General features: G+C 56.3%; 99 protein-coding genes and 1 tRNA gene. 42 read left to right on the top strand and 58 right to left on the bottom strand.

Annotated elements, in window-relative coordinates; translation table 11 throughout:
- Nucleotides 1–95, top strand: a 95-nt coding sequence (locus EJ361_RS23020; RefSeq protein ID WP_164714262.1) for an IS3 family transposase, incomplete at its 5' end; no start/stop codon positions are given.
- Nucleotides 96–157: 62 nt separating this feature from the next.
- Here EJ361_RS23020 and EJ361_RS23015 read toward each other — a convergent pair.
- Nucleotides 158–1048, bottom strand: a complete 891-nt coding sequence (locus EJ361_RS23015; RefSeq protein WP_126248790.1) for an alkaline phosphatase — start codon at nucleotides 1046–1048, stop codon at nucleotides 158–160.
- A 64-nt stretch (nucleotides 1049–1112) separates the two neighbouring features.
- Nucleotides 1113–1730: a helix-turn-helix domain-containing protein gene (locus EJ361_RS23010; protein ID WP_126248788.1), complete on the bottom strand. Its 618-nt coding sequence runs from the start codon at nucleotides 1728–1730 to the stop codon at nucleotides 1113–1115.
- 157 nt (nucleotides 1731–1887) lie between these two features.
- On the opposite strand from EJ361_RS23010, the gene EJ361_RS23005 reads away from it, so the two are divergent.
- On the top strand, nucleotides 1888–3129 hold the full coding sequence (locus EJ361_RS23005; protein ID WP_205687089.1) for an MFS transporter: 1242 nt from the start codon (nucleotides 1888–1890) through the stop codon (nucleotides 3127–3129).
- A 97-nt stretch (nucleotides 3130–3226) separates the two neighbouring features.
- Complete coding sequence (locus EJ361_RS23000; protein ID WP_126248786.1) at nucleotides 3227–4717, top strand: TlpA family protein disulfide reductase; 1491 nt, start codon at nucleotides 3227–3229, stop codon at nucleotides 4715–4717.
- A 47-nt stretch (nucleotides 4718–4764) separates the two neighbouring features.
- Here the strand turns inward: EJ361_RS23000 and EJ361_RS22995 are convergent, their stop codons facing one another.
- The 13 genes from EJ361_RS22995 to EJ361_RS22935 form a co-directional block, all read right to left on the bottom strand.
- On the bottom strand, nucleotides 4765–5304 hold the full coding sequence (locus EJ361_RS22995) for a hypothetical protein (protein WP_126248784.1): 540 nt from the start codon (nucleotides 5302–5304) through the stop codon (nucleotides 4765–4767).
- A gap of 87 nt (nucleotides 5305–5391) precedes the next feature.
- A complete protein-coding gene (locus EJ361_RS22990) occupies nucleotides 5392–5907 on the bottom strand; it encodes a hypothetical protein (protein ID WP_126248782.1) in 516 nt (171 codons plus the stop codon).
- 40 nt (nucleotides 5908–5947) lie between these two features.
- A complete protein-coding gene (locus EJ361_RS22985) occupies nucleotides 5948–6343 on the bottom strand; it encodes a hypothetical protein (RefSeq protein WP_126248780.1) in 396 nt (131 codons plus the stop codon).
- A 23-nt stretch (nucleotides 6344–6366) separates the two neighbouring features.
- Nucleotides 6367–6633, bottom strand: a complete 267-nt coding sequence (locus EJ361_RS22980) for a hypothetical protein (RefSeq protein ID WP_126248778.1) — start codon at nucleotides 6631–6633, stop codon at nucleotides 6367–6369.
- Nucleotides 6634–6642: 9 nt separating this feature from the next.
- Nucleotides 6643–7497: an NAD(P)-dependent oxidoreductase gene (locus EJ361_RS22975; RefSeq protein ID WP_240646713.1), complete on the bottom strand. Its 855-nt coding sequence runs from the start codon at nucleotides 7495–7497 to the stop codon at nucleotides 6643–6645.
- Between the two features lie 75 nt (nucleotides 7498–7572).
- On the bottom strand, nucleotides 7573–8319 hold the full coding sequence (locus EJ361_RS22970; RefSeq protein WP_205687088.1) for a 3-keto-disaccharide hydrolase: 747 nt from the start codon (nucleotides 8317–8319) through the stop codon (nucleotides 7573–7575).
- Nucleotides 8320–8345: 26 nt separating this feature from the next.
- Nucleotides 8346–11051 (bottom strand): c-type cytochrome, encoded by a 2706-nt coding sequence (locus tag EJ361_RS22965; RefSeq protein WP_126248774.1) that lies wholly within the window; start codon nucleotides 11049–11051, stop codon nucleotides 8346–8348.
- A gap of 137 nt (nucleotides 11052–11188) precedes the next feature.
- Entirely contained in the window at nucleotides 11189–13678 is a 2490-nt protein-coding gene (locus EJ361_RS22960; protein WP_126248772.1) for a mechanosensitive ion channel domain-containing protein, read from the bottom strand.
- Nucleotides 13679–13716: 38 nt separating this feature from the next.
- Complete coding sequence (locus tag EJ361_RS22955) at nucleotides 13717–14454, bottom strand: bleomycin resistance protein (RefSeq protein ID WP_126248770.1); 738 nt, start codon at nucleotides 14452–14454, stop codon at nucleotides 13717–13719.
- Nucleotides 14455–14517: 63 nt separating this feature from the next.
- On the bottom strand, nucleotides 14518–15315 hold the full coding sequence (locus EJ361_RS22950) for a helix-turn-helix domain-containing protein (protein ID WP_126248767.1): 798 nt from the start codon (nucleotides 15313–15315) through the stop codon (nucleotides 14518–14520).
- A 37-nt stretch (nucleotides 15316–15352) separates the two neighbouring features.
- Nucleotides 15353–16207 (bottom strand): alpha/beta fold hydrolase, encoded by an 855-nt coding sequence (locus EJ361_RS22945; protein WP_126248765.1) that lies wholly within the window; start codon nucleotides 16205–16207, stop codon nucleotides 15353–15355.
- 98 nt (nucleotides 16208–16305) lie between these two features.
- Nucleotides 16306–16809, bottom strand: coding sequence for an SRPBCC family protein (locus EJ361_RS22940; protein WP_126248764.1), 504 nt, complete (start codon nucleotides 16807–16809; stop codon nucleotides 16306–16308).
- Nucleotides 16769–17143 carry an ArsR/SmtB family transcription factor gene (locus EJ361_RS22935; protein WP_126248762.1) on the bottom strand — a complete coding sequence of 125 codons (375 nt, stop codon included), beginning with the start codon at nucleotides 17141–17143 and terminating at the stop codon, nucleotides 16769–16771. Before EJ361_RS22935 ends, EJ361_RS22940 begins: the two co-directional genes overlap by 41 nt.
- Before the next feature lie 388 nt (nucleotides 17144–17531).
- Between EJ361_RS22935 and EJ361_RS22930 the strand changes: the two genes are divergently transcribed.
- Entirely contained in the window at nucleotides 17532–18971 is a 1440-nt protein-coding gene (locus tag EJ361_RS22930; RefSeq protein WP_126248760.1) for an amino acid permease, read from the top strand.
- 67 nt (nucleotides 18972–19038) lie between these two features.
- Here EJ361_RS22930 and EJ361_RS22925 read toward each other — a convergent pair whose 3' ends face one another.
- On the bottom strand, nucleotides 19039–21198 hold the full coding sequence (locus EJ361_RS22925; RefSeq protein WP_164714388.1) for an alpha-galactosidase: 2160 nt from the start codon (nucleotides 21196–21198) through the stop codon (nucleotides 19039–19041).
- Between the two features lie 194 nt (nucleotides 21199–21392).
- Between EJ361_RS22925 and EJ361_RS22920 the strand changes: the two genes are divergently transcribed.
- The 3 genes from EJ361_RS22920 (at nucleotide 21393) to EJ361_RS22910 (ending at nucleotide 25888) form a co-directional block, all read left to right on the top strand.
- Nucleotides 21393–22295 carry a DMT family transporter gene (locus tag EJ361_RS22920; protein ID WP_126248758.1) on the top strand — a complete coding sequence of 301 codons (903 nt, stop codon included), beginning with the start codon at nucleotides 21393–21395 and terminating at the stop codon, nucleotides 22293–22295.
- Nucleotides 22296–22357: 62 nt separating this feature from the next.
- Entirely contained in the window at nucleotides 22358–23395 is a 1038-nt protein-coding gene (locus tag EJ361_RS22915) for a bifunctional transcriptional activator/DNA repair enzyme AdaA (protein ID WP_126248756.1), read from the top strand.
- 108 nt (nucleotides 23396–23503) lie between these two features.
- On the top strand, nucleotides 23504–25888 hold the full coding sequence (locus tag EJ361_RS22910; RefSeq protein ID WP_126248754.1) for an ABC transporter permease: 2385 nt from the start codon (nucleotides 23504–23506) through the stop codon (nucleotides 25886–25888).
- 57 nt (nucleotides 25889–25945) lie between these two features.
- Here the strand turns inward: EJ361_RS22910 and EJ361_RS22905 are convergent, their stop codons facing one another.
- Nucleotides 25946–28537: a cation-translocating P-type ATPase gene (locus EJ361_RS22905; protein WP_126248752.1), complete on the bottom strand. Its 2592-nt coding sequence runs from the start codon at nucleotides 28535–28537 to the stop codon at nucleotides 25946–25948.
- A 136-nt stretch (nucleotides 28538–28673) separates the two neighbouring features.
- Here EJ361_RS22905 and EJ361_RS22900 point away from each other — a divergent pair, with 136 nt between their 5' ends.
- On the top strand, nucleotides 28674–29540 hold the full coding sequence (locus EJ361_RS22900) for a hypothetical protein (RefSeq protein ID WP_126248750.1): 867 nt from the start codon (nucleotides 28674–28676) through the stop codon (nucleotides 29538–29540).
- On the opposite strand, the gene EJ361_RS22895 is transcribed toward EJ361_RS22900, so the two are convergent.
- The gene (locus EJ361_RS22895) at nucleotides 29531–30445 is read right to left on the bottom strand and encodes a serine hydrolase (protein WP_126248748.1); all 915 of its coding nucleotides are present in this window, start codon (nucleotides 30443–30445) and stop codon (nucleotides 29531–29533) included. The two genes, EJ361_RS22900 and EJ361_RS22895, sit on opposite strands and share 10 nt — an antisense overlap.
- A gap of 65 nt (nucleotides 30446–30510) precedes the next feature.
- The gene (locus EJ361_RS22890) at nucleotides 30511–31407 is read right to left on the bottom strand and encodes a class I SAM-dependent methyltransferase (protein ID WP_164714387.1); all 897 of its coding nucleotides are present in this window, start codon (nucleotides 31405–31407) and stop codon (nucleotides 30511–30513) included.
- A 161-nt stretch (nucleotides 31408–31568) separates the two neighbouring features.
- Here EJ361_RS22890 and EJ361_RS22885 point away from each other — a divergent pair, with 161 nt between their 5' ends.
- Both EJ361_RS22885 and EJ361_RS22880 read left to right on the top strand, forming a co-directional pair.
- Complete coding sequence (locus EJ361_RS22885; protein WP_164714386.1) at nucleotides 31569–33068, top strand: flavin-containing monooxygenase; 1500 nt, start codon at nucleotides 31569–31571, stop codon at nucleotides 33066–33068.
- Nucleotides 33069–33071: 3 nt separating this feature from the next.
- Nucleotides 33072–35378, top strand: a complete 2307-nt coding sequence (locus EJ361_RS22880) for an ATP-binding protein (protein ID WP_126248742.1) — start codon at nucleotides 33072–33074, stop codon at nucleotides 35376–35378.
- On the opposite strand, the gene EJ361_RS22875 is transcribed toward EJ361_RS22880, so the two are convergent.
- Entirely contained in the window at nucleotides 35347–36105 is a 759-nt protein-coding gene (locus EJ361_RS22875) for a LytR/AlgR family response regulator transcription factor (RefSeq protein ID WP_126248740.1), read from the bottom strand. The two genes, EJ361_RS22880 and EJ361_RS22875, sit on opposite strands and share 32 nt — an antisense overlap.
- Before the next feature lie 39 nt (nucleotides 36106–36144).
- The gene (locus tag EJ361_RS22870) at nucleotides 36145–36747 is read right to left on the bottom strand and encodes a sensor histidine kinase (RefSeq protein WP_164714385.1); all 603 of its coding nucleotides are present in this window, start codon (nucleotides 36745–36747) and stop codon (nucleotides 36145–36147) included.
- Nucleotides 36748–37034: 287 nt separating this feature from the next.
- Between EJ361_RS22870 and EJ361_RS22865 the strand changes: the two genes are divergently transcribed.
- The 3 genes from EJ361_RS22865 to EJ361_RS22855 all read left to right on the top strand — a co-directional run bounded on the left by EJ361_RS22865 (nucleotide 37035) and on the right by EJ361_RS22855 (nucleotide 39604).
- Complete coding sequence (locus tag EJ361_RS22865) at nucleotides 37035–38018, top strand: metallophosphoesterase family protein (protein ID WP_126248736.1); 984 nt, start codon at nucleotides 37035–37037, stop codon at nucleotides 38016–38018.
- A 67-nt stretch (nucleotides 38019–38085) separates the two neighbouring features.
- Nucleotides 38086–38883, top strand: coding sequence for a hypothetical protein (locus EJ361_RS22860; RefSeq protein WP_126248734.1), 798 nt, complete (start codon nucleotides 38086–38088; stop codon nucleotides 38881–38883).
- Nucleotides 38884–38980: 97 nt separating this feature from the next.
- Nucleotides 38981–39604, top strand: a complete 624-nt coding sequence (locus tag EJ361_RS22855) for a dihydrofolate reductase family protein (protein WP_126248732.1) — start codon at nucleotides 38981–38983, stop codon at nucleotides 39602–39604.
- 78 nt (nucleotides 39605–39682) lie between these two features.
- On the opposite strand, the gene EJ361_RS22850 is transcribed toward EJ361_RS22855, so the two are convergent.
- On the bottom strand, nucleotides 39683–40363 hold the full coding sequence (locus EJ361_RS22850; RefSeq protein ID WP_126248730.1) for a hypothetical protein: 681 nt from the start codon (nucleotides 40361–40363) through the stop codon (nucleotides 39683–39685).
- Between the two features lie 291 nt (nucleotides 40364–40654).
- Between EJ361_RS22850 and EJ361_RS22845 the strand changes: the two genes are divergently transcribed.
- From EJ361_RS22845 to EJ361_RS22785, 13 genes are all read left to right on the top strand, one after another.
- Nucleotides 40655–40789 (top strand): cytochrome c oxidase subunit 2A, encoded by a 135-nt coding sequence (locus tag EJ361_RS22845; RefSeq protein WP_126248727.1) that lies wholly within the window; start codon nucleotides 40655–40657, stop codon nucleotides 40787–40789.
- Between the two features lie 11 nt (nucleotides 40790–40800).
- The gene (locus EJ361_RS22840; protein WP_126248725.1) at nucleotides 40801–41253 is read left to right on the top strand and encodes a cupredoxin domain-containing protein; all 453 of its coding nucleotides are present in this window, start codon (nucleotides 40801–40803) and stop codon (nucleotides 41251–41253) included.
- Nucleotides 41254–41261: 8 nt separating this feature from the next.
- Nucleotides 41262–42938 carry a cbb3-type cytochrome c oxidase subunit I gene (locus EJ361_RS22835; protein WP_126248723.1) on the top strand — a complete coding sequence of 559 codons (1677 nt, stop codon included), beginning with the start codon at nucleotides 41262–41264 and terminating at the stop codon, nucleotides 42936–42938.
- 6 nt (nucleotides 42939–42944) lie between these two features.
- Nucleotides 42945–43592 (top strand): SCO family protein, encoded by a 648-nt coding sequence (locus tag EJ361_RS22830; RefSeq protein ID WP_126248721.1) that lies wholly within the window; start codon nucleotides 42945–42947, stop codon nucleotides 43590–43592.
- Nucleotides 43582–44124, top strand: a complete 543-nt coding sequence (locus EJ361_RS22825; protein ID WP_164714384.1) for a c-type cytochrome — start codon at nucleotides 43582–43584, stop codon at nucleotides 44122–44124. The genes EJ361_RS22830 and EJ361_RS22825 overlap by 11 nt, the downstream gene beginning before the upstream one ends.
- Nucleotides 44121–44654, top strand: a complete 534-nt coding sequence (locus EJ361_RS22820) for a hypothetical protein (protein ID WP_126248717.1) — start codon at nucleotides 44121–44123, stop codon at nucleotides 44652–44654. The genes EJ361_RS22825 and EJ361_RS22820 overlap by 4 nt, the downstream gene beginning before the upstream one ends.
- A 435-nt stretch (nucleotides 44655–45089) precedes the next feature.
- Nucleotides 45090–46649 carry a hypothetical protein gene (locus EJ361_RS22815; protein ID WP_126248715.1) on the top strand — a complete coding sequence of 520 codons (1560 nt, stop codon included), beginning with the start codon at nucleotides 45090–45092 and terminating at the stop codon, nucleotides 46647–46649.
- 43 nt (nucleotides 46650–46692) lie between these two features.
- On the top strand, nucleotides 46693–47871 hold the full coding sequence (gene pncB / locus EJ361_RS22810) for a nicotinate phosphoribosyltransferase (RefSeq protein WP_126248714.1): 1179 nt from the start codon (nucleotides 46693–46695) through the stop codon (nucleotides 47869–47871).
- Nucleotides 47872–47882: 11 nt separating this feature from the next.
- Entirely contained in the window at nucleotides 47883–48515 is a 633-nt protein-coding gene (locus EJ361_RS22805) for a Crp/Fnr family transcriptional regulator (protein WP_240646712.1), read from the top strand.
- A gap of 67 nt (nucleotides 48516–48582) precedes the next feature.
- Nucleotides 48583–49365: a sulfite exporter TauE/SafE family protein gene (locus EJ361_RS22800; protein ID WP_126248712.1), complete on the top strand. Its 783-nt coding sequence runs from the start codon at nucleotides 48583–48585 to the stop codon at nucleotides 49363–49365.
- Entirely contained in the window at nucleotides 49362–49925 is a 564-nt protein-coding gene (locus EJ361_RS22795; RefSeq protein WP_126248710.1) for a YeeE/YedE family protein, read from the top strand. The genes EJ361_RS22800 and EJ361_RS22795 overlap by 4 nt, the downstream gene beginning before the upstream one ends.
- A 12-nt stretch (nucleotides 49926–49937) precedes the next feature.
- Complete coding sequence (locus EJ361_RS22790; RefSeq protein WP_126248708.1) at nucleotides 49938–50348, top strand: DUF6691 family protein; 411 nt, start codon at nucleotides 49938–49940, stop codon at nucleotides 50346–50348.
- 131 nt (nucleotides 50349–50479) lie between these two features.
- The gene (locus EJ361_RS22785; RefSeq protein WP_126248706.1) at nucleotides 50480–51799 is read left to right on the top strand and encodes an MBL fold metallo-hydrolase; all 1320 of its coding nucleotides are present in this window, start codon (nucleotides 50480–50482) and stop codon (nucleotides 51797–51799) included.
- A 54-nt stretch (nucleotides 51800–51853) separates the two neighbouring features.
- Here the strand turns inward: EJ361_RS22785 and EJ361_RS22780 are convergent, their stop codons facing one another.
- The 8 genes from EJ361_RS22780 to EJ361_RS22745 all read right to left on the bottom strand — a co-directional run bounded on the left by EJ361_RS22780 (nucleotide 51854) and on the right by EJ361_RS22745 (nucleotide 62044).
- Nucleotides 51854–53437, bottom strand: coding sequence for a hypothetical protein (locus EJ361_RS22780; protein ID WP_126248704.1), 1584 nt, complete (start codon nucleotides 53435–53437; stop codon nucleotides 51854–51856).
- A gap of 190 nt (nucleotides 53438–53627) precedes the next feature.
- The gene (locus EJ361_RS22775) at nucleotides 53628–54986 is read right to left on the bottom strand and encodes an acyl-CoA dehydrogenase family protein (RefSeq protein WP_126248702.1); all 1359 of its coding nucleotides are present in this window, start codon (nucleotides 54984–54986) and stop codon (nucleotides 53628–53630) included.
- Nucleotides 54987–55075: 89 nt separating this feature from the next.
- On the bottom strand, nucleotides 55076–55534 hold the full coding sequence (locus EJ361_RS22770) for an OsmC family protein (RefSeq protein WP_126248700.1): 459 nt from the start codon (nucleotides 55532–55534) through the stop codon (nucleotides 55076–55078).
- A gap of 26 nt (nucleotides 55535–55560) precedes the next feature.
- The gene (locus tag EJ361_RS22765) at nucleotides 55561–55974 is read right to left on the bottom strand and encodes a hypothetical protein (RefSeq protein WP_164714383.1); all 414 of its coding nucleotides are present in this window, start codon (nucleotides 55972–55974) and stop codon (nucleotides 55561–55563) included.
- A gap of 84 nt (nucleotides 55975–56058) precedes the next feature.
- The gene (locus tag EJ361_RS22760) at nucleotides 56059–57144 is read right to left on the bottom strand and encodes an amidohydrolase family protein (RefSeq protein WP_126248696.1); all 1086 of its coding nucleotides are present in this window, start codon (nucleotides 57142–57144) and stop codon (nucleotides 56059–56061) included.
- Between the two features lie 76 nt (nucleotides 57145–57220).
- Nucleotides 57221–58369 carry a glycoside hydrolase family 130 protein gene (locus tag EJ361_RS22755; protein WP_126248694.1) on the bottom strand — a complete coding sequence of 383 codons (1149 nt, stop codon included), beginning with the start codon at nucleotides 58367–58369 and terminating at the stop codon, nucleotides 57221–57223.
- Nucleotides 58370–58457: 88 nt separating this feature from the next.
- Complete coding sequence (locus EJ361_RS22750; protein ID WP_126248693.1) at nucleotides 58458–60872, bottom strand: TonB-dependent receptor domain-containing protein; 2415 nt, start codon at nucleotides 60870–60872, stop codon at nucleotides 58458–58460.
- A 293-nt stretch (nucleotides 60873–61165) separates the two neighbouring features.
- A complete protein-coding gene (locus EJ361_RS22745) occupies nucleotides 61166–62044 on the bottom strand; it encodes an SMP-30/gluconolactonase/LRE family protein (protein ID WP_126248691.1) in 879 nt (292 codons plus the stop codon).
- 129 nt (nucleotides 62045–62173) lie between these two features.
- On the opposite strand from EJ361_RS22745, the gene EJ361_RS22740 reads away from it, so the two are divergent.
- Nucleotides 62174–63685 carry a PQQ-dependent sugar dehydrogenase gene (locus tag EJ361_RS22740; protein ID WP_126248689.1) on the top strand — a complete coding sequence of 504 codons (1512 nt, stop codon included), beginning with the start codon at nucleotides 62174–62176 and terminating at the stop codon, nucleotides 63683–63685.
- A gap of 50 nt (nucleotides 63686–63735) precedes the next feature.
- Here EJ361_RS22740 and EJ361_RS22735 read toward each other — a convergent pair whose 3' ends face one another.
- The 11 genes from EJ361_RS22735 to EJ361_RS22685 form a co-directional block, all read right to left on the bottom strand.
- Nucleotides 63736–64083: a hypothetical protein gene (locus EJ361_RS22735; protein WP_126248687.1), complete on the bottom strand. Its 348-nt coding sequence runs from the start codon at nucleotides 64081–64083 to the stop codon at nucleotides 63736–63738.
- Between the two features lie 105 nt (nucleotides 64084–64188).
- Complete coding sequence (locus tag EJ361_RS22730; RefSeq protein WP_126248685.1) at nucleotides 64189–65760, bottom strand: SLC5 family protein; 1572 nt, start codon at nucleotides 65758–65760, stop codon at nucleotides 64189–64191.
- Complete coding sequence (locus EJ361_RS22725; RefSeq protein ID WP_126248683.1) at nucleotides 65757–67145, bottom strand: hypothetical protein; 1389 nt, start codon at nucleotides 67143–67145, stop codon at nucleotides 65757–65759. The genes EJ361_RS22730 and EJ361_RS22725 overlap by 4 nt, the downstream gene beginning before the upstream one ends.
- Nucleotides 67146–67160: 15 nt before the next feature.
- Nucleotides 67161–67919 (bottom strand): SDR family NAD(P)-dependent oxidoreductase, encoded by a 759-nt coding sequence (locus EJ361_RS22720; protein ID WP_126248681.1) that lies wholly within the window; start codon nucleotides 67917–67919, stop codon nucleotides 67161–67163.
- A gap of 28 nt (nucleotides 67920–67947) precedes the next feature.
- On the bottom strand, nucleotides 67948–69126 hold the full coding sequence (gene dgoD / locus EJ361_RS22715; RefSeq protein ID WP_126248679.1) for a galactonate dehydratase: 1179 nt from the start codon (nucleotides 69124–69126) through the stop codon (nucleotides 67948–67950).
- On the bottom strand, nucleotides 69123–70445 hold the full coding sequence (locus tag EJ361_RS22710; RefSeq protein ID WP_126248677.1) for an aspartate aminotransferase family protein: 1323 nt from the start codon (nucleotides 70443–70445) through the stop codon (nucleotides 69123–69125). The genes dgoD and EJ361_RS22710 overlap by 4 nt, the downstream gene beginning before the upstream one ends.
- Nucleotides 70446–70456: 11 nt before the next feature.
- On the bottom strand, nucleotides 70457–70780 hold the full coding sequence (locus EJ361_RS22705) for a hypothetical protein (protein WP_126248675.1): 324 nt from the start codon (nucleotides 70778–70780) through the stop codon (nucleotides 70457–70459).
- 5 nt (nucleotides 70781–70785) lie between these two features.
- On the bottom strand, nucleotides 70786–72264 hold the full coding sequence (locus EJ361_RS22700; protein ID WP_126248673.1) for a RagB/SusD family nutrient uptake outer membrane protein: 1479 nt from the start codon (nucleotides 72262–72264) through the stop codon (nucleotides 70786–70788).
- Nucleotides 72265–72275: 11 nt separating this feature from the next.
- On the bottom strand, nucleotides 72276–75362 hold the full coding sequence (locus EJ361_RS22695) for a SusC/RagA family TonB-linked outer membrane protein (RefSeq protein ID WP_126248672.1): 3087 nt from the start codon (nucleotides 75360–75362) through the stop codon (nucleotides 72276–72278).
- Nucleotides 75363–75940: 578 nt separating this feature from the next.
- Nucleotides 75941–76573: a GntR family transcriptional regulator gene (locus EJ361_RS22690; protein WP_126248670.1), complete on the bottom strand. Its 633-nt coding sequence runs from the start codon at nucleotides 76571–76573 to the stop codon at nucleotides 75941–75943.
- A gap of 72 nt (nucleotides 76574–76645) precedes the next feature.
- A complete protein-coding gene (locus EJ361_RS22685) occupies nucleotides 76646–77572 on the bottom strand; it encodes a YihY/virulence factor BrkB family protein (protein WP_164714382.1) in 927 nt (308 codons plus the stop codon).
- 385 nt (nucleotides 77573–77957) lie between these two features.
- Here EJ361_RS22685 and EJ361_RS22680 point away from each other — a divergent pair, with 385 nt between their 5' ends.
- Nucleotides 77958–78878, top strand: coding sequence for an NAD(P)/FAD-dependent oxidoreductase (locus tag EJ361_RS22680; RefSeq protein ID WP_126248665.1), 921 nt, complete (start codon nucleotides 77958–77960; stop codon nucleotides 78876–78878).
- On the opposite strand, the gene EJ361_RS22675 is transcribed toward EJ361_RS22680, so the two are convergent.
- The 4 genes from EJ361_RS22675 to EJ361_RS22660 all read right to left on the bottom strand — a co-directional run bounded on the left by EJ361_RS22675 (nucleotide 78879) and on the right by EJ361_RS22660 (nucleotide 83330).
- Nucleotides 78879–79550, bottom strand: coding sequence for an NAD-dependent epimerase/dehydratase family protein (locus EJ361_RS22675; protein ID WP_126248663.1), 672 nt, complete (start codon nucleotides 79548–79550; stop codon nucleotides 78879–78881).
- Nucleotides 79551–79587: 37 nt separating this feature from the next.
- Entirely contained in the window at nucleotides 79588–80808 is a 1221-nt protein-coding gene (locus EJ361_RS22670; RefSeq protein ID WP_126248661.1) for a multidrug effflux MFS transporter, read from the bottom strand.
- Nucleotides 80809–80925: 117 nt separating this feature from the next.
- On the bottom strand, nucleotides 80926–82086 hold the full coding sequence (uxuA, locus tag EJ361_RS22665) for a mannonate dehydratase (protein ID WP_317126949.1): 1161 nt from the start codon (nucleotides 82084–82086) through the stop codon (nucleotides 80926–80928).
- Nucleotides 82087–82109: 23 nt separating this feature from the next.
- Nucleotides 82110–83330 carry a molybdopterin molybdotransferase MoeA gene (locus EJ361_RS22660; RefSeq protein WP_126248659.1) on the bottom strand — a complete coding sequence of 407 codons (1221 nt, stop codon included), beginning with the start codon at nucleotides 83328–83330 and terminating at the stop codon, nucleotides 82110–82112.
- 397 nt (nucleotides 83331–83727) lie between these two features.
- On the opposite strand from EJ361_RS22660, the gene EJ361_RS22655 reads away from it, so the two are divergent.
- The 6 genes from EJ361_RS22655 (at nucleotide 83728) to EJ361_RS22630 (ending at nucleotide 90288) form a co-directional block, all read left to right on the top strand.
- Nucleotides 83728–85083, top strand: coding sequence for a mercuric reductase (locus EJ361_RS22655; protein ID WP_126248657.1), 1356 nt, complete (start codon nucleotides 83728–83730; stop codon nucleotides 85081–85083).
- The gene (locus tag EJ361_RS22650) at nucleotides 85080–85811 is read left to right on the top strand and encodes an ABC transporter ATP-binding protein (RefSeq protein WP_126248655.1); all 732 of its coding nucleotides are present in this window, start codon (nucleotides 85080–85082) and stop codon (nucleotides 85809–85811) included. Before EJ361_RS22655 ends, EJ361_RS22650 begins: the two co-directional genes overlap by 4 nt.
- Nucleotides 85808–87352, top strand: a complete 1545-nt coding sequence (locus tag EJ361_RS22645; RefSeq protein ID WP_126248653.1) for an ABC transporter permease/substrate-binding protein — start codon at nucleotides 85808–85810, stop codon at nucleotides 87350–87352. Before EJ361_RS22650 ends, EJ361_RS22645 begins: the two co-directional genes overlap by 4 nt.
- Nucleotide 87353: 1 nt before the next feature.
- Nucleotides 87354–88535: an ergothioneine biosynthesis protein EgtB gene (gene egtB / locus EJ361_RS22640; protein ID WP_126248651.1), complete on the top strand. Its 1182-nt coding sequence runs from the start codon at nucleotides 87354–87356 to the stop codon at nucleotides 88533–88535.
- A 2-nt stretch (nucleotides 88536–88537) separates the two neighbouring features.
- Nucleotides 88538–89521, top strand: a complete 984-nt coding sequence (gene egtD / locus EJ361_RS22635; RefSeq protein WP_126248649.1) for an L-histidine N(alpha)-methyltransferase — start codon at nucleotides 88538–88540, stop codon at nucleotides 89519–89521.
- Nucleotides 89522–89646: 125 nt separating this feature from the next.
- On the top strand, nucleotides 89647–90288 hold the full coding sequence (locus tag EJ361_RS22630; protein WP_126248647.1) for a glycoside hydrolase family 18 protein: 642 nt from the start codon (nucleotides 89647–89649) through the stop codon (nucleotides 90286–90288).
- A gap of 90 nt (nucleotides 90289–90378) precedes the next feature.
- Here EJ361_RS22630 and EJ361_RS26050 read toward each other — a convergent pair whose 3' ends face one another.
- The 3 genes from EJ361_RS26050 to EJ361_RS22620 are packed head-to-tail and all read right to left on the bottom strand — an operon-like array spanning nucleotide 90379 to nucleotide 93634.
- The gene (locus tag EJ361_RS26050; RefSeq protein WP_262707083.1) at nucleotides 90379–90507 is read right to left on the bottom strand and encodes a hypothetical protein; all 129 of its coding nucleotides are present in this window, start codon (nucleotides 90505–90507) and stop codon (nucleotides 90379–90381) included.
- Nucleotides 90508–90513: 6 nt separating this feature from the next.
- The gene (locus EJ361_RS22625) at nucleotides 90514–91404 is read right to left on the bottom strand and encodes an aldo/keto reductase (RefSeq protein ID WP_126248645.1); all 891 of its coding nucleotides are present in this window, start codon (nucleotides 91402–91404) and stop codon (nucleotides 90514–90516) included.
- 4 nt (nucleotides 91405–91408) lie between these two features.
- Nucleotides 91409–93634, bottom strand: a complete 2226-nt coding sequence (locus tag EJ361_RS22620) for a beta-N-acetylhexosaminidase (protein WP_126248643.1) — start codon at nucleotides 93632–93634, stop codon at nucleotides 91409–91411.
- Between the two features lie 110 nt (nucleotides 93635–93744).
- On the opposite strand from EJ361_RS22620, the gene EJ361_RS22615 reads away from it, so the two are divergent.
- Together EJ361_RS22615 and EJ361_RS22610 are read left to right on the top strand one after the other, a co-directional pair.
- A complete protein-coding gene (locus tag EJ361_RS22615) occupies nucleotides 93745–95166 on the top strand; it encodes an amidohydrolase family protein (RefSeq protein ID WP_126248641.1) in 1422 nt (473 codons plus the stop codon).
- Nucleotides 95167–95765: 599 nt separating this feature from the next.
- Nucleotides 95766–96731 carry a GlxA family transcriptional regulator gene (locus EJ361_RS22610; RefSeq protein ID WP_126248639.1) on the top strand — a complete coding sequence of 322 codons (966 nt, stop codon included), beginning with the start codon at nucleotides 95766–95768 and terminating at the stop codon, nucleotides 96729–96731.
- Between the two features lie 299 nt (nucleotides 96732–97030).
- Here the strand turns inward: EJ361_RS22610 and EJ361_RS22605 are convergent, their stop codons facing one another.
- Together EJ361_RS22605 and EJ361_RS22600 are read right to left on the bottom strand one after the other, a co-directional pair.
- The gene (locus EJ361_RS22605; RefSeq protein ID WP_126248637.1) at nucleotides 97031–97921 is read right to left on the bottom strand and encodes a 3-hydroxyacyl-CoA dehydrogenase family protein; all 891 of its coding nucleotides are present in this window, start codon (nucleotides 97919–97921) and stop codon (nucleotides 97031–97033) included.
- Nucleotides 97922–97983: 62 nt separating this feature from the next.
- Nucleotides 97984–98589 (bottom strand): carboxypeptidase-like regulatory domain-containing protein, encoded by a 606-nt coding sequence (locus EJ361_RS22600; protein WP_240646714.1) that lies wholly within the window; start codon nucleotides 98587–98589, stop codon nucleotides 97984–97986.
- 144 nt (nucleotides 98590–98733) lie between these two features.
- On the opposite strand from EJ361_RS22600, the gene EJ361_RS22595 reads away from it, so the two are divergent.
- From EJ361_RS22595 to EJ361_RS22585, 3 genes are all read left to right on the top strand, one after another.
- On the top strand, nucleotides 98734–99834 hold the full coding sequence (locus tag EJ361_RS22595) for an Mrp/NBP35 family ATP-binding protein (RefSeq protein ID WP_126248633.1): 1101 nt from the start codon (nucleotides 98734–98736) through the stop codon (nucleotides 99832–99834).
- Nucleotides 99835–99842: 8 nt separating this feature from the next.
- Nucleotides 99843–100034 (top strand): hypothetical protein, encoded by a 192-nt coding sequence (locus tag EJ361_RS22590; RefSeq protein ID WP_126248631.1) that lies wholly within the window; start codon nucleotides 99843–99845, stop codon nucleotides 100032–100034.
- Between the two features lie 125 nt (nucleotides 100035–100159).
- Nucleotides 100160–100786, top strand: coding sequence for an FMN-binding negative transcriptional regulator (locus EJ361_RS22585; protein ID WP_126248629.1), 627 nt, complete (start codon nucleotides 100160–100162; stop codon nucleotides 100784–100786).
- 43 nt (nucleotides 100787–100829) lie between these two features.
- Here EJ361_RS22585 and EJ361_RS22580 read toward each other — a convergent pair whose 3' ends face one another.
- Both EJ361_RS22580 and EJ361_RS22575 read right to left on the bottom strand, forming a co-directional pair.
- Nucleotides 100830–102197 (bottom strand): Gfo/Idh/MocA family protein, encoded by a 1368-nt coding sequence (locus EJ361_RS22580; RefSeq protein WP_126248627.1) that lies wholly within the window; start codon nucleotides 102195–102197, stop codon nucleotides 100830–100832.
- A 30-nt stretch (nucleotides 102198–102227) separates the two neighbouring features.
- On the bottom strand, nucleotides 102228–103091 hold the full coding sequence (locus EJ361_RS22575) for a sugar phosphate isomerase/epimerase family protein (protein WP_126248625.1): 864 nt from the start codon (nucleotides 103089–103091) through the stop codon (nucleotides 102228–102230).
- A gap of 116 nt (nucleotides 103092–103207) precedes the next feature.
- Here EJ361_RS22575 and pyrF point away from each other — a divergent pair, with 116 nt between their 5' ends.
- Nucleotides 103208–104008, top strand: a complete 801-nt coding sequence (gene pyrF / locus EJ361_RS22570; RefSeq protein WP_126248623.1) for an orotidine-5'-phosphate decarboxylase — start codon at nucleotides 103208–103210, stop codon at nucleotides 104006–104008.
- A 74-nt stretch (nucleotides 104009–104082) separates the two neighbouring features.
- On the opposite strand, the gene EJ361_RS22565 is transcribed toward pyrF, so the two are convergent.
- Nucleotides 104083–104526, bottom strand: coding sequence for a YciI family protein (locus EJ361_RS22565; RefSeq protein WP_126248621.1), 444 nt, complete (start codon nucleotides 104524–104526; stop codon nucleotides 104083–104085).
- A 78-nt stretch (nucleotides 104527–104604) separates the two neighbouring features.
- Between EJ361_RS22565 and EJ361_RS22560 the strand changes: the two genes are divergently transcribed.
- On the top strand, nucleotides 104605–105783 hold the full coding sequence (locus EJ361_RS22560) for an acyl-CoA dehydrogenase family protein (RefSeq protein ID WP_126248619.1): 1179 nt from the start codon (nucleotides 104605–104607) through the stop codon (nucleotides 105781–105783).
- A 20-nt stretch (nucleotides 105784–105803) separates the two neighbouring features.
- Nucleotides 105804–106784 carry an FAD:protein FMN transferase gene (locus tag EJ361_RS22555; RefSeq protein ID WP_164714381.1) on the top strand — a complete coding sequence of 327 codons (981 nt, stop codon included), beginning with the start codon at nucleotides 105804–105806 and terminating at the stop codon, nucleotides 106782–106784.
- Nucleotides 106785–106856: 72 nt separating this feature from the next.
- On the opposite strand, the gene EJ361_RS22550 is transcribed toward EJ361_RS22555, so the two are convergent.
- The 5 genes from EJ361_RS22550 to EJ361_RS22530 all read right to left on the bottom strand — a co-directional run bounded on the left by EJ361_RS22550 (nucleotide 106857) and on the right by EJ361_RS22530 (nucleotide 110647).
- Nucleotides 106857–107480 carry an outer membrane beta-barrel protein gene (locus EJ361_RS22550; protein ID WP_126248615.1) on the bottom strand — a complete coding sequence of 208 codons (624 nt, stop codon included), beginning with the start codon at nucleotides 107478–107480 and terminating at the stop codon, nucleotides 106857–106859.
- Between the two features lie 48 nt (nucleotides 107481–107528).
- Nucleotides 107529–108173 carry a DUF4136 domain-containing protein gene (locus tag EJ361_RS22545; RefSeq protein ID WP_126248613.1) on the bottom strand — a complete coding sequence of 215 codons (645 nt, stop codon included), beginning with the start codon at nucleotides 108171–108173 and terminating at the stop codon, nucleotides 107529–107531.
- 225 nt (nucleotides 108174–108398) lie between these two features.
- A complete protein-coding gene (locus EJ361_RS22540; protein ID WP_126248611.1) occupies nucleotides 108399–109043 on the bottom strand; it encodes an HAD family hydrolase in 645 nt (214 codons plus the stop codon).
- A gap of 63 nt (nucleotides 109044–109106) precedes the next feature.
- Complete coding sequence (locus EJ361_RS22535; protein ID WP_126248609.1) at nucleotides 109107–110420, bottom strand: DUF2130 domain-containing protein; 1314 nt, start codon at nucleotides 110418–110420, stop codon at nucleotides 109107–109109.
- A gap of 143 nt (nucleotides 110421–110563) precedes the next feature.
- Nucleotides 110564–110647, bottom strand: a tRNA-Leu gene (locus EJ361_RS22530).
- Between the last annotated feature and the right edge of the window lie 216 nt (nucleotides 110648–110863).

Here is a 110863-nt window from a genome sequence, read left to right as displayed (position 1 = left end):
AAATCATTGAGTACATAAACTATTACAATAACCACAGAATCAAATTAAAACTAAACGGCTTGAGTCCAATACAATATCGAACTCAAGCCGCTTAATCTAAAAAGTCCAACCTTTTGGGAGCACTACACAGGAGCACGGCATTTTGCATTACGGGTAGTTATTTGAATATCTCGGTAACGGCCCGCCCGATCCAGACCTGCGGTGGACGGAGCCTGAAAAGTTTCGCGATGGTAGCGGCGGTGTCGAACGTCATGACGCTCGTTTGTACTTCATGCCCGGCCTTGATACCAGGGCCTTTCACGATCCAGGGGATTTGCATTTCCTCCATGGAAATGGAACCGTGCCCTTTGTTGATACCGCCATGATCGGCCGTAAAAATCACCACCGTTTCCTTTTCGATGCCCGCGTCGCGGACGGCTTGCAGGATTTCTCCCAAGTGCGCGTCCGTCCGCTCGATGGCGGCATAATATTCCGGTGTGTCGTGCCCCACCTTGTGGCCCACGCTGTCTACATCATGCAGATGCACGAACAGGAAAGTCGGCTTGGCGGATTTGATATAATCACAGGCCGCCGCCGATACCGCGATATCGCCGTCGCCGTTTTCGTCTTTGTTCACGGCTGCTTTCGGGAAAAGATAGCCGATGCCGTCCCACTCGTAAATCACCCCGATCTCGCTTTGCGGACGGGCTTTCCGGAGCAATCCATACACCGTGGGGAACATGCCGTATTCATCCAGCATGCGCGCGGGAAGATCGGGCTTCTTACTGCCCCAGGTCGTGTAGCCATGCAGCTCCGGCCCTGCGCCCATCACCATCGACGCCCAGTTGGGTGCGCTCGACGAAGGCAGCACCGTTCTGGCCTGCAACGTCCAGGAGCCTTCCTGCATCATGGCGCGCAGCACCGGCACGCGGGCTTTCCGAAAGGCATATGCACCGAAACCGTCGGACCCGACGAGGATCACGTGTTTCGGTTTCGGCTGTGCGGAAGCGGCCTGGCCGAACATCGAACATACAAGGAAAAGGTATCCTGTCCATCTGGGTAATCGCATACTTCAGTGTTTTCGACAAGATATAAACTTTCATTTAAAGAAATAATATTTCCGTAAATGAAATTTATTGAATAATTTTCCCAAAGAAGTACATCACAAGCAACCTGACCTTTTTCTTTTTCGGGTTGATCGGTACATGGCTGATGCTACCGTCGAAAAAGATGGAATCGCCTTCCGATAGTTCGAAAACCTTGTCTTCCAGCTGGAACTTGAGATTACCTTCGAGCACGTATACATATTCGAAAGCCGCGGTAGACACCAGTTCCCGGCGGGCGCCGGGCCTTAGCGTCAGCAGCGAAACCTGGAATGCGCCGCCTTCGAAATTCTGTTCGAGGATGGATTGATATTCGAAACCAACAGCGTCTTCCTCCTTTTCATAGGAAGTGTAGGCATCCGCCGGCAGGAGCAGGTATCCCGGGAAACTTTTCTCCGCGCTCAGTTCGGAAAAGAATGTTTCCGTTTTGACGCCAAGCTTCTGGATGATGGTAAAAAGCGTGGGGATGGTAGGTAACATCCTGCCGTTCTCTATCTTGGACAACAGGGCGGATTTGATGCCAGTTAGCGCCGACAGATCGAGCAGCTTCAGGCCTTTTTCTTTCCGGTACCGGCGGATCAGTCCACCGATCCTGTGATATACGAGCGTGTTGTTGTTGATGTCTTCCTGCGATGGATCGTGTTGCATGTGCTTAACAATTACTTAAAAGCGATTCCGCTAATTTAAACAATAAGAAATATATTTTCGCAGGAGGAAATTTTTCCTGCTCACCTCCGGGTGTGATGTTGTATGATAAGCAAAACGGGCAGGCCTCCGAAGGCTTGCCGCCATTAATCCTTCCGACATGACGGACACCAAGAACGTTTCTACACGGGCCGAATCCGGGCGTTGGCGCATGCTGCTGCTCACGATGTTCTGCTACCTTTTCTTTTACACGGGGCGGCACAATTTCGGCTGGGCCACACATCAACTGGCAGACACGCTGGGCATATCTTTCGAGAAGGTGGGCTGGATCAGCTTCGCCATGCTGGCGGGTTACGCGTTCGGGCAACTCGTGAACGGCCTGCTGGCCGACCGGTTGAGCCCCCGGCACATGATCCTCTCCGGCGGGATATTGTCCGTTCTGGCCAATATCTGTATCAGTTTTTCCGGGTCGTTCGTCGTCATCCTCGTACTGTGGGGACTGAACGGCTATTTCCAGTCGATGGCCTGGGCCCCGGGCAGCAGGATCATCGCCAACTGGTGGCACAACGGCAACCGTGGACTGGCGTATGGCCTGTACACCATGTCGGCCGGACTTTCATCCGTTGTGACGTATATATTTTCCATCCTGCTCGTGCAGGACAACTGGCGGAACGTGTTCCGTGTGCCGGTGCTATTCCTCGCCGTGGCGGTGGTCATTTTCTTCATTTTCGTAAAGAACGCACCTCCCGGCGCGGCGGAGCCGAAGGCAATAACCGACGATTCCGGCAGTCCAAAAAATACATTCAACGTCATCACGGGCAACGCGCGCTTTTTGGCGGTGTGCCTTTCGCTGGGGTTCCAGAGCATGGCGCGCTACGCGCTGATCTTCTGGCTGCCGCTGTATTTCATCAATTCCGGATCCGTATGGATGAGCCTCCTGTTACCATTGGGAATGGCCGCGGGCGCCATTTCGTTCGGGTTTATTTCCGATAGTGTTTTCCGCGCCAACAGGATGGTGTCGATTTGTATGGGAATGCTGCTCTGCAGTGTTTTGTCGGGTTTGATATACGTACTGGAAATCAGGAGCGGCGTGGCGGCGGGGGCATTTATCTTTGCGGCGGGATTCTTCGCATATGGGCCGCAAGCGAATTTCTGGCCCCTGGCGCAGGAACTCCTGGGCCAACGATATGTAGGCACCGGCACGGGTGTCATGAACATGACGGCGTACCTGTTTGCGGCGATCGGGGAACCAGTGATGGGCAAACTCATCGACATGACGGGCAACAAGGCCATGATATTCCCCACAGTGGCCGTTATTGCATTGATGAGCGCCGTCACGATACTTTTTGCCATGCCCAGGCGCACATCGCCGGGCAGTTTGTCGCGGATACCGGCTTTCTGAGGCTGGGCGATGGCATTTAACCTAAGTTTCGTACCACGGAAAGGGGTACTCGTCACATCCGGGAGAGGCGCGCCGGGCCGGAAGATATCTTTAGCATATGAAACCTTATCTCTGCGCCTTGTTACTCCTCGCGGGGCTTTCCGCCTCCGCCCAGTTTACCGTTAGCGGCCGTGTCCGGAACTTCAGCGGACAGCATAAATTGACCATCAACGTTCCGGTCGTTTTTGGCAATCACAAAGAAAACACGGTTCCTGTCCCGTTGTCGGCAACGGGTACTTTTCAGATAAAGCTTCCGGCAGACAGTGTACGGTTTGTCACGCTGATTTACCGCCGGTTGTATTTTACGCTATTGCTGGAACCCCGAAAAAACCTGGAAGTGGAATTCGATGAAAACACCGACGGCATCAGGATAACGGGTGGCACCGCGAAGGAAGTGAACCAATTGATCCAGGACATCGGCATGGATAAAGTGCCGTTTTACTGGGAGAACGACTCGCTGGGCAAGCTTCCAGCCGAAGGGATCCAGTCTGCGGTGATAGCTCCCTGGTTCCGGGAATTCTCCGGTCATGCCCAATCCATCCGGGCTGCAGCTGTTCCGGCATCATTAAAAGATATTCTTATCGCCGAAACTTACTATCTCCACGTCAATTACCTCAACGATTTCATTAGCACCGTCATCTCTGACCGGCAAACGGTGCATCGGCTGAAAACAGCGCTGTACGACACTATTCCCATCGCTCCGCGGTCCATCCATCCCGGCCCCCAATATTTTTCGTTCGCGGACAGTTACATCCGTTACCTCGAAGCAAAAGCGTTCATCAAGATAAAATCGGAAAACATTCCCGCATCGGCCCCCATCCCCTGGTTCGGCATTTCGCTCGACAGTGCAAATATTATCGTAAACAAATACGGAAAATCGTACTGGCGCTGGCTGGGCAGCATCCGGAATTTCCCGGTCGAAGTGGCGGAAGCATACAACTGGCAACAAATCCAGGATCAATATAACGATGGTGATATTGCGCAGGCATTACCCCTTGCCGCTGCTTTCCGCCAGCGTTTTCCGGAAAGCCGGTTTTTACCCGCCATCGCAAATCTCGAAACCCGGCTCCGTGATTCACTGGCGGCCAACAGCAACAATGAGCGGATCGCGATCGTGGAAAATTACGGGAACGTGCGGTCGATTTACGATGTCGTGAAAAACCTGAAAGGGAAAGTGGTGTACCTGGATATGTGGGGCACCTGGTGCGGCCCCTGCAAAGAAGAATTCCGCCACCTGCCTGCCTTGCGGAAAACTTTCGCGGGGAAAGACGTCGTATTTCTTTACCTGGACGTGGATGATGACAGCAGGGACGCCGCCTGGAAGGATTTTATCCGCGTGAACCGGATGGAAGGCCTTCACCTGCGGATGACGCGCAAAACCGTAGATCCCATCTGGAAAGAAATACTGGCGAACCATCCCGACAAATCGGAAAGCTATCCCCAATATTTTCTGTTCGATAAATCCGGCAAGCTCGCCATCGCCAAAGCAGAACGACCAAGCAGCGGAGACGCGCTCAGCCAACAGATCCATTCACTCCTGGCACAATAAAAAAATCACCCGGCTCCCTGCGGACCGGGTGATTTTCCATACAAACATTACAGCTTTTGAATATCCTTGACGTAATATCCCGAATAGCAATCGTCTATACAAATCAGCGTTTTCGATTTTACGCTTACATATGAAATCATGCCGTTGTTCTCAGCTTTAAAATCATATTCAAAGTCGGAATTGAGCTTCAGGATTTCCATTCTGACATGGCCGTAAAACTGATCCATGGTCAGGAGGCCAAACAAGAAAGGCGCTTCGTGCGATCCCAGGGTTGCTCCTTCTTCCGTCCATTCTTCCAGCACTTCATTGCCGCTCTGCGCAATTTTAATCCGCGCAAATGCGCGCTTCGTCACTTTACCGTTAACCACCGTTGTGGTAAGTCGCAATTCCTCTTTACTGACGTTCGACCGCTCACGCGATAACACGTAGCTGTAGGAATCGCCGGCACTGGCTTTGAATGCCAGCCATGCTTTATAGCTTTTATTGTACTCGTCTTCGTATGCAAAATCGTCCTTGTCTTTTCTGCATGCAGAAAAAAGGGTTACCGCCAACATGCCGAGCATGAAGGCAAACTTTGTAAATCTCATAAATTGAATTTAAAAGTGAAACAAGCTGCAGGGATAAAATCTGTACCGGGCGGGGTTGATAGCCACAAGGTTTCCGTTATAGTTTACTTAGTATTGTACGATGGATTTGATATGCACGCCTCTGAAACAATCGTCCTGACAGCCAATCGGCACATAACCGGCCAGGGAAATCATGCCATTATTTTTCGCTTCAAAGAAGACATTGGCGTCTCCCCGTTTCAGTAACCATTCATTTTTGGCTTTCACATACACTTCGTCGAGTGTAATAGGTGTTACGCCTTCAGCGTGGGTGTTGAGGGCGCTTTGATCTTCCGTCCATTTGCTTTTCTGGACGATTTGCCCGTTTTGCTCCCACATATGGCTGATAAACTCCCTTCCAACGATTTTCCCTGCATCAACGGTGATTGTGGTTTCACTGCTGTAACCGGAAAAGCTGGAATTAGTTATGGTGTATTTGTATTTGTTCCCGGATTTCGATTTGAAATCGACCCATGCGTCGTAGCTCCGGTCATAAGCGCTTTTGTGTTCAATTTTACTTTTGCTGCAGGATGCGGCCAATGTTACCGCGAACAGCAATAACAGCGTGTAGAAGTTGAATCTCATAAAGGGAATTTTAGTGTAAAACGGCTTCGTCGGCCATTTGTTACACTTCGTCGGCATTTTTCCCGATATGACGGCCTTCCAGCCAGGCGAGCCCTCCTACCACGATTATTTGCAAGACCAGGAACATCTTCCCGAAAACCGTGGCGCCGCCGCCATAATGCCACAACATCCCCACGCTCACCGCGGCCCATATCCAGTTGGCGATCACGAGCCAGCGCACGGGCCGTGCCCGAATCGGCTTCATCACGACCAAACTCATGGCCATCAGGGCGTACAATCCCGTAACCGCCGCAATCAGCAGTACCAGCCGCTCCGGAAGTCCCAGGAACCGGCTCCACCAACCATAGAGCGCCAGCCCGGCGACGCCGGTTACGCCACCGATGAAAGCGTCTGCCAGCAATACCTTCCGTAATCGTGGAATGTCGGGTAATTTCATATAATTGACATGTAAAGACAAATTCAGCGCGGCGCCCTTCCTTCCAGCTTCCACTTCAACACCGGCGGCGCCAGTACGAGCCCCATCAGGAAAGCTGCGATGCCCGTTACGACACCGTTCCCAATGGCAATCGGCTGCGAACCCGTGAGGAGCCTCACTGCCACGATAATCATCGTCCAGCCACACACCAGCATCCAATACCGCAGGTTTACCGGTTGAACAGGAAGCCCGTCGGCCGGGAGCCTCATCACCACCCACACGATCGCCGGATGAGAAAAGGTAAAGGGCATAAAAAGGTTTTATTGAACTACGTCTTTGGCGATCACGTTCCAGTCGTTCCCGCCAAAGCCCTTCGCGATCCACTCGTCCATCAGCGCGGCGATAGCCGGCATGATCGCCAGGTGGCCGCCTTGCTGTTGCACGGTATCGATGAAGATCCCGGTATCCTTGCGCGCCATAGACAGCTCCCACGAGGGTTTGGAATAATCGCCGCCGCTCATCCGCCGGATGCGGGCGGGCAGCATTTGCGCAGGGTTCCAGATTTCGAAGAGGCTGCCCACATCGCGGGTGTTCTGACCGAGTGCGCCCGCCAAAGCGAACGTATCCCGCAAACCGGCCGTAAACGCCACCAAAAAACAGTTTCCGATCAGTTTCATCGCAGCGGCCTTTCCTTCTTCGGGACCGAGATCTACCAGTTGACCGGTCATTTTCTCCAACAGCGGACTTACTTTCTCCACCACCGCGCGACTCCCGGAAACGAGCATGTAACCACTGCCTTCGCGGGCGTTGGCAGGGCCCATGAACACCGGTGCGTGTATATAGGTGAACCCCTTCTCTTTCCAGGCCGCCGTTCTGGCGATGGCGCCTTCCTGGGTAGTAGTGGTATGATCGATGATAACGGTACCGGGCTGCAGACCGGTTTCCGCGGCCGCCAGCACTTCATCCACACTCTGATCGTCTTTCAGCGTAACGTGTACGACTGCCGCTCCCTGCACGGCGCGCGCCGGCGTGGCAAAGACTTCCGCGCCCAGTGGTTCCAATGCCGCGGCCTTTTCGGGGCTGCGGTTCCAAACCCTCACTTTATCTCCTTTTTCGAGCATCGCCGTAACGAAATTCGATCCCAGCAAGCCCATTCCTAAAAATGCTTTCACCATGTCTTTCCGATTTTTAATTAAAGTTAAGGAATGCCGCGCGTAAAAAAGGCCGCCCGGTGAAGGCGGCCTTTATCGCTATTGTTTCAGTAAGATATCACGGAACTCCACTTTCATGGGTGGCCCCGCATGCACTTGCAGGCCCAGCCAGCCTTTCAGCTTCCGGTGGAGGGTATCTTCGTCCGTCACTTCGCTCAGGAGCGTTCCGTTTACGAAATGCTGCAATTTGCTGCCTTTCGCCACCACACGGTATTCGTTCCATTCATCCGGCCTGTAAACGGATTTGAGGGAGGCATCGCTGCCAAGCGTTCCGGTTACCTGCACGGGCGCCCATGCGTTGTTTTTGATCCCGGCCTTCAGATTTACGTCTGAAGCGGGAACGGTTACACGCTGGCCGCGATATGCGAGTGTAGTACGCGCATATTCATCGTAATTCTGCCCCAGGTATCGGCGTGCGGCATCGATATCTGCCTGGTAACCGCGCAAGGTATGCGGCTCGCCTGGCACAACTTCACTGCGGTAATTGATGCCGCTGTTCCCATCCGCTGTCATGCGGAACTGCGTTTTTAGCTCAAAATCCGCCGGCTGTCCGCCTTTCCAGATAATAAACGTATTGCGTGAAAGCGGTTTTTCCGGCGTGATCTCTCCCGTCAAAATACCGTTTTCCACCCGCCAGTACACTGTATCGCCATCCCAGCCATCGAGATTTTTTCCGTTGAAGATGGATGCGAACCCACTGCTGTCCGCTGTATCCGGCACAGGCCTGTTACCGCCGCAATGCATGAAAAACAGCGGCATTGCGGCGATGGCTGTGCCTTTCAACATGACTTTCATTTGCCTCGTTACGCGGATCATCGTACGGCTGCATGTTTGCTGTTGGTAAAGATCGTGTCTTTCGGATTGCCGCCTGATTTGAGGTAAGCCATCAGGTCTACCAGCTCCTGCGGGCTCAGCCGGTTGATCATACCGGGCAGCATGGGCGATACTTCGGACACGCGTGTTTTCGACACGCTTTTCTTCGGTACTTTCCGGATGTCTTGCGGCGAGAACGGGTTTTGCGAAACGAAATATTGCTCGTCGTCCTCGTTCGTCAACCTTCCCATGACGCTGCCCCCGTCTTTCAGGTAAAAAACGGTGGCACCGTATTGATCGGAAATGGTTTTGTTCGGGTCGATGATCGATTCGAGGATGTCTTTATTGCTGAAACGGGTGCCCAGCTGCGTGAGGTCCGGACCGGCCACACCGCCCTGCCCTGCCAGGGTATGGCATTTCGAGCAAAGCGTGGCGGAGAACATCGCTTTGCCCTGTTCGAAATTGCTGGACGAGAACCCAATGCTGTCCACCATTTTCACCGCCTCGTCCACTTTCCAGTTGCGGCCCGGGCCTTTGGGCTGCACGCCCGAAGCCACGGAATAGTTCCCGCCGGCCTTCACGATCGAATCGCCAGAGATGGTATTCAGTTGCGCGAATTGCTCTTTCGGCGCCAGCGCCAGCGCGTTTTTCCGGGCGTTATTGATGTAACCCACGAAACTATTGCCGCCCTGGTAACCGAAAGCACCGGCGTACCATGTAAAGTAAGCCTGGCGCAGCGGGTCCGTCCAGCCGTCTTTCGCGCCGGAAAGCACCGTGGCGTAGAAGGTTTGCTGTGCAGGGGGCATTTTCGCCAACATCCCCGCAATGGCCATGCCGTATTGCGGATTGCGCATGATGAGGTCTGAGGAAGAAAGCAGGGATTGGCCGGCCGATGTATCGTCTTTCGCGGAAGCCATCAGCTCCACCGTGATGCGCACGGCATCCGGCGCACCGATATGCACCAGCAGTTTGCTGAGCAAACGGTTGATTTCGTTCGTCCTTGCAGGATAGAACGGCTGGAGCCAGGCCGCCAGGGCCACTCTCGACGCATCGCCGGGCATCCCCATCCGCGTCACCGTCACTTCCGCCGCACGCACCGCGTCTACCTGGCTTTCGGGCGACAACTTCCCGAAATCGACCGTGGCCAGCTTTTGCAGAAGACTGTCGCGCAACGAAGGATCGCCCATCCGCGCCAGCGACAGCACCCCATGAATCAGCGCCACGGGATCGGTCTCGGCGAACACTTTCCCCTGCCAATGCGCCACGGGCTGATGTTCCAGGGCGATCCGGGCTGCATATCTGACGAACCGGTCGGGGTGTTTCAATTGCGGCCAGGCGAAATCGACCGCCGCGGGATCAGGGCCATGTTGATATTTTTCGAGTTGCCGGCGCAGGGAATTTTCTTCGGTCAGCTTCGCCGGTTGCAGTTCATTTGAATAGTCGCCGGCATCTGCGTGATACACGCGGTACAAATCCGATTCCAGTCTGCGGCCGCCGGTGAGGAAATATAACGCCCCGTCAGGCCCGATCACCCCGTCCGTCAACGGCAAAGGCGACCCGGACAGGAACTCCTCGCCGGTAGCCTTGTACGAGCCGCCGTTGGGTTCCAGCTGAAGGGCATACACGATACCGAAACTCCAGTCGAACGCAAACATCGATTTCCGGTATTTTTCCGGGAACCGTGCATTGCCGCCGTACACCAGGTTGGTGGGCGAGCCCTGCCCGATGTTGATCACGGGCGGCAAGTTGTCGGGATAGGCGGGCGACCATTTCATGGAGCCCGTCCGCCAACCGAAATCGCTTCCGCCGGTTGCATGGCAAATCCTTGTGGGGCGGTACCAGGGCAAACCGAAGTCCCACTCCATATCCGAATCATACGTGAAAAGATCGCCGGCGTCGTTGAACGCGATGTCGAACGGATTGCGGTAACCGGCGCTCACCAGTTCCCAGTGCTTGCCTTCCGGATCGATTTTAGCGATCCATCCGCCGGGGGGCTTTACGTTCGCTGCATGCCCGTTGGGGTCTACCATCCGGGGGATGAGGTTATCTTCCTGCCAGTTGCTGGGCAGCATGTACGCATCCATTTCCGGGCATTTGGTGTGGTTGCCGGCGATGAGGTAAATGGATTGCCCGTCGGGCGAAAGGATGATGCTGTGCGGCCCGTGCTCGCCGGAACCTTCCATGGCTTTGAGCAGGGTCACTTTGTCGAACTGGTCGTCGTTATCCGTATCCTGCAGGCGGTACAGCCCGCTGCCTTTGCCGAACTCGTCGTTGGCCGTATGGTTCACCATCACGTACAGGCTGTTGAAAGCGTACAGCAGGCCCTGTGCGAAGCCCATGGTCACTTTCGTGCGCACGGAATCGGTGCCGGGGATGGTGTCTTTACCGAGCCCCAGCGGCTCGATGCTCACTTTTTGTGTACTGTCTGCCCCGATGGGCGGGAGTTTCAGCCGGTACAGGGCGCCGAATTGGTCGGACACGATGAGGCGGCCCTTGTCGTCGAAGGTCATGGCCACCCACGAGCCGCGCCCGCTGTCCGACGGACTGAAAAGGTGTTCGGCGATGAAACCGTCCGGCAATTTGAGCTTGTCCGTTTTCGGATCGGCCGGCCGCGCGGGCCGTTCGTTACAGGAAGATGCGCCGGCGAGGCAGGCAGCCAACACTACCGGCAAGCATTTCAACAGGGAAATTACAGGTATACGCATGGTAATAAAAACTGTATGGTGGAACGCGAAACGTTTCCACAACGTGGTCGAAATTGGTTTCTACAATATAAGTAGCCCGAAATAAAATTTCAGCAGAATGTGACGGATAGCGCCAATATCACACAAACAGTTATAAATCAATCCGATGCATCACCACCGTCTTCCTTGTCTTTTTCTTCGCCCGGTTCCCGCCGGATGTGCAGGTCGCGCTGTGGGAACGGGATAACGATCCCCTGTTCGCGGAACGCCTTATGAATGGCGAAGATCAGCTCGCTTTTGGCAACCATCCCTGCGCGCAGGCTCCCCGTCCAGAAGTATAACTGTATCTCGATGGCGCTGTCCCCGAATTCGGATGCCCAGACAACCGGCTCGGGGAAAGCCAGGATATCGCCGTTCGATTTCATCACTTTTTTCAGGATGGATTCCACCAGCTGCAGGTCCGAATCGTAGGCAACGCCCACCAACAGGGTGTTGCGGCGCATGAGTTTCTGGATGTTCCAGTTCACCAGCTGATCGTTGAGCAGCTCGCCGTTGGGGATCACGAGGTGGGAACCTTCGAGCGTCTGGAGGAGGCTGCTGCGGAAACCGATGGATTTCACCGTGCCGGCTTTCCCTTTGACTTCCACGAGGTCGCCCACGTTGAGGGGTTTCTCGAAAGCCAGGATCACACCGCTCACGAGGTTATTCACGAGCGACTGCAACCCGAAACCGATCCCGACGCCCAGCGCGCCCAATACGAACGTAGCCCTGTCTATGGGAATACCCGCCACGGCGAATGCCAGCAACAGGCCCAGTACGAAAATGAAGATCCGCACCACGAGCAGCCAGCTCCCCAATCCGGCCGGACTGCCCGTATCAGCAGGATGCCCAGATTTATCCGACGCGAAGAACGAAACGATTTTGGAGATGATGGACGCGAGGATGAGGATGGCGAAAAAGGCCAGCACACTGAAAAACGAAAACGTATATGCGCCAACGGTACGCTGGTCGAACAGGAAATTTTCAAGCGGTTTGGTGACGAGATTGAAAACGTAAAACGTTCTGGCGAAAAGATAGAACCAGCCGGCGACGAGGAATACGTAAAAGAACCGCGGGGCCTTCCGGCCAACGGCGGCGAAGTTTACGAAGAACAGCTGGCGTTCCGGCGTCTGGTAAATGTCTGATGCCAGCGTAAGCGCCTCGTTGATAAGGCGCACCGTCCACAAAAACATGATGGCGATCACCACGCTGATGAACCCGCTCACCATCAGTCCTTTCGCAAGGTTGAAACGCCCGGTCAGATTGGCGATGATGGATAATGCCTCCACGATCACCACGAACCAGATGAAATAGACGATCCATTGTTCGCGGAGCTCCTCGCGGCGCCCGCGCGCCAGGTACCAGCTTCCCACCAAAATCCCCCCGGCGGCCAATATTATCATCCACCATCGTTCCGGCCGCGATGCCTGCAACACGAAATTATCGGCGCAGGCCAGCAGGAACAGCAGCCAGATCATCCACCAAAACCGCATCCAGTAAGCCGTGATGAAACTTCTGAATATAACGGTCAAACAAATGGAAGCGATCACCCACAGCAGGCAGATGAACACCCACGGCGGATCGGGAAAAATGAACTGGAAGATGCAAACTACGATCATAACGGCCGACAGCGCAGGATATCGCAACACGAGCTGCCCGTCGAAATCCTTCCGCAACAGCCCGTTGGTGGCCACTTTCCGGCGAAGGGTCCGCAAGAATATGGTACTGAATATCATGAGAACCGCCAGGATGGCGAGCTTTCCGGGATTGTTGCGGACATAAAACCAGAGGATCAGCCGGTTCTTTTCGAAAGCCTGGTGCAGGATTTCGTTCATGGGCCTGGCATTCACCGGCCGTTCATTCAACCCGCTCACTTCGCGCCGGAAGGTTTGTTCCGACAGATCCCTTTCATACCCTTCTATCTGTTCCAGGCCGGATTGCAGTTCATATACCGTCAAATCGAGCTGGTCCTTAATGTGCTGCACGTTGTGCAATGAGCCGGACAGGATACTGTCTATCGGAGAAATCTCTCTCGCCGCAACGTATAATTTGCGGACCACGGGCAGGAACTCCGCCGAATCCATGGGTATAGTGTATAACTGCGGCTTGCTGGCGATGGAATCGAAATTATGGCGAAAGCCCACGAGCTTCTTCCTGTAGGCATCTACCTGCGCTTTCCGCACGTTGGCGCGTTCCAGCAGTTCATGGACCAGTTTGTAGGAAGTGGTCAGATTTCTTTCCGTCTGCAACGCGCCCGTATTTTTGAACACCCCGTCGCTGGCGATCTCGAACCGCTGGCGGATGGCGGCCAGTTCCTTTTTAATGGCGTTCGTATCGAGACTGGTTTTGAGAAAATTGTGGGTGTGACGGATGGTGCGGAGCAGCTCGTCGAGCAGGGCGTCCTGCGCATTGGTGGAATCATGCTGCCGGTATTTGGCCGCATACTCGGCGGGCGCGGCTTCGAGAACCTTGCGCAATATCTGCACCGTGGAATCCCTGACACGCTGCACCACCGAATCGGGATGCTGCCCGCGAACGGAGGAATACGCCATGCAACAGAGCGCGCCAATAAGGAAACAACGGAAGTAACTGCTGAATAGCATTTTCATATTCAACAATTTACAAATTTTCCGGCAGCACACATGGGCTATTTATCCTGATTTTTCCGTTCGTTTAACGCGGCTTCCAGGTCGGCCACCCGTTGCAAAACCGTGTGAAAACGGGATTGACCGGCAGTCAGGGGATGTGTTTTCACTTCCTGCAGCAACCGCTCCGCCACGTCCAGTTCACCAAGCTGGATGGCGTAATCGGCGCGGAGCGACATGGCTTTGAAAAGATTGTCGCAGGGCAGATGGCGGTCGCGTTCGATGGCTTTGTCCAGCAGCGCCGGAACTTTTTCGAATTCGCCTTCGTCGTCTTCGAACCGGTAGGCGTAATCCAGCACGAGGGCGAGGCGTTTGCCGGCCGCAGCGGTTTCGGCGGAGATGGCGGAACCCTCCGGCGCATCGAGCTTCCGGCCCACGCGAATGCAATTGCCCGCGGGGTCGGAAAACATGAATTCCCGCACGCCATACGCTTTATCACGGATCTCGCTGATGCGCGGGAGGCCGCGGGTGGGGAGTTTTCCTTTCTTATTGCGGAGGCCGGCGGTAAACTGTTCGTACAGCCTGTCGGCTTCGTCGGCCAATACATAGCAGGTGTGATAGGAGGTTTTGGGATCGTGATGGCTCACGGCATAGAAATCCAGCCGTATCCCTTCTTTTTCCACGATGGCGTATGGATTGGGCGACTTCTGGCGATAGGTGACCTCAAACCCGATCTGGCGGTAGAAATCGAGCAGGGTATCGAGGTCTTTGCAGGGAAGGATGGGAATCGTCCGGTTCATATGCGCAATTATTTTTGGCAAAATTCCGCTGGCGGACGCGTAAGAAATTGTACGGTTGCGACATTATTCCTCCGGGAAAGGAAGCCCGGCGATCGCTTTGCGGTATTGCCCCGGCGGCATGCCCGCCAGTTCCCGGAAATCGCGGATGAAATGGGCCTGGTCGTAATAGCCGCTGTCGAGCGCTACATCCGTCAGCCGGCGGTTCCCGGGAATTTTGCCCACCGCCCGCTCGAAACGGAGAATCCGGCCGTACATCCCGGGCGATAAGCCGGTGCCGGCCCGGAACATACGCTCGAATTGCCTGCGCGAAGTGTTGAAACGTTGCGCCAGCGCATCGATCCCTTCTTCCATTCCCCCGAAAGCCAGTTCCCGCGCAGCGGCTGCAATGAGCGCCGAATGCCTGCGGGGCACCAGTGCGGACAGGAAATCCCCCGCCAGCCGGGCCCTTTCGGCATTTCCGCCCGCCGACAGCATACGCCGCTCCCATTGATCGCCGGCATTCCCCAATACGCTCCCCAAATCGGCGAAGGCGCCGGTCAGTTCCGTGGCCGGCATTCCGAAAAGCGCCGGGACCGCGCCAGGCAATAGTTCCACACCAAAAATCCCCGACCGTTCCGCAGACACGAATTGCCGGTGTGCGGCCGACTGCCCCTGGAAGCCCGCCAGGAACGAGGGTTCCCATCCACCGCCTGCCGTTTCCGAACCAAACCGCCCTTCATAATGAAAAACGATCCGCGCGGCGCCGGTGGCAATGGAAAGATGGCGTAAATCTTTTCCCGGGACCGGCGCCATCTCTCCTGCCCAGAAACACTTTACGAACCCGGAAAGCTTTGCTGGCGGAGGTATCCTGTAATATTGCATAGTGGTGTGCTGAAGCGGCAATTTAAGGATTCTTCCGTCATTTCGCCGCTACCGCATCGAGGAACTCGATGACCATGTCGGCCGTACGGGCAGGTGCATTGCTGGAAGGGTCCAGCGCGGCGGCTTCGCCCAGGTACGTACCGTGCGCGCCGGGAAAAATGGCGAGCTGGCCATTGGGGAACAACTGGTACATTTCTACGGTATGCGCCATGGTAGCCACATCGTGATTGCCTGCCAGCACGAGTACCGGCTGTTTGATAGCCCGCAGCATATCGGGCTGCCAGTCCCTGAAAGCCAGCAACCGACCCATCAGTTTGGCTACGAAGGTATCGGGATCCGGTTGCGGCGATGTGCTTGTATAGGCGTTCCGTAGCACGGGCGGCATGCCTGCGGCGTCGGCTTTCCGGAACATCGCTTCCAGCCCGGGCACCCAGCCTTCCTTGCTGTAAAACACGGAGGCCACCACCAGTTTGCGCACTTTCCCGGGATGGCGCATCGCCAGCATCATGGCGGAATTGCCGCCGTTGCTGAAGCCCATGACGTCGGCCTGTTGCACGTTCAGCTGGCTCAGCAACGCCGCGGCATCATCTGCGTCCTGCTCGAAACTGAATGGTGTTTTCCGGTCGGCGGTATGGCCGTGACCCTGCAGCTCGATCGCGATCACACGCCGGCCGGCCGACAGCGCCGGCAATACCCTGCCGAAAGTGGTCTCAATCGTAGAACCGCCGCCATGCAGCAATAATACAGGCACACCTTTGTCGGGCCCGTGGATTTCATAATACATGCGCAGCCCGTTCACGTCGGCATAGCCGGTTTTCACGGCCGATGAATCTGTAGCAGCCGCGAAGGATGGGATATTCAGCAAAATGGTCAGATAAAACAGGTATTTCATGATGGTAGTTTTTATGCATGAGATGTCCGTTTACCACACCCGTCCGGTTGCAGCATTACGTTATCGCATGTACGAATTCGTAAAAAAAGGTTATTGCATCAGGCGCCCAGTGCGGCTTCCATGCGGTCGAGCATTTGCAACCAGCTGGGGTAGGCGCCGGTCCTGCGGGCGATGTTTTCGGGGGCGGCCTGGTGGATGGTGATCTCCGTTTTACCGGCGGCAAGCGCGTGGAAGGATACGGTCACCAGTGTTTCGTCGGGCCACTCGGGGTCCATGCCGGCCTGTACGGCCGTGCGGCGGATGCCATGCTCATCTGCCAGGGCGATGTTGTACACGATCTTTTCCGGCGAGGCGATGTCCAGGTATTGGCCGACGCACCAGCAATCCTTTCCGTCCGGCGTGTGGATGCAGGAATGGAAATGGCCCCCGGGGCGGATGTCGAGTTTTTCGAAATGGATGCTGCAATCGTTGGGCGCGAACCATTTTGGAAGGTGTTCCGGGTCTGTCCAGATGCGGAAAACCAGTTCTCTCGGGAAGTTGACCGTCCGCGAGATGAATACGTCATTTGTTGCGGGGCTTGCCGCGTTGGATGTGCTTTGCATTTTTCGGTTTTTTTAGTTCTGGTCCGATGGTGAGCAAATAGGATTCCATGGAGTCGAGGGTTTTGCTCCAGGCTTTTGCGTATTGCGCTACCCAGTCCTGCACTTCCGACAGTGCTTCGAGGCGCGCTTCGCAATGGCGCTCCCTTCCCTCCTTGCGGATCACTACGAGCCCGCATTCTACCAGCAGCTTCACGTGTTCGGAAACGGTGGGCCGGCTGGTGTCGAAATAATCGGCGATGGCGTTCATCGTGAGCGGCTGGCTGGCCAGCAGCTCAATGATACCCCGGCGCGTGGGGTCGGCTATCGCCTGGAATACGTCCCTTCTCTTTTCCATTATGTAGGCATTTCCCTACAAATATATGAATACGTAGGGAAATCCCTACATATTTTTTTTGGGGGGGGGAATGAAAAAGGAGCAATCGTCGATCGCATCCCTGCCTGCCTTCACGAACCGGGATTCCGGCGCAGGAAAAACGTCCGCGTAAAAAGGGTACAACTGCCCGCCTTCCAGCGCGGCGTTTACGAGGAATCGTCCATCGAAATCATCCGCGGTAAAAGGAAAAGTATCACCAACGATTTTGTGTTCCGGTCGTTGCGTAGGTTTATTTACTGTAAAAGGGATTAAAAATGGCGATTGATCGGTAACCAGTCAAGAAAAATGGCGGTACGGGAATAATTTTCGAAAAAATAACACATATTACAATCATATCCACCTTTAGACATTGAAACATAGCAACGAACAGTCCTCCGACCGCAAATTGGCGCGGGGGCTTCAAAACCGCCACATTCAGCTGATCGCGCTCGGGGGCGCCATCGGCACGGGACTTTTCCTGGGCATCGGCCCGGCCGCGGTATCAGCGGGCCCTTCGGTTATCCTGGGGTACGCGCTGGCAGGGGTCATCGCATTCTTCATCATGCGCCAGTTGGGGGAGATGGTTGTGGAAGAACCTGTTTCCGGGAGCTTCAGCCACTTCGCCTATAAATATTGGGGCAACTTCCCCGGGTTCGCTTCCGGGTGGAACTATTGGGTGCTTTACATCCTGGTGAGCATGTCGGAACTGACGGCCATCGGCCACTACGTGCAGTTCTGGTGGCCCGAAATTCCACTGTGGGCATCGAGCCTGTTTTTCTTCGTGACCATCAACGCGCTGAACCTCAGTTCTGTAAAAGTATACGGCGAAGCCGAGTTCTGGTTCTCCATCGTAAAAGTTGCGGCCATCATCGCCATGATCGTGTTCGGCGTTTACCTCCTCTTCAGCGGCAATGGCGGCCCGCAGGCCAGCGTGCAGAACCTCTGGAACGACGGCGGCTTTTTCCCAAAAGGGCTCCTTCAGTCCGATGGACAAGGCGGCTACCAGGGGCTCCTGGCGGCCATGGCGATCATCATGTTTTCCTTCGGCGGCCTCGAACTGATCGGGATCACCGCCGCGGAAGCCGATCAGCCGGAAAAAACCATCCCCCGCGCCACCAACCAGGTGATCTACCGGATCCTCATTTTCTATGTAGGCGCCCTCGTGATCCTGTTCTCGCTGTCGCCCTGGCGCAATATCACCACCACCAGCAGCCCGTTCGTGATGGTGTTCGAAAGCCTGAAAGGGTTTGAGTTCCACCTGTTCGGCAAAACGATTTATTTCACCAGCCTCATCGCCAACGCGCTCAACCTGATCGTGCTCACGGCGGCACTGTCGGTCTATAACAGCTGCGTATATAGTAATTCCCGCATGCTGTACGGTCTGGCAGAACAGGGCAACGCGCCTTCCTTCCTTTCCAAACTGAACAAAAACCATGTGCCCGTGCTCGCCACGGTAGTATCTGCCGCGTTCGTGGCCGTTTGCATCATTATCAATTACATGATGCCCGGCAATGCCCTGCAAGCATTGATGACATTGGTAGTGTCTGCCCTCATCATCAACTGGCTGATGATCAGCGTGGTGCATCTCAAATTCCGGCAGCGGTACAAAAACGGGCAGGCCATCACCAAATTCCCGTCTTTCCTGTACCCCGCCTCCAATTACATTTGCCTCATCTTTTTGACGGGCATCCTCGGTCTGATGCTGCTCACGGGCATGGCGCTCCCGGTATTGCTGATCCCCGCATGGCTCGTGCTGTTGTATGTGTTCTATATCCTGGCCGGCAAGAACAAAAAACGCGAAGCGCTGTAAGGCGTTCTTCCTATTAAAAAAGCGGTCCCGACTATGCCGGGACCGCTTTTTTTTATGGCTTGATATTTTACTGGATCACCCACCAGTTGTAGCTCTCCGGCGCCAGCGTCACCGTCATGTCGATCGTATAATCGCGGTTGAGGGTGTAGTTTTTCGGCGTAGTGCCGTTGGCGGATACTTTAGCCGTCGCCGTTAGTCCGGTATAATAGAGCGGAACGCGGATGGTGCGGGTGATGGCGGTTTTGAGGGGATTATAGAGGATAAGGAACCCTTTCTCCTTCCCTTGCGGATCGGCATGCAGGATGCCGTCCCAATCGCGGGCATCGGCGCGGCGCAGGTGGATGACGTCCGCATTGAGGATGTTGCGGTATTTTTTGTACCAGGTCACCATGTCTTTCACGACAGCCTTCGTGGCGTCGGTATCGTACAGCCGGGGGCCGCGGTAGCAAGCCTGCACCCCGGAGCCGTAATACTGGAACATCAGTTGTTTATAATCGTCCAGATGCTCGTTCAGCGGCTCCAGCACCGCTTCCGGGCCACCGCCCTGGTACCTGGTGAGCGGTACGAAGCCCCAGCCCATGGAAGGCGTTTTCGCCCAGGTGCCGTCGTAAATATTCTGACGGTTAAGGATTTTTTGCTGGTCGCGGGAAAGGGAGAAATTCACTTCGCGGTACCCCAATGCAATTTTGTTGGTGCCGTCGAGGAAGTACCAGTCGGGCGCGTTCACGTATACGCCCTGTTCGTTGAGGGAACGGTACAATTCTTTCTGGATTTCCATCTGGCGCCATTGTGAATCGTGCAGATCCCTGTGCCCGGGGTGCGTTGTGGAAGCGCATACGTCGCCGGGATACGGCCCGTCGTTCTCCCAGATATCGAAACCGGTTTGTTTAATGAAATACTTGATCTTGTCGCGGTACGCCAGCCCCCATTCACTGCCGAAGCAGGGCGCGTTGCCGAAGAAAGCGCCGCCGGGCTTGCCGGTGGCGGGGTTGATCACATCATCCTTATCGCTGATACGGCGGGAGCTGAACAGGGAATATCCGCCGATGAGAATGCCTTTCGCATGCGCATAATCGCTCAACGATTTCCACCTTGCGATGTTGGCGGCGGAAGTGTCTTCCATATTGACATGACTGCCGAAACTGAGGATGAGCGCTTCATAACCGGTGGCGGCGCATTGGTCTACGGCGGTCTTCACTTCCTGGTCGTTTTTGCTGACCAGGTGCATGAAGATGGGGTTGCCGGTGGTCCAAGGCGCGATGGTGCGGTACATTTTGCGAACGGCGAGGCCGCGTCTTTCCCGGTCGTCGCCATCCATGAGCAGTTCCCAGGTGGCGGGCGAGGTCATGCTTTCGCCGTTTCCCAGGTTGACGGCCGTCACCTTGTCCGGGTACGCTTCGAAAAGGCAGGGCGTGCCGTAATCGTAGTTTACCTGCGAAGTGTATGATGAATCCTGCTTCCAGTGGGAGGTTTGGTCGCTCACGGGATAATTCATCGCATTATTGAACGCATAATTCGTTTCGAAATAAATGCCCTGGGGCTTTTTCAATTTTTCGGGCGTGCCTACTACGGCGCTTTCTTCTTCCACCATGCCCAGAATCTCGTGCACGATGCCGTTCACGGTTACATCGGCGCCGCTTTTGTTTTGGACCGTCACCCATTTGGCGATGAGCGGGAGCCCGTCGTAAATGGCGTAGCTGACGATCACGGCAACGCCTTTGGCTTCGGGCGCGGTGCTTTCGTAATAAAACTCGATCTGCCGGCCGGTGGGCTGGTTGCGGTTGGCGGCCCAATAAGCGCCTTTCCAGTTAACACGGGGCTTCAGCGCGGATTCGGTGTGGCGGATGTAGCGGAAATCGCTTTCACCTGCCGTAAATCCGTCGAGCCATTCGGGCTGGAGATAGGCGTTTTCTTTTTGTCCGCGGAGTCCGCCCACGTTCAGCGTTCTCCCGTTGAGGGTGACCCTGGCTTCAGGTTTCACGGCGCGGAGGAGTTGCTGGCCGGTAACGAGGTTGAGGTAATCGTAACAGGCCAGGTTGGGCTGTGTGCGGAATTTCCGTTGCACGAGGCCGTTGCCGATCACAATGTCTTTTCCTGATTCCGTGATTTTCGCTTTCTGCGCGACGGGCGAAACGAGCCAGTCGGGCTTTTGGGAACGGGGGACCTGCGCGTTCACTGTTACGGCGGCCATCATCATTCCCAACATCCAGGTGCTTTTCATTTTCATAACATCAAATAGGTTGAGTAGCGGCGCGCGCCTGATGTGCACGCGCCAACTACAATGTACGAACAGCCGTGTTGCCGATGGAACCGCCCATCATTGCAATCGATTGGTAAATAATTCCTCATTATATAAAAGCAAAAAGATACCATGGGTTTTATTCCTATATTGGTGGTCCGCGCCAAAGCGGAGACCGGCATATGAACAACAGCCATGCCCCGATGCATACGCGCGGGCTTATTTCGATATTGGTGGTGCTCCTGATCTGGGGGAGCTCGTTTTCGGTGACGAAGTTTGTGGTGACGGAGATCCCGCCGCTGACGGCGGCTACGTTCCGGAATGTGATCGCCTGCATTGCGCTGCTGCCGTTCTATCTGGCAAGCAGGCGGCGGACGAAAGCCCCGCTGCCATTGGGAAAGCTCACATTGATGGGGCTTTCCGGCACCACGCTGTATTATCTCTGCTTCAATACCGGCATGCATTATATTCCGGCTAGCACCGGCGCCCTGATCGAAGGCCTCGTGCCGGTGGCCATCGCCGTGCCGGCCGCGCTGATATTGAAGGAGCACCTGGGCAAAAGGCTCGTGGCCGGGATTATTCTATCCGTCGCCGGCGTGATCCTCGTCGGCTTCGTGGGCAACCGCGGCCACGGCGCCGGCAGCACCCTCGGCAGCGCGCTCATCGTAGCCGCCGTGTGCCTCTGGAGCGTGTACACGCTGTTGTCCCGCACCATGAAAGACCATGATACGCTACAGGTAACCGCCGTGAGCATGATGATCGGCACCGCGCTTTCCCTCCCCATCGGGTGGATGGAAGTGCAGCAGACCGGTTGGCCGGAGATTTCGTGGGAAGCCTGGCTGGGATTGGGTTACTGCGGCATCCTGTCGTCTGCCGTGGCGTATTTCCTCTACAATAAAGCCCTCGAAAACCTCCCCGCCGCGCAGGTCGGGAATTTCCTGAACCTCAACCCCGTCATCGGCGCCATCGTTGCCTTCATCTTCCTCCGCGAAACCTTTACCAGCCTGCAATGGGCCGGCGGCGTGCTGGTGATCGCCGGGATATGGCTGAGCTCCGGGAAAAGCGGCCCGGTGCCGGAAAAATAGTTGTTCATTTTCCGGTTGCCCGCCTTCCAGCCGCATCCTACCTTTGACGTAAATCATCGCCCATGCTTACCCGAGAGAGAATGTACCAGGCCATTGTTGAAAAAGACACCACGTTCGAAGGCACCTTCTTCACCGCCGTCAAAACCACCGGCATTTTTTGCAGGCCCAGCTGCACCGCGCGCAAACCGAAGCTGGAGAACGTGGAATTCGTGACCTCCGCCAAAGAAGCCATCCAGAAAGGCTACCGCCCCTGCAAAGTGTGCCGTCCGCTGGAGAAGAGCGGCGAAACCCCGGCGCCCATCCGCGAACTCCTCGAAGCTTTATACGCCGACCCGTCGAAGAAATTCCGCGACGGAGAACTGGTCGCGCTCGGCCTGGAGCCCAGCACCGTCCGGCGCTGGTTCCTGAAAAACCACGGCATCACGTTCCACGCCTATCAGCGGATGTTCCGCCTCAACTCCGCTTTCCGACACCTGCGCGAGGGCGCCCCGGTAACCGGCACCGCTTTCGAAGCAGGGTACGATTCGCTCAGCGGCTTCGCCGATTCGTTCAAATCCGTTTTCGGCGTGGCGCCGTCCAACAGCCGGAGCCGCAACGTGGTGAACGTTTCCCGGCTGGAAACCCCGCTGGGCACCATGTTCGCCTGTGCCGCCGCGGCCGGCATCTGCCTCCTCGAATTTTCCGACCGCAAAATGCTCGAAACGGAACTGAAAGACATCGCACGGCTGCATAACGCCGAAATCATCCCCGGCCTGAATCCCCATTTCGATACGCTGCGCACGCAGCTCGACGAATATTTCGAAGGGAAAAGAAAATCCTTCAGCGTACCGCTCTTCATGCCCGGAACGCCCTTCCAGCAACAGGTTTGGCAATTGCTGCTGGACGTGCCCTTCGGTACTACCAGCACCTATAAAAGGCAGGCGCAAACCCTGGGATCGCCGTCGGCCATCCGCGCCGTGGCCCGCGCCAACGGCATGAACCGCATTTCCATCCTCGTGCCCTGCCACCGCATCATCAGCGAAGACGGACAGCTCACCGGGTACGGCGGCGGCGTGCACCGCAAACAATGGCTCCTCGATCATGAAAAGAAAAATGCATAGCCGGACATCCGCTGTTCCGAAAACGGACATATTATTTAAATATTAATACATAATTGCCTCGTTAAAAATCCGCCGACTTTTGGCATTTCCTTGGTGAATCGATTTCCCATGATCCGGAATTATCTCAAAATCGCCTGGAGGAATCTCCTCAAAAACAAGACGTTCTCGCTGATCAACATCGCGGGACTATCGATCGGGATGGCCGTAGCCCTCCTGATCGGGCTTTGGCTCCACGACGAGCTGACGTTCGACAAGGGTTTCCCGAATCACGACCGCATCGTGCAGGTGATGCAACACCAGACGTTCAACGGAGAAACCGGCACACAAACGGCCAATCCTTACCAGATGGCCGAAGCGATCAAAGAGAAATACGGCGCCGATTTCAAGCATGTGGTACAGGCGAGCTGGCCCGGCGGGTATGTGCTGTCCCACAACGATAAGGCCCTTTCCCGCATGGGTAACTTTTTCGAGCCGGGCATAACGGACATGCTGTCTTTGGAAATGCTGGCCGGAACACGGGAGGGGTTGAAAGACGTTAATTCCATCATGCTTTCCGAATCGTCCGCCAAAGCGTTTTTCGGCGACGGCGAAGCGGTTGGCCAGATGCTCAAACTCAACAACAAGCTACCGGTTAAAGTGACCGGCGTGTATAAAGACTTACCGAAAAATTCGGAATTTGCATCGCTGCATTTCATTTGCCCATGGTCTTTATACCTTGCAGACAATCCCTGGATCAGGGAACTGGAGAACCCCTGGCGTTCCAACTTCACGCAAACTTATGCCCAACTGGCCGATCATGCAGACCTGGCAACTGTTTCCGGGAAAATTAAGAACGTGAAAATGGATAAAGTACGCGCTGCGGAAAAAGCTTACAACCCGGTTGTGTTCCTTTGGCCGATGGACAAATGGCATTTATACGGCGACTGGAAATATGGTAAAAACGTCGGCGGCCGGATCAATTCCGTCTGGCTTTTCGGCATCATCGGTATATTCGTGCTGCTGCTGGCCTGCATCAATTTCATGAACCTCAGCACCGCCCGCAGCGAAAAACGTGCGCGGGAGGTGGGTATCAGGAAGGCCGTGGGGTCTCATCGCCAACAACTGATTTTCCAGTTCTTCACCGAATCTACCCTGCTCGCGCTGATCGGTTTCGTACTGTCGATCGCGTTAGTAGCCGCCGTATTGCCCATATTCAACGATATTGCGGGCAAAAGGATGTCGCTTCCCCTGCAAGCGCCGGCTTTCTGGTTATCCGGCCTGGCGATCGTACTGGTGACGGGTTTGCTGGCAGGTAGTTACCCAGCTTTCTACCTGTCGTCTTTCCAGCCGGTGAAAGTATTGAAAGGCACGTTCAAGGCGGGCCGGTATGCTGCCACGCCCCGGAAAGCCCTGGTGGTACTACAGTTCACCGTTTCGGTGGTGCTGATCATCGGCACCCTCATCGTTTTCAAACAAATACGCCATGCGCAGGAACGGCCGGTGGGATACGACCGCGAAGGACTTATCTACACGTACATTTCCACCGACGAATTGCGCAATCATTACGAGGCCATCCGTAGCGAAGCATTGGCAACTGGTGCGGTTGTTGAGATGGCGACCGCTACATCGCCACCCAACAGCGTGAACGCTATCAACAACGGGTTTACCTGGGAAGGGATGGAAGCCGGTGCGCAGGGAAACTTCGCCCAAATCGAAGTTTCACACGATTATGGCAAGGCCATTCAATGGGAAATAATCCAGGGGCGCGACTTTTCAAAGCAGTTCGCTTCCGATTCCAACGCCATCGTCCTCAATGAAACGGCGGTGAAATTCATGCAGTTGAAAACTCCCATCGGATCTGTCGTAAAAAAAGACGACCGATCGTACAAGGTGATAGGCGTGGTGAAAGACATGATCATGCAATCGCCTTATACGCCTGTATTCCGAACTGTCTGGAACATCGATGCAGGCCGGGGTGACCTGTTCCTCATGCGCCTTGATCCCGGCAAACCGATCCAGGCTTCGCTCAAGCAACTGGAGGGGATTATCGCCAAACACGATCCAGGGATCCCCTTTATATATGAATTCGTGGATGTGCAATACAAACAGAAGTTTTTATCTGAACAGCGGATCGGGAAGCTGTCGGCCTATTTCGCCATGCTGGCGGTTTTCATCAGTTGCCTGGGGCTCTTCGGCATGGCGAGCTTCATGGCGGAGCAGCGCACCAAGGAAATTGGCGTCAGGAAAGTGTTGGGCGCATCCGTATTCAGCCTGTGGCGGCTCATGTCTACCGATTTCGCCATCCTGGTATTGATCGCCCTGGCGATAGCGGTGCCGCTGGGCTGGTGGGCCATGCAACACTGGCTGAACGATTTCGAGTACCGGACCATCATTTCGTGGGACATTATCGCGCTCACCTGCCTCGGCGCCATGTCCATCGCCATCCTGACCATCAGCACGCAAAGTATCCGCGCGGCTTTGGCGGACCCCGTCAAAAGCCTCCGGTCCGAATAATCTTTTCTTCTATCGTTTGCAACGCGGCTCCGGGAACGGGGCCGTTTTGCTTTTGTATCACTTCCGCATAAATAATCCCGACAGCAGCCGTACCACCAGCAACGACGCCAGGCTGAAACCCAGCGTCAGCCACCAGTCTATCGCCGGCATCATCTGCAGCCGCAGCGCCTCTGCCACCGGCGGGATGAACAGGCAGCCGAACGTGAGCCCCGCACTGAGAAAAATCGAACCGATCAGGTATTTATTCCGCATCACGGGGCCCCCGATGAACTTTTCGCGCGGTTCCTTCATGCTGAGCGCGTGAAAGAGCTGGGAAAGGATGAGGGTATAAAAAAGTACGTTATTGGCCGCATGCAGGTCCGTTTCCCCTTCCCGGAAATACTCCGCCGTGAAAGCCGCACCCAATGCGCTTCCACCGATAACGGCAGCGTATACCCAGATCCACGTCCAACCGTTGCGGCTGAGAATGGGCTTGCGCGGATCGCGGGGATTTTTCTGCATGACGGTTTCGTCTCCCTCCGTAAAACCCAGCGCCATGGCCGGGAATACGTCGGTAATGAGGTTAATGAACAGGATCTGAATGGCCACCAGCTGAAAGGGAATATTGAAAGTGGCCACCAGCCCGATTACCAGCAATTCGCTCAGGTTGCAGGATAACAGGAAAATGATGAACCGGCGGATGTTCGTGAAAATGACCCTCCCCTGCCGCACGGCCGTCACGATCGACTGGAAGGCATCGTCTTTCAGCACCATATCCGCCACTTCCTGCGACACCTGTGTGCCGCGGATCCCCATCGCGATACCGATATCCGCCTTTTTGAGCGCCGGCGCGTCGTTGACGCCGTCGCCCGTCATGGCTACGATCTGATGTTGTTCCTGCAGCCCTTTCACGAGGTCGAGTTTCTGTTTGGGGCTTACCCTGGCGAACACGGCGGCACCTTCCCAGGCCCCGGCGTCTTTTTCCAGCTCGCGGCCCGTGACCACTGCCCTTTGCCCTTCCTCCACGATGTCCAGCTGTTTGGCGATGGTAGCGGCCGTGGCGGGATGGTCGCCCGTGAGCATGAGCACCCTGATGCCCGCGCCGTGGCATTCGCGGATAACTGCCTTTACGCCGGCGCGTGGCGGGTCCATGAACCCGGTAATACCGAGGAACACCAGCTCCTGCAGCATTTCACCTGGCCGGTCGCTTTCTTCCCGGCTGGCATAGCCAAGGGTTTTAAGGCCCGATGCGGCCAGCTTTTCGGTGGCTTCCATCCATTCTTTCTTATGGGCGTCGGTAAGCGGTTCGCGTTGGCCGTTTTCGAGGATGAAAGTGCAGTATCCCAACAGGTCTTCCGTGGCGCCTTTGGCGGAAACGCGGAACTGGCCGATGTTTTGATGCAGTGTAGCCATGACGCGGGTATCGGAATTGAAGGGGGCTTCGTCTAACTTCCGGAAAGCGATGCGGAGCGGTTCCGCCTCCTCGCCCGTTTCCCCGGCAAATTGCAGCAGGCTCACTTCTATGGGGTCTCCGATGTGCTGATCGCCGTTCAGGGTGGCGTTGTTGCAAAGGACCGCCGTTTCCCGCAGCAGGCGGAAGGCCTCTCCGGCCGGGGGCTCCTCACCCTGTTTCCAGGCGGCGGCAGGCAGCCAGGCCTCCGTCACCTGCATCCTGTTTTCCGTCAGCGTCCCGGTTTTATCGGTGCAAATAACCGTCGTGGCCCCGAGGGTTTCCACGGCGGAGAGCTTTTTCACGATCACGTTCTGCCGCGCCATGCTGATCATCCCCCGCGCCAGGCTCAGCGTCGCCACCACGGGCAAACCTTCCGGAATGGCCGCCACGGCCAGCGCGATGGATGTTTTCAGCATTTCCAGGATAGGGACCTGGTTCAGCACGCCCGCCCCGAAAATCAGGATCACGATCACCACCGTGATGCCGATTAGCCGTTTGCTGAAGCTTTCCAGCTTCTTTTCCAGCGGCGTGGCCGATTTCTGCGCCCCCGCCACCATATGCGCGATCTGCCCCAGTTCGGTTTTCATGCCGGTGGCGGTACAGAGCACCTGAGCGTTGCCGTTACGGATAAAGGTCCCTTTGTAGACCATGTTCGTCCGCTCGGCCAAGGGCGTATCTTCCGGCAGCTCCGCCGGCGATTTTTCGACCGGGAGGGATTCCCCGGTAAGGGCAGATTCATCCGCCTGGAGGCTAGTGGATGCGAGTATCCTGCCGTCGGCCTGCACCATATCTCCGGCGTCGAGCAGCAGGATGTCGCCCGGGACGATTTCCGTGGAAGGGATTTCGGTGACCCGTCCGCCCCGGAGCACCCGGGCCGACTGCGTCGTCAGCTGCCGGAGGGCGTCCATGGCCTTTTCCGCCTGGAATTCCATAATGAAGCCGATCAATGCGTTGAGCAGGATCACCACGGCGATGGCGATCGCGTCCAGCCATTCCCGGAAGAACAAAGACATGCCCATGGCGATGAGCAGCAGGTAGATCACGGGGCTCATGAACTGGTGCAAAAGGATCAGCCAGGGCGACTCCCGCCGGGTGGCGGCCAGTTCATTGGGCCCATATTCGGCCAGCAGCGCGGCCGATCGACCGGGGGAGAGCCCGGCGGATGGGTCGGCCCCGAACTGCTGTATTAAATCTTCGATACGGCTATGAAATTCCATGCAGCAAGTGTTGGTGTGTCAAGACTTTACAAATGAGCAACAAATTTGTTACCGATTCGGTGACGCAAACACGTTTTTATATGAAAAATTCGTTGTAAATTAAATCTAATTCAGACTACCTATAACTGTTACATACATGCCAGCGCGTATTATTGCTTTCGTGTGCCTTTTGATGCAGGCTAACTGCCTGCTTGCGCAAAATCTTCAGTTCGACGGGCTTTATTCCGCCCCTACGGGCCGTGTGCCCGAGGTATCCACCGCCGTTCACACGTATCTCCGATTTTACCCGAACGGGGTATTTTTTCTGCAATCCGTGCCATCAGACAATGCCCAAAGCGTGGCGGAATGGTTCGGCCGGAACAGTAAATACGCCCAGAAAGGCACCTACACCATGCAGGGCGGCGAGCTGGTGATGCACCTGGGTAACGGCGGCAGCATGGGCTCCACTTCGGAAGACGGGCAGCCGGCCTTCCTCCGCGGGCAGGTGAAAGACGGGCGGCTGGTGCTGACCAATATCAGTGACTGTTCCGAATACAACTATGCGTTCCAGTCCGTGCAAGACACCACGGTCGTGAAATACAACCGTTATCAGCCGGAGCTTCGCCTCCCCGGCGCCTGGAAGCTCCAGGAATGCCTGAAAGACAAAAAGCAGCAAATCATCCTCACCAATACCGACTCTACCGTGATCGCCATTTGCGTGATGCCGGGCGAAGCGCTGGACGTGTTCGTGCGCGAGCGTACCGACTTCGAAAACGCCCTCGCGTATTATAATTGGGACGCCCGCACCCTTCGCGAGGAATCACGGATGACGGTCCGCAAGCTCACCGAAAACCACGAAAAGGCCTATATCTGCGGGCAGGCCAAAAATGGTCAGAACAACATGTATTTCCTGTTCGGCACCCGCGGCAACCTCCTCTACAATTGCATGATCAAGGCGCCGGACATGCCGGAGCAGGAAAAGATCGACCTGCTTGAAAGAGTGTATGAAATGAATCACCTGTAAACCGTGTACAGCGGCTTCCAGTCGCTATCCGGCTCAAAATGCCGCCAGATCGCCGCCGATACGTTCCTGATCAATACCACCGCTTCATTGTCGACCGCCCAACGTTGGTCTTTAATGTTCTTCGTGGCGATTTGGAACACGTAATCGCCGTGCGGCGCATTCACCAGCACCACTTCCCCCCTCGCATCGTCTACCGCCCCTGTTTTATGCGCAGCCTGTACATAAGGCGGGATCTGCGACAGGGAAGATTCGTCGTTATACCCGCGGCACATAAGGCGGTACATGCGGTCGCAGGCGGCGGGGGTTAAAATCTCCCCTTTCCGGATCATCGAGACCAGGCGCGTCATTTCGCGGGGCGTGGTCTGCCCCCAACCGTAAATCTTCCAGATGTCGGCCCGGCCGGGCGTGCGCGAGTTCACGCGTGTGTTTTTGAAACCATATTGTTCGAGGATTTCATTGACGCGTTGCCCGCCGCCGGCCAGTGACTGGATCCAGAGCGAAGTGGTGTTGTCGCTGTAAGACATCATGAGCGCGGCCATCACGCTGATTTCCGTTTCAGCGCTGTCTTTGAAGAGCTTCATCAGCCCCGAGCCCCCGTATTTCGCGGAATCGCGGTACACCATGGGCTGGTGGTAACTCAGTTCCCCTTTATCGATCTTGTCGAACAGCCCTACCAGCAGCGGTACTTTCACGATGCTGGCGGTCGGGAACACCGTATCGGCGTTGATGGCGGCGAAGCGGCCCGTTTTCAGGTGCTGCACGTAAATACCCACGTCGCCGTTGAAACTGCGCGTCAGTTCGAGCAATTGGGCGGTGAGTTTACGGTCTTCCTTCTGGGAAAAGGCCGCGAGCGGAAGGGCCACGAAAAGGCAGAGCGTCCGGAGACAAAAGCGATGGTTCGGCATAATGGGGAATCCTGGGTTTGGGAAGGATGACCCAAAATAAAAAATTTCGCCGGCTTTACCAATGGTTACACGCCGATGTGCAGGAAGAAGTTCACGCCCTCGGGCTCGCGTTCCACATACACCCGCTCCGCATCCGCACCGGCGCGCAAAGCCAGCTCGCGCAAGTGGCCGGCGGAACGGTGATGGAGGTACCATTCGCTGATGATCTCCATATAACCGCGCGTGGGGTTATGGTCCCCGAAATTCCCGACGATCACTTCGCCGCCGGGCTTCGTCCAGCCCATCATCTTTTGCAACAGTTTCACGAAAACGCCGTCCTCGAAATAATCGAACAGTCCTGCGCTCCAGGCCACATCGAACCGCTGGTGCGTATCGAAGCGGAATACATTGCGATGAATGAATTCGATGTGATGTTTGAAGGAAACGTTGAGATTTGACGCGTAAGCGATGGCTTTATCGTCGGCTTCCACGCAAACCGTTTGCATCCTGGCGGGATCGATACGGGCATACGCTTCCGCGAGATCGCGCCCCGGGCCGCTGGCGATGTTGAGCAGGCGGAAGGAATCGCGGGCGCGGAGGGTTTTGCGGACCATGCGGATGAAGTAGTCTTTCCGGTTGCGGACCGCGCGGGTAGCGGGTTGGCGATGCCAGAAGATGTCCCATTTACTGAGGCGGCTGTCTTCCGTTACTTCCTGGCGGTAAATTTTATCGATGATGAGAAAATCGCCGGCATATCCGAACGGTTTGGCGCGGGCATGGCCGAGGATGGTGTGGCCGATGGCTTCGTTGCTGCCGAACCCTTCGTACAGGGATTCCTGGTCTGCTTTCGAAAACTCCCCGGCCCGGAGGGCCGCGGCGATGTATTCGAAGATCTCGTTCAGTTCGGCGTATTCGTGGGGCTCGGGGCCACCGTTGCCGATGATGCGGTGTAAAAACCGGAATGATGCGGATGTTGCTAACATTTGGGGTAACATTTTTTTGTAAATGTGCGGGATCGGGTGCGGTGATGGACGGCGCAATTAATGGAGAGTGCTTTTGGGTTAACCGGGAGGCGCCAATCATTAATCGGCGCTTTCGAACGGGGAAGCGCATCCCTAATTTCACGGAACAAAACCCCATTGTCATGCAACACATCGGTATCATCGGCGCGGGCCTCAGTGGCCTCGTCACCGCAAAAGCTTTCCTGGGCGCGGGTTACCGCGTCACCCTGTTCGAAAAAGCCGCCGCTATCGGCGGTGTATGGGAAAAAAGCCGCTCCTATCACGGCGTTGCCACCCAAACTACCCGCGACGAATACGCCTTTTCCGACTTCCCCATGCCGAAAGATTATCCGCTCTGGCCTTCCGGCGAACAGGTGCAACGCTACCTGCAATCGTACGCCGAACACTTCGGCCTATTGCCCAACATCCGGTTCAACTCGGCCGTTTCCTGGCTGCGCCACGAAGATGGCGCCTGGCTGGCAGACGTCACCCACTTGCCTTCCGGACAAACGGACACCCAGGTGTTCGATTTCATGGCCGTTTGCACCGGCACTTTCAGCACGCCCAGCATTCCCGATTTCCCCGGTGCGGCATCTTTCAGGGGCCAGCTCCTCCATTCCAGCCAGATCACCGATGCCGCCGCATTGAAAGGAAAGCGCGTGGCCGTAGTGGGGTTCGCCAAATCCGCGACAGACGTGGCTACCTTGTCGGCCGGCATCGCCACGGAAACGCATCTGCTGTTCCGCAAGGCGCAATGGAAAGTGCCGCGCTACTTCGGGAACCTCATCAATATGCGTTACCTCCTTTTCTCGCGCTTCTCCGAAGCTTTCTTTAACGCACCATATAAAACCCCGTTCCAGAAATTCCTCCATTCCGCCGGCAAGCCCATGGTATGGATGCAATGGCGGGGACTGGAACTCTTATTAAAAACCCAGTTCAAACTGAAAGCCTGCAACATGCTCCCCACCCACCGCATCGAAGACCAGATCAGCTGCAGCCTGGGCGTGGCGCCGGAAGGGTTTTACGAGAAAGTGAAAGCCGGATCCATCCGGGCGCAGCAAACGGAAATAGAAAGGATCGAGGGCGATGTCATACATCTCAAAAACGGCGGTTCATTGCAGGCAGACGTGCTCGTTTGCGGCACAGGGTTCCGTCAAACCCTGCCCTTCCTCGACGCGCGGCACCGGCAACATATCATCGGCGAACAGGGGCATTTCCGGCTGTTCCGCAACATCCTCCATCCCGATGTGCCGAACCTGGGATTCGTAGGATATAACTCCAGTCTGTTCACGACCCTCACTTCCGAAATCGCCGCCAACTGGCTGGTCCGTTATGCACAAGGAAATTTGCGCCTTCCGCCTCCCGAACAGATCCGCGCGGACATGACGTTCATGGGCAACTGGCGCCAATCCGGGAGGCCGATTGCCGGGGAGTTCAGCGGCACCTGCGTGGCGCCGTTCAATTTCATGCATTTGGACCAGCTAATGCGCGACATGGGCCTTCGTACCACCGCCACCCGCTGGTTGCCGTACGAATTTTTTAAGCCGATCAACCCGAAAGATTATCGTATTTTACTGGGAGATTCCCCAAAGGATGTACCCCAGTCTCGGGCGGCCGTCCGCACCGCAGACGCTATCGCGTAAAACATGAAAGCAACCGATCAGATCGCAGCGTTGAAAAACCGGATCAGGGAACTGGAAGCCGCCGCTTCCGGCCCGCATCCACAGCCAGCTTCAGATGCCCCGTCCGTCAAAGTACCGGCGGCGTTCGATCCTTATTTCCGCGCAGCGGAACAAACGGTGAAATCCTACTTTTCCGATATCCGGATGCGCCCCTCGGAAGGCACCATCGAAATTTCGGGCGAGCGATACGTGCTGGTAAGGGCTTCCGCTTTTTCGAAAGATTTTCTCGACAGCATCCGCCATCTCTATGCAGACCGCGGCCAGAGCGAGGCTTTCGGGATCGGGCGCGATTTTTTGTTCGATATTTCCCACGCCATCGGCATCAACGACGCCAAGGCTTTCCATGCAAAAATGAATGTCACCGACCCGCTGTCGCGCCTGTCGGCCGGGCCGGTGCATTTCGCTTATACGGGCTGGGCTTTCGTGGATATCCTGCCGGATAGTACGCCCTCGCCCGACGACCGCTATTTCCTCCACTATCACCACCCGTTTTCATTCGAAGCGGACGCCTGGGTACGCGCCGGCGTAAAATCCGATGCACCGGTTTGCATCATGAGCGCCGGGTATTCCACCGGCTGGTGCCAGGAAAGTTTCGGGCTGCCGCTCACCGCGGTGGAAGTGAGCTGCCGTGCGAAAGGCGATGCGCAATGTACGTTCGTCATGTCGCCCCCACACAAGATCAATGAGCATCTGCAGCGCCTGGCGCGGGAAAACGGGATGCCGGCCACTTCCGTGATCACGCCCGACATCCCGACTTTCTTCCTCCGTAAAACCATCGAAGAACAACTGGAAAAGGCAAGGGTGATGGCGGAAGAATCGTCGCGCACGAAATCGGAATTCGTGGCCAATATGAGCCACGAGCTGCGCACCCCGCTCACCGCGATCCTCGGTTTCACGGAGCTGCTGAAAAAAACGCGCCTGTCTGCCCGCCAAAACGAATACCTCGAAGCCATTTCCACTTCCGGCAGCAACCTGCTCGCGACCATCAACGATATCATGGACCTCAGCAAGCTGGACGCGGGCAAGATTTCCGTGGCCGCCGCGCCGTTGAACATCCCCCAGATGCTGCACGCCATCGGGCTCATGCTCGACCCGAAGGTCCGCAGTAAAGACCTGCAATACACGCTCACCATCGACGAGCCCCTGGCGCAGCCGCTCCTGGGCGACAGCATGCGCGTGTCGCAGATCTTGTTGAACATCATTTCCAACGCCGTCAAATTCACCGAAAAAGGCGGCGTTACGATTAGCTGCACGGCCGAGGCGGATACTTCACATTCCCTGCGTGCCGTTTTCCGCATCCGCGATACCGGCATCGGGATTTCCGCGGCCAAACAGGCGTCGGTTTTCGAGCGGTTTACGCAGGCGGATACGGCCATTTCCCGGAAATACGGCGGCTCCGGCCTGGGGCTCGCCATTGCGCGGGAACTGGCGCAGATCATGGGCGGTTCCATCACGCTGGAAAGCAAACCGGGCAAGGGTTCCGAGTTCACTGTCAAATTACCGTTCGTGAAAGCCCCGGCGCATGAGGACATCAGCCAGCCCGAAGCCACCGTCGCCACAGGGGGCGCGGGTTGCAGGGTATTGGTCGTAGAAGACAACGTCCTGAACCAGAAAATGACGCGCCTCATGCTAGAAAACAACGGCTACACGGCGTTTGGCGTCAACAGCGGCACAAAAGCGCTGACCTGGCTGCGGAAAAACACGGCAGACGTCATCCTGATGGACATCCAAATCCCCGGTATGGACGGATACGCCGCCACACGGAAAATCCGCAGTGAGCTGGGTTTGCAAACGCCGATCATCGCCATCACCGCCCATGCGTTCAGCGGCGAAAAGGAAAAATGCATCGCCGCGGGCATGAACGGCTATCTTTCCAAACCTTTCCGCGAAAACGAGCTGCTGTCGGTCATTGCCGGCAACCGCCCCGCCGCCGTGGCCGATCTCCGTTTCCTTCGCGAGCAAACCCGCCACAACGCCGCGTTCATGCAGGAAATGATCCGCACTTTCGCGCAGCAGGCCCCGAAAGACCTGAAAGCCCTCGAAAAAGCCGCCGCATCGGGCAACGGGGAACAGCTGTACAAGATCGCGCACACCATGAGCACCTCTGCCGGGTTCTTCGGCCTGGCGGAACATATCGGTGGCGAGCTGCGGACACTGCAACAAACGCGCATGGCCGAGCCCGCGCAACTGCAAAAGATCAGGCGCGTGATCGAACAGGCGATCGCAGAACTGGCGGAACTTACACCGTCCGCCTTGTCATCAGCATCATAAAATCTTCTTTCTTTTTAGGGGAAATGGCTACCATGGCGCCGTCGCTCATGATGGCATAGCCGCCGTCCGTCTTCACCCAGCGTTTCACATCCTTGAGGTTGATGATGTTGGAGTTGTGGATGCGGAAGAAACCGTATTCCTGGAGCGAGTTCTCATACTCCTTCAGGTTCCGGCTTACCATGATCTGCCGGCCGTCTTTCAGGAAAAAAATCGTGTACGGGCCTTTGGCTTCGAGGCGGATGATAGTGGAAAGCGGCACGAAATCGACGCCTTCGGAGGTAGAAAGGCTGATGCAGAAATCGTCGCCGGAGGGGCGGGTGATATTTTTAAGCAGAAGGTCGAGGCGGTTATCGCCGGACGCGGACTCCATTTGCCTGATCGCTTTATCCACGGCCTGTTGCAGCTCGTCGAACGCGATCGGTTTGAGCAGATAATCTACGGCGGAAAACTTGATGGCTTTAATGGCGTAATGATCGAACGCGGTGGTGAAAATGACATGGAATTGGCGGCCGGCCGTGCGTTGGAGCACATCGAACCCGGTGCCTGTCTGCATTTCGATATCGAGGAAAACCAGTTGCGGGGAAAGTGTTTCTATTTGCTGAATGGCTTCGTCTACGTTAGACGCCGTGCCGGCAAGCTCCAGCTGCGGGCAGTGCTCGCGGACCATGTTGGATAGGAATTCGCGGCTCAGGATTTCATCTTCCACAATGAGCGCCTTGATTTTCATAAACGGGTTTTGAGGTGGTAACAAGATACGGTGTTTTTTTTATCGGATGGTGACTACGGCCGTGTTTTCGCGCCCTCCTTCCACGCCTGCTTTCCGGGTTTCGAGGCGGATGTTCCGGGTGTGAAGGGCGTTGAACCGGCGGATGCGCTCGTCCAGCATGGCGGAATGATCTTCCGTTTCGCGGCCGAAATCGCCCATTTTGCCGTTGTCCGAAATTTCCATGCGGATGCTGTCGCCCTCGGGTTTCACTTCGATCCGGATCCAACCTTTTTCCGTGCTGTCGAGATGCAAAACCCCGCGATAGAGCGCTTCTTCCACGAGGTGGTGCGTCAGGAACGGGGGAATGTCTTCCAGGCCGGCATCCCCGACCAGGTTGATCTCGAATTCGAACCGGTCGGGGAACCGGTATTGCTCTAACAGTAGATAGTCACGCACCAGTTCCGCTTCGTCGTTGAGTTGAATGGCCGTTTCGTCGCCGTACCGGATCATTTTCCGGAGAAACGCCGAAAACCGTCCGATGTACTGGAGCGACGTTTTTTTATCGTCCAGGCTGATGAAATACTGAATGGAATTCAAGGAGTTGAAGAGAAAATGGGGGTTGAGCCTCGCCTGCAACAATTTCAATCCCAACAAACCCTCCATTCTCTCCAGTTCAGCCCCTTGCTTACGGAGCAAATCCGATTGAGCCCTCACACGTCCGCGCAGTCTAACCGTACATCCATACGATCTTACCCCCCACATGATCAGTAACCCTGCTGCGACTGCGCCGAATATCCAACCTGTAACCATAGATTACTCCTCTGCTTTGACAACAAAGTTGACGAATTAAACGGCTGTGGGGAAGCGGGAATTAACGGATGGGGGGTTTGGGTTAACGGATGGGGGGAAATTCGTATTTTGTTCTCCATTGCTATTCTTAATGTATTGATATGCAGACACGTCGTACTTTCGTGCAACGCGCCGGACTGGGCGCCTTTGCGTCCCTTTTGCCCGGGTTTTCCTTTGCCATTCCTCCTGCCGGCGAATCGTTCCGCAAGCCATTGCGGATCGGGTTCATCACTGATCTTCACCATCTCCAGTTCGGGAAAAACGAGGAGCGGCGGATGAAAGCTTTTATGGATGCGGTGATGGAGGAGAAACCGGATTTCATTCTCCAGTGCGGCGATTTTTGCCGTCCCAAAGGCTCCGATATCATCATGGCCGAGTGGAACCGGTTCAAAGGCCCCAAATACCACGTTATCGGCAATCACGATATGGACGTGTGCGACAAGGCTACTATAATGGCGTTGTGGGGGATGGAAAAAAGGTATTATTCCTTTGATATGGGCGGATTCCATTTCGTGATCATGGACCGGAATTATCTGCGCGGGAAAGACGGCGCGCTGGCGCCTTACGATACCTCGAACTGGGGGCCCCTGCCGTCCGAACAACGCTCGTTCACCGACCCGGAACAGCTGGAATGGCTTGCACAGGACCTCGCAGCGGCGAAAGCGCCGGTGGTGGTCTTCATGCATCAGCCCGTTTTCCTCAGCGAGTGGACCACCGAGCTGGGGAACGCCGCCGATATCCTGACCATCTTCGACCAGCATAATTATGCGGCCGAACGATCCGGTTCCAATGCGAAAGTATGCGCCGTGTTCATGGGGCACGATCATGACGACCGATACGGCGAGCGCAATAGCGTCCATTATTTCATGATGAACAGCGCTTCCTATATTTATACCGATACCGGCGCGCATTATTACAAGGATTCGCTGTTCGCCTTCATCACATTAGACCCGTCGGGAAAGTTGCAGATCCGCGGCCGCAGCAGCAGTTACCCTTCCGGAACACCGGAAAAGGTAATGGCGACGTACCCCCCGAGGATCAGCGACCGCAGTCTCAAAGTGCTGTCGCCCGTCAAAAAAGGGTAAAGACCACTTCGTGGGATAGGCTATTTGCGGGATAATCGTATATTTCGGGAGCATTTTATCCTATCCTATGAAAAAGATCCTGCTTCTGGGGGTCGGTGCGCTGTGCCATATCCACGCCTCCGCCCAGGAAAACCTCGCCATCATCGCCGATTCCATCCGCCAGGAGGGCATTCTTCTGTATCAACTCGTTCAAACCTGCAATACGGGTGTGGAATTGTTCGAATCCGACACCACAGGGAGCCTTTCTTTGCGTGCCGCCGGCTTCTTCAGCTACCGCGAAAACTCAAAATATGTGCTGGTGATGCCGCACAGAGACAGTTACGATCACCATCGTCCCGGCCGGGCCACCAGTTGCCGGCTAGATTCCAGCCTCAATCCCCAAACCGCGGAAACCACCGTTGGCCGGGGTTTGACCGATTACGAAAAAGAAGTTTTCGAACTTTGGAAGCTGGTGCAAATTATGCTCGAAAAGGACGCGGGTTTTAAAAAGGCCAGAGATACCTATTTTATGGTGGTGCCTATCATTGAAGGCGCCTCGAGGAAGGTGTATGTGCTCTCCGCCTCCACACGCAACAGTAATTTTGTACTGGGGAACGATTATCTGCTTTATTTTAACAATGCACACGAACTGATCGCCAAAAAGGAATTCCATACCAACCTGCTCATGACGCCCAAGGGCCGCAAATCTTCGGGCCACATCCATGGCAGGGCCAATTCCCCCTACATCACGGCAACCGATATCTGCGCGCTCATGCTGCATCCTAAGGCGTTCGACCAGGCATCCATGCGGGTAGTGTCTCCCACGCACATTTCGGAATGGAACATGGCAGACAATACGCTGTACATCGAACCGCGGATGCAATAGCGGCCGCTGTCCCAAACCACCTCCAAATTGACCCGAATCCCCCTCTCCTGCCGTTCCACAATTACTTAGGTTTGTATCCTCCTAAATAAAATAAGTTATGAGCAAGGTATTCATCAGCATGGGCGTTTCGGCAGACGGCTTCATCGCCGGGCCCGACGGCGGCCCCGCCAACCCCATGGGTGGCGCGGCGCCCTTTATTCACGACTGGGTATTCGACATGCATGCGTTCCGCAGCCGGTTGGGGATGGAAGGCGGGCTAACCGAAGGGGAAGACAATGCCATCGTAGAAAACGTCTTCACCCGTGCCGGTGCCTACATCCTGGGCAAGCGGATGTTCGACGAAGGAGAAGTGAGCTGGCCGGCCGATGCGCCTTTCCGTGCACCCGTGTACGTGCTCACGCATGAAAAACGCGATCCCTGGGAGCGGCCCGGCGGAACGATGTTCCACTTTACCAACGAAAGTCTCCGCGATGTACTGGCCAAAGCTAAGAAAGCCGCCGGCGGGAAAGATGTCCGGATTTCCGGCGGGGCAAATACCGTTCGCCAATACCTGAATGCAGGGCTGGTAGACGAGCTGATCATCCACCAATCCCCCTCCATCATCGGCTCCGGCCTGCGGCTGCTCGACGGGCTGGACCGCGACGCGTTTTCTTTGGAGATCGATCGGGTAGTGTCTTCTCCGCGCGTGACGCATATGTTCTATAAAGTCAACAACCAGTAAGCACATCACCTATCCGGATAAAAAAATCCCGGCGCAGCAGCAGCACGCCGGGATTTCGTTTTTTACCCGCGAACGGATTTACTTGTTGGGAATGGACGACAAGTGGGAGTTCAACGTTGTGCGCTCCAGGCCTTGTCCGTCGGTGATCATCCACACCAGCATCTGGATGGTGGAAACCGCATCGAAGTAGCCGTCGAAATTCGGGTATTCCGTGAGGGCGGTCCTCTTGTTTTTCAGGAGATCGAGCAGTTCGCGGAGGAGCGGGCTGTTTGTTACGGGCCCGATTTTATAGGTGATTTCTCCGGAACTGGGGTGCCTTCCCGAGTTCACGCAATACATTTTTATGCCTACGCGTGTGGTGGATTTCGCTTTCAGGGCGATGGTCGTGTTCTGGATAAGGATACCGCTCTGGTAGTCGCCATCCTGGGAGATGACGATGAGCCCCGCCGGGATGGTGTACGTAACGGCTGCGGCGTTACTGTTGACGAAGGCTACGCAAACCTCAACGAGGCCGCCGCTTCCTGCTTCATAAGCAGTGTCGCACACTTTGCCCCTGATCGGGGTTCCGGAAATGGATACGCCTGCCGGGAAGGTGAGGGCGGTGCCCTGGGGTTCGCCGCCGGCTTCTCCCATTCCGGGGATCTTGCCGGGCTGCTCCCGGGGCGCATCGTCTTTCTTGTCGGACTTGCTGCAGGAAATAATCGTAAATGCCGCAAAGATGGCGGCGGTTAACAACACAAAGGTTTTCCCTTGTCGCATAATGAGATGGTTTTTTTGATGATACAATAAATCAGACATGGTCTGTCATGGTTCCGGTTGCTGCTAAACGGGCCTGGGCGGGAAATACCGGGAATATGCGCTCCTTTGGAAGGGTGCGGGAGATATGCTGCCAGTAATTCCGGGGCCACGGCGGACCCGGGTCGCAAAAATAATACCTGATTTACAAGGATTTATACTTTTTCCGAAAAATGCGTGGAAATACGTGGCGGAATCAACAGCGGGATGAACAAATCGCGCCCCGGGTTGTAATTTAATAAACCAAATATCCCCATGTCAGAATCCACACCGCGCGAAACCCCGGAAAAATTCGTTCCACGAGGGGCGATCGCGTTTTTCGCCCTATTGATCTTCCTCGGACTCGTGATCTGGTTCGGCATTTATTTCGTGATGCTGGCCCGGTCTTAAACCCGGAATGTATGCTGGATAAATTTGAAAGAAACGTCATCATCACCGCGCTAACCGTTTCGGCGCTGTTCATTTTCTCCATCTTTTACGCGCTGGGCGCCAGGCGCCAGGACGTATCGGAGTGCCTGCCCTACAACAAGACCTACGAAACGGCGCGGGTGGAGCAGATAGACGCCAAAACGTACCAGATCTACTATGTAGCGCGGATGTGGAATTTCGAACCGGCCATCAGTTATATACCGGTCGGCAGTGAGGTAGACCTGTTCGTGACTTCGCTGGATGTGGTGCACGGGTTCAACGTGTTCGACAAGAACGTGAACCTCATGGCCGTTCCCGGCGGCGTGGCCAAAACCACCGTTACATTCACGGAGCCCGGCGTCTACAAGATCGTGTGCCACGAATTTTGCGGTACGGGCCATCAGAACATGGAAGCGGAAATCATCGTCAACTATCCCAGAAAATAACACTTACTATGCAGGTAAGCCGTCCTATTCGCAACATCCTCCTCATCGAACTGTTCGTTCCGATTTTACTGCTCACCCTGGGTATTTACCATGGGCTGATGCAGGTGATCTACCGCTCGGGGGTCATCCAGCGGACGTCCGTAGCCGGGCTGGATTATTACCAGGGGCTCACGTTGCACGGGGTCATCAACGCCATTGTGCTCACCACGTTCTTCGCCGTAGCTTTCGGGCATGCCACCATGATCTTTTACACGAAGCGCGAGCCGAACAAAACGGCCACCCTCGTTTCCATGCTGCTCATGGTAATCGGGACGGGCCTCGCCGCGGCGGCCATCCTCGCGGGGAAAGCGTCCGTACTGTATACGTTTTATCCGCCGCTGAAGGCGCATCCCGCGTTTTACATCGGTACGGCCATGCTGATCGTGGGGTCCTGGGTCCCGTATTTCGACTGGATCCGGATGTACCTTTCCTGGAAGCGCGAACATCCCCAGGAATCCACACCGGTGGCCGTTATCGGCACACTCGTCAACTTTACGATCTGGTTCGTGTGTACGCTCGCGGTAGCGTATGAAGTTTTGGTGATGCTCGTGCCCTGGAGCCTCGGCTGGACGCAGGAGATCAACATCATGCTGGCCCGTACGCTGTTCTGGTTCTTCGGGCATGCGCTGGTTTATTTCTGGCTGCTGCCTTCCTATATCATGTTTTACACCATACTGCCCAAACTCGCCGGCGGCAAGCTATACTCCGGCAACGCGGGGCGCATCGCATTTTTCATCTTCCTCATCCTGTCTATCCCCATCGGCGTCCATCACCAGTTCGGCGACCCGTCTATCGGCCGCGGCGTGAAGCTCACCCAGTCGATCCTCACTTTCGGCGTCGCCATTCCCAGTTTCATCACCGCATTCACCATTGCTGCATCGCTGGAATACGCCGCGCGGAAACGGGGCGCCACCGGGCTGTGGAGCTGGATATGGAAACTGCCGTTCTTCCGGAAAGACGTCTTCCTCTTCGGCTACCTCATCAACGGGCTCATCCTGTTCATTTTCGGCGGGCTCACCGGGTTGGTCAACGCTTCCTACTCCCTGAACAACGTTGTCCACAATACGTCTTTCATCCCCGGCCATTTCCACCTCACCGTAGGCGGACCGGTCTTCCTGGCCATCCTGGGCATGAGCATTTACATGCTGTCGCAATTGACGGGCAGGCGCATTTACGCGCCGGTGCTCAATACCATCGTACCGTATCTCTGGACGGTGGGCGTACTGATCTTTTCCGCCGGATTGATGTATGGCGGACTGATCGGCGAACCGCGGCGGACGAACATGGGGCTTACTTACCTGAACCCTTCCAGCGAGCAGTTCAACCCCTATTGGGTGGTATCGTCGATGCTGGGGCTTGCCGGCGGCGGGATCATGTTTACGGCAGGATTGCTATATTTCATTTCCTTCTTCGGCACCTGTTTCCGCAAGCGGTCTGCCGCGCCGGAGATAGACCTGCCCGTGAGCGAGACGCTGCACGAAGAGCGCCGGGTACCGCTGCTGGACAGCTTCAAGCCCTGGCTCGCCATCATGGGTTTGATCATTTTCCTGACTTATGCGCCCGCCATTTCGGACGCGATCAACAACACCAACCGCAAAGCGCCGCCTTATAAACCGACGGACCCCGTGCCCGTGGTGCGCAAATAAACAGTCATGCCGCAACGCCTGAACATATTGAAATCCTGGAAAGCGTTCGTGCTCCTCATCGCCGGCGTTCCGCTGGTAGCTTACGGCATCGTGCGCTTCGCCGAAGAACGGTATGGCCGGCTTCCCTACTTTGCGCCGAATAACGAGCGTGCCGGCAATGCGGAAAACGCCCCGGTGTTGGGGAAATTTTCGTTCAGGGATGCGGATGATAAACCGACGGGAAGCGAGGATTGGAAAGGGCGCATCACCATCGCACATTTCTTTTTTACATCCTGCCCAACGATTTGTCCGCAGATGATGTCGAACATGAAAACGATACAATCCGGCGCGGGCGATGTACGGCTGGTTTCCGTGACGGTAGACCCCGCGCATGATACGCCTGAAAATCTCCGTGCGTACATCCGGCAAACGGGTTTCGGGGAAGGCAACTGGCAATTGCTTACCGGCGACAAGCGGGAACTTTACCGGTTCGCGCGGAAGGGATTGTACGTTACGGCGACGGATGGGGACGGCGGGCCGGAGGATTTCATCCACAGCGACCGGCTCGTGCTGCTCGACAAATACCAACGCATCCGCGGATATTACAGTGGCATTTCCGGCAAAGAAGTGCAATTGCTGCTCGATGATCTCAAAAAACTGCAACATGAACGTTAAAGGCATTTTCGTCCTGATCGTACTGGCTTCGCTGCAATTCCGCCTGCTGGCGGCAGATGCGGAAGAAGGCAAAAAGCTGTTCCAGGCCCGGTGCGCCTCGTGCCACAACGTCCACAAGAAACTGACCGGTCCGGCGTTGGCGGGCGTGGACGATCGGCATCCGGAGGATTGGATCATCCGGTTCGTCAAATCTTCGCAAAGCATGATCAAAACCGGTGACGCCGCCGCACTGGCGATCTTCAACGAATACAACCAGGTAGTGATGCCCGACCATCCCGACCTGAACGACGATCAGGTGCGTTCCATCATCGCTTTCGTCAAAGCCGAAGCGGCGGCCGCGCCCAAAGACGACGCGCCGTTCGCCCGGCCGGGCAAACTGACGCCCAACCTCATGCCGCTTAGTATTTACAATTTCCCCTTCATGCTCGCTTACCTGCTGCTCATCATCGTGATCGTGCTGCTACTGGTATTCCTCGTCAATATCAAAAGCATCGAGAAAAAGATGCATGAAGGGAACGGTCCTGAATCATGAAACGCAATACCCGCCTTGCCATATCGCTCCTGCTGATTGCGGGAGGCTCCCTCATCTGGTACCTGTACGGTTACCGGCAACGGCTGTTGTACGACGTGGCAGCCCTGTTGATGATAGCCGGCGGATGGCTCCTGCTGGGGCTCCTGTGCTTTGGGTCGCTTTGGCAGCGCGGCGGTGCGCGGTATCAGCCCGACCAGCGGAACTGGCTCCGGGGGCGGAAACTGCTGTTGGTGGGCGGCATGGCGGTGCTGATAGGCGGTAACGCCATTTGGGCCGACAAAGCGTCTGACCGGCTGGCGGCTTCCTGGCTGCGGGGGCCGTTGCAGCGGACGACGGCTACGGTGCTGGAGGTGCGGCTATTGCACGGGGCGGAGCAATATTTTTATGAAACGCGGGTCAGCCACCGGGCCGGCGCCCGTGAGATGCGGGAAATATTTACCAGTTCCCGGCATTACAATCCGGGAGACAGCCTGTCCGTTTTTTATGCGGCGGGGCACCCGGAGGTGTTCCGGGTGGAGGGGCAGAGATGACGGCTGAAGGGCCTGAGGCTACGGTTTGTGGGAAAATTTGCGGTGGCCGGACGGAAAGGGTGCAAGTTTGTGGCAAATGAGAAAGACATGCTGATATTGATGATAGTCCTGGGCGTGAGGGGTTGGTGGAAGAAAAATTCCCATCGCTTCAAACACCATTGACCCCTGCAACAAAAAAATCCTTCTTCCGAAAAATATTCCGGTCAGTTATTCCGCTACATTCATCGCGATCTGTTATTTGAAATGATTGTGATAAGTACTACGTATGCCGGCAGCAAACGGCTGCTGCTTTGATTTTACCGATACCGTCAGTTCATGCAAGTCATGCAAGCAGTTCATTTGGTGCTGAACCGGTAATGGTAAGTAAATTTCAACCTGTCGTTAACAAACAGAAATTTCCGTAACTTCATATCCACCCCCAAAAGCCCTCATCCAATGGCTACCCCAACCCACGCAACGGGGCCCACATCCCCGAAGGCCGCAAAACCCTTCTTCGGAAACGCCCCGCAATCCACCCCGCCCTTCTTCACGCCGGCGCCCGCCTCCGTGCAGAAAGAAGACGCAACCGAAACACCTAATAAAGACAAGGTGCCAGACGCCCCCATCCAATTCGGATCTTTCGAAGTATTCTGCCAACTGTTCGACGATCTCATCATCAAATGGCCCAAACGCTGGCAGCAATCCTATCAATCCGCCAAAAAACACGGCGGCACCACCCTCTTCGATCCCAAATTCGGAGAAGAACTCATCAGTAAGGAAATCATGTCGCTCTACAATATTCTCTGGGCCATTCAACTGCAATCCGACTCACCATACGGATCCAAAGTCGATTTCTCCAAAGGCCTCGAAATGGCGGAACAACTCACCGGCGTATCAGGCACCTGGCTCAATATGGCTTCCATCGCCCTGCATATGGACATGGAAAAATACCTCGGCGAAAAAATCCCCCTTTACGCCAAACAAAACCTCGGCATCTTCCTCATCTCCGGCGCCCTCCTCCAAAGCGGCCTCGTGGGCCTTAACGCCCTCACCAAAAGCGAGCTCGATTTCACCTCCATCCTCGGCCCCGCCACCAAAAAATGGACGGGACCACCCGCAGGATTCTCCCGCCCGTTCGTGCTCAACAATATCCCCGACGCCCGCTGGCGCCCGCCCTTCTATCAACCGCCCAAAGCCTTCGACCTGAAATATTCCGGCACCGACGAAAAAGCCGAAGAGAAAAAACTCAGCCTGGGCCTCGGTTTCAACCTCGCCTCCGCACTCGGTAAATACCCGGACGACGAAAAAGAAAAAGCGAAATACAAAGGCATGGAGCTCTTCCCGTACTTCCAGTATTTCAACTCCGAAGCCATTCCCGGCAAACCCGATCCCAAAGAACAGCACAAATTCATGCTCGGGCTTTACGGCGGCGATAAAGGCGTGTACGGCCTCGGTGAAGGCGGCGGCCGTTTCAATGGCGACCAGCTGCTGGAAGGGTACGGCCGAGGCGGGGTTTCTTTCCGGAATTTTGGCCGGTTATCCTTGCTCGACCTCACCGGCGAAGTGGATTACCGGCCCGATGCGGAAGCGAAATGGCGCGGAAGGCTTAACGCCGCGGCACAATTCAATATCCTCGACTCGAAACACTTCGAGTTCAATTTCGGAGCGGCCGCCGGGGCGCTCCTCCCTTCGGGCGGACAACCCGGCGCCATGGATTACCGCACACAGCTGTCGTTCATGCACAAATACAACGACAAACGATTCTCCCAGCCGCTCAAATCCGGCATCGAGTTTACGTACAACTATGGGTTGGAAGACCCCTTCAGCGCGGATTCTTCGCGGATTTCGGGGTTCGGGGCGCGGGCGGTTTTCATGAGCATGCTGAAAGGAGGTTTCGAACGGTTCGAGCATTACGGGAAAAGCGACACATTGCCCGAACAAGACCTTCACTTCTTCCTGGCGTTCGATTTTGCACCGGTGTTTGCAAGGGAAAAGGAGGAAAGGAAAGACAAATAGCCCGGCGAAACATTCTACCCCCGGGCAGCGTTATTTCTTCACTATGCTATCTTCGATCCTCGACAACGACTTCTACAAGTTCACCATGCAGCAGGGCGTTATCCGGCTGTTCCCGTACGCCCGCGCGCGTTACCGCTTCATCAACCGCGGCCGGCATTCCTTCCCGCCCGGCTTCGCCGATGCGCTCCGGAAAGCCGTAGACGATATGGCCGGCCTGCAGCTCACCCGAAAGGAAAAACACTTCCTCCAGCTCACCTGCCCCTACCTCGACCCCGTGTACCTCGATTTCCTGGAAGGTTATCGCTACAACCCCGAAGAGGTGCATATTTCGCAGGATGGCGATCAGCTGGAAGTGGGCGTGGAAGGACTTTGGTACCGCGCCATTCTGTGGGAAGTGCCCGTGATGTCACTCATTTGCGAACTGTTTTACATGCTGGGCCATGCGGAAAGGATTTCCAACGAAGCCATTCTCGACAACACCCGGCAAAAAATAGAACGGTACCGGCATTTGGGCGTAACGGTAGCGGATTTCGGGACGCGGCGCAGGTATTCGTACAAAGTGCATAAACTGGTGGTGGAAGCGTTGAAGGAATTCGGGACCGGCACTTTCATCGGCACCAGCAACGTTCATCTCGCCATGATGTTCCAGACGAAGCCCATCGGCACGCATGCACACGAATGGTTCATGTTCCACGCCGCAAGGTTCGGCTTCAAAATGTCGAACGCGATGGGTTTGCAGCATTGGGTGGATGTGTACCGCGGCGATCTGGGCATCGCACTGTCAGACACGTATACCACCGACGTTTTCCTCGGCCAGTTCGATAAAATGTACTCCAAACTGTTTGACGGCGTGCGGCACGACAGCGGCGACCCGCTCGTATTTGCAGACAAAGTGATCCGGCATTACAAAAAAATGGGCATCGATCCCCTCAGCAAAACCATCATTTTTTCCGACGGCCTCAACGTGGAAAAAGTGGCGCGGATCGCGGAGCATTGCAGGGGCAGGATCGGGATGTCGTTCGGGATCGGGACCAGTCTTACCAACGACGCCGGGCCCGCAGCTATGAACATCGTCATCAAAATGACGGCTACCAGTCCGCATAACGGCGAATGGACCGAAGTCGTGAAGCTTTCCGACGAACCCGGCAAATATACCGGCAGCGGGGAAATGATCCGACAGGCGAAACTGGTGCTGGGCATTGATGATGCGCAAAATGCGTAAATTGGGGGATGATGATGGACACACGTGCTTATTTGGACGCCCATTTTCCGCAGTTCGAACCGGAATTGAAAGCGGAAATGGCGGAAATTGCAGAGATCAGGAACATCCCCGCAGGAGAAACCCTCATGCGCACGGGCCAAAATATCCGCTCCACGGTATTGGTAGCCGAAGGCCGGCTGAAACTCTACCGCGAAGGGCACGACGAAGGCGAGATTTTCATGTATTACCTCGAGCCCGGGAACGCCTGTGCCCTGTCCATGATCTGCGGGCAGCAGCAGGAAACCAGCGGCGTCATGCTCAAAGCCATCGAAGACAGTACGGTGATCCTGGTGCCCGTGAAATTCATGGAAAATTTCATGCAGCGGTACAAAGGCTGGTATAATTTCGTGGTGGAAACCTACCGCGAGCGGTTCGAGGAGCTCCTCACCCTCATCGATCACATCGCCTTCCGCGCCATGGACGAGCGCCTGGTGTATTACCTCGGCAACCAGCGCGAAAAACTCGGCACCTCCAAACTCCACATCACGCATGGCGAGATCGCTACAGACCTTCACTCTTCCCGCGAAGTGATCAGCCGGCTGCTGAAAAAGCTCGAGCAGCAGGGGAAGGTCAAATTACACCGCCAGTACATCGAGATGTTGTAACGGTGACCTGGGTCACCATCGTTGCCGCCTTCGTTCCGGACATTTGCAGGATCAAAAAAGTACCTGCATGGAATGGACGGGCTACATAGCGGCAATACTCATCGGCATCTCCCTGGGGCTCACGGGCAGCGGGGGCTCCATCCTTACCATGCCCGTACTCGTGTACCTTTTCAGGCTGGAACCGGCCCTGGCTACCACCTATTCTCTTTTTATCGTGGGCAGTACCAGTCTTGCCGGTGCGGCGGGCAGCTATCGCCGGCGGGAGATTTCCGTAGCCACGGGCTTGCTGTTCGGTATATCCAGCGTGGCGTCGGTGTTACTGACCCGGCATTTTTTGCTCCCCGCCATTCCCGCAACGCTTTTCACATCCGGTAGCTTTACCCTTTCCCGCGACATGGCCATGATGCTGCTGCTTTCCGCCCTCATGCTGGCCGCAGCGTGGTCGATGATCCGCAGCAAGGCGCAGGAAACGGGAACACCGGTTCCCGGGAAATGGCCGCTCCTGTTTTACGGCGCGGGAACCGGCGTGGTGACGGGGCTCCTGGGCGCAGGTGGCGGCTTCCTGCTCATCCCGGCGCTGGTGAACCTGCTGAAGATGCCCATGCGCACCGCTGCCGGCACCAGTCTTTTCATCATTGCACTGAATTCCCTGGCGGGGTTCGCGGGAGACGTGGGGCATTTCGAGCTGAAATGGCCGCTGCTGCTCACGCTTTCCGCCCTGGCGCTCGTTGGCATGGCCATGGGCGCGAGGATATCGCAACGCATTTCCACGACGGGCCTCCGCAAAGGGTTCGGCTGGTTCGTGCTGGCGATGGCGGTATTTATCATTTTTAAAGAACTCAACACATGATAGCATTTCTCCAACAACCATGGCCATGGTACGTGGCCGGGCCGCTGATCGGCCTCCTCGTGCCGGCGTTGCTGCTAACGGGCAACAAAACCTTCGGCATCAGTTCCAACTTCCGGCACATCTGCGCCGCCTGCGCGCCGGCCAACATTTCCTTCTTCAACTACAACTGGCGAAAAGAATCCTGGAACCTCATTTTCGCGCTGGGCATCCTCGCAGGCGGGGTCGTTGCGGCACAGTGGCTCGGCAACGGACAACCGGCCAGCATCCATCCCGCGCTGGCGGCAGAATTGAGCCTACACGGCGTGCATCCCGAAGCCGCGATCGTTCCGTCTTCACTGTTCGGCATCGACCAGATTTTTACATTGAGAGGATTGATCTTGATGATAGGGGGCGGACTGCTCGTGGGTTTCGGCACCCGCTACGCCGGCGGCTGTACGAGCGGGCATTCGATCATGGGCCTGTCCAGCCTGCAATGGCCGTCGCTGGTGGCAACCATCGCGTTCATGGCCGGGGGCTTTCTCATGGCCAATCTCATCCTTCCCCAGATTCTCGCATTATAAACTCCAGATAATATGAAATATATAAAATACCTGCTCTTCGGCGTGCTTTTCGGCATCGTGCTCGTAAAAGCGGAAATGATCAGCTGGTTCCGGATACAGGAAATGTTCCGGATGCAATCGTTCCACATGTACGGCATCATCGGCAGCGCCGTGGCCACGGGCCTGTTGTCTGTCTGGCTCATCCGCCGGTTCAATATCAAAACCATCCACGGCGAAACGGTCGTGATCCCGGAGAAGAAATTCAACAAAGGACAGATTTACGGCGGCCTGCTCTTCGGCCTCGGCTGGGCCATGACGGGCGCCTGCCCCGGCCCCCTGTTCGCGCAGGCAGGTACCGGCGCGGCGGCGGTGGGCGTCACCATCCTGGCGGCCATCGCGGGAACGTGGCTCTACGGCCGCTTCCGGGAGAAACTGCCACATTGACTGCGGTATGAAATCAGTCGGGACGATGACGGCCGTCAATGCACAGGCTCCGGATTTGCAGGACTTTTGCATGGTGACCGCAGTCACCGTACCAGCCAGGATCAATTCCGAAATTTGTAAAAACGAAAGCAATGAAAATCAGACAATTCGAAGATAATGCACTCGCACATTTCTCTTATGCCATCACAGGCCCGGAAGGCACCGTGCTGGTAGATCCGGGGCGCGACCCGCTTCCTTACCTGGAATACGCTGCGGCCGAAGGTTCCAACATTACCGGCATCATCGAAACGCATCCCCATGCCGATTTCGTAAGCTGCCACCTGGAACTGCACAAGGCCATGGGCGCCACGGTCTATTGCTCCCGCATCCTCGAAGCCACTTATCCGCATACCACATTCGATAACGGCGATACCATTTCCCTCGGCGGAGGCGCTGTACTGAAGGCCCTCAACACTCCGGGCCACTCGCCAGACAGCATCAGCATCGTGCTCGAAGAAAACGGCCAACCCACCGCCGTGTTCACGGGAGACACCCTGTTCATCGGCGATTGCGGCCGGCCAGACCTTCGCGAGAAAACCGGTAAGGTATCCGCCAAACGCGAAGCCCTCGCCAAAGACATGTACCACAGTCTCCGCGTGCAACTCATGACCCTGCCCGACGAGGTGGTAATCTACCCTGCACACGGCTCGGGATCGCTCTGCGGCAAAAACCTGTCGTCTGCCACCAGCGCCACTATCGGCGAACAAAAACAAACAAACTGGTCGCTGCAGGACATGACGGAAGCCGAATTCGTAGAAGCCCTGCTTTCCGAGCAACCCTTCATCCCGAAATACTTTCCGTACGATGTTTCCATCAACCGCAAAGGCGCGGAAGACCTGGAAACCGCTATCAAAAAAGTACCCGGCTGCGTGCAATCCAACGCCGTTGTGATCGACACGCGACCGGAAAACATATTCAAGGAAGGCCACATGCCAGGGGCCATCAACCTGCAGGACGGCGGCAAGTTCGAAACCTGGCTGGGCAGCATCGTGGCGCCCGATGAGCCCTATGTGCTCCTCGCCGGCGACGCCGCCAGCCTCGACGCGCTCATCCGCAGGACCGCCAAAATCGGCTACGAGTCCTTCATCGCCGGTACCTGCATCACCAAGGGAGGCACGACCGTAACGCCCCAGCTGGATGTGGATGCATTCCGCAAGCATCCGGAAAACTACACGGTCGTAGACGTGCGCAATACTTCAGAAACCGCCGCAGGCCTTCTTTTCCCCGGAGCCATCACCATTCCGCTACATCAGCTCCGCGAAAGAACGGGCGAGATACCCGCAGGCAAACCCATCGTGGTACATTGCGCCGGCGGATACCGCAGCGCAGCCGGCAGCAGCATCGTAGCCGCTGCGCTTCCCGAAGCCATGGTATTCGATCTCGGGGAAACCGTAAAGACATTTCCGGGCTAAATGCCCGTACGCATCAGGTTAAGTCGGGCTGGCTCATTTGGGCCGGCCCTTTCTTTATCGCTCCATGAAATCTTTCACGAACCGGTAACCGTTTTCGAAGAAGAGGTTTTCCGCAAATTGGGCTACATCGAGATCGTCGCACCATTCAGACGCATCCTCCAATTGCGACAGGTATACTTTAAACTCGTTGCGGATGGTGCGTTTGAGGCGTTCCATATCCCGCACGCCGGGCATGGTGATGAATGGATTGATGAGCCCGTCGAAATCGCTGCCGATGGTAATATGGCGGATGGACGTTTCGAGCGGAATGCCCGCCCGCAGACAGGTCTGGAAGAAATGTTTCAGGTGCAGGAAAATGTGATCGAAGTACCAGCGTTCCTGCATCCCCTGTTCTTCCCAATTCTTCTTCAGTCGCGCCACGGTCAGGCAATGATCGGCATCCACCTTTTTACGGTATTTGCCGAGATCGATTTGTAATTCGTCCCACTCCGCCAGCGAAATAAATTCCGTATCCACCACAAAATCGCCGTCCAGCCGGCCGTCTACGTCCGCATCGAACGGATCCACGTAGCCGAGGATGCGCCGGTCCATCGATAGCCCGATCATGCCGCCGTGGCTTACGATCCAGGCGATCTCTTCGTCGAACAGGTTGATGGTAGACATGTTGAAAGTGGGCGTACAAATGGGCGATGGATTACTTTCCACCGACAACGTTTTCGCCATTTCCACGCGCACCACCGGCCCTTCTGCCCTTATCAGCGCGGCGTATTCGGGCCAGGCTTCGAACGGGATGCCGGTAAAGCCCGCATGCGAACAAAGCAGCGGCATCGGGGAATGGAGCGGTGTATTGCCCACCCCGTCTACCGCCCGCATGAGATCGCGGCGCGATTTGTAGCTCATATGTTTGAGGTCGGGATGGATGCCGCGGTCGAACAGCGCCTGCGCCACCGCATACCCGTCTGGCTCCATGCCGTTGCCCGTCGGGAAAAACGGTTTGGGATCGGTGAGCTGGATGCCGAATGCGTGGTTGCAAAGGCTGGATTGCTGCATGTGCGTGAGGTTGACGGCCAGGATGGGCACATTCCGCGCCAGGAGCCGGTCGAGGTTATCGACGATCTCATCGACCGGGAAAAATTTCCCATGGCCGGTCCGGTTCACACTGTCAACAAATGAATGGCATCCTTCCACCACGAAGAAAATATTGATCCGGTCGGTGCGAAGACCGTTTGTGAAGGTGTCGCGCGTTATCACGTTGAAGATATCGCTGTTGTCGAGATATGCGTTAAGGGTGCGGTTGATGAGGAAATCGGTGTAGGCTTTGTATTCGTTGCGGACGATCTTTTTGAGCAGCGGCTCCGACAATTTGTGCTGCGATCCCGCGCGGAGGTGCTGCCGGAGGGGAATGACCTCCGCGGCCAGGTAGCTTTCCATACTGTACAGCACGATGCCCAGGAGCACGCCTTCGGCGTAATTGCCCAGTTGCGAAGGGTGGATTTGTGACTGGATGATGTTGGGAATGTCTGTACACTGCGATTGCAGGACTTTCACTTCGTTCCGGCCGAGCATATCGGTAACGGTCCCGGATTCGCTGAACAGCTGTTTGAGGATGGGATGGGTGTGAAAATCAAAGTATTGCATGATAGTGGGGTTTGACCGGGGTAATAGGAACAACGATACGCGGCTGATGGTGCGTGGATTGGGGCAATGCTTCAGTATATGTAAGTTAAGGAATTTTTATATGCAGACGGGCGCTCCGGCCGGAGGCGCTTCACAAAAAAACAGCCGGCGCCAAATTTGACGCCGGCGTTATGCTGATGGGTTAGTAAAGTTATACGAATGCGCTGAAACCGGTGATGGCCCGGCCAACGATGAGGGAATTGATTTCCTTGGTGCCTTCGTAGGAATAGATCGCTTCCGCATCGGCCACGAAGCGCGCCACATTATGTTCGAGCAGAATGCCGTTTCCGCCCATGACTTCGCGGGCGCGGCTCACGATGTCGCGCGTGCGGAGGGAACAGAAAACTTTCGCCAGGGAGGCGTGTTCGTCTTTGAGCAGGCCCTGGTCCTGCAACTCCGACAATCTAAATACGAGCGACTGCATGGCGGTGAGGTTGCTGAGCATTTCCACGAGGTGGTTCTGGATGAGCTGGAACGAAGCGATGGACCGGCCGAACTGTTTCCTTTTCAAGGTGTAACCGAGCGCGTTCTCATAGGCGCCGCGGGCGCAGCCAACGGCCATCCAGGCCACGCCGGCGCGGGTCATCTGGAGCACGCGGGCGGTATCTTTGAAGGAATTGGCGTTTTGCAGCCGGTCTTTTTCTTCCACCACGCAATTGTCGAGGGTGATGAGCCCGTTCTGCACGATGCGGAGGGCCATTTTGCCTTTGATCTTGTCGACATTGAAGCCGGGCGTGCCCTTGCGCACGAGGAACCCTTTCACTTCGCCGTCTCCCAGGTCTTTGGCCCAAATCACGGTAACGTCGGCGAAGGGGGCATTGCCGATCCATTTCTTCTGGCCGTTGAGCACCCATCCGTCGGCCGTGCGCTGCGCGGTAACGGTGAGGCCTCCCGCCGCGCCAGAGCCCACTTCGGGTTCCGTGAGGCCGAACGCGCCGATGGTTTTGAACTGCTGCATACCGGGAAGCCATTCCTGCTTCTGCGCTTCCGAACCGCACAGGTAAATGGACCCCATGGCCAGGCCGCTCTGCACACCGAAGAATGTAGCGATGCTCGCATCCACCCTTCCCATTTCCATGGCGATGATGCCTTCCATGAGGAACGATTTGCCGGGGCAACCGTATCCCTGGTAAGTGAGGCCGCAAACGTTCAACTCCGCGAATTTGGGGATCACTTCATACGGGAACTCATCGTGCAGCCAGTAGTTATTGACGATCGGCGCAATTTCGCGCTCCATGAATTCACGGACTTTCAGCTGAAGGGCCCGGTCTTCATCGCTCAGGCGCAAATGCAATTCGTAAAAATCAGCATTGATTTCCGGCAGCACTTTTTCCTTCTTCCTGCCTTCCATCATCTTCATCAAACCTTTCAACTGCCTGTCGTCCAGTTTTGAAAACCCTTCCATTACCTTCTGCAGATCCACTTTCTTCGAGAGTTTGTTCAATTGGTCGAAGTCGATGGATTTGAACAGGCGGTAGGCCTGCCGGATCTTTTCCAGTGTTCCTGCCATGATATTTTTTTGTTACAATTTACGGATTTATAACAGCCTCACGCGTAGCGTTGCGTTACAACAATGGGCCACATGCGGAATATGATGTGTTATTCCCCGCTGCGCAGGATCATTTCCTCCGAAAACGCTTCTCCCCCGCTGATCTCGGTCCGGATCAGGAGGGAACCCTCCAGCATTTTCGAAATGGGACAGGCCTTCGCGATCTGCAGGAGCCTTTCCCTTTGCTCGGGATCGGCGTCTGGATGGAAATACACGTCGCGGTCGATGACGGAAATGAGCTGGCCGTCGTTCACACGCTGCGCCATGTTGCAGTTGACGGTGATGGTAGGGATGTCCCACCCCTTGCGGTCGATGTACATCCGCAAAGTGGCCAGGGTACAGGATGCGAGCGAGGAGAGGAAAAGGGAGAAAGGGTCCGGGCCGGAATCCTGCCCGCCCGTTTTTTCGGGTTCATCCGCGATGAAGGTCCCGTTCCGCCATTCGATCACGCAGCGGTATTTCACTTCCCCGATGGTGCCACGCACCGGTTTTTCCATTTTGTACTGCATGCTGCAATGTACGGTTTATACGGCAGTTACAAACGCCGCCAGGCTTCCGCAATTTGTTGCGGTAAAATAATTCCTGGCGAGCATGTCAGCTCCACCGGTCCTTCATCCGCCATCGAAATTTTAATAAACGGAGGAAGATCATGCTCCGTATATGCATTATTATTGATGGTTTCCGGCAAAGACTCCGGTTCGGCCATAAAAAAATATACCATCATATTTACATAGGAAAGCGAAGCCCGCGCCAGCGCATCGTCGAATTCAGTTTTGTCGGGAATGGGAAAAACACCGACGGAGATAAATTCTTTTCCGGTCTTCAATCCATACAGCTGTTCCTGGAACAGGCATAAAGGGAAAATATCATCGGATGTGCCTCCTTCCGATGCACTGAAATGCAGCGCCTTGCCCGCAATCGTCCTGCATTGCCGGTAAATTTCCGTCAACCGGGCCCTTTCTTCCGCCACCCGGTAATCAAACCATCCGATCGTCCTGTAAAACGAAAGTGCTACCTGCCAATTCTTCATACATCAATCCGGGAATTGCGTTTTATCGATTTTAGGCAGGATGCGGAGGGCGTTTTTGTAGTATACCTTTTTGAGGATATTATCCGGCAGGTTGAGGCCGTACATGCGCCAGAACGCATGGTATTTCTTGTGATAGGGGAAATATTCGTCCGCGGTTTCCAGCACGCGGAAATAGGTGGCATATTCTTCCGGCACCCAGGAATCTTTCCCGAAGAGGATCCTGTCCTGGTACTTTTCGAAAAACGCGCGCGCCGTTTTGGGCTGACGGCCCAGTTCGGCGATCACGGCACCGAATTCCACCACGATGTTGGGCATATCGTCCATCAACCGGGAAAGTTTGGCCAGATCGTTTGCGTACCATCCGAAGTGCGCGTCGATGAACGTGGTTTTGGGATGTTTTTTGAACATCCGGTGCTGCTCGGCGATAAGCGTTTCCCAGGGCGCGGGATTATCGGGCCCGCGTTTGCGGCCGGGATGCGTCACGATCTCCAGCCAGCGCTCGTTGTGCTCGTCTACCGGGTCCCAGAAGGGTTTGGGATCGGCGGTGTGGATCAGCACCGGGATTTTCAGCTCGCCGCACTTGGCCCAGATAGCGTCCAGCCGGGGATCGTCGACCGCCACGCGGTTGCCTTTATTATCTTTCACGCTGAGGCCGAGGTTCTTGAAAACCTTCAGTCCCCCCGCACCTTCGCGCACATCCTGTTCCAGCTGGGCCACGGCTTTGGCCGTCCATCCCTCCTCACCGATCCCATTGAAATTAATATTATGGAACACGAGGAAACGCTTCGGCGCGCTGGCTTTGATGTTATCCGTCATGGCTTTCAGCCCGCTGCCGTTGCCGCCGCTGAGATTCACCATCACGCGCATATTGAGCTTGTCCATAGCACTGGTCAGGTTCCCGAGCGATGCGGAGCCCATGTTCCATTGGTGGTTATGGACGTCGACAAAGGGGAATTTAGCGCGCGACAACGGATGTTCCGGCACTTTCAGCGTGGATACGGGATCGTACTTTTCGAAATCCATTTTCTGCTGCGCGATGGCGGCGGCGGAGCACAGGAGGCAACCGGCGAGGGCATAAGTTCTGAGCATAAGCGTTACGGGTAAGATAGCGCACTAAATCTACACATTACACCGGATTCTGCAAGCCGGAAATGACGAGCGGCGATCAGGGCGCTTCGGGCACAGGGTCCGCCACGGCCGGCTGCGCGGGATCGTAGATAGCGACGCCCACCCTTGAATCGGCGCATCCATAATACAGGTACCACTTCCCGCCGAGGTAAGCCATCCCTTCGATGAACACCGTTCCATCGCGGTACTGACCGCTTTTCTCGAAAGGCGCCATGGGCCGGAGGAACGGCACGTCCAGCCGGGCGATGGGTTTCGTAGGGTCCGCCGCGTCGAACAGCACCTGGCCGGCGCAATAGGCATTGGCGTTGAAACGGGGGTCGCGGTTGGGGCCGGATTTGTTCTTCCCGTTATAGAGCAGCAGGATGCCGGACGGGGTTTTGATGGCCGGCGGCCCGCATTCCGTGAGGTCGCTGTCGAAATACCCGTTACGCGGACGGATAAACGCCTTCAGCTCGCCCGCCGCGTCCACCACGGGCTCCCAGTCGGTCAGGTTGTCTGACCAGGCGCCGTACACCCCGTTTTCGCCCCAATACATGAAATATCGCCCGTTGATCTGTGAGATCACCTGTTTTCCATCCAGGATTTCCGTCACCAGCGAAGCGGATTTGCTCCACCGTTCCCCGAACTTCCCATTAAAAGCCTTCGCGAAAGCGGGCCCGTGCTTCTGCCAACGCACCAGATCGCGCGAGGTGGCCACGCCCAGCCGTGCGATCTTGCGGTTCCATTGGGTGTAGAGCATGACGTACAGTCCGCCGGGCGTTACGGCCACGCGCGGGTCTTCGCACCCGCCGGGGTATTCGTTTACCTGCTGGCTGTCTGGCCCTGGAAAAAGTACCGGCGTGCGCATCCTGTCAAAAGCAATGCCGTCGCGGCTTTCGGCATATCCGAGGCGGGAGGTGCGGAACCCGATGCCCACACCCGATTTGTCTTCCGCACGGTACAGCAGCACGATGCGCCCGTCTTTCACCGCCGCGGCGGGATTGAACGTGTCGTTGGATTCCCAGGCCACGGAGTCGCCGCGCATGGGGCACCAGAATTTTACAAGACTGTCGGGGGAAATGACGGGATTGACGCCTTCGGGCCTCACGAACCCTCCCATGGCCCAATCGGGAAGGCGATGCTGTGCGATGGCGGGTTCCAGGCTGAGCATTAACCATAGTACCGCCAGAAAACGTGGAATTTTCATATTCGGAATATACGAAAAAACCCGGCGAATGCATGATTCTCCGGGTTCGTAAGCGGCGTGGCCACGGAGGCCAAGTTACGAAAAGGCATCAACCCGCGCGGCGGCTTTCCTCCTCGCTGCCCGATTTCCGTTCGCGCGCACCTTCCACTTTCGAATTCCCGAAGCGGTAGGTGAACGAAACGTTCAGCGTCCGGTTTTGCCAGCGGTTGTTCACATCGAGATATACATTGTTGAAATCCGCCGTTCCCCGGAAACGTGCGGAAGCGAAAATATCGTTCACGCTTACTTTCAGCGTGCCTTTCTTGTTCATCACCGTTTTCTGCACGCCGGCGTTGGCGGCCCACATCGCTTTCGAGCGCCAGATGCCGTATACGTTGGGCGCCTCGTACCAGCCGCTCAGCTCGATCTTGATCTCCTTGGGCAGGGAGAAGGTGTGGGTGGAATTAAAGTGCCAGGAGAGGCTTTTGGTCGAAAAATCCCCGAGCGAATCGCGGATGTAATACTGGTTATGGAAAATGGCGGCATTGGTGTTCGTATTCCACCATTTCGTGAAATCCACCGGCAGCGTCACTTCCGCCGAAATATTTTTCCGCGTTCCCAGGTTACGGGAAGTGCTCGTCGTCACCCGCGATTTTTCGTTCAGTATCAAATATTCATCGATCACGTCGTTGGTTTGCGAATAGCCTGCGGAGAAAATGTATTTATTTTTAAAAGTGTACGACAGCTCGGTGTTATGCGTGTATTCCGGCGTGAGGTAAGCGTTCCCGCGGAAAAAGGTGTATTTGTCGAGGAAGAACATGAACGGGTTCAGTTGTCCGTATCCCGGCCGGTTGATGCGCTTGTTGTAAGTGGCGCCCACCTTGTGATCGTCCGAGATTTTATAGTCGACGGTGAAGTTGGGGAAGAAATCGGTATAGTTTCTTTTGATCCGGTTTTTAAGCGAAATCGAATTTGCATCGGAGGAAGTATGTTCCACACGGAGCCCGGCGGTCATATCGAGCTTCTTCCAGTTCTTTTTCAGGGTGGCGTAACCGGCTAGCACATTTTCCCGGTAAATGAACTGATCGTATTGGGAATAAACGGGTTTGTACCCGCCGCCAACCATCGAATCGTAGGCCATGTTGTTGTCCGTTTCCACGAAACTCCCTTTGGCGCCCGCTTCCAGCTTGGTTGATTTGTTCAGCGCCTGCACCCAGTCGGCCTTGATGCTGCGGATGGTAATGTGGGTGAAAGGCAGGGTACGAAGGGCGCTCTGGTTCAATATCTGGTGATCAGCTTCGCGGCGCATGCTGTCAGACAGATATGTGTGCATGCGGTTGTAAAATTTCGCATAATCCGCGTCCATGGATAATTCCGACCCCAGTGTATCGATCTTCAGTTTATAGTTCAGGTTGGTGGAAATGCCGCGGAAACGGTTATTCCCCGATACATCAGAATACAGGACGGAATCGATATCCATCCCCGGCCGCCTGATCTCCGTGGCACTGGGCGCCGAGCGCCAGAAAGCGTTGGTATACCCGTTGGCCATCACCCCGATGGTTTGTTTATCATCCAGGAACCAGTCGAACCCGATCTTCCCGGAACGGTTGAGAAAATCGTTTTTCTGGAATACGCTCTGGTGATAATGGAGTGGCTCGTCGCCCCCGGTTTTGCGGTTCAGTTCGCGGGTATTGAATCCCTGGCGGTCGCCGATGTTGAAGTTCCCGAAGGCGTTGAATTTCTTCGTTCTCCAGTTGAGCGTTACGCCCGTGCTGTAATACATGTACCGGCCGTTGCCTCCCGAAAGGCTCACCGATCCGTTGAAGCCCGTCAGCTGGCCTTTTTTCGTCTTGATGTTGATGATGCCCGAAGATCCGGCGGCATCGTATTTCGCACCGGGACTGGTAATTATTTCGATGGCAGATACGCCCTCTGCGTTCATGCTTTTCAGCAGTTCGGCGAGCGCGTCGTTAGACAGGTAGGTCAGTTTTCCGTCGATCATCACCGTTACGCCCTGTTTGCCTTTCAGGACGAGGTTATCGTCTTTATCCACCGTAACGCCCGGTGCGCGGCGAAGGAGGTCGAGCACGGAGTTGCCGGCCGCGGCCACGCTGCCTTCGACGTTGAGCACGGTTTTTCCTTCCGCGCGTTCGATGAAGGGTTTCTGCGCCGTTACTTCAACGCCTTTCAGGCTTTTGGGAGCGGCCTGGAGTACGAGAGCTTTCAATTCCACGTTTTTCTCCTGCAGCTGGAAAGCGGCTGTGCGTGCGGTGGTGAACCCCATCTGGGAGGCTTCGATGAAATATTTCCCGGGGTTGACGGACTCGAACTGGATTTTGCCGTCGGTATCGCTCATCTGTCCCTTCACGAGCGAAGAATCTGCGGCCTTTTTCACGACCACACTGGCGAAAGGAAGCGGGTTCCCTCCGGCGTCGGTGACCTTGAGGTAGATGTTGCGTTGCGCAAATGAGACGGAGGTGCACACAATGAGGATCAACACGGTTAGAATGGAGCGGAGTTGCATAACAAGGTTAAATAATAGTTGCTGTAAGGATGACGATATTAAAGTTCGGGCGGATTCACGGTTTTCACGGGCCGTTCATCCCAAATCCGCGCTACTGGATTATTTGACGGAAGAATCCTGCGGCAGCGGCGTTCTTTATAAAGACGTGCCGTTGTGCCGATAGTTTCAGGCAAATGACGGGTGGTTGGGATGACCGATGAGTGGCAGGAAACGGCACGGCACCGGCAAACGATTGCGGGCAACGTGCAGCGGGTACGTACCGCCACGTAGGCAACTAGAAATAACAGCTTGATTTATATATCGATACAGCCGGAAAGCAACCCCGAAACGCCCGGCTGCACTGCAAACAGGCTACCTGAAAGGGGGTATTGTGCCAGGTCGGTTTCCTTAGCTGCGGTAGTGATTACCAGGGTGTCGAGACCGGGGCCGCCGAAACAGCAGGCCGTTGCATTGGGAACGGGGATTTCTATGAAGTTGATTTGTTCGCCGGTGGCAGGGTTATAGCGCCCAACGCCGAAGCCGCCCCACAGCGCGACCCACAGCATGCCCTCTGCGTCGCAGGCCATCCCGTCTGGCAAGCCCGATGCGGGAAGAATGGTGATGATGGCGCGCCCGTTGGCGATCGTGCCGTTTTCCGCGAAGTCGAATGCCACGATGGTTCGGGCAAGACTGTCGGTGTAATACATCGTTTTGCCGCCGGGGCTCCAGGTGATGCCGTTGGAACAGGCTGCTGCGGGATAGCGCACTTCAGCGCTCCGGGTTTTCCCGATCACATAAAGATCGCCGCCGCCTGCGCGGTGATCGAAAGTGGTGGTGCCGATCCAAAGGCGGCCCTGCGCATCGGCGGCGCCGTCGTTACAACGGAGACCGTTCCAATGCAGGCCCATGTCTGTAAGCAACGTGGTGTTGCCGTGCAACAGGCTGAGGCGGGAAATGCCGCCGTGGTGGGCGATGATGAGGTGATCACGGTCTTCCGGCAGGGCGAGGGAAACGTGGCGGCCGGGCGGCCATTCGCGGATTTCGCCGTCAGGCGCTTCCCGCACAAAAACCTTTCCGGCGGCAATGTCTACCCATATCCAGCGGTTATGCGCTGCATCCCAACGCGGACTTTCCCCCAGCATGTTCCCGGCTTCCAGCCACAGCGGCGCCACTATCCTTTCGTGCATTTTCATCGTGCGGAAAATTATTAAATAAAATCCTTGTCTGCACACAATTTCAGCAAAATATCCCTATCTTTCGGGTACGTACCCGAAAATCCGGGTTTCCCAATCCATGGATGGGATAACGATCATGCACACACGATGAAAAAATGGCTTCCTTACCTGCTGCCGGTTTTGCTGCCGGCGGGCGTGCTTTTGTCCTGCAACGGGCCGGGCAAACGATTCAACCAACCCGTAACATCCGCGCTGGAGCTTGATTCCACCACCCTCGGCATTTCCATAGTAGCGGAAAAACTGAACGTTCCCTGGGAAATCTGCTGGGGGCCCGACGGGCATATCTGGTTCACTGAACAAAGCGGCACGGTCAGCAAAATCGATCCCGCAACGGGCGAAAAGCAGCTGCTGCTCACCATTCCCGAAGTATACCGCCACCGTTCCCTGGGCCTGCTGGGCATGGCCGTCCATCCCACAGCACCTTACGTATACCTCGACTACACCCATCGCAATCCCGATTCCTCGATCGTGTCGCGCCTCGTGCGTTACACCCGCGGCAACGATACGCTCACCGATCCTAAAATTCTGCTCGAATTTCCCGGCAACACGGGGCACAACGGATCGCGCGTCATCATCGGGCCAGACGGCAAAGTGTATTTCTCGACGGGAGACGCTGCGCACGATGCATTCGCCGGAGACACGGCCAGGCTCAACGGCAAAGTGCTCCGCCTCAATGCCGACGGCTCCGTTCCGGCAGATAACCCTTACCCGGGGAATTATATATGGTCGCGCGGGCACCGGAATATCCAGGGCATCGCGTTTACCGACCGCGGACAATTGTTCGCATCCGAGCATGGCGATGCTACCGACGATGAGCTGAACCACATTCAAAAAGCTGCATATTACGCATGGCCGCACATCGAAGGGTTTGCCGACCGGGCAGATGAAAAAGCATATGCCGATTCCAATCCTTTCACTCCGCCTGCGATGGCCTGGACGCCCACCATCGCGCCGGCCGGCATCGATTACTACAACCATTCCGCCATCCGCGACTGGCAGAACACCCTGCTGCTCGGAACGCTCAAGGGCGCCAGCCTTCGCGTGATCCGGCTCAACGACGCGCGCGATTCCGTGCTGGGCGAAAAAGTATATTTCACGCAGCAGTTCGGCCGTATCCGCGACATCTGCGTATCGCCCGAAGGCGATGTCTACCTCGCCACCAGCAACCGCGACTGGAACCCCGGCAAAGGGTTCCCCATCCCGGCAGACGATCGCATTATCCGCCTCTCTCCCATCCAGGATTCGAAAGGCCTCACCCTGTTGCCCGGCCCCGCCGCCGCGCCGGCAACGCCTGTGGCGAAAGGCCCCGCGGTCTACAAAAGTTATTGCGAAGCCTGTCACAAGGCAGACGGGAAGGGCGTTCCCGGCTCGTTCCCCGCGCTCGAACACAGCAAGGTAGTAACGGGCAAACCGGAAGCCTTGCTGCATATCCTGCTGAACGGCAGCAAATCCCCGGCAACGGAGCAAATGCCCGCGTTCCGGTTTTTGTCTGACGACGATATCGCGGCCGTGGCCACCCATATCCGCAGTTCGTGGAGCAACAGGGCAGGCGCCGTTGCGCCCGAAGCGGTGAAATCATTACGGAAACCGGCGAAGTGAAGATGAAAACCAACCGGCATCACGAGGCCCTCCTGCGCGGAGGGCTTTCTTTATTCGGTGAAGGCGAGCAATCGCTGGCGGGTGATGACCAATACGCCCCTTTTCCGCGGGTCCTCATGATCGAGTTGGGCCATGGAGGCGGTAGACTGTTCCGCCAGCCATGCGATGAATTCTTCCCGGGAACGAAACCGGCGCGGGCGTTGCATGACGCCTTTGTACAGCTCACCATAAAGGAAATCCCCGAAATCGTCTTTCTCCATGCCCATTCCGCAATACCCCGGCCGGCGGTAGCCGATGGAGCATCCTTCTTCCAGGCGCGCGGCCACGTTTCCGGCGAGCGTATCGCCGAATGGCAGGGTATCCTGCGCCAGTGCTTCGATGGTAGGTTGCGGTTGCATTGCGTTCCCGGTTTGGATACATGAAAATAACGGGATTGGCGGACATAAAAAACGGGGGCGAGGATAAATCCCCACCCCCGCGATCGTCTATGTGTACAAAAGTTTTTACGCGAATCGGATATAGAAAAACAGGACCGCCGCCGTGATGATGGCCCACCAGAACGCGGGGTTGCGGATGCCGCGGTTCATGGCGCGCTGGTCTGCAGGGAGCTGCAGGCTTTCCCTGTTCCAGATGAGCCCTGCCAGTTCTCCGGCCGGTTTGGGCTTGGTGACCAGGCTCACGACAACGCAAACGATCATGCAGGTCCAGAACACGATGCCGGTGCGGTTGAAAAACGGCATACCGGGCATGGCGCGGTCCAGGATGACCGATAGCGGGATGGTGAGGGCCCCTGCGGCGAGGGCGCCCGCATTGGTAGTACGTTTCCACAGAATACCGAGCAGGAACATGGTGGCGATGCCCGGGGTAAACCAGCCATAGGCGTTCATCAGGTAAAGGAATACCGGTTTTTCGCTATGCCGGATGAAAAGCGCCGAACAGGCTACGCCCACGACTATTACCACCGCGCCGGAAATCTTCCCGAAACGGACGGCTTCCGCATCGGTCGCGTTTTTCCGGAAGTAAGGCAGGTAAATATCGTTGGTGAGGATGGAAGTGCAGGAATTAATGGCCCCGCTCAGGTGCGACATCACCGCCGCAATAAGCCCCGCCATTACGAGCCCCACGAGGCCGGACGGTAACAGATTCGCCACCAGCACGGAAAACAGCTGATCGGGTTTCTCCAGGTCGGGAAAAAGTTTCGGTGCCACGAGCGCCGGAACGGTGATGATGAGCGGCACGAGGAATTTCAGGTAATCGCCGAACACCACGCCCATCCGCGCATGCCATTCGTTTTTCGCCGCCAGCACGCGCTGTACGAGGAACTGGTTGGTAGCGCAATAGAAAACGCTGATGCAGACGAGCCCGCCGAGGTACATCGTCCACGGGAAATCGGGATCGGTATGCGGCAGGATGAGGTCCCAGTTTTTAGTGGTTTCCATCACCGCGGAAATGCCGCCGGCTTTGGAAACGGTCGCGAAAGTAAGGATGATACCGCCCAGCACCAGCACGCCGAGCTGCAGCATTTCCGTCCAGATAACGGCGCGAAGGCCGCCCAGCACGGTATACACACCGGTCAGCAGCGCAAGCACGATCACACAGGGCATGATATCGAACCCGAAAAGCGTATTCAGCGAAACGGCCCCGAGATACAGCACCGCGGCGATTTCCACGAAGATGTACGTCAACAGGATGAGGCCCGCGTAAGTAGTACGCGCCGCACCACTGAACCGCCTTTCCAGGAATTCGGGCACGGTATAAAAACCATTCCGGATATAAAACGGCAGGAAGATCCACAGCAGCGCGTTGAATCCCAGCAAAATGGCGCCCCATTCCATGGCTATCGCCACGAAACCGCGGTTGTATGCGGCGCCCATGGCGCCTACGAGGTGATGGCTGCTGATGTTGGCGGCAATAATGCTGCCGCCGATCATCCACCAGGACATTTTATCGCCCGCCAGGAAATAATCGCGGCGCGTCTTTTGGTTTTGACGGGAGGCGTAAATGCCCAGGGCTATCACCCCCAAAATGTATACACCGAAAATAACGGCGTCGAGAGCTGTCAATTGGAGATTCATGCGTGGCTGTTCAGTTGATGGGAAATGTCGATCGCGGTGCGTGTGAGCAGTTCCAGGCCGCCTTCCGCGAAAGGCGTTTGCCAGACGGCGTATGCATCCCGCTCATAGTGACCGGCCGGCGGCAGATATCCCGCGTAACCGTTCACGATGTTGATAACCGCTACCGGCGCCGGCGCCAGCTCACGGCGTAGCGCTATTTGAAAGCCGGAATAGGCTTCGTTGGGCTGGCCGGCGAGGAAAGCGCCTCCCAGTTTCCAGACCCATAGCGGCATGTCGGCATGGGGACCGTCGCCAAGGGATTTGCGGATGCCCCGCTGCCGCCACAGGCGCTCCTTGCGCACGTGGTCTTCGCAGGCCGCCCATTGCGCCTCGATTTCTGCGAGGGTGGGCAAATCTTTCAGCGGCATGGAGATCAATTTCATTTCGGTTTTGAGATCGGAGGAAGGTGAAAATCCGCTTTCGCGCCAGATCCCCAGCGGCGCACCGGATTCCACGGCGCCCTGGTACACGAGTTCCCTGCCGGCTGGCAACATTCCGCCGAGCGAGGAAAGCACGGCGTGCCCGAGCTGACGGCCGTACCGGTCTGCCAGCGCGGTATCGCCACTGTATTGCTCCCCGGGCGAAAGCTCCCCGGAAGCGCCCTGCAGGAAAAGGCAGGGCGCCCCGGTGGCCGATTCTACTGTTTCCCGCATGGCGCCTACATAATCGGGCGAAATCAGTTCGTTGTCCCAGGCCAGTGTGGTGGGATGGCAGGCGTAATTGACGATCGTTCCGAGCACTTGCCCGTCTGCGGAAGTAATACGCCCGGTGAGGAGGGTATCGTCTGCCGGAATTTCAGGGTTCATGCCCACCACAAACCGCTTGCCGCCCGGCTCGGGCAGATCACGGTTCACGGCCAGCGTGCAATGCCCGTACGCCCAATCGAGCGTAGCGGGAACCGCGGAAGCAAGTGCTTCGCTTGCTGCTGCGATGGCCATTTCGCGGACGTGGCGGAGATAGGGAACGATGAATTCCCCGCCGGGTTTTACGGCGTCTTCGCTGAAAGTGCCTGGTCCTGCGTGGGTGTGCGACAGGCAGAACATGAGCCGCGAGGCGTGCAGTCCGAGGGCGGAGAGGATGCCTTCGCGCAGTTCCCTTTCGTCCTGCGCGCTTTTCCACCAGCCCAGATCCGCGCCGATGAGCACCAGCGGACCCGAAGTTGCGTCCGATTTGAACACCGTGCATACAAGCATAAGCGGCCGGTGGATGCCGGCGGCCACGTCGTGCCGCGCCGCGCCCCAGTTCCGGGCGAAGATGCCGACGGGTGGTGTTATATCTCTTTGTGCCACTCCGATGATGCCGGCGAATGCGGCGGGCCGGAGTGGCGCCATGGCAGAACGGTGCATGGTAAAGGAATTCGTTTAGCGTAATAAGTTGAGGCCGCCGTCCATCAGCAGCGTGGAGCCGGTGATATGGCGGTTTTGCGGATCGCAGAGTTTGACGATCTCCCGGGCGATTTCCGCGGGCGTGATCAGTTTGCGGACGGGCGTTTTCCGGGCGGCGGCTTCCCGCTGCTCGGGGGCTTTTTCCCATACCTGCCGGCTCACGCCGGCGTCTACGTACCCCGGCGCGATCTCATTGACCATAATGCCATGGGGCGCCAGTTCCAGTGCCATGCTTTTGCTCAGCATCCGCATGCCTGCCTTGGAAACAGCATACGCCGGGATGCCGGGATGTACCGCTTCCGCCGCCCAGCTACCCACATACACGATGCTGCCAGCTAGTTGCAGCTCCAGCATGCGCCGGGCGGCGGCGCGCGTGAGGTAGAAAGCGCCATTCAGGTTGATGTCGATCTCGCGCTGCCACTGGTCTGCCGTTACGTCGAACAGCCCGGCGATGGTCACGGTAGCTGCATTCGCCACCACCATGCGCACCGGCCCGAGGGCCGCTTCGGCAGCGGATATCCAAAGTTCTACCGCTTTGGGGTCAGACACGTCTACCCGCGTATAAAGGGCTGCCACGCCCCTGCTTTCGATCTCCAGAAGCAGCGGCGCGGCCCTGTCCTCCGGCAATACGTCGCCGATGGCGATATTGGCGCCAAGCGCGGCGAAAGCCCTCGCCACGGCGCTCCCGATATCTCCCAAACCTCCGCTTACCGCGAGTGTTGTACCGTTGAACATATGAATGTTTTAATTTGTCTTTTTCTGATTACCAGTCGCCCACGGCGCCGTCGCGGTAGAAGCTCCGTTGCAGCACTTCCTGTTCGAAAGGATACTTCTTCACTACCGCTTCGTTGATCTCGATGCCGAGGCCCGGGCGGTTGTTGGGTTTCACGATGCGGCCTTTCTTTTCCACCACGAATCCTTCGCTGACCACTTCTTCGCGCCAGGGCACATCGCTGTGCACGCTTTCGCAGATGGCGTAAGACGGGGTGGCAAAACCCAGTTCGATGGAAGCCGCCGTGCTCACGGGCCCTTGCGGGTTATGCGGCGCCAGTGCCACGCGGTAAGCGTCTGCCAGCGCGGCGATGCGGCGCACTTCGCTCAGGCCGCCGCAGTGGGTGATATCGGGCTGCAACACGCTCACGGCGCGTTTTTCCAGCATATCCTTGAAAGCGGCTACGCCCACGAGGCGCTCGCCGCTGGCGATGGGCGTGCTCACCGCGGCCTGGATGGCGGCGATGCCGTCCATGGCTTCGGGCCAGCAAGGCTCTTCGAAGAAGTAAAGTCCGTAGGGCTCGAGGGCTTTCGCGAATTGCATACCCATGAGCGGGCTGGGCCGTGCGTGGCAATCCACCATGATGTCGATGTCTTCACCCACCGCGTCGCGCATGGCTTTTACGCAGGCTTCGGCGTATCGGATAGGGCGCAAACCTTCGAGGGGCATGGTTTCGGGAACAGCCATTGATTTGAAAGCCGTGAAACCCTCTTCCACCGCCTGCTGCGCCAGTTCGCCAAACCGATTGGCGTCGTCGGCGCGGGTTTCGTAGAAATCCTCCATCTTGCCGCCACCGAGGTGACAGTACAGCCGGATGTAATCGCGGACGCGGCCGCCCCAAAGCTCGTGGCAGGGCACGTTATGGATTTTGCCGAGAATGTCCCACAGCGCGAGATCGATGCCGGAAATGGCCGTGCCGCGCACAATGCCGTTGCCGTGCCAGAAGTGCTGGCGGTACATCATTTGCCAGAGGTATTCGATGCGCCGGGGGTCTTCCCCGATGAGCAATTGCGAAATATCCTCGATGGCGCCTACTACGGAACGGGTATGCCATTCCAGCGTAGCTTCGCCCCAGCCGTACAATCCGGGCTGGTCGGTGATCACCTTGACGAAGATCCAGTTGCGCATCCGCGCATGGCAGACCTGCGTTTCAATTGCCGTTATTTTCATATGGCCGCAACGATTTTTTGTGTTTTTTCCAATGTTTCCGCAATGTCCGCTTCGGTGTGCGCGTAAGAAATACTGCCCTGTTTGATGGGTGTGGGGAAATTGAAAATCCCTTCACCGATCAGCTTTTCACGATACAGTTTGTCGAACGCGAAATCATGGCTGGTAGCGATGTCGTGAAAATCCACGGGCACATGGTCCATGAAATACACGCAGTACGCCGAGCCCTGGCGCGCCACGTAAAACGGACGGCCCTTTTCCGAGAAAATACCGTTCAATCCTTTTTCCAGCATAGCGCCGAGCCTTTCCACATGTCCGTACACATCCGCTTTCGGATCTGCCAGTTTTTCAACCGTGGCGATGGCGGCTGCGGTTGTGAGCGGATGTGCGTTGTAAGTACCGGCGATGAGCACTCTTTTCTTTTTCTCCGGATGGATGAAATAATCCATGTACTGCTTTTTCCCGGCGATCACGCCCATGGGGTAACCGTTGGCCACGGCCTTGCCGAAAGAACTGAGGTCGGGCGTAACGCCGCAGATGGACTGATACCCGCCGATCGCGTGCCGGAACCCGGTTTTCACTTCGTCGAAGATAAGGAGGAAACCTTCTTTGTCGGCGAGGACGCGGATGGCCTGAAGGTACCCGTCTTCCGGTTTGAGAATGCCGACGTTCTGGAGGATGGGCTCCATGATGACGCAGGCTACCGGGTAACGTTTGAGCACGTATTGAATGGAATCGATATCGTTGTAGTTCACTACATGCACGAGGGCCTGGTGGCTGGCGGGGATGCCGGCCGACAGCGGATCTATCGGGTATTCTCCCGGGCTCACGCGGGCGCCGATGTCTGACAGGGCGCTGATCACGTTGCAGGCCACGTCGTTATGCCAGCCGTTGTAGCCGCCCTGCATCACGATCACATGGTCTTTGCCGGTAACGGCGCGGGCGATGCGGATGGCGTGATAGGTGGCTTCGGAGCCGGTAGTGGTGATCTGGACGCTGTCTGCCGAGGGCACGTGCTTCACGAACAGCCCGGCGAAAATACCTTCCAGGTTGGTGGGGCCGGCGCTCATGAGGAGCGAATCGGCGTTCAGGGCGGCGGCTACGGCCCTGTTCACATCGGCATCGTTATGACCGAGGAACGCGGCGGCGAAGCCCGCCTGGTAATCGATGTACTCGTTGCCTTCGAGGTCCCAGACCCGGCTGCCTTTGCCTTTCACGAAGCAAATGTTAGGTTCGGATTTGCGGTTCAGCGATACCACGCCGCCGGGAATCCATTTTTCATTCTCCTGTAATAATGCGGATGATTTGGGCCATGCATTCATAAACTGTACGGTTATATTCTAAAAAAGACTTTTTCCATCGTTGCGCCGCGGGCTTCCATTCCGCCCCGGCGATCGTTGCACACAGTACGTACGGTCGGCGCGTCCTGTACATTCAAAAAAAGACGCTTATATGGTGCGCCCGTTTGAAAATGACCAGCCGGGAGGCATTCCTCCCGGCCTTTGGTCATCCCCACTTTCTCCATGGCTGCCTGAGCAGCACTGCTATCGTACCTTTCATCTTCTCCTGCGCTGCCACAGGAGCAAATGCTCACTTCCGCAAGCCACCGCTGCGTCGTTTCCGTACAACCCTCCGCGAAAGTGAACCTGTCTTTCATCTACGCTATTTTTTATATCCTTCGTTCTGATCCATCACACCGGGATCGTATTGATCTGCCTGGCGCTGCGGGATGGGGAATACCGTCATGTACGACTGCGGGCTGAGGGTCACCGTTTCGGCCGCGTTGTTGGCGGGTACGTACAGGCGCTCTTCCTGGGTCATTACGGTGAGGTACTTGCCGGTGCGCACGAGGTCGTACCAGCGGTCTCCCTCGAAAGCGAGTTCCAGCTGGCGTTCCAGCAGCAGTTTATCGAGGAAGTCGTTGGCGTTCGCGATATCCGTGGCGGTATAATTGTGGCTCGTTCCGGCGAACGCTCTTTCGCGAACGCGGTTCAGCGCCGTGAGCGCACCTCCCTTATCACCGGAATGATACAACGCCTCCGATTGCAGGAGCAACACTTCCGCGAAGCGCATCACCGGCAGATCGAGGCCGGAAGTATTGTACAGGTGCTTGTTGGCGTATTTGCTGACGTAGGGATAAAAAGTCGGCGGATCGTTGGGCGCGGTAGGCGTTACCAGCCAGTCGGTAATTGTTTTGGCCTTACGGGTATCGCCGGCTACGTAGCGCTTGTTGAGGCTCCATGAAGGCAGCGCCGTTTCCACGCCACGTTCCACGATGCCGTAGACACCGCCGTTGGGGATGAACGCGGTAGACAGGGTTTGCCCGTTCACGCTTTCCACATACTTCACCGCGAAAACGGTTTCGCTGTTGTCTTCCGTTGCCGGGTCCCACAGGGTGGCGAAGTTTGGCACAAGGTTGTACCCGAAATCGTTCACCGCTTTATTCAACACTTCTTTTGCGTTGTTATAATCTTTCCGGTAGATATACACTTTACCGAGCAGGGCCGTGGCCGCGCCTTTCGACGTTCTGCCCTTTTCCATGTTCGCTGCCGGCGGCAGTTTTTCCACCGCGTCTTTCAAATCGGCGATGATAAGGTTGTACACTTCATCCACCGAAGCGCGGCGCTGGGCGCGGGCTTCCTCGATGGAAACCTGCGCCGTGACCAGCGGCACGCCGCCGAAAGTGCGCACCATGTCGAAATACAGCAATGCACGGAGGAATTTAGCCTCGCCGATGTACTGGTTCTTCGCATTGCCGGCGTAGTCCTTCGGCTTGTCGATGTTCAGCAACACCTGGTTGGCGCGGTAAATGCCGGCGTAGTTGGATTCCCAGAAGTTGCCAAGCACGTTGTTCTCGGTATTCATCGTCAGTCCGTCGAGATCTACCGCTCCCGCGATGGGCGTGTTGGTAGACATGTAGAGGTTGTCTGACGGGGCGTCCATGATAATGTAATCGGTCATCCGGCGCGCCTGGAGGTTGCTGTAGATGCCGATCACGGCTTTATTCATTTCGGAGGATGACCTGAAGTAATTGGTAGTCGTCAGTATGGACTCCGGTTTCATGTTCAGCAGCGCATCATGACAACCGGCTGCGCCGATGAGAATTGCGAGTGCCTGCAGGGAGAAAAATATTCTTTTCATACTGATTGCGATTAGAAGTTAAAGTTGAAACCAATGGCGTACACACGGCTGATAGGCTCGGAACCGGAGTTATAACCGGGACGACTGTTCACGCCGCCGATTTCACCGAGGGTGCTGCCTTCAGGATTATAACCATGGAATCCTTTTTTCGTGAAGATGAAAGGATTGCCGGCGGAAAGATAAGCGCGGAACGAATTGATGCCGAGGCGTTTGAACGCAGCATCGGGCAGGGTGTAACCCAGGTTGATGTTGCGAACGGCCAGGAAGCTCGCGTCTTCGATATAGATGTCGGAACCAGACTGGCGGGTAAGCGTGCTGAGCGCGGAGCCGGGCATTCTGCCGTCGCCGGTTTCAGAATCAGACCACCACTGGTTGGCCACGATGGAGCGGCGCATGGCACCGAGCAGCGCGCCCTGGTAGAACTGGTTTTCGTACGTGAACATTTTGGCGCCGAGGGAAGCCTGCATGGCGATGCTCAGATCGAAGTTCCTATACGTGAAATTGTTCACCATGCCGAGGATGGCTTTGGGCTGGAAGTTGCCGAGCAGTTGCTTGTCGGCCGGCGTGATAAAACCATCGCCGTTGGTGTCTTCAAAAATCGGGTTACCGGGTTTGGTGCCCGCCAGCGAAGGATATTTGCCGAGCGAAGCGGCGTCGTTAAACACGCCGATGGTGCGGTAGCCATAGTAGGAGAACATCGGCTCCCCCACCCGCAGTATCCACGACATCTGCGTGGTGCCGTCGGTAGAGATGCGCTCTTTCACGCCGCCCAGGTCTTCTACCCGGTTCTTGTTCATCGCCAGGTTGAAGTTCGTTTGCCAGGTGAAGTCCGGTTGCAGGATGTTCCTGGTCGTCAGTTCGATTTCGAACCCCCTGTTGCTCACGTCCCCGATGTTGCTCAGGCCGCTCACGAAGCCGGTGCTGGCGGGTACGGTTACCTGGTATAGCAGGTCGTAGGTACGTTTGCTATAATAATCGGCCACGATCTGGATACGGTTTTTCAACAGGCCGATCTCGATACCCACGTCCCAGCCCCTGGTTTTCTCCCAGCCCAGGTCGTTGTTTTCGAAGTTGGATTGCGCCTGGCCCTTGATCGGGGTGTTGTTGGGCGAATAGATGGCGTCCTTGATCTGGCCGAGGTACTGGAAGTCGCCGATGTTGAAGTTACCGGTGATGCCCCAGCTGCCGCGCACTTTCAGGTCGCTCACAACGTGCAGGTCTTTCATGAAATCTTCCTGTTTGATGCGCCATGCCACGGAAGCCGAGGGGAAGTAGCCCCATTTGTTGTTGGCGCCGAAGCGGGAACTGCCGTCTGTACGGATGGATGCAGACAGGAGGTATTTTTCCTTGTAGCCATAATGCACGCGGCTGAAGTAGGAAACGAGGCCCCAGGCGGAGTTCGCGGTATACGATTTGGTTGGGTCGATTACAGCGTTGTTGAGCGTGTGGATCGTTTCGTTCACGAAAGAATTCGGTACGGCGTACATGTACGAACCTTTGGAACGGTTTTTCTGGTAAGACGCGCCGGCGATGGCCGACAGGTCGTGCCCGCCGCGGAACGAAGTGTTGTAGCTCAGTACGTTTTCGTTCAGCATGTTGATGTTGGAGGTGCTGATGTCGTTACCGTTATTCTGGAAGTTGGACAGTGCATAGCTGGTCTGGAAGAAATCGGAATTGTTGTAGGCGATGGTGGAACCTACAGACGAGCGGAGGGAAAGCCCTTTCGCCAGGTCTACTTTCAGGTATGCTTCGCCCACATTGGAGAAGGTGGCGCCATAGCTGTAGGTGCCGTTGAGGATCGCGGAAGGGCTCGTTTGGCTGGAAACCGGACCGCCCCAGTAATCTTTCGGGCGGGGATAGGTGCCGTCGGGCCGCTGCACCTCCACGAAGCTGGGGATCTTGGCGAAATCGCTCATCACGCGGTCTGTCATGCGGCGCTTGCTGTAAGAGGGGTTCAGCATGAAGCCGATGGAAACGGCTTTGCTGGCTTTCACGTCCACATTGGCGCGCACGCCATAGCTTTTGAACCAGGTATTTTTCATCGTTCCGATCTCGTCTTTATACGTACCGGAAACGTAATACGTCATTTTTTCGGTGCCGCCGCTTGCGGAGATGTTGTAGCTCTGCATGGGCGCGGTCTGCATCACTTCGTCCTGCCAGATCACGTTGGCGCCATTGTTCAGGACGGGGTTAACCTGGTAGGTGGCGGGGCGGCGGGCGTCTCCCCAGACCGGGATGGAGATATCGGCGTTGGGATTGGCCCATCGCCATTCGCGGTTCTGGAATTTCACGGCGTAGTCGTAGTACTCCTGGCCGGTCATCCAGTCGTCGTGCAGGCGGGATTTGGAAATACCGGCGAAACCGTTGAAGTTGAAACGGGTTTTACCGGCCGATCCTTTCTTCATGGTCACGATGATCACACCGCCGGCGGCGCGGGAGCCGTAGATGGCGGCGGAGGATGCGTCTTTCAGTACTTCGATCGACTGAACATCGTTCATATTGATCATGCCGAGGTTGCCGCCGGGTACGCCGTCGATCACCACGAGCGGTTCGTTGCCGGCGTCGATGGAGCTGGCGCCGCGGATGCGGATGGTGGGCGCCTGGCCGGGCTGGGCGCGGTTTTGGGAGATGTTCACACCGGCGAGGCGGCCAACGAGGGCGGCTTCGGGTCGGCCGGCGGGCACCTGGTCGAGAATGGTGTTTTCGACTTTGGTGACGGCTGCGGTCACGGAACTTTTTTTCATGGCGCCGTAGCCGATCACAACGGTTTCGTTGAGCATGGTTTTGCTTTGGGAAAGCGTGATGCGGATGTTGGTCCTACCACCTACCGGCACTTCGGTCCTGTCGTAACCGATGTAGGAAACCACGAGTACGGCGTTGCTGGCGGCGCGGATGGAGAATTCGCCGGTGGGGGCAGTGGCGGCGCCATTGCTGGTGCCTTTCACGACGATGGTGACGCCGGGAAGCGGCGTTTGACCGATGCTGTCTACCACGATCCCTTTGATCTCGTGGGCATCCTGGGCATAGGCGGGCCGGGTGGAACAGATGCCGGCGAGCGCGACGAGTAACCCAAAGAGGTAAAGGTGTCTTCCTTTCATGATGCTTTGGTTAATAAAATGATGCGATTAAAAAATGATGCGTCGCGCCACTGCGCGAAGTCTTAGCTGGTCTCGGACTGCCGGGGAAGAAAAGGGGGCAAAGCCTTCCCTGTCCGCCCGACAGCAGCGTTTCTCATGTGGTATTTTAAAAATTCAAATGTTGGCTAATGCTAAACCCCTGATCGATCCGCCAAGGCCGGGTACGTACACGCAACTACTGCAAACAATGCCGGTGCTTTCCGCTTTTTTTGCTCCGGGTACGTACACGTAATATGAACGTGGTTTTCCTGGCGAATGTCCTTTCCGAATAAATCCGGTACGTACCTGCTGATCCATAACATGATTTCCCGGCAATTTTCCTCCCGAAACAAGTTCCGGGTACGTACACGTATTTTAAACGATGTCTACAAATATAAATTTCTTTCGTAAACAAAAAAATAAAAAGGAAGAAAAATTCGGGCTACATCGATCCTGTAAGCAAATTTTATTGATAAAATGTAAACGATTTTTCGTGACAGCATTTATCCTGTCACAATAGAGGGAATCTGACAGGGCCCGTTCGCCGGGAAGCCTATCTGTCAAATCAGCCCCAAAGCCGTTTCCTCCCCTCTTTCGAGATGCTTCACCAGCGTGGATTGTGCCAGCTTGAGGTCTTGCTTGCGGAGGGCGTTCACGATCTGGCGGTGCTCACGGTCCGTTTGCGCATAGTCATCCATCAGCATCTTGCCCAGTTTCATATGGAAAAGCGGGATGTTGCTGAATTGGTACAGCTCCATCAGCTTGGCGTTACAGGCCCCGGAGATGAGGGTTTCGTGGAACTTCATGTCCGCATCGCAGGCACCGCCGAGATATCCCTTTTCGACCATGGCGGTAAAGTCTTCGCAGATTTTATCGAGTGTATCCAGCAAAGCCGCGTTGGGCTTTTGCGCCAGGAGGCGGAGCGCCCCCAGTTCCAGGAGCTCCCGCAGCTCGCGGATCTCCTTGATATCGTTCGGGGTCATCGACTTCACGAAATATCCACCCTTTTCACCGAAAACAACGAGGTTTTCTCCCAACAGGCGCGTCAGCGCCTCCCGCACCGCCATCCGGCTCACCGCCGTTTTGCGCGCCCACTCGTCTTCCTTCAGGCGCATACCCGGTACGAGCTGGTTGGATAGGATCTGACGCCGGAGGTCAACATATACTTTATTCGCTAAGGAATCTGTTTTCATGGGCTATTTTGTATACAAATTTCAGCCGTAAAAGTAAACAAGAAAATCCATACCGTCAAGGTCGCCCTCCTGCTACTCCGGCTGTACATCCTGTAACTGGTACTTGATGGCATATCTCCGGGGCTGGATGGGCCGGCCGATGGCATCCGCCCAAACGTTGGCAAACGCAGCTCCGTAGTAAAAGATAAGTGAAACGTAGAAAACAAACAATAACAATAATACGGTGGAGGCAGACGCCCCGTAAATGCTGTTGATATTGCTGTACGTCAGCATCCAGCGCAGCACCAGCTTCCCGACGTTGAAGAGGATCGCGGTCACGAAAGCGCCTGTCAGCAGCACTTTCCCATTCACCCGGCCATCCGGCAGCAGGTAAAACACGAGCGCGAACCAGAGGGTGGCGGAGAGGACGGAAAGCAGGTATTGCAATGCGCTGTTGTAATACATGCCCACGTCGGGCCAGTAACGCACAAGGTATTCGCCGATAAAGGCCGAAGCCGAATCGCCGACGATCCCCAGCACGAACAATACCCCCGTGCAAAGGATGAGCGCCACGCCTTTCAGCCGCGACACCATGATCCGCCTGAAATTGCCGCGGACCACCGGCCGGATGCTCCACAGCTGGTTCACGGAGCTCGTCATCACCTTGAGCAGCGTAGTGGCCACGAACAACAGGAAAACGAACCCTATCCCCGCGATCAGCCAGTTCTGCGCAATCCCCCGGAACGCCTGCAGCGTTTCCACCACTTCGTGCGTCGCCTCCGGACCGATCACCTCCCGCACCTCGCCGAAGAGTTGCCGCGATATCAGCCGCGGCTCGAACAGCAGGCGCAGCGCCTGGATAATGATGATGAGGATCGCAGGCAGCGCGAACGTCGTGAAAAACGCCGTGGCACCCGCCATCCGCAGGGGATCGTTCACCTGTAATACATGGAACGCTTCCCTGAACGCATACACGAACGATTTCCATCGCCCCGACTTTCCTGTTTCGCTGTTGACCATAAGTGCGGCACCGCCATGGCGGCACGGCGCGAAATTATACATTTTCCTTCAGCCTGCCGTGGATGTAAACCGCATTTTACCACCAACCGCTTTGCCCCCGATACGGAGCGACTTTTACCGGGAAACAGCTCGTATCTCCCTTTCACCAGACTTTCGAAGCCGGCATCATCCGGTATTTTTCGTCTAAGCGTCCTCAAAAAATGCAATGCCCGCAAAGGGTTGGCACACCGGGCCGCGGATTTGCTGCAAATACCGCCCATCAAGCTTCAATCGAAAATGAAAAACCCCGGCATCGGGAAAGAATATCTCAGCCGATCCGCGAAAAGTACAATTTTGACCGGCATTAGCACAATGGACCGTATCCCGGAAAGCCTACTTTTGCAACATGGTTTCAAATAACAACATCCAGGAATACGAAGTCGCCATTGCAGGCGGCTCATCCGCAGGGCTCAGCGCCGCGCTGACGTTGGGGCGGACCTTGCGCAAGACCGTCGTGATAGATGGCGGATCGCCGCGCAACCGGTTTGCGGCCCATGCCCATAATTTCTTCACGCGCGACAATACCCCGCCTTCCGAGCTGCTCCGTATCGCCCGGGAACAGTTGCAGCCGTATGAAACGGTGGACCTGGTAGAAGGGTACATCACTTCCGCGTCAAAAACAGATGGCGGGTTTCTATTGAAAACGCGCGCCGGCGACACGTATTTCGCGAAAAAAATCGTGCTTGCCACCGGTTTGAAAGATGACCTGGACGATATCCCCGGGCTGGAGGAGCTCTGGGGCAACCGCGTCATCCATTGCCCGTATTGCCATGGCTGGGAAGTGCGCCGGCTGCCGGTTTGCGTGATCGCCAACGGCGAAGGCGCGGAGCATTACGCCGTCACTTTATCCAACTGGCATAGCGACATCACTTTCCTCACCCAGGGCGAAAGCCGGATCAGCGCGGAAATGACGGAAAAATTCGTGGAGAAGGGATATAAACTGAACACCGCCCCCATCAAGCGTTTGGAGAAAAATGGGGAAGGCGTGAAGATCACGCTGCAAAACGGGGACGTGCTGGAAACCGGCGCGGTGTATTACCGGCCGCAGAAACTGGTCTACCACAATTCCCTGGCGGAACAACTGGGCTGCGAAATGAGCCCCGACGGCGTGGTGACCGTCAACCCGCTGTTCGAAACCACCGTTCCGGGCGTTTTTGCCGCCGGCGACCTCACGCATGCCGGGCTTCATCAGTTATATATGTCGGCCATGGGCGGACATCTTGCCGGCACCAACGCCAATCGCCAGCTAACGCAGGAGGCCTGGTAATCAAGGCTTGGCGGCGAGTTTGTGTATGTCCCGCACTTCGATGACTTTGCTTGAATAGCCGTTGCGGGAAACTTCGATCATCGCCTTTCCCAACTCCTGCAACGTGCTCGCGAAGCCCGGGAAAAGGGAACGGAAGAAAGGGAACATCCAGCCAAGGTATTTGTAGATCGTGACGAGGTTCTTTTGCCCTTTCGTAGCTTTCAGGAGCCCTGGCCGAAACGCGAAAACTGCGCGGAAAGGGAGCTTCATAAGATCGTTCTCTGTTTTTCCCTTTACCCGCGCCCACATGACGCGGCCACGCTCTGAACCGTCTGTCCCGGAACCGGACACATAACAAAACGCGATATCGGTGTTAACAGCGGCCATCACTTCGGCCACGTGCATCGTGAGCACATATGTTTGCCGGTAATATTCCGGTTCGCTTTTCCCGACGGATGAAACACCGAGGCAGAAGAAGCAGGCGTTGTAGCCGGCAAACTGATCGGCGATGGGCTTGACATTGAAAAAATTCTCGTGGATGATCTCCTTCAGTTTTGGATGACTGTACCCCGACGGTCTGCGATTGATAATCAATACTTTTTCGACAAGCGGGTTTTGCAGGCATTCCAGGAGAACGCCCTCTCCGACCATTCCGGTGGCGCCTGTGAGTATGACGTTGAGGTTTTCTGGCATGAGGGGTTGGATTTTTTCCGAAAGTAACACAAATCCCTCAATACGGCATTCCTCTGGAATGTCCCGCTTTCCGCGAAGCGATCACCGTTCGGCCAACAGCCAGTATCAGCAGCGACAGCAGGGCAGAAACCGCCATGCAGGCGGCCATGGGAAATGCGGTATTCTCCTTGAAAAGACTCACAAACACCGAAGCCAATGCGCCTGCGCCCATTTGCAGCGCGCCCATGAGCGCAGAAGCCGTTCCTGCGTTGCGCGCGAACGGCGCCAGCGAAAGTGCGGCGGTGTTGGGGTTCACGAAGCCCAGACAGCAAAGCAAAACGGCCAACGCGCCGATCGTGCCCCAAAGGCCTAGCCATCCCCCACCCGATCCCCAAACAAATACCAGCGCGGCCACGCTCATCACAGACAACGCCACGGGCAATATCTGCTCGCTGCCGTAGCGTTTCAACAACAAGGTATTTACCTGGCTGGAACCGATAAAACCCACGCTCAGCGCGGCAAACACCCATCCATACGCTTTGTCGGACAATTGGAACACCTGCATGAAAACTTTCGGCGAACCGGAAACGTACGTGAACAATGCGGAAAACGCCACGGCACCGGTGAGCGCATAGGTATAGAATTGCGGCTCTTTCCAAACCGACCAGAAATTACGGATGATGGGCGCCGGCTTGAGCGACAGCGATGTATCCGGCCGGAAACTGTCTGGCAGCCAAAAGATGCACGCCAGCAGCATGAGCGCCCCCATCACGGCGAGTATCGTAAACACAGCATGCCAGCCTACGGCGCTGGTCACATAGCCGCCGACGGTAGGTGCCACCATGGGAGACGCGCCCACCACCAGCATCAGCAGCGCAAATACTTTCGCGTTTTCATGGACGGGGAACAGATCGCGCACCATGGCCACAGCCGCCACCGTAGCCGCACAGGAGCCCACCGCCTGGAAGAACCGCAGCCACACGAGGCCGTCCAGCGACGTGGCGAATGCACAGCCTGCCGAGGCTGCGATATAGAGCAGCAGCCCGATGTACAGGGGCTTCTTCCGACCGAAACGGTCCAGCAGCGGGCCATACAACAATTGTCCGGCGCAGATGCCGATGAAATAACTGGATAATGTCAGTCCCACTCTTTCCACATCCACTCCCAAATCTTCCGCGATAGCGGGAAAGCCGGGCAGGTACATGTCGATCGTAAAAGGGCCCAGCGCGGTCAGGCTACCCAAAATGAGGATCAGCGATAAATAAGTCGAACGTTTCAAACCGGGATTCGAATAGACGGTTGTGCTGCCTGGCCAAACCAAACGGCGCAACAGATGATGAGACAATAAATTTTAATGCAGATGGTGAAGGAGAAGCCCTGCAAAGATAGGAAATTTTCAGGTCCGCAAAATCCCCATTTCAAGCCCCCTCAGTTCCGCAAGCCCTTTCAACCGCCCGATGCCGCTGTAACCGGGATAGGTTTGCTTCGCGAGATCGTCCAGCATCCGGTGGCCGTGATCGGGCCGCATGGGCAGCGAAACGTTGCGCTGGCGCATGGTTTGCGTGAGGGCGCGCACCACACCGTACATATCTACATCACCGTCGAGATGATCGGCTTCGTAAAAATCGCCCCCCGCCAGGCGGCGGATGTTGCGCAGGTGAATGAAATGGATACGGTTGCCCAGGCGTTCGATGATCCCCGTCAAATCGTTATCCGGCCGCACGCCCAGCGAGCCGGTACAGAAACAAATACCGTTGGCGGTTTCGGGCGAAGCGTTTAAAATAGCCAGCAGATCCGCTTCCGTACTCACGATGCGCGGCAGGCCCAGCAAGGGATACGGCGGATCGTCCGGATGAATGGCCAGGCGGATGCCGCATGCTTCCGCCACCGGCGCCACCTGGCGGAGAAAGTGAAACAGGTGCGCCCGGAGCTTTGGCGCATCAATGTCGTCATATTCCGCCAGCGCCCGGAGAACGCCTTCGCGGGTAAAACGGTCGTCGCTACCGGGCAGGCCCAGGAGCGCGTTGTGGAAAAGGGTTTCGCGTTGTTGCGGCGTGAGGGATTGTAGTTTTTTTTCGGCGGACAGGATTTCTTCTGCCGAATAATCCGCTTTCGCACCAGGCCGGTTCAGCAGGAAAAGATCGAACGCGATGAACGCGGCGCGGTCGTAATACAGGGCACGAGCGCCGTTGGGAAGTTCGTAGTTCACGTTGGTGCGCATCCAGTCCATCACCGGCATGAAATTGTACGTAACCGTTGAAACGCCGCATCGGGCGAGGTTTTCCAGGCTTTCAACATATCGTTTGATATGGCCCTGGACATCTCCGCTGGATTTTTTGATGTCTTCATGCACGGGGAGACTTTCCACGACCGGCCAGCGCATGCCTTCGGCTTCGATGAGCGACTTCCTTTTTTCGATTTCTTCAATGGTCCAGGTTTCGCCCACGGGGATGTGGTGAAGGGCTGTCACGACGCCGGTGCAGCCGGCCTGTCGGATATCGCGCAGGGAAACGGGGTCTTTGGGCCCGAACCAGCGCATGGTTTGTTCCATCGGCATGAAAGTGGAATTTTAAGCGGGATTCAAAATGGGGAATTCTGCCTGAAAATCCAAACCGGGAACGCGTTTCCCGCTTCGAAAACGTTTGAAGTCGATGGAAGGGCCATGAATCCGTCGGCCAGGGCCAGCGCGGAAAGGTCGCCCGAGCCCTGGTGAGGGATGGGCAAGGCCTGCAATACCGCTTCGCCGGAAATGTATAATTTGACGGGGATGAAATATTCCACCGGCCGGGCGAACGTCAGTGTTTCGGAGAGTTTCGCCAGCACGGGTTGCGGGTCGGGCAAGCCCAGGCAAACTTCCAGCCACGGCCGGATGTAGCGGGCGTAATTGGTCATGACCGACTGCGGGTTCCCCGGCAGGGCAAACACGACCGGCCCGCCGGGCATTCTGCCGAAGCGGATTTTCTTCCCCGGCTTCTGCCCTACACCGTCCACGATCTTATCCATACCGGCTTCGGCCAGCACTTCGGGGAGATGATTGAACCGCCCGTCGCCCACGGCGCCGGTACAGATCAGTACATCGCATCTATTGAGCAAAGGGAGCAATTCCTCGGCCATGCGCGGCTTTTCATCTGCCAGGTGAACGATATCGGCGGGAATGCCCATTTCCTGCAACCCCGCCGCCAGGCTGTAAACGTTCGACATGCGGACCTGGTGCGGCTCCGGCGTTTCGCGTACTTCCACCAGCTCGTTCCCTGTGGCCACGAGCAGCACTTTGGGCAGGGCGCTTACTTTCACTTCGGCTTTCCCTGTTCCCGCCAGCACGCCGATTTCCGCGGGGCCTATGCGTACACCCGGCTCCAGCAGCGGCTTTCCGGCGTGCGCATCCGCTCCTTTGCGGTGGATGTGATGGCCGGGCTGAATGTCTCCCAGCACGGTGAACCTGCGGAACCCGTCATGCTCGGCAACCTCCAGCTGATCGAACGGAACGATGGTGTCTGTAAGGTCGGGCAATACCGATCCGCGCATCACTTCCATCCCGTCTGCCAGGTTGGCCAGTTGCAGGCGCGGCATGCCGGCGGCCTGAATGCCCCCGGAACCAAAAACGCGTTGCCCGCGCGCATAACTTTCGAATGCGATAGCGAGGCCGTTGACCGTGACGCGGTCGTATGGCGGGAGGGGCCTGTCTGCATGCACCGTTTCGCGCAGCACGCGGCCCTCCGCCGCTTCGAGCAAAACGGTGGTGACGCCGAAACCAGCGGCTGTGCGCAGCATGGCGTTGTAAGCTTCCGATACGGTCATCATAAAGGTGGGTTTTGCTTCCTCAATTTATTCAATTACAGGGAAGGCATCAAATCGGCGCTGCCAGCAAATGCGGAAAAGACTTTGTTTACAGCACACGTAATCCATCCCTCTCGCCGGAAGGAAAGACCGCTAGCGTGGCGGCCGACGGGCAGGACGGCGTCCTCCGGATACACGAATCACCCACCGGTCCCGGGAACTGCGATATGGGCATCCATAACCTGCCACCCTGGCACTCAGGAAAACGGCCCGATATGTGTGGAATGATACGCGTCAATCGCAAACGGATATGGGTCAGGACGGAACGGTTTTTGGACGCGTACCCCTGAATCCACGATCCGAACATTGTACGGGCGCGGCTTGTTATAGTAGCTTTAGCGCCAGCAAAAACCCTTTCCGGATGAAGAAATATGATGCCATCATTATCGGGGCCGGCCAGGCGGGAACACCCCTGGCGCGGAAACTCGCCAAAGCCGGCTGGCACACCGCCCTGGTGGAGCGGCGCAAAATCGGGGGCACCTGCGTGAACGACGGCTACACACCCACCAAAACCATGATCGGGGCTGCCAGGGAAGCCTATGTGGCCGGTCGCGCCCAACGCTTCGGCATCCCTTCCGATCCTTCACAAATCGATCTCCGCAAAGTAAAGGCGCGCAAGGATGAAATCGTTGAACAGGCGGTGGATGGGCTCACCAAATCCATCAGCGCTACCAGGAATCTCGATTACATCGAAGGACAAGCCGTTTTTACCGGCATGAAAACCATCGAAGTGAACGGAGAAACCCTCCAGGCCGAAAATATCTTCATCAATACCGGCGCCCGCCCCGGCATCCCGGATATCGAAGGGCTCAACACCGTACCCTTTCTCACTTCCACCACGATCCTCGACCTCACGGAAACGCCCAAACATCTTTGCATCCTGGGCGCGGGATATGTGGCCATGGAATTGGGGCAAATGTTCCGGCGCTTCGGCGCCCAGGTGACCCTGCTGGAAAAAAACACCCGCATCCTCGGGAAAGAAGATGAAGACGTGGCGGCCGAAATCCATAAAATTCTCGAAGCAGACGGCATCACGATCTGTTGCGGCGCCGATCTGCGGCGGGTTTCAACATCCAACGATCAAATATTGCTGGAACTCAACGACCGCCAGCTGACCTGTAGCCACTTGCTCATCGCCGCCGGGCGGACGCCCAACACCAACGACCTCGGGCTGGACAAAACCGGCCTCCGCACCACCGGCAACGGCATCATCCCCGTCAACGAAAAGCTGGAAACCGGGGTGCCCGGTATTTTCGCCATGGGTGATGTGAAAGGCGGGCCGGCGTTCACGCATATTGCTTACAACGATTACATCATCATTTCCAAAAACATACTCGAACAGCAACAACGAACGATCCGGGACCGGCCCGTACCTTACTGCATGTTCACCGACCCCGAGCTCGGCCGCATCGGGCTTACCGAGCAGGAAGCGCGGGAACAGGGGAAAAACGTGCTCGTCGCCAAAATCCCCATGACGAAAGTGGCGCGCGGCGTGGAATCGGGAGATACGCGGGGCTTGATGAAAGCCTTGGTGGACAAAGATTCCGGCCTGATACTCGGCGCCGCCATCCTCAGCGTCGCGGGCGGAGAGATCATGTCTGCAGTGCAGATGGCCATGATGGGCGGGCTCCGCTACGACCAGCTGCGCGACGGCGTTTTCGCCCATCCAACATTTTCGGAATCGCTCAATAACCTGTTCATGTCTATCGACCCATGATTGAAGCCAGCCAACTGAACAAATCCTTCGACGGCCGCGTGGCGGTGCAGGGCGTTTCCTTCCGCGTGCCGGAAGGCGGGCGCCTCATGCTATTGGGCACCAGCGGCAGCGGCAAAACCACCACCCTCCGGATGCTCAACCGACTCATCGACCCCGACGGCGGAACGGTACTTTTCCGCGGGCAGGACACGCGCACTTTCCGCCCGGAAATCCTCCGCAGGCAAATGGGGTACGTGATGCAGCAATACGGACTGTTCCCCCACTATACCGTCGCCGAAAACATCGCCATCGTGCCGCGGCTCTTGCATTGGGACAAGCCCCGCATCCGCCGGCGCACCGAAGACCTGCTCCACCAGCTCGGCCTTTCCTGGGACGCGCACGCCCATCAATATCCCCACCAGCTCAGTGGCGGACAACAGCAGCGTGTGGGCCTGGCGCGCGCGCTGGCGGCCGATCCGCCGGTGTTGCTTATGGACGAGCCCTTCGGCGCCCTCGATCCCGTCACCCGCACCCGCATCCGCCAGGAGTTCCTGGAGCTGGACGAATTCAAAAGCAAAACGGTGGTGATGGTGACCCACGACATCCGCGATGCGCTCGAACTGGGCGATCATATCGGCATCATGGACAAGGGCCGGATCATCCAGATGGGCACGCCCGGCGAATTGCAGCAAAACCCCGCGAACGATTTCGTGGCGGCATTCCTTCACGGCCAAACGGATGCGTCATGAAAGAATTCCTCCAATTCCTCGAAAGCCAGTCGGGCAAGCTGCTGGAACAAACGCTGACGCACATTCACCTCACACTGTTATCGGTGGCGCTGGCGATATTGGCTGGCGTGCCTTTAGGCATTCTCATTGCGCGGAAACAAAAGCTGGCGGGCATTACGCTCGGGTTTGCCGGCGTGATGCAGACCATTCCGAGTATTGCGCTGTTGGGATTTCTCATACCCTTGCTGGGCATCGGCCCCAAACCGGCGATCTTCGCATTATTCCTCTACGCCTTGCTTCCCATTATCCGCAATACCTACACCGGCATCCGCGGGGTAGACGCGACGGTGCGCGAAGCCGCCGTGGCCATGGGGATGACGCGCAGCCAGGTGCTGTTCAAAGCGGAACTGCCCCTCGCCATGCCCGTGATCCTCGCGGGCATCCGCACGGCCGCCGTCATCAATGTAGGCGTGGCCACGCTGGCGGCGTATATCGCGGCCGGGGGACTGGGAGAATTCATCTTCGGCGGCATCGCATTGAACAATACCAGCATGATCCTGGCAGGCGCCATCCCGGCGGCTTTGCTGGCGATTATGTTCGACTTCCTGCTGTCGCGCGCGCAGCAACTCAGCATGCGGCACTTCCGCTGGGCAGGCGCGGCGGCATTGATCGTGTTTGCGTTCTCCGCCATGACGCCTGCCGCCAAAGGCAAGCTGCTCGCCGGCTTCACGCCGGAATTCATGGGGCGGGAAGATGGCTGGCTGGGTTTGAAAAGGGTGTATGGACTGAAAATTCCGACAGTAGTTATCAACGACGCCGTCATGTACCAGGCCCTGCACGAAGAGAAACTGGATGTGGTGAGCGGATACAGTACCGACGGGCGCATCCGGGCATATCACCTCATCACCCTCGACGACGACCAGCTCATTTTCCCTCCCTACCACGCCGCGCCGGTGGTGCGGAAAGATGCGCTGGAGCGGTTTCCCGAGCTGGGGCCGGCGCTCGGTCTGCTGGCCGGCCGGATCAACGATTCGGTGATGACCTATCTGAATTACCGGGTCGATTACTTGAAGGAGAGCCCGGCCGCAGTGGCGCGTGGTTTTCTCGAAAAGGAAGGCCTTTTCAAACCGTCGCGGAATGGGAAAAAGGGCGTGGTGCGGATGGGGTCGAAGATATTTACGGAACAATACATCCTTTGTGAAATGTATAAAATCCTGGTGGAAGGGAACACGGAATTGTCAATTTCTTCGAAAACAGGGCTGGGTGGCACGAAAATTTGTTTTGATGCATTGACGAATGACCAGATCGACTTCTATCCTGAATATACCGGCACGGGCCTGCTCGTCATTTTGCAGGAACCCCTGACCGATAATCTCCGGCATAAAGACAGCGCCTTTAATTTCGTGCGCCGGCAATTCGATCAAAAATACGGGTTGCAATGGCTGCAGCCCATCGGTTTCAACAACGCATACGCACTGATGATGCGGGAAGAAGCGGCCCGGAAGATGGGTATCCGCAGCATTTCCGATCTCACGCGTTTCCTGGATACGCAAAAAAACTGACATGATAGACGTAACTATTCCCACGGCGCTCCTGCGGCAATACACACAGGTCCGCAAATGGACGGAAACCATTTGCCGTCCGCTACAAAAAGAGGATTATGTGGTACAACCTGTAGAAGAAGTGAGCCCTCCCAAATGGCATCTCGGTCATACCACCTGGTTTTTCGAGACGCTGGTGCTGAAAAAATTCCTGCCGGGCTATATCGAGTTCGATCCCATGTTCAACTTCGTTTTCAACAGCTATTACGAAAGCCTCGGCGCGCGCGTGATCCGGACAGACCGCGGCAACCTCAGCCGCCCAACTGTTGACGAGATCTACAAATACCGCAAATACGTGGATTCCGCCATGGAACAGCTGCTCGCACAGCCCCTTCCGGAAGAGGCAGAAACCCTCATCACGCTGGGCTGCAACCACGAACAGCAGCACCAGGAGCTGTTGTGGTATGATATCAAATACATCCTCGGCAACAACCCCCTTTTTCCGCCGTACAACGATTCGCCTTCGCCCGAAACGCCCGGCTCCGCGCCCATGCGTTTCATCGACATGAAAGCCGGCGTGTATGAGATCGGGTTTGCGGGGGAAGGGTTTTGCTACGACAACGAGCTGGGCCGCCACAAAGTTTACCTTGAACCTTACGCCATTGCCGACCGGCCCGTCACCAACGGCGAATTCCTCGATTTCATCGACGCCGGCGGGTATAAGGAATTCTCGTACTGGCATGCCGAAGGCTGGGACTGGGTGAAGCGCAACAACATACAATCCCCCATGTACTGGCATTTCGACGATGGCCGCTGGATGAACTACACCCTGCAAGGCCTGGTGCCCGTGGAACCCGCCGAAACTCTGTCCCACATCAACTTTTACGAAGCCGCCGCCTTCGCCGCCTGGAAAGGTTTGCGCCTGCCCACGGAATTCGAATGGGAAGCGGCTGCCGGGAATTTCGGTTGGGGTCAGCGTTGGGAATGGACGGAAAGTGCCTATCTCCCCTATCCCGGCTTCGAGCGTGTAGCCGGTGCAGTTGGCGAATACAACGGCAAGTTCATGGTGAACCAGAAAGTGCTGCGCGGCGCTTCGGAATTTACGCCGGCGGGCCATAGCAGGGCCACTTACCGCAATTTCTTCCATCCGCATCTTCGCTGGCAGCTCACAGGCATCCGGCTGGCTAAAACCTTAAAACCGTGATCATGAGAATAGTTACCGCAACACCGGCGCCACCGCTTTCCCGGGCGCGCCAGGCTTTCCTCCGCGACGTACTGGAAGGGCTGCAGGCCCATCCCAAGAAGCTGCAGTCGAAATACTTTTACGATGCCGACGGCGACGCACTGTTTCAGCGGATCATGCATTGCCCCGAATATTACCTCACGCGCTGCGAGATGGAAATCCTCGAAACGCAATCGCCCGATATCGTAAACACCATCCGCGCCGTGGCTCCGCAGGCCGACCTGGTGGAGCTGGGAGCGGGAGACGCTTCCAAGTCCGTGCACCTTTTGCGGGAATGGATGCGCGCGGGGATGGGGAAACGGTATTATCCCATCGATATATCTTCCAACATCATCCGTCATTTGCAGGAAACGCTGCCGGAAAGGATTCCCGGGCTGGATGTACAGGGCCTCAACGGCGAGTATATGGATATGCTGGCCAAATCCGGCCAGGCTGCCGGCCGTGCGCGGGTAGTGATGTTCATGGGCAGCAGCATCGGGAATTTTACGCCGGAGGAAGCCGTGGGGTTCCTGGGCGAGGTGCGCAGGCAACTGCGCCCGGGAGATATGCTGCTGATCGGTTTCGATCTCCAGAAAAACCCGCGTCAAATCCTGGATGCGTACAACGACCGCCAGGGCCTCACCCGCGACTTTAACCTGAACCTTCTCACCCGCATCAACCGCGAGCTGGGCGCTGATTTCGACCGGAACTACTTTTTGCACTATCCGACGTACGACCCCTCGTCAGGCGCCTGCAAAAGTTTCCTCATCAGCCTCCGCGACCAGGCCGTTCACATCGGCGGCACCCTCATCCGCTTCAGGAAAGATGAGCCCGTGTTCATGGAGATCTCCCAGAAATACACACCGGAAGGCATCCGCGAGCTCGCTGCGCGAACGGGCTTCTCTAGCGTCCGCAATTTCTCAGACGAAAAAGGCTGGTTCGTAGACGCGCTCTGGTTCGCCAAATAAAGGAAGCCACCGTTCAACCCACTGAAATTCAATCCAAAAGAACAACCTTGGCATACGCAGATCACCGTTGGCCGCAACAATTCCTTTCAAGGCTTGTTAGCATTTGTAGCAAAAGCACCAAAACCATGAAAACTTACAACTATCTAACCCTGTTTGTGATATTTCTGCTGGCGGCCTGCGGAACTACCACACATGTGACGAATTTCTGGCGGGCGTCCAATCCCTCCCCTGAAAAATCGTACAACACCATTTTTATTGCCGCCATGGTACACAACCAGAACGCCAAGCAATCCATCGAGAACAACCTCGCCGCTGCGGCGCAGGACCGGGGCTATAAAGCGATCAAGAGCGGCGATATCTTTCCGCCCAACTTCACCCGCGAAAACGTTCCCTCCAGGGAAGCCATTCTCAATAAGGTGCGCGAACTGGGCGCAGACGCCATTTTCACCATCGCCGTGGTAGACAAAACCAGCGAAACCCGCTATGTGCGCGGCTCCGGCCCATACGCGCCTTACCCCGCATGGGGCTGGTACGGCAGCTTCTGGGGATATTATAATTACTACTACCCGATGATGTACAACCCGGGGTATTACACGACCGATAAAACTTACTTCCTCGAAAGCAATCTCTACGACGCGCAAAACGAATCGCTGCTGTTCTCCGTGCAGTCGGAAACGATGAACCCCAACGGGATCGACGACTTTTCGCGCAGCTACACCAAAGCGCTTGTTTCCGCGCTGGAAAGACAGGGTTTGCTGAAGAAATAATGTTTCGCAGGTGAGTATAAAAGGCAAAGCTGACCGGTTTCCCGGTCAGCTTTGCCTTTAAAATACGAATGAACAATTGAGATAGACACTTTACTGTTTGTCCCGCCAGATACGGCCGCATAAATCCAGGCGGCCGTTGCCATATGCGGCATCTTTCGACTGCATATCAATGATGGCGGCTTCCAGGCTGCCGGCCATTTGCGCGTTGGTTACCGGCAATTTAAGTCAGACATGATTTTCATACTCGCGTACCGGCACACTGGCCGTGAGCATTTCGTATTCCGCTTCGTTGAACCGCGGCGCTTCGGCGGCCGCGTCCTCCAATTGTCCGATCGTTCGCAAACCCGCCACCGCACTCGTTACCGCAGGATGCATGAGCACGTATTTCACGGCGGATTGCGCGGGCGTACGATGTTTGCCGGACACTTCCAGAATGGCGGCCTGTGCATTTTCCACTTCCTTTTTCGACAGGTGGAGATAATCGATGGCGGGCTTCCCCGCCAGCAAACCCTTTGCCAGGCTGCCGCGGGCCAGTACGCCGATGTTATGGTGTTCCAGAACGGGAAAACAGGAAACTTCGGGCCGGCGGTCGAGCAGGCTGTATTGCATCATCACGCTCACGATATTGCTGCGTTTCGCATATTCGCGGATCACGTTGGGACGGATCGAAGAAATGCCGTAGTGACGGATTTTCCCTTGTTGTTTCAGCAGCTCGAACGCTTCGATGGTTTCGTCGATAGGGTCGTCCATCGTTCCGCCATGCAACTGGTACAGGTCGATGTAATCCGTTTGCAGGCGCTGCAGGCTTTTGTCCGCACACGCCAGGATGTACTCCTTCCGCGGATTCCAGTCCCACCCCGACCCATCGGCGCGCCACTGGTTACCGGCTTTGGTGGCGATGATGACGTCTTTCCGTTTTTCCTTCAGCGCCTTGCCGACGGTGCTTTCATTAAAGCCCTTGTCGTACAGGTCCGCCGTATCGAAAAAGTTGATGCCCAGTTCCAGGGCACGATGGAGGATGCGCGCGTTGGCGGCATCGTCCATCCCCAGCGACATACATCCGAAAGACACTTCACTGATACGCAGCTCGCTGCTGCCGAGGTTCGCGTATTTCATACTTCTAATATACGATAATCTCGTCCGTGAACAGGAAACCCTTCTGCACCGGTGCTATCACGCGGATGAAGCGGCCTTTCCGACCGCTCAGGTCGAATTTGAAATCCTTGAAGATGAGTTTTTCGTGCGTGGGCGGAACATCGTTGGGCGTGGTGACCGATGCCGTCAGCGCCAGCTCGCGGATGTCATCGGCCACCTGCACCTGAACCTGCGGCGGCATGTACACCCCTGGGCCGGTGAGCTGCATGAACCCGATGGAGAGGCTTTCCAGCGGCTGCGATTCGCCGAGGTCGATGGTTACGTCTAACCCTTTGCCCAGGAACCCCTGCCATTGGCCGTCTCCATAAGTGAGCGATCCGCGGTAGCCGTTGACGAGCGTTGCCGCTTGCTGCGCGGGATAGCTGCTGCTCCAGGGTGCGTTGTAGGTCACGGTTTTGCCGATCGCCTTGTGGTAATTGACAGGCACGGTAACGGGGCGCCCCATCAGCATCGTGTCGCGGAAGATGGCGGCGGTGAGGGTTGCGGTGCCGGGGACTTCCACCGGTTTCCCGTACAGCGCCGAATTCGTTGTGGGCCGCGAGCCGTCGAGCGTATAGCGGATCACCGGCTGGAATTGTTCGGTCAGGAAAGAAACGATCGTTTGTTTATGAACGGTGTCGATAACGGTTTTCGGTTCCAGTTGCCACGACGGGCGGTAGTAGTTCACCTGTTTCCTTTGGAGGAGACGGTAATGCGCCTGCAGGCGGGTTTTGAAATCTTCCCATCCGCGTTTTTCCTTTTGCGACCACAGCACTTCCGAGAGTGCGATCATGCGCGGGAACACCATGTACTCCACCTGGTAAGTGGTTGGCATATATTCCGCCCACACGTTCGCCTGTGCGCCGAGGATGTGATGGGCTTTTTCAGCGGGAAGCTCGGCGGGGATGGGCTCGTAGGCATACACTTTCGACAGCGGAAGGTAACCGCCAATGGTGAGGGGCTCGGTAGACGGGTCTGACTGGTAGCTGTCGAAATAGCAATAACCGCCGGGCGTCATCACCACGTCGTGCCCTTCGGAAGCGGCGGTGATACCGCCTTTCTCGCCGCGCCAGCTCATGACGGTGGCTTCCGGTGCGAGGCCGCCTTCGAGGATTTCGTCCCAGCCCATCAGTTTGCGGTTGTGGGCAATGAGGAATTTCTCCATGCGTTTCACCGCGTAACTCTGGAGGGCTTCTTCATTGGCGAGACCATGCTCCTTCATGCGGCGCTGGCATTTGGGACATTTCTTCCAGGCAGATTTATCGGCTTCGTCGCCGCCGATGTGGATGTATTGCGAAGGGAAGATATCCATCACTTCGCGCAGTACATCTTCGAGGAAAGTAAAAGTACTATCGTTGCCCAGGCAGAACTCCGATTGTTTATACGGTTCGCCCGCGCAGGAAAGATGCGGGTACACGGCCAGTACTTCTTCCGAATGCCCCGGCATTTCGATTTCCGGGATCACGGTGATGCCGCGGCGCGCGGCGTAGGCCACTACGGCGCGGGCTTCGTTTTGCGTGTAAAAGCCGCCATAGGCGTTGGGATTGCCCTCTTCCGCGTAATGCCGCGGGCTTTTCCACCATTCCATATAATTGGCGTGCGTGCGCCATGCTGCATTTTGCGTGAGCGCGGGATATTTTTTGATCTCGAGGCGCCAGCCGCCACCGTCGGTAATATGCCAATGGAAAACGTTCATCTTGTACATCGCCATGAGGTCGATGTATTTATAAACGAATGTGAGGGGGAAGAAGTGACGGGATACATCGAAATGCAGCCCCCTGTACCCGAAGCGCGGCCGGTCGGAAATAGTGACAGCCGGAAGGATGTTCGCGTCGGGTTGTGTGGCCATGATCTGCAGGAGGGTATATATTCCGTGCAGGGCACCGGCGCGGCCGGATGCGTAAATCCGTATTTCCTTCTGACCGATGAGCAGCCTGTACGCCGCGCTATCCGCCACCTGCCGCGTGATTTCGCGGAGAATGCGAACGTTGCCAATGCCGGCTTTCCGGAAAGGCATGCCCGATTGTTCGGACAGCAGGGCCGCCACTTCACCGAAAGGCGCATCCGCCGTGATGGCGGTTTGAGGGGTGATGGTAAAATGTCCGGCCTGTTCCTGGACCTGTACCGGCGCGGGAATTACATTCACCCGCCCCATTTGCGCCTGCGCCTGCATACCTGCGGCCAGCAGCGCGATCAATCCGAGTCGCTTCATTTGTTCACTGTGTTAATTAACCGGGGTGAAATTACTATTTCCGTGTAAAAATGCCGGGATTGTTTCAGCATGTACCATCCGGAAAAACGGGCAGCGCGTACTTTCACGGGATGAAACGAATGCTCCTGTTACTAACGCTGGCCGCCGTATTTTCCGGTGCGCTTGCGCAAAAAGCGCCCGCCGATCTCATCATCCGCTCCGTGTCCGTCATCGATGTGGAGCATGGCCGTACCGCTTCCGGGCAGGCCGTGGTGGTGAAAAACGGGCGCATCGTGGCCGTGACCCCAGACGGGAAATTGCGCCATACCGCGCCCGTGGTGGTAAACGGTTCCGGCAAATTCCTCATGCCCGGGCTGTGGGACAACCACATGCATTTCGGCGGAGGAGACACCCTCTCCCACGAGAACCGCAACCTGCTCCCGCTCATGCTCGCCTACGGCGTAACCGGCGTGCGCGATTGTGCCGCCGATATCAGTCATTTCGTATTGCCCTGGCGCGACTCCATCGCCAAAGGGCTCCTCGAAGGCCCGCACATCTTCACTTCCGGGCCCAAGCTCGAAGGTTACAAATCTGTCTGGAAAGGCGACATCGAGATCGGAACGAAGGAAGAGCTCGCCAAAGCCCTCGATTCCCTGCAGGGCCTGCACGTCGATTTCGTGAAGATCACCGACAATACCCTCCAGCCCGAACTGTACCTCGAAAGCATCCGCCAGGCGCGCAAGCGCGGCTTCGCCATTTCCGGCCACGTGCCATACGCCATTCCCATGAAAGCGATCGTAGACGCGGGCCTCAGCTCCGTTGAGCACATTCCCTACCTGCTGAAAGCCGGTTCGTCGGAAGAAGAAAGCATCAGCGCACAGGTAGCCGCCGGCACGCTGAAAGGACGCACGCTGACAGACAGGATCAATGCCACCTACGACAAAGCCGCCGCGCTGAAAATGTTCCGCTACATGGCGAAAAAAGGCACCGCGGTAACACCCACGCTGAGCCTCGGGCATATTCTTTCCTATTGGGATGAGTACGACCGCAGCCACGACGACTACCTGCAATACATCGGGCGCGGCCTGCAAAGCACCTACACCGGGCGCATCAACAGCATTCAGCAGCACGATACCGCCGCTATCGCGTTCCGCAAGGCGAATTACGAAAAATCCGCCGCCGTGCTGGCCGACCTGGTGGAAGCCGGCGTCACGATCCTGGCGGGCACCGATGCGGGATACCTCAATTCCTACTGTTATCCCGGGCTGGCGCTGCACGAAGAGCTGGCACTGATGGTGAAATATGGGATGACGGCACAGCAGGCGCTGAAAGCTTCCGTGATCAACGGACCAAAGTTCCTGGGGCAGAAAGGCTACGGCGCCGTGGCGCCCGGTATGCATGCCGATCTGTTGCTGCTCGACGCCAATCCGCTGGAAGGCATCCACAACACGCAAAAGATCCGCGGCCTCGTTTCCGGGGGGAAATGGAGAGACCGCACCTATCTCGACAACCTGTTGGCCGAAACAGCCAGGCGTACTGCCGCAGGTATATAAACCAGCCAATTCCTTTGGATCAAACCAGGGCCGTTCCCATCAAAGGGAGCGGCCTTTTTCTGCCCGCCATTTTTACCGCTCATCACGGATGATTTTTCAGTTATTAGTTTTTTAATATATTTAATGGATTAATACTAGCGGATAGTTACCGATAGTTTGGAAGAAACCATTAGCACGACACCGATTACACCAGAAAAAAGGGAAACATGACGGAAGAAAAGCACAAACCGCTGGAAATTATAGAAAACCTGAAGATGCCACCGCCGGAAAAGGAACCCCCGAAGCCAGGGAGGGATTGTCCGGCCTGCGGGGCGCGGTCCAGCAAACAGGCGGGTTTAACCCATTGCGTATATTGCGGGCATGAGTTTTCGACCGGGCAGCCGTCCGGGGAACAGCGTTAACAAGAAAATCATCTCGGATCGGGCCGGCGGGAACGCCGGCTTTTTTTTTGCAATGGAAGCACAACCAAATGTAGCGGGTTGGGTTAAAACCCAGCATTGGAGGGGGTTACGCGCCACGGCTGTTGCATGAAAATGGGTGCGGCGGGGCCGGTTGTGACGGAAAAATTGTACTTTCGGCATTCACCGCCAATGCCATTTATGAAAAAATTATCCATTCTTCTCACGAAGCATTACAGACCTATCAGCATCGCGGCGCTCCTGGACGTCTTCCAGACGGTTAACCACTATTACCAGGAAAACACAGGTATGCCTTACTTCGACATCCGGTTGATCCGCCATCCTGAAGACGGGACGGTCGCCTTTCCGGACGAGCAGTATCAGCCGCTGCACCACGAGGAGGTGACGGTGTCTGACCTGGTGCTGATCCCGGCATTCCGACCGGGGAACATTTCGGATTATTTGCGGGAGAACTCGGCGTTCATTCCGTGGGTCCGCCAGCAGGCGGAGAAAGGGGCTGAAGTGGCGAGCTTCTGCACGGGGGCGTTTTTGCTGGCCGCTACCGGTTTGCTCGACCAGCGGAGGGCCACTACGCACGTTACGGCAGTTGAGGCGCTGTCGCGCAATTTCCCCGGAGTGATCGTAGATGCCGGTGTGGTGGTTACGGACGACCGCGGGGTGTACACGAGCGGAGGGGCCACATCCACTTTCCATTTGTTGCTGCACATCCTCGAAAAGTATTGCGACCGCACGACGGCTATTTACACGGCGAAAGTGTTTGCCATCGACATGGACCGTGCGGGGCAGTCGTATTTCGCGAACTGGTCGCCCTCCCGCGCGCACAACGACGAGCTGGTGACGGCCGCGCAGCAAAGGATGGAAGAGCGTTTCCAGGACCGGGTGACGGTGGAGGAAGTGATACACGACCTGCCGGTGAGCCGCCGCAATTTCATCCGCCGATTCAAAACCGCCACGGGTGTAACGCCCATCGAATATTTACAGCGCATCCGGATCGAAGCGGCCAAGAAACTGCTCGAAGGGAAACAGGAAAACATTACCGGCGTCATGATCCAGGCCGGGTATGAAGACGCGAAGGCGTTCCGCCAGCTGTTCCGCAAGATCGTTGGCCTCTCCCCCAAAGAATACCGCGAAAAGTACGCGGGTTAACCCTTTCCACTGACTCTAAAAATCTGTCTTACCAGCAAGCCGGGTCCGCTTCGGGACCGGGGTGGAGAAGGTATGTGTGCAATCGTCATCGACGTGTTCCCCAACACGTTCGATGAATACGGGCCCAATTCGATGGTGTTCACCCGGCAGGTACAGGTCCGGTGTACAAACTGGTAGGGGAACATGCGAAATTCGCCGCGGCGCGGGGCAGGATGGCCATCGCGGCGTTCGCGCCACTGATGGAAAGACCCGCCGGGCGATCACTGTAGCCGGCGGGTCGATTTTATTGAGGAAGTATTTTATTGACGGAAGCGGTCGCTCACCACGAGGTCTTTCCCCGCGCCTTCGTATTTGTAGAAACCCCTGCCGCTCTTCACGCCCAGGTGCCCTGCGGTCACCATGTTCACCAGCAGCGGGCAGGGCGCGTATTTCGGCTGTCCGAACCCGTCGTGCAGCACGCGAAGGATGGAAAGGCACACATCGAGGCCGATGAAATCCGCCAGTTGCAGCGGGCCCATGGGGTGCGCCATGCCCAGTTTCATCACCGTATCGATGGATTCCACACCCGCCACGCCTTCATGCAGCGCAATGATGGCTTCGTTGATCATCGGCATGAGAATGCGGTTGGCCACGAAACCGGGATAGTCGTTCACGATACAGGGGACTTTGCCCAGTTTGAGCGACAGTTCCCGCACCGCGTCGGTGACGTCGGATTCGGTGGCATAGCCGTTGATGATCTCCACGAGCTTCATCACGGGCACGGGGTTCATGAAGTGCATCCCGATCACTTTGCCGGGGCGCGAGGTGGCGGCGGCGATTTTGGTGATGGAGATGGATGAGGTATTGGTGGCGAGGATGGTACCGGGGGCGGTGTGCTGGTCGAGATCGCGGAAGATGCGGAGTTTCAGGTCCACATTTTCAGTGGCGGCTTCCACCACGAGCTCCACGCCTTTTACGCCTGCGGCCATATCGGTATAGGTGTGAAGATTGGCGATGGTGCTTTGCTTCACGTCTTCCGTAATGATTTCCTTGGCGAGCTGGCGGTTGAGGTTGCGGACGATCGTGTCCAGGGCTTTATCGAGCGCGGGCTGCGCCACATCGATGAGATGAACGGTGAAACCGTTTTGTGCAAACACATGCGCAATGCCGTTCCCCATCGTGCCGGCGCCGATCACGGCTACTTTCTGCATAACGTACAATTTTGGTGAATGATGCGGCAATTTAGGAAAAAGGGCGCATCGGGCCGCGAAGGTTAGTTTTTCCTTTTAAAATCGCCCCGTTTCCAGGATTCGATGAACTGGGCCCAGGCCAGCGGGTTGAAGATGTTCTGCGGCGGCACCTGGCCGGCGTAGTACAGCGATTGCTGCTGCTTCTGCATGAACACGTTATATGCGCCGCCCGCATCGATCGGCATGCCCTGCGCAATGGCGCGCAGCTTCGCCTGCTCGTTGTTTTTCCTGGCTATTTCGTACATGTCGTTCGGAATATCCATGCTCACGAACAGTTTCTCGAATTCGCGGCGGGTTGGGTAAGGCTTGATGATGGTTTCGGTCAGGTACACGGTGTCTTCCGCCATGAGCTGGATCATGGAATAACGGTTGCCCGGCAGATCGAGCGGTATTTTGTAATCCTTCCTGCGGAAGCCTATGGCACTGAACTGCAGCGTATCCCCTTTAAACGCAACGATGGAAAAAACGCCCACGCTGTTGGAAATAGTGCCGCGGCCCTGGCCCTTCACCAGGATGCTCACCGCCGGCACTGCACGCAGGCTGTCTGCCGTCATGGTAATACCGGATATCTGTATGATGCTGTCCCTGAACGCTTTGAATTGCGCAGTGGAAAGTAAAGGCAAGCACACCAGGGAAAAAAGTATGACAAGATTTCTATACATGTGTAGGCACTAAGATACAGGAACTGACCCGCAATGTCCAATATAATAGCGACAAATTAAACCTCATTTATGGTTAACTTTGCAGATCGCAATCAAATTTAACAACATTTTATGATCACAAAAGAGAAGGTCCTCGAGGCGCTGTCGAATGTGGAAGAACCCGATCTGGGAAAGGATCTGGTGACCCTCAACATGGTGAAGGACATCGAGATCGAAGGAAATAAAGTTACGTTTACGGTGGTGCTCACCACGCCTGCGTGCCCGTTGAAGGAACTCATCCGCAACGCGTGCATCCATGCCATTCACCACCTCGTCAGCAAGGAAGCGGAAGTAGAAGTTAAAATGACTGCCAACGTCAGCTCCAACCGGAAAGACGGCAATACCCTGCTGCCGAATGTCAAAAATATCATCATGGTGGCCTCCGGCAAAGGCGGCGTAGGCAAATCCACCGTAGCCGCCAACCTGGCGATCGCCCTGGCGCAGGACGGTGCCAAGGTGGGCCTCATGGACGCCGATATTTACGGCCCCAGCGTGCCCATCATGTTCGGCGTTCGCGGCCAGCGGCCGATGATGGTGAACGTCAACGGCAAAGGCATGATCGCCCCCATGGAAAAATACGGCATCCAGTTCATGTCTATCGGATTGCTGGTAGACGAGAAACAGGCCATCGTATGGCGCGGCCCCATGGCCAGCAGCGCCCTGAAACAATTCGTGAGCGACGTGCATTGGGGCGACCTGGATTACCTCGTGATCGACATGCCCCCCGGAACCGGAGACGTCCACATCACCCTCGTACAATCCGTGCCCGTAACCGGCGCCGTGATCGTGACCACCCCGCAAGACGTGGCCCTGGCAGACGCCAAGAAAGGCATCTCCATGTTCAGCTCCCCGCAGGTGAATGTGCCTATCATCGGCCTCGTGGAAAACATGGCGTACTTCACGCCCGCGGAACTGCCGGAAAACAAATATTACATCTTCGGGAAAGAAGGCGGCATGCGCCTCGCGGAAGAACTGGAAATCCCGTTCCTCGGCCAGATACCGCTGGTACAGAGCATCCGCGAAGGTGGCGACGACGGCGTTCCGGCCATTACCGGCACCGATCCCGTTACACAGAAAGCCTTCAACGAATTTGCCGGCAACACCGCCCGCAACATCGCGATGCGCAATGCCAACATAGCGCCCACCAAGATCGTAGAGATCACGGAGCGTTAAGGCAACGAATGCTTCTACACCACTACAATCCCGGCGCCGAGGTCGTGAATGGCGCGGCGCCGGGGTTCATCCCCGCCCCAGGGCGCCAGGAACATGATGATATTGACCTATTCCGGCGCCCCCTCCCCCAGCAGTCCAGCAACTGCGACGCCGGCAACATCAGCAGCACAATTAATAAAGGATCGATGAAGGAAGATTGAAATGCGCTTGACCAGCGTGGGGAACGCAGGTCCCCGCCCTTCGGCAGGCATAACGGGAACGGTTGGGTGCATGATATCGGGAGTCAATGTCAAACAATATTTCGTAAATAATCATACTTGCCAACATGTACACCCCTAAACAAACACAGGAACACGATTTCGAAACCATTGCCGCCTTTATCCGCAAACACGCCTTCGCATTGCTCCTGAGCGTGCGCGACGGCGCTCCTTACGGCACCCACATCCCGGTAGAACTGGAAGAAAGGGAACCGGGCACCTTCGTGCTGAGAGGCCACCTCGCCAACGCAAATCCCCAAACGGAAGATTTTAAATCAGGGCAAACCTTCCTCGCCGTTTTCACCGATCCCCACGCCTACATCTCCTCCTCCTGGTACGAAAAGGAAAAAATCCCCACCTGGAACTACATCGCCGTGCATATTTACGGCAAACTGCGCATCCTGTCGGAAACGGAACTGGTGGACTCCCTCACCAGCCTGATGAATAAATACGAAGCCTCGTCCGAACATCCCGTCCGCATGGCCGACGTCCCGGAAAAAGCCATGCAGGCCAGTCTCAAAGCGATCACCGGCTTCGAAATGTCGCTGGATAAAATCGAGACGCGCTTCAAACTGAGCCAGAACCGCAGCGACCGCGATTACGCCAATATCATCTCGCATCTCAATGCCAGCGGCGACTCCCAGGCTGCGGAGATCGCGGAGGAAATGGCGAAAAGACGGCAGGCCGGACAGTAACCCGTCCAGCCCGCGCGCCTTCGTTTATGAGTGCAATAAAAAACTACAGGGTAAATACTTTCCCGCCAACCATCACGTCCTGCTTCGCTTCGTCGAACGTAGCGCGCTGACCCGTGCGGTAAGCCGCCGTGCCCATGATGAGGGCGATGGAGTGGCTGTACGCCGCTTCGATGGGCGCGTTGGTTTTCAGGTCCTGCTTGCGCACGCAATCCATCCAGTTGCGGACGTGCGCGTTGGTGGTATCGTCGCCACCGGTGTTGGCGCCTGCTTCCACGCCGGCCGCGGCTGCGAGGCTCATTTCGGGCAGCAGGTTCGCTTTCAGGCCCATCGCCGCCGCTTCTTTTTCGCGGAGGCCGCCGTTGGGGGTAATCTTGTTGGTACTCATGTCGATCATCCCGCCATTGGAATAATACAACTCCTTGGTCCCGCCCGCGGAATTATGGAAACGCGAGCTGTACACCACCTGGAAGCCCGACGAAGGGTCGTTTTGCGGACCGTATTCCAGTACCGCGGTGAGCGTATCCGCATTGGTGCGCCCGTCTTTCCACTGGTAAATGCCGCCGCCGGCCACTACGCTGCGCGGATGTTCGAGGCCGGAGAACCAGTGTACGGTATCGATCTGGTGCGTCATCCACTGGCCGAAAATGCCGGAGGAATAAGGCCAGAAGAGGCGGTATTCGAGATATTTGCGGGGGTCCCAGTTTTCTTTCGGACGGGTGCAATGGAAACGGGCGAAGTCTACGTCGGCCTGACGGATTTCGCTGACCAGGTCTGGCCGGCGCCAACGCCCGGGCTGGTTTACGTTCCAGGTCATTTCCACCATGGTGATGGGGCCGAATTTGCCTTCCTGGATGAATTTGGCCGCGGCATGATACCCCCTACCGCTGCGGCGCTGCGTGCCCACCTGGAACACGCGTTTGGAGGCTTTCACGGCCCTGAGCGCATTGCGGGCGTCTTCCATCGTTTCGGCGAAAGGCTTTTCGCAATACACGTCTTTCTTGTTATTCACGGCTTCGATGGTATGAAAGGCGTGCTGGAAATCGGCCGTGGCGATCATCACCGCGTCGAGGTCCTTGATCCGGTACAGTTCGTCGTTGTTCACACAAGCCTGAACGGAGTGGCCGAGCTTGCCTTCCAGCATGGATTTCCCTTCTTCACGGCGGCGCTTCCAGATGTCCGATACGGCTACGATGTCGAAATTCAGGTCTTTGTAATTGTTGAGGAAACAGGGCATGAGCGCCTGGCGGAAACGGTCGGAAAAGCCGACCACGCCCACGTTCACGCGGTCGTTCGCCCCCAGGATGCGGGCATAGCTGCTGGCCGGCATGCCCATGGCGCTGAGCGCCACGCCGGCGCCCCCCATCATGGAGAGTTTCAGGAATTCACGGCGGTTTTTGTTGCTAATAGTCATAGTGGAATGATTTTATGATTGTTGCATTGATTACTCGTAGGCTTCGGTCAGTTGTTTGGTGAGATATGCCAATGCTGGCCTGCATTCTTGCGGCATGTTCTTCCATCCGCATTCCATGGTGATGCGGCCTTTGTAACCCGCTTTTTTCAGCATGGCGAGATACGGCCTGAAATCCTGGCCCGCCGTGCCCGGGGCGCGCCGCCCCTCCTTTTCCGCAATATGGCAATGCACCAGGTACGGCGCCGCGGCGAGGATAGATGCAGGACCTTCCCCTTCGCGCAGCATGTGGTAAATATCCACCGTTACCCGGAAATTGGGATGGTTGACGGATTTGGCGATGTGGGTGACGATGGAAAGACTGTTGATGAAGTTATCTTCTGACCTGTTTAGATTTTCAATGGCGATGATGCGGCCGTATTTCTTCGCCACATCCGCCATTTTCCGGGAAATAGCGATCAGCTCGCGCAACGCCGTGGCGGAATCCTGCCCATCCATCAATTTGCGCGACCCCGCCGATCCGAACACGACGATTTTCACCCCGGCTTCTTTGGCGCGCTGCATAAGGGTATCTACATACCCGAGAATTGCCTTTTCGTTGGCTTCTTTGCCCGTCAGCCTGATACTTCCGGGGAGGAAGAGGTTGCAGGTGACGAGGTCGAGCTTCATGGCCCGGATCCTGCCCAGGAAGCGGCGATAGACCGTATCGGGGACAGACGGGGAGAACAGCTTCCGGGCGCCTTCCTCGATATGCGCAAACCCGGCCGCAGCCAGGAGACTATCGTTCTCCAAAGACGTAGCCACACCTATTTTCGGCAACCCGCGCTTTTGTGCATTCGATTGCAAAAAAGGAAGGGAAAGGAAGAGGGCGAACAGTAATTTTTGATAAAGTTTCATGGAAATCAGTTTTTCGACAATCGTGGACCGGGGAAAAATTAAGAAGTAAAATTGGAAAATCAAAATCGGGAATTGACAAAAATGCCGGAAATTCGCGCTAACACTGAAAACAAATTATGAATAGACAGGAATTGGTGCAGCTCATCAGGGACAGGAAATCTTACTTATGTATCGGTCTGGATACGGACATGCAGAAGATTCCAAAACACCTGCTTTCCCACCCCGATCCGATGTTCGCCTTCAACAAAGCCATCATCGACGCCACGCACGACCTTTGCGTCGCCTACAAAATCAACACCGCATTTTACGAGTGCCAGGGCATTCGCGGATGGGAAAGCCTCCAGCGCACCATCGAATATATCCCTAAAACCTTATTCACCATCGCCGACGCCAAACGCGGCGATATCGGCAACACGTCCACCTATTACGCCAAAACCTTTTACGAGACCTACGGCTTCGACTCCGTAACTGTAGCGCCTTACATGGGCCGCGACAGCGTGGAGCCCTTCCTCGGCTTCAGCGACAAATTCGCCATCGTGCTCGGCCTCACCAGCAACGCCGGTAGCGCCGACTTCCAGCTGCAACCCGCCGGCGACGGCCTTTTGTACGAAAAAGTGCTGCGCACATGCGCGTCCTGGGGCACTCCGGACAATATGATGTTCGTAGTAGGCGCCACACAGGCCGATTCCGTAGCCGCCATCCGCAAGATCGTGCCCCACCACTTCTTCCTCGTGCCCGGTGTGGGCGCGCAGGGCGGCAGTCTCAAGGATATTTCCGAAAAGGGGATGAACGGGGATGTAGGGCTGCTGGTAAATGCCAGTCGCGCCGTAATTTACGCCGGCAACGACGAGAAGTTCGCGGAAGACGCGCGTGCCGCGGCACAGGCCCTTCAGGCGGAAATGGCGACCTACCTGTAAGTCAAACCTGGTAAAAGTTATTGGAAATCATAGTGAAACGCTCCCGGCCGGGGGCGTTTCCGTTTTTGGTAAGCTTATTTGAAAACACAATTGCGGGCCGTCCACCAGGGCTTGATGTCGAACCGGAGCCGCCCCGTCGCCACGGCGGAATCGGCCATGACCATTTTTGCCGCATCCAGGCTGTCGGCCGCTTTCAGGACATACATCCCGCGCATATCCTCATATTCCGCAAACGCGCCGGCCAGCATCATTTTGCCTTCGCGGGTGAGGTTGCGGATGTGGAGCACGTGCGCTTCGTCTATCAACGCGGCAGCCGCAGAATCCTGCTGCATATGGTCCCCATTCCGGAAAAAAACCATCCAATACTGCTGTACGATGTTTGCCTGTGTCAGGGAATCCGCTGTGGCAGGCTGAAGCGCCGCCGTTCCTTGCGGATTTTGTTTCAGCCGGGAAGAAAAACTGGCGATCACGAACGTCAGGAAAACGCCCAGCAGGAACACAGGTATCAATTTGGCCATAAGCGACAGATTTGCCGGCCGAAGGTACAACTTTGGCGTAATTCCGTAAATTCGGAGATACAGCAAAAATCTAACACCATGCACCAGGACTTATTCCAATCGCCCGATTATTATGCCATCGACGAATTGTTGACAGACGAACACCGCCTCGTGCGCGCCGCGGTGCGCGACTGGGTGAAGAAAGAGATCAGCCCGATCATAGACGACTGCTGCCAGCGGGCGGAGTTCCCGCATCATATTCTCCGGCCGCTGGGGGCGCTTGGCTGCTTCGGCCCTACGATCCCTGCGGAGTACGGTGGTGGCGGGATGGACCATATTTCTTATGGCCTCATGATGCAGGAGCTGGAGCGGGGCGACAGCGGCATCCGGTCTACGGCCTCTGTTCAGGGTTCCCTGGTCATGTATCCCATTTATGCATTCGGCAGCGAAGCGCAGAAAAAGCGTTTCCTGCCGCGCCTGGCCAGCGGGGAAATGATGGGCTGCTTCGGGCTCACGGAACCCGATTTCGGCTCCAATCCGGCGGGTATGCTGACTTACTTCGACGACGACGGCGACCATATATTACTGAACGGCACGAAGATGTGGATTTCCAACGCCCCCTTCGCCGATATTGCCCTGGTTTGGGCGAAAGATCCCGAAGGCAAGGTGCGCGGCGTGATCGTGGAGCGCGGGATGGAAGGGTTTTCCACACCGGAAACCAAAAGCAAATGGAGCCTGCGCGCCAGTGCCACCGGCGAATTGGTGCTCGACAACGTCCGCATCCCGAAAACCAACCTGCTGCCCGAAGCCCGGGGGCTGAAGGCGCCCCTCTCCTGCCTGTCGTCTGCCCGCTACGGCATCGCCTGGGGCGCTATCGGCGCGGCGATGGATTGTTACGACACCGCCCTGCGCTACGCGAAAGAGCGCGTTCAGTTCGGCAGGCCCATCGCCGGGTTTCAGCTGATCCAGAAAAAACTGGCGGAAATGATCACCGATATCACCAAGGCACAACTCCTCAACTGGCGCCTCGGTATGCTCCGCAACGCCGGCAAGGACACTGCCGAACAAATCTCCATGGCCAAGCGCAACGCCTGCGAAACCGCGACGCGCATTGCCCGGGAGGCGCGGCAAATCCTCGGCGCCATGGGCATCAGCGGCGAATACCCCATCATGCGCCACATGATGAACCTCGAAAGCGTCATCACCTACGAAGGCACGCACGAAGTGCATCTCCTCATCACCGGCATGGATATCACCGGCCTGAATGCTTTCTCATGACGTTTTATTATTTTGGCCGCATGAAGGGAATTTTTCTGGCCGGATGCCTCCTGGCCTTCATCCATGCAACCGCGCAACAGACTGTTACCATCTCCGGGAAAGCACAAGGCACCTACTACATCGTGAAATATCTCGGAAAAGACAGTACTTCGCTCAAACCCGAAGTGGAATCCCTGTTCCGGCAGATCGACCGTTCACTTTCGCTCTACCAGCCCGGGTCGCTCATCAACCGGTTCAACGAAGGCGAAAAAGTAGTGATGGACGCTTACATGCGCCCCGTGGTCCGGAAGGCGCAGGAAGTGAGCCGCATCACCGATGGAATGTTCGACATTACCGTGAAACCGCTCGTAGACCTTTGGGGCTTCGGCGTGGTGCGGCATAAAAAAGGACGCCCGTCGGATGCGGATATCCAGCAAACGCTCAGGCGTGTGGGTTATGAGAAGCTCATCATCCGCGCCAAATACCTCCTGAAAAAACACCCCGGCGTAGAAATCGACTGCAACGGTATCGCGCAGGGATATACGACCGATGTGATCGCGAAATTTTTGCAATCGCGCGGGATCAGGAATTACCTGGTGGATGTGGGCGGAGAACTGGCGGCCAAGGGCCACAACGATAAGAACCAGCCCTGGAGCGTGGGGATAGAGCGGAAAGACGGGAACGAAGGGAACGGGGCGTTGCTGCATTTGAGCGATCGCGCGGTGGCCACCAGCGGCAATTACCAACGGTTTTTCGACGAAGGGGGCACCCGTTTCGCCCATACCATCCACCCCAAAACCGGCGAAGCCGTCCACAACAACATCATCACCGTTACCGTAACTGCACCCGATGCCATGACGGCCGATGCTTACGACAATGCGCTCATTCTCCTCGGCGTGGAAAAGGGCATTGAATTCATCCGGCAACACCCGAAACTTAAGCTGGAAGCGTTTTTCATTTATAAAGACGCCGACGGTTCCATCCGAGAAAAATATTCCGAAGGCTTCTTCACCGTTCATTAACGGTAAAAAAATGGGGCCGCCCGAATTGGCGGCCCCTCCACTTCACATGTTCCGTTAAATTGATGGTCCTTATTACTGGATATGGAACTTCAAACCTATGTTGGCCTGTACCGTGTTGAAATTCTTGATTTCGAACTGTTTGTACGGCGCATAATTATATTGCACGCTGGCGTTGAACATAAACGGTGAATATTTCCCGAAAGGCACGTTCACGCCCACTTCCGGGCTCACCTGGAACGCCCATTTGTTTTCTTTCTCCACGAATTCGCCCCAATATTTCTCGTAATTCATATTCGCGGTACCGATCCCCAGCCCAGCATAGGGCAGCACGGCCGCATCCGGTTTGGTGAAAGTGTATTGCACGGTTGCGAGGATGGGAATGGTTTGCAGGGTACGCGTTTGCACGGCGGAGATGTCTTCACCTTTTCCGGGATACACCGCGCGGGGGACCCTTTCATAAAAATCCCCGAAACCGGTCTTCAAACCCACTGCCAGCTGATCGTTCAGGTGATATTGCACACCTACGTTCCAACCGCGGAAACTGGTTTTATCGGCATAATCCTTCAGCGAGCCCAGCGGCTGCGCGATCGAATAATTGACGTTAACGGAAAGGGGCGGACGGCTTTGCGCATGGGCGGCAACGGCGCCGCCGGCGATCAATGCCAGGCCCAATATGATGGTTTTAATACTTTTCATGACTTGTCGATTTTAACTTTACCTGTCTGTTACAAAAATCCCACTCGCCTAGTTAGTGGTTTTCAGATACTGGCTCTGGTCGAAAACGGCTTTCACCATGGTTTCGATGTTGTTGCCGTTCCAAACGCCGGAACCGCGCAGCATAACGTTCCAGATGGCCGTTAATTTGTTGCCTTCGCCGGTTTTGGCGTTCTTCAGATCGAGCAGGTCTACCGCAACGGATTTCTCGTTATAGCGGAAAACGTTGTAATAACTGGGGAACCAGTATCCCCATCCGGGATAGCCCCAGTAACCGGTGTCCCAGTAACCCGGCCATCCGGCCCAGTATCCCGGATTGTACCCGATGGATGTGGTGGTATTGTCGATGCGGCTAACGTTCATGGCGAGGTCAGGTTTCGCCGCTTTGTCCACGAGCGTATACCCGCGGGCCTGCATCTGTGATTTGAGTTGGGCCAGCAGCTGCTGGTCGTACTGGGTCAATTCCTTTTTGGAGCCCTCCCTGTTGCTGATCACCGCAACGGAGTCCACTATACTGAACGTTTTGAATGTGGTGAAATCAGCCTTTTCGTCGTAGTTGGTCACGTAAATGCGCGACTCTTCCGCAGTCATATCGTTCAGCGGCTCTTTACGGCAGCTGCTGACCAACACTACGAAAGCGGCAAGCGCACTTAACATCAGTCCTGTTCTTTTCATATGCTTTCGATTTTATTTCCTTATAGTATGCCAAAAAATAACCGGCGTTGCAGCCGTTGCTGGGGCTGTTCCGGCCTGTTTCCTATTCAAACGCTATAGACGCGTGAATGTTACCGGCCGTTTACCAGAAAAACGTTAAAGTTGACTAAAGGAAATGTTAAAGCAAAGCCGCCATGGTGGCGGCTTGCATAAACTTTTTCGATGATATGAAAATCGGATGGGATATTACTGTTGTTGCTGTACCGCAGCGCTGGAAAGGATTCCGCGGCTGAGCAGGGCTTCGCGCAATTGTTCGGGTGATTGGAAGTGGATGGATTCGATCCCGAATGCTTCCGCACCTTTTACATTGCGGAGATTATCGTCGATAAAGATGGCCTGGCTTTTGTCGATCGCGTGGCGCTCTGTGAGCAACTGATAAAATGCCGCATGGGGTTTGCGCATTTTTTCGCGGCCCGATACCACGATCCCGTCGAACCACTGCAACCAGGGGTATTCAATCAGCGCGATGGGAAAAGTTTCGTTAGACCAGTTGGTGAGCGCGTATAATTTAAATCGACCGCTTTCCTTCAGTTCTTTCAGGATGTCTACCGTACCGGCAATATCGCCTCCCAGCATTTCCTTCCACCTGCCGTAAAACGCGCGGATCTGCGCTTCGAACGCAGGGTGTTCCGCCACGAGCAGTTCCGTACCGTCTTGCAGGCTGCGGCCTTCGTCCTGCATTTCGTTCCAGTCGGATGTGCAGATATTTTCCAGGAAGTAATCCGTTTCTTCCGGCGTCTTGAAAACTTTATTGTACAGGTAGCGCGGGTTCCAGTCTACCAGTACGGCGCCGAGATCGAATATAACGGATTGATACTTTTGGTTTTTCATGTAGTAAATGTATGACGGCAAAATCCGCCGCGCAAGGTTTATATCACATTTTTTTTGAAAATGTCAATCGTTGCCGTTGTCTGGCGATCCGAGCAATGCTTCGGCGGCATCGTCGAGCAATTGCAGGTCTACCGAATCGCTTCCGGCGATGCCTTCGATGGACCCTTTGATGTGGGCGGCGTTGAGCAAAACTTTTTCCAGTTGTTTTTCGCGGGCTTTCCAGAGTTTTTCCATGGCTTCGCGTTCTTTCTGGATGGATATTTTCATGGACCGGAACCCTTCGCGGATGGCGCTCCATTGCTCGGCGAACTCGCCGCTGGTGAGGTAATGGTAGAGCAGGCGCATTTTATCGCCTTTATTTTCCTGCGATTTCACGGCGTTGTAAACTTTAAGGATGGCGTCGCGCAGTACGAACGTGAGGCTTTTCACTTCCTGGAACGTGCAGATCCATACGCCTTCCTTTTCGCCGAAACGGTCCATGTCTTTGGGCAGCGCCTGCGTCACCAGCACGGCCACGTCTGCCCCCTGGGAGCGCATGTCTGCCTTCAGTTTTTCGATCCATTCGCGGGAAAAGTCTTTCGTGCGCTTGGATTCATAAATGATCTTCCCGCACTCCTGGCCGAACTGGTTGCGGACGGTCTGGATGCAATCCGCGCCCCTGACTCCTTTGCCGACTTCGCTCACTTCATCGAACGGGAAAGCGGCGCGCAGCATTTCTTCCAGCGCCAGTTCCTGCACTTCGCCCTGCAACTGCATGGAGCCCTGTTCGGCTTTGCGGCGCATTTCTTCGGCGAGGCGGCGCTGATCGTCGAGCTGTTTTTCCATTTCCTTCAGGCGGAGCTGGTATTCGGTTTCGCGGATATTATTACGTTCGCTTTCTTCCCGGCGGATCTGTTCGGCGATATAGTTCCGTTCTTCGATGATTTTTTTCTGGAGGATGAGGTCGAGCTCCTGTTCGCGGTTCTGGAGCTCCTGTGTTTTGCGGAGGAAGTCCAGCTCCTGGAGGCGTGCCTGTTTCAGTTTTTCCTCGTTGGCCATTTGCGCTTCGCGCATGAGGCGGAGCTGGTTTTCGAAATCGGCCGACACGTTTTTGCGGATCTGTTCGCCCAGGGCTTCCTGCATCTTGGCTTTTTCGGCCTGGAGGCGGTTATGCAATTCATCTTCCTGCCGCTGCCTGTCTTGCGAGACTTGCTGGCGTTCCAAAACGATTTGCAGTTTGGCCTGTTCTATTTCTGATTTCTGGGCTTCGAGGGCCTCCACGCGCTTGCGCCATTCGGTCTCCATCTTTCCGCGGAGGTCTTTCTTGATTTCGGCGGCCATAGCGTCTTCCATGACAAACAGGTGTCCGCAGTTCGGGCAGTTGATATTCGTTCCCATATTTCACATGATTTGGCCTGCGGTCAAATTACAGGCGCTGGCGCGCATTGTATCTGCGCTGCGGTAAAGGTAGCCGATTTTTGGTCATGCCGGCGCATGAAAAAAGGAGTCACTTCGCGAGAAATAACTCCTTTTCAAGACTGTGCGGAGGAAGAGATTCGAACTCTCACACCCTTTCGGGCTCTACCACCTCAAAGTAGCGCGTCTACCAATTTCGCCACCTCCGCATTTGTCGGGGTCGCAAAAGTAAAATCTTTTTTGATAATTGCATCATCCGGCCGGCTGATTCCACAAATAATTTTTCCCGACGCGTTTTGGATCAAGTTGAAAAGTTGGGGGAAAGAGTAAAAAATGCTTTGTTTTGCATGCTATATCAATGATCTCCGTGGACCAGAACTATAAACAACTCATCGAACTTCTTTTGCCAGCCGGCATACTCGAAT

The sequence above is a fragment of the Chitinophaga rhizosphaerae genome (assembly GCF_003958645.1).
In the GTDB taxonomy this organism is placed as follows: Bacteria; Bacteroidota; Bacteroidia; order Chitinophagales; family Chitinophagaceae; genus Chitinophaga; species Chitinophaga rhizosphaerae.
This window is presented reverse-complemented; position numbering and strand designations above follow the sequence as displayed.

Bases quoted from the DNA above. Each gene is read 5' to 3' on its own strand.
- EJ361_RS22900 (WP_126248750.1), top strand. From the start codon at position 28,674: ATGCCAGCGCGTATTATTGCTTTCGTGTGCCTTTTGATGCAGGCTAAC.
- EJ361_RS22775 (WP_126248702.1), bottom strand. From the start codon at position 54,986: ATGGCAGGAACACTGGAAAAGATCCGGCAGGCCTACCGCCTGTTCAAA.
- EJ361_RS22825 (WP_164714384.1), top strand. From the start codon at position 43,582: ATGAACGTTAAAGGCATTTTCGTCCTGATCGTACTGGCTTCGCTGCAA.
- EJ361_RS22625 (WP_126248645.1), bottom strand. From the start codon at position 91,404: ATGAAATACGCGAACCTCGGCAGCAGCGAGCTGCGTATCAGTGAAGTG.
- EJ361_RS22905 (WP_126248752.1), bottom strand. From the start codon at position 28,537: ATGGAATTTCATAGCCGTATCGAAGATTTAATACAGCAGTTCGGGGCC.
- EJ361_RS22950 (WP_126248767.1), bottom strand. From the start codon at position 15,315: ATGCAATATTACAGGATACCTCCGCCAGCAAAGCTTTCCGGGTTCGTA.
- EJ361_RS22830 (WP_126248721.1), top strand. From the start codon at position 42,945: ATGCCGCAACGCCTGAACATATTGAAATCCTGGAAAGCGTTCGTGCTC.
- EJ361_RS22675 (WP_126248663.1), bottom strand. From the start codon at position 79,550: ATGCCAGAAAACCTCAACGTCATACTCACAGGCGCCACCGGAATGGTC.
- EJ361_RS22795 (WP_126248710.1), top strand. From the start codon at position 49,362: ATGATAGCATTTCTCCAACAACCATGGCCATGGTACGTGGCCGGGCCG.
- EJ361_RS22590 (WP_126248631.1), top strand. From the start codon at position 99,843: ATGCTTCTACACCACTACAATCCCGGCGCCGAGGTCGTGAATGGCGCG.
- EJ361_RS22845 (WP_126248727.1), top strand. From the start codon at position 40,655: ATGTCAGAATCCACACCGCGCGAAACCCCGGAAAAATTCGTTCCACGA.
- EJ361_RS22855 (WP_126248732.1), top strand. From the start codon at position 38,981: ATGAGCAAGGTATTCATCAGCATGGGCGTTTCGGCAGACGGCTTCATC.
- EJ361_RS22890 (WP_164714387.1), bottom strand. From the start codon at position 31,407: ATGTTAGCAACATCCGCATCATTCCGGTTTTTACACCGCATCATCGGC.
- EJ361_RS22740 (WP_126248689.1), top strand. From the start codon at position 62,174: ATGAAAAAATGGCTTCCTTACCTGCTGCCGGTTTTGCTGCCGGCGGGC.
- EJ361_RS22700 (WP_126248673.1), bottom strand. From the start codon at position 72,264: ATGAAAAGAATATTTTTCTCCCTGCAGGCACTCGCAATTCTCATCGGC.
- EJ361_RS22925 (WP_164714388.1), bottom strand. From the start codon at position 21,198: ATGAAAATGAAAAGCACCTGGATGTTGGGAATGATGATGGCCGCCGTA.
- EJ361_RS22540 (WP_126248611.1), bottom strand. From the start codon at position 109,043: ATGAAAAACCAAAAGTATCAATCCGTTATATTCGATCTCGGCGCCGTA.
- EJ361_RS22780 (WP_126248704.1), bottom strand. From the start codon at position 53,437: ATGCAATACTTTGATTTTCACACCCATCCCATCCTCAAACAGCTGTTC.
- EJ361_RS22820 (WP_126248717.1), top strand. From the start codon at position 44,121: ATGAAACGCAATACCCGCCTTGCCATATCGCTCCTGCTGATTGCGGGA.
- EJ361_RS22575 (WP_126248625.1), bottom strand. From the start codon at position 103,091: ATGAAACTTTATCAAAAATTACTGTTCGCCCTCTTCCTTTCCCTTCCT.
- EJ361_RS22650 (WP_126248655.1), top strand. From the start codon at position 85,080: ATGATTGAAGCCAGCCAACTGAACAAATCCTTCGACGGCCGCGTGGCG.
- EJ361_RS22685 (WP_164714382.1), bottom strand. From the start codon at position 77,572: ATGGTCAACAGCGAAACAGGAAAGTCGGGGCGATGGAAATCGTTCGTG.
- dgoD (WP_126248679.1), bottom strand. From the start codon at position 69,126: ATGAAAATAACGGCAATTGAAACGCAGGTCTGCCATGCGCGGATGCGC.
- EJ361_RS23010 (WP_126248788.1), bottom strand. From the start codon at position 1,730: ATGCAACACGATCCATCGCAGGAAGACATCAACAACAACACGCTCGTA.
- EJ361_RS22595 (WP_126248633.1), top strand. From the start codon at position 98,734: ATGATCACAAAAGAGAAGGTCCTCGAGGCGCTGTCGAATGTGGAAGAA.
- EJ361_RS22565 (WP_126248621.1), bottom strand. From the start codon at position 104,526: ATGGCCAAATTGATACCTGTGTTCCTGCTGGGCGTTTTCCTGACGTTC.
- EJ361_RS22970 (WP_205687088.1), bottom strand. From the start codon at position 8,319: ATGTTGAAAGGCACAGCCATCGCCGCAATGCCGCTGTTTTTCATGCAT.
- EJ361_RS22620 (WP_126248643.1), bottom strand. From the start codon at position 93,634: ATGAAGCGACTCGGATTGATCGCGCTGCTGGCCGCAGGTATGCAGGCG.
- EJ361_RS22980 (WP_126248778.1), bottom strand. From the start codon at position 6,633: ATGCCCTTTACCTTTTCTCATCCGGCGATCGTGTGGGTGGTGATGAGG.
- EJ361_RS22655 (WP_126248657.1), top strand. From the start codon at position 83,728: ATGAAGAAATATGATGCCATCATTATCGGGGCCGGCCAGGCGGGAACA.
- EJ361_RS22550 (WP_126248615.1), bottom strand. From the start codon at position 107,480: ATGAAAAGTATTAAAACCATCATATTGGGCCTGGCATTGATCGCCGGC.
- EJ361_RS22995 (WP_126248784.1), bottom strand. From the start codon at position 5,304: ATGAGATTTACAAAGTTTGCCTTCATGCTCGGCATGTTGGCGGTAACC.
- EJ361_RS22955 (WP_126248770.1), bottom strand. From the start codon at position 14,454: ATGAACCGGACGATTCCCATCCTTCCCTGCAAAGACCTCGATACCCTG.
- EJ361_RS22940 (WP_126248764.1), bottom strand. From the start codon at position 16,809: ATGCAAAGCACATCCAACGCGGCAAGCCCCGCAACAAATGACGTATTC.
- EJ361_RS23015 (WP_126248790.1), bottom strand. From the start codon at position 1,048: ATGCGATTACCCAGATGGACAGGATACCTTTTCCTTGTATGTTCGATG.
- EJ361_RS22800 (WP_126248712.1), top strand. From the start codon at position 48,583: ATGGAATGGACGGGCTACATAGCGGCAATACTCATCGGCATCTCCCTG.
- EJ361_RS22770 (WP_126248700.1), bottom strand. From the start codon at position 55,534: ATGCAGTACAAAATGGAAAAACCGGTGCGTGGCACCATCGGGGAAGTG.
- EJ361_RS22975 (WP_240646713.1), bottom strand. From the start codon at position 7,497: ATGGTGAAAGCATTTTTAGGAATGGGCTTGCTGGGATCGAATTTCGTT.
- EJ361_RS22690 (WP_126248670.1), bottom strand. From the start codon at position 76,573: ATGAAAACAGATTCCTTAGCGAATAAAGTATATGTTGACCTCCGGCGT.
- EJ361_RS22805 (WP_240646712.1), top strand. From the start codon at position 47,883: ATGATGGACACACGTGCTTATTTGGACGCCCATTTTCCGCAGTTCGAA.
- EJ361_RS22835 (WP_126248723.1), top strand. From the start codon at position 41,262: ATGCAGGTAAGCCGTCCTATTCGCAACATCCTCCTCATCGAACTGTTC.
- EJ361_RS22885 (WP_164714386.1), top strand. From the start codon at position 31,569: ATGCAACACATCGGTATCATCGGCGCGGGCCTCAGTGGCCTCGTCACC.
- EJ361_RS23005 (WP_205687089.1), top strand. From the start codon at position 1,888: ATGACGGACACCAAGAACGTTTCTACACGGGCCGAATCCGGGCGTTGG.
- EJ361_RS22920 (WP_126248758.1), top strand. From the start codon at position 21,393: ATGAACAACAGCCATGCCCCGATGCATACGCGCGGGCTTATTTCGATA.
- EJ361_RS22555 (WP_164714381.1), top strand. From the start codon at position 105,804: ATGAAGGGAATTTTTCTGGCCGGATGCCTCCTGGCCTTCATCCATGCA.
- EJ361_RS22985 (WP_126248780.1), bottom strand. From the start codon at position 6,343: ATGAAATTACCCGACATTCCACGATTACGGAAGGTATTGCTGGCAGAC.
- EJ361_RS22790 (WP_126248708.1), top strand. From the start codon at position 49,938: ATGAAATATATAAAATACCTGCTCTTCGGCGTGCTTTTCGGCATCGTG.
- EJ361_RS22935 (WP_126248762.1), bottom strand. From the start codon at position 17,143: ATGGAAAAGAGAAGGGACGTATTCCAGGCGATAGCCGACCCCACGCGC.
- EJ361_RS22760 (WP_126248696.1), bottom strand. From the start codon at position 57,144: ATGCTCAGAACTTATGCCCTCGCCGGTTGCCTCCTGTGCTCCGCCGCC.
- EJ361_RS22870 (WP_164714385.1), bottom strand. From the start codon at position 36,747: ATGGAGGGTTTGTTGGGATTGAAATTGTTGCAGGCGAGGCTCAACCCC.
- EJ361_RS22915 (WP_126248756.1), top strand. From the start codon at position 22,358: ATGCTTACCCGAGAGAGAATGTACCAGGCCATTGTTGAAAAAGACACC.
- EJ361_RS22580 (WP_126248627.1), bottom strand. From the start codon at position 102,197: ATGACTATTAGCAACAAAAACCGCCGTGAATTCCTGAAACTCTCCATG.
- EJ361_RS22745 (WP_126248691.1), bottom strand. From the start codon at position 62,044: ATGAAAATGCACGAAAGGATAGTGGCGCCGCTGTGGCTGGAAGCCGGG.
- EJ361_RS22960 (WP_126248772.1), bottom strand. From the start codon at position 13,678: ATGAAAATGCTATTCAGCAGTTACTTCCGTTGTTTCCTTATTGGCGCG.
- EJ361_RS22710 (WP_126248677.1), bottom strand. From the start codon at position 70,445: ATGAATGCATGGCCCAAATCATCCGCATTATTACAGGAGAATGAAAAA.
- EJ361_RS22720 (WP_126248681.1), bottom strand. From the start codon at position 67,919: ATGTTCAACGGTACAACACTCGCGGTAAGCGGAGGTTTGGGAGATATC.
- uxuA (WP_317126949.1), bottom strand. From the start codon at position 82,086: ATGCCGATGGAACAAACCATGCGCTGGTTCGGGCCCAAAGACCCCGTT.
- EJ361_RS22990 (WP_126248782.1), bottom strand. From the start codon at position 5,907: ATGAGATTCAACTTCTACACGCTGTTATTGCTGTTCGCGGTAACATTG.
- EJ361_RS22865 (WP_126248736.1), top strand. From the start codon at position 37,035: ATGCAGACACGTCGTACTTTCGTGCAACGCGCCGGACTGGGCGCCTTT.
- EJ361_RS22785 (WP_126248706.1), top strand. From the start codon at position 50,480: ATGAAAATCAGACAATTCGAAGATAATGCACTCGCACATTTCTCTTAT.
- EJ361_RS22730 (WP_126248685.1), bottom strand. From the start codon at position 65,760: ATGAATCTCCAATTGACAGCTCTCGACGCCGTTATTTTCGGTGTATAC.
- EJ361_RS22605 (WP_126248637.1), bottom strand. From the start codon at position 97,921: ATGCAGAAAGTAGCCGTGATCGGCGCCGGCACGATGGGGAACGGCATT.
- EJ361_RS22945 (WP_126248765.1), bottom strand. From the start codon at position 16,207: ATGAAATACCTGTTTTATCTGACCATTTTGCTGAATATCCCATCCTTC.
- EJ361_RS22750 (WP_126248693.1), bottom strand. From the start codon at position 60,872: ATGCAACTCCGCTCCATTCTAACCGTGTTGATCCTCATTGTGTGCACC.
- EJ361_RS22545 (WP_126248613.1), bottom strand. From the start codon at position 108,173: ATGAAAAGAACAGGACTGATGTTAAGTGCGCTTGCCGCTTTCGTAGTG.
- EJ361_RS22735 (WP_126248687.1), bottom strand. From the start codon at position 64,083: ATGCAACCGCAACCTACCATCGAAGCACTGGCGCAGGATACCCTGCCA.
- EJ361_RS22755 (WP_126248694.1), bottom strand. From the start codon at position 58,369: ATGAAAATTCCACGTTTTCTGGCGGTACTATGGTTAATGCTCAGCCTG.
- EJ361_RS22965 (WP_126248774.1), bottom strand. From the start codon at position 11,051: ATGCGTATACCTGTAATTTCCCTGTTGAAATGCTTGCCGGTAGTGTTG.
- EJ361_RS22560 (WP_126248619.1), top strand. From the start codon at position 104,605: ATGCACCAGGACTTATTCCAATCGCCCGATTATTATGCCATCGACGAA.
- pyrF (WP_126248623.1), top strand. From the start codon at position 103,208: ATGAATAGACAGGAATTGGTGCAGCTCATCAGGGACAGGAAATCTTAC.
- EJ361_RS22815 (WP_126248715.1), top strand. From the start codon at position 45,090: ATGGCTACCCCAACCCACGCAACGGGGCCCACATCCCCGAAGGCCGCA.
- EJ361_RS22840 (WP_126248725.1), top strand. From the start codon at position 40,801: ATGCTGGATAAATTTGAAAGAAACGTCATCATCACCGCGCTAACCGTT.
- egtB (WP_126248651.1), top strand. From the start codon at position 87,354: ATGATAGACGTAACTATTCCCACGGCGCTCCTGCGGCAATACACACAG.
- EJ361_RS22705 (WP_126248675.1), bottom strand. From the start codon at position 70,780: ATGAAAGACAGGTTCACTTTCGCGGAGGGTTGTACGGAAACGACGCAG.
- EJ361_RS22535 (WP_126248609.1), bottom strand. From the start codon at position 110,420: ATGGGAACGAATATCAACTGCCCGAACTGCGGACACCTGTTTGTCATG.
- EJ361_RS22880 (WP_126248742.1), top strand. From the start codon at position 33,072: ATGAAAGCAACCGATCAGATCGCAGCGTTGAAAAACCGGATCAGGGAA.
- EJ361_RS22875 (WP_126248740.1), bottom strand. From the start codon at position 36,105: ATGAAAATCAAGGCGCTCATTGTGGAAGATGAAATCCTGAGCCGCGAA.
- EJ361_RS22850 (WP_126248730.1), bottom strand. From the start codon at position 40,363: ATGCGACAAGGGAAAACCTTTGTGTTGTTAACCGCCGCCATCTTTGCG.
- EJ361_RS22695 (WP_126248672.1), bottom strand. From the start codon at position 75,362: ATGAAAGGAAGACACCTTTACCTCTTTGGGTTACTCGTCGCGCTCGCC.
- EJ361_RS22610 (WP_126248639.1), top strand. From the start codon at position 95,766: ATGAAAAAATTATCCATTCTTCTCACGAAGCATTACAGACCTATCAGC.
- EJ361_RS23000 (WP_126248786.1), top strand. From the start codon at position 3,227: ATGAAACCTTATCTCTGCGCCTTGTTACTCCTCGCGGGGCTTTCCGCC.
- EJ361_RS22910 (WP_126248754.1), top strand. From the start codon at position 23,504: ATGATCCGGAATTATCTCAAAATCGCCTGGAGGAATCTCCTCAAAAAC.
- EJ361_RS22645 (WP_126248653.1), top strand. From the start codon at position 85,808: ATGAAAGAATTCCTCCAATTCCTCGAAAGCCAGTCGGGCAAGCTGCTG.
- egtD (WP_126248649.1), top strand. From the start codon at position 88,538: ATGAGAATAGTTACCGCAACACCGGCGCCACCGCTTTCCCGGGCGCGC.
- EJ361_RS22860 (WP_126248734.1), top strand. From the start codon at position 38,086: ATGAAAAAGATCCTGCTTCTGGGGGTCGGTGCGCTGTGCCATATCCAC.
- EJ361_RS22585 (WP_126248629.1), top strand. From the start codon at position 100,160: ATGTACACCCCTAAACAAACACAGGAACACGATTTCGAAACCATTGCC.
- EJ361_RS22680 (WP_126248665.1), top strand. From the start codon at position 77,958: ATGGTTTCAAATAACAACATCCAGGAATACGAAGTCGCCATTGCAGGC.
- EJ361_RS22630 (WP_126248647.1), top strand. From the start codon at position 89,647: ATGAAAACTTACAACTATCTAACCCTGTTTGTGATATTTCTGCTGGCG.
- pncB (WP_126248714.1), top strand. From the start codon at position 46,693: ATGCTATCTTCGATCCTCGACAACGACTTCTACAAGTTCACCATGCAG.
- EJ361_RS22895 (WP_126248748.1), bottom strand. From the start codon at position 30,445: ATGCCGAACCATCGCTTTTGTCTCCGGACGCTCTGCCTTTTCGTGGCC.
- EJ361_RS22660 (WP_126248659.1), bottom strand. From the start codon at position 83,330: ATGATGACCGTATCGGAAGCTTACAACGCCATGCTGCGCACAGCCGCT.
- EJ361_RS22725 (WP_126248683.1), bottom strand. From the start codon at position 67,145: ATGCACCGTTCTGCCATGGCGCCACTCCGGCCCGCCGCATTCGCCGGC.
- EJ361_RS22615 (WP_126248641.1), top strand. From the start codon at position 93,745: ATGAAACGAATGCTCCTGTTACTAACGCTGGCCGCCGTATTTTCCGGT.